Genomic DNA, 96716 nt, shown 5'->3' on the forward strand with positions numbered 1-96716 from the left:
GCTGGCCGCCGCCGGTGGCGCCGGCGACGAGGGCACCTTCCTGCTCCGGCTCGGCGCCGACGACCAGGACTGGTGGCCGACCGTACGCGCGGCGCTGGCCGTGGTGGGCCTGCCGGCGGCGCTGGTCGAACCGGGCGACGGTGGGCCCGCGTACCGGATCGGTGGCCGCCGGCGGCTGGCCCGGCTCGCCGAGCTGGTCGGCGACCGGCCCGCCGCCGTGCCGCCCGCCGATTGGCCGGTCGCCGGCGGGTGAACGGCCGGTCGGCCCGGCCGGAGGGCCCGCCATCGTCACAGTGACCCGCTTCCGGCCCTACGCACGGTGTACGGTGGCGCCGTCCGGCCGGTGCGGGTCGGGCGGGTCCGCCGGGCGGCCGGTTTGTCGCCCGCGAAACCCGAAACCCGGGCGGCGCGTTACGTTGGACATCCGGACCGCCGGCGGTCCGGGGGCGCGAAGCTGCCCGAAACGGGCGTTCGCCATCCGGCCCGGGACGGGCCTGAGCAGGAGTGAGGTCGGGGAGAGACGTGCCGAGCAAAGCTGGAACCACCCGTCTGGTCATCGTCGAGTCTCCGGCGAAGGCCAAGACGATCTCGGGCTATCTCGGCCCGGGATACATCGTGGAGGCCAGCTTCGGCCACGTCCGGGACCTGCCGCGCAACGCCGCCGACGTGCCGGCGAAGTACAAGGGCGAGTCGTGGGCCCGGCTCGGGGTGGACGTCGACCACGGCTTCCACGCCCTCTACGTGGTCTCCGCCGACCGGAAGCAGCAGATCAGCAAGCTGGTGAAGCTGGCCAAGGAGGTCGACGAGATCTTCCTGGCCACGGACGAGGACCGCGAGGGCGAGGCGATCGCCTGGCACCTGGTGGAGACGCTCAAGCCCAAGGTGCCGGTCAAGCGGATGGTCTTCCACGAGATCACCAAGCCGGCCATCCAGGCCGCGGTGGCCAACCCGCGCGAGATCGACCGGGACCTGGTCGACGCCCAGGAGGCCCGCCGCATCCTGGACCGGCTGTACGGCTACGAGGTCTCCCCGGTGCTGTGGAAGAAGGTCATGCCGCGGCTGTCGGCCGGCCGGGTGCAGTCCGTGGCGACCCGGATCGTGGTCGAGCGGGAGCGCCAGCGGATGGCCTTCCGCACCGCCGAGTACTGGGACATCCTGGCCACCCTGGCGGTGGCGAACCCGGGCGAGGGGCCGCGCACCTTCAACGCCACCCTGGTCGCGCTGAACGGCGACCGGATCGCCACCGGCAAGGACTTCGAGCCGACCACCGGCCGGGTCCGGGCCGGCGCGGGCGTGGTGCACCTGGACTCCAGCGGCGCGCGCGGCCTGGCCGCCCGGCTGGCCGACCGCCCGTTCACCGTCACCCGGGTCGAGGAGAAGCCCTACCGCCGCCGCCCGTACGCGCCGTTCATCACCTCCACCCTCCAGCAGGAGGCGGCCCGCAAGCTGCGGTTGTCCTCGCAGCAGACGATGCGCACCGCGCAGCGGCTGTACGAGAACGGCTACATCACCTACATGCGTACCGACTCGGTGAACCTGTCGGAGACCGCCATCGCGGCGGCCCGCCGGCAGATCGTCGAGCTGTACGGCGAGCGCAGCGTGCCGCCGGAGCCGCGTCGCTACACCGGCAAGGTGAAGAACGCGCAGGAGGCGCACGAGGCGATCCGCCCGGCGGGGGACAACTTCCGCACCCCGGGCGAGGTGGCCAAGGAGCTGTCGGCGGAGGAGTTCAAGCTCTACGAGCTGATCTGGCGGCGCACCATCGCCTCGCAGATGACCGACGCGGTCGGCTCCAGCGTGTCGGTGCGCATCCGCGCGGTCTCCACCGCGCAGGAGGAGGCCGACTTCGGCGCCACCGGCAAGACCATCACCGACCCGGGCTTCCTGCGGGCGTACGTGGAGTCGTCCGACGACGAGAACGCCGAGGCGGAGGACGCCGAGCGCCGGCTGCCCACCCTGGTCAAGGACCAGCCGCTGACCGCCGACGAGCTGGCCGCGCAGGGCCACCACACCCAGCCGCCGTCGCGCTACACCGAGGCGTCGCTGGTCAAGGCGCTGGAGGAGCTGGGCATCGGCCGCCCGTCGACGTACGCGTCGATCATGCAGACCATCCAGGACCGCGGGTACGTCTTCAAGCGCGGCCAGGCGATGATCCCGTCGTTCCTGGCGTTCGCGGTGATCGGGCTGATGGAGCGGCACTACCCGCGCCTGATCGACTACGACTTCACCGCCAGCATGGAGAACGAGCTGGACGAGATCGCCGGCGGCGACCACGCCGCGGTCGACTTCCTCACCGCGTTCTACTTCGGCAGCGCCAACGGCACCGGCGACCAGGCCATCGCCCGCTCCGGCGGGCTGAAGAAGCTGGTCACCGAGAACCTCAGCGAGATCGACGCGCGCAGCGTCAACTCGATCCCGCTGCACACCGACGACGAGGGCCGCGAGGTGGTCGTCCGGGTCGGCCGGTACGGGCCGTACCTGCAGCGGGAGCTGCCCGGTGGTGAGCAGCCGGCGCCGGCGGCCGAGGGCGAGGAGGGCGGTCCCCAGGGCGACCGGGCGCCGATCCCCGAGGGCCTGGCGCCGGACGAGTTGACCCCGGAGAAGGTGCACGAGCTGTTCCTCGGCGGCGGGGGCGAGCGCAAGCTCGGTGACGACCCGGCCACCGGCGAGCCGATCGTGCTCAAGTCCGGCCGGTTCGGCCCGTACGTGTCCAGCGGCGAGCGCAAGTCGTCGCTGCTGCGCTCCCAGTCGCCGGACTCGCTCACCCTCGACGAGGCGTTGAAGCTGCTCACCCTGCCCCGGCTGATCGGGGTGGCGCCGGACGGCGCGGAGGTGCTCGCCGCCAACGGCCGCTACGGCCCGTACGTCAAGCGCGGTGACGAGTTCCGCTCGCTGGAGTCGGAAGACAAGATGTTCACCGTCACGCTGGACGAGGCGCTGGCGCTGCTGGCCGCCCCGAAGACCCGCCAGCGTCGGGCCGCCGCGCCGCCGCTGCGGGAGATGGGCAACGACCCGGCCACCGAGAAGCCCCTGGTGATCAAGGACGGCCGGTTCGGGCCGTACGTCACCGACGGCGAGTTCAACGCGTCGCTGCGCCGGGGCCAGACGCCGGAGGAGCTGACCCTCCAGGAGGCGTCGGAGATGCTCGCCGAGAAGCGGGCGAAGGGACCGGCGCCGAAGAAGAAGGCTGCGGCCAAGAAGGCCCCGGCGAAGAAGGCGACCACGGCCAAGTCGACCACGGCCAAGTCGACCGCGGCGAAGAAGACCGCCGCGGCGAAGTCGTCGGCGGCTAAGAAGACCGCCACCGCCAAGGCCACCCCGGCGAGGGCGGCGGCGAAGAAGGCCGCGCCGGCGAAGAAGGCAGTGCCGGCGAAGCAGGCCGCCGCGACCACCGACGACGAGTGACCCGGGGCGGCCGGTACGGAGTGGCGCTCGCGTCCGGCGGGGCATGACCTAGTCTGTCGCCGTGTCGAAAGCGGGGAGTACGGGCAGCGCGGGGCGGCTGAAGGTGGCGGGTGTGGTCGCCCTCGTCGCGGTGCTGCTGGCCGGGGCGGGGTTCTACTTCTGGCGTACCGGTGGGATGTCCGGCACGTCGGGCGGCGACGCGACGGTGGCCGGCGCGGGCACACCGGTCCTCGGGGCCGGGCCGGTGGCGACGCCGGCCGACCCGAAGGCCCGGCGGGACTCCTCCGGTCGTCGGCTCTTCACCATCCTGGGCGCCGGTGACGTGCTGGTGCACCCGGAGCTGACCAGCCAGGCCCGCCGGGACGCGGCCCGCTCCGGGCAGCCGGGTGGGCTCGACTTCAACCCGATCTTCCGGCAGGCCCGCCCCGCGGTCGCCGGCGCCGACCTGGCGATCTGCCACCTGGAGACGCCGCTGGCCAAGCCGGGGGGTCCGTTCGTCGGCTTCCCGAGGTTCAGCGTGCCGCCGCAGGTGGTGGACGCGGTTCGTGGGACCGGCTTCGACGCCTGTTCGACGGCCTCCAACCACACGCTCGACCAGGGCGAGGCGGGGGTGGGTCGCACCCTCGCCGCGCTGGACGCCGCGAAGATCGGGCACACCGGCAGCGCGCGCAACCAGAAGGAGTTCCTGACCCCCCGCATCTACACCCGCAACGGGGTACGCGTCGGGCACCTGGCGTACGCGCTGCACTTCAACGGCCTGCAGCGGCCGGCGGGCAAGGAGTGGATGGCGAACCTCATCGAGCCGGCGAAGATCCTCGCCGCGGCGCGGAAGCTGCGGGCCGCCGGCGCGAACATCGTGGTGCTCAGCCTGCACTGGGGCACCGAATACGAGAACCTGCCGGACGCCAAGCAGGAGGAGTGGTCGAAACCGCTGATCGCCTCCCCGGACATCGACCTGATCCTGGGCCACCACGCGCACGTGGTGCAGCCGATCGAGAAGGTCGGGCAGAAGTGGATCGCCTACGGCATGGGCAACGAGGTCGCCCGGCACCTTGAGCCGGTCTTCGCCAACCGGGAGGGGGTGATGGCCCGGTTCACCTTCACCGAGGTGGCCAAGGGCAGGTGGCGGGTCACCCTGGCCGAGGCCATCCCGACCTGGATGGACCTCAACCCGGACATCCGGCTGGTGGATCTGCGGGCCGCCTTGGCGGACCCGGCGACCCCGGCCAGCCGAAGGGCCATCTACCAGGCGGCCGAGGATCGCATTCGGGGGCACCTGCTCGCCCGGGGTGGGGCCGCCGCCGGGCTGAAGGTGCTCGGGCCGGTGGGTCCGCCGTCCACCCCCGCGGCTGGACCGAACGGCTAAATCACAGGGGCAGAACATCTGCTTCAGCCCGATTGAGGAGCAATCGCCCTTTTCAGCGAGGGGCGGACCTTGTTAACGTCGCAGGCTGGTTGGCCACGCGGGAGGAACGGTAGATGGGTGACCACGGTCTGTTGCAGGCCCGCGGATGACCTACACGCCACAGGCGGGACGGACGAACGTCCGGCCCGCGGGTGACGAGCGGGAGGAACTCGCCCGCTGGCGCTTGATCAGCTTGGAGAAGCAGCTCCCGCAGCCGCGTCTGCTCTCGGCGGTGGGTACGCCGGCGTTGGTGGCCGCGCTGCTGCTCACCCTGCTCGCCATTTTCGCCTTCGCGTATCTGAGCCGGACCAGCCCCGCCGGTGTGCCCCGAGCGGTGGCGGAGTCGCAGCGACAGTTCGTCAACGAGATCTCCCGCAGCCTCAACAACTCCGTCGGCCGCAGCCGGGAAGAGCTCGAGCGGACGGTGGCCGCGTACAACGACCGGCCGGACCGAGCGGCCGCGCAGCTCGCCGCGCTCACCAAGGACCAGACGAAGTGGCGGGGCGTCGGCGTCTTCCAGGCGGACGGGAAGTCCGGGGTGGCCGCCGTGGGCCGGCCGGTCACCCTGCCGGCCGGGGTCGCCCCGGGCCGGGCCGCGGTGCCGGTGGTCACCGGCAACGACCCGCGGCTGCTGCTGATCGAGCCGCTGGCCGACGGCCGGATCCTGGTGGCCGAGCTCGACCTGCACATCCGCACCCTGCGGCTGGACCCGAAGTCGAAGCAGGGCGTGCTGATCGCCGTGCCGGGCGGCGGTCGGGCGCTGGCCCAGGGCACGCCGGTGCCGGCCGACCCGGCGCTGGACGGCCTGATCGCCGGGGCGGTCGACGCCACCTCGGGCGAGCCCACCGTCGGCCGGACCGGCGCGGCGGTCGCCCCCGCCGGGCCGCAGGGCGTAGGTGTGCCGGTGGCGCCACTGGTCACCGCCGACGCGGTCGGGAAGTTGGGCTTCGCCGTCGTCTCCGTGGTGTACGCCCCGACCACCGACGCGGCGGTCACCCGGGAACCGCTGGTCGCCGCGCTGGCACTGCTGGTGGCCGCGGTCGCGGTGCTGCTGATCCTCCAGCTCGGCCTGGTCCGGCCGGTGCGGCTGCTGCTCGGCCACGCGAAGGCGGTGGCCTCCGGCAACTCCGCCGACCGGCCGCCCCGGACGGTGAACGCCCAGGTCAACCGGATCGCCTCGGCGCTCTCCGCGCTCGCCGCCCGGCAGGGGGGCCCGGCGGCGCGACCGGACGCGGCCACCGGCGGCGTACCAGCGGGTTGGACGCTCGTCGCGGCGGTGCTCGCCGTGCTGCTGGCCGTCGGCGGCATCCTGGCGACCCTCGCGCCCGACGAGCAGGACATCCCGGGCCAGGTCGTCCGGGACTCGGAGAACCAGGTCGGGGCCGTGGCAGCGGCGGTCGGCGACACCCTGGACGGCGGGTACGCCAAGCTCGCCCTGCTGGGCCGGGACAACGGCAAGGGCGGCACCGAGCAGCTGCGCAAGGCGCTGGATCGGCTGCTGGACGAGAACAACCGGTTCCGCAGCGGGTACCTTGTCTCGGCCAACGGCACGGTGCTGACCAGCGTCGGTCGGGAGCCGCTGCGCCCCGCCGGCGGGGTGCCCGGCGAGGGCGGGGTGGTGCTGCACGACGTACAGGGCCGGCTGCCCATCGTCTACGCGTACACCCTGCTGGCGGACGGGCGGTCGCTGGTCGCGGAGTTCGACGTCCGCTACCTGACCCGCCTGCTGACCCGGATGGACGGGCGGCTGCGGGTGCTCGACGTCGACCAGCGGGACATCCTGGACACCGGCGGGTACCTCGCCTTCGAGCAGGTCGGCGTCCGGGAGGTACGCGCCGCGGCGGCCCAGGCGCTCACCGGCAAGCCGTACGCCCGGATCGGCGAGGTGGGCGGGGGCCGCAAGCTGCTGATCGCCGCGCCGGTCGCGCTGGAGGGCTCGGCCGCGCAGCTGGAGTGGACGGTGGTGGCCGAGCGCCCGATCACCGACTACGCGCTGCCCGGCAACGAACTGCGCCAGGGCGCGATGCTCGTGGTGGTGGTCGCGGCGGGCATCGGGCTGCTCCTGTTCAGCTGGTACTACTTCTTCCAGCTCCGGCCGCTGCGCAACCTCGCCCGGGAGGCCAGGGCCCTGGCCGGCGGGGACACCACCCGGGTGATCTCGCCCCGGTGGCACGACGACATCGGCGCGGTGGCGGTCTGCCTGGAGGTGTGCCGGCAGGCGGCCGTCCACGGCGAGCAGCGGCTGGGCGGCGCGGCGCGGCTGCGGGGTACCGAGGGCATGCCGACCGCGATCATGACGAAGGTCCCGGAACGGCGCAGGACGGGCGGCCGCGGCCGCCCGTCGCGGAGGGGTGACTGAGGTGCTCTTCCTCTATCTGGTGTTCCTGCTGGCCTGCCTGGGGCTGCTGGTGGGTGGCATCGTCGAGCAGCGCAACCACCACCGCAGCCTGCACAGCATTCCGCACCGGGTGCTGGTCAACGGCATTCGCGGCAAGAGCTCCATCACCCGGCTGACCGCCGGCGCGCTGCGGGGCGGCAAGCTGGTGGTGGTGGCCAAGACCACCGGCACGGCGGCCCGGTTCATCTTCCCGGACGCCAGCGAGGAGCCGGTCTACCGCAAGTTCGGCATCGCCAACGTGGTGGAGCAGATCGGCATCGTCCGGCGGGCCGCCGGGTACTTCCCGGACGCCCTGGTGATCGAGTGCATGGCGGTCATGCCGCCGTTGCAGGAGCTCAACCAGACCAAGCTGATCCAGTCCACCATCGGCATCCTGTGCAACGTGCGCGAGGACCACCTCGCCGAGATGGGACCGACGCTCGACGACGTGGCCCGCTCGCTGAGCCGGTCCATGCCGGTGGGCGGGGTCTGCGTGACGGCGGAGAAGGACCGGCTGCACATCCTGCAGGAGGAGGCCGACAAGCGCTCCTGCAAGCTCATCGCGGTCGACCCGGAATCCGTCGCCGACGAGGAGATGAAGGGCTTCACCTGGACCACGTTCAAGGAGAACGTGGCCATCGCCCTCAAGGTGGCCGAGCTGCTCGGGGTGCCCCGCAAGGCCGCGCTGACCGGAATGTGGACCGCGCCGCCGGACCCGGGCGTGCTCAGCGTCGAGGAGTACCGCCGGGGCGGGACGTCGCTGCGCTTCGCGAACATCTTCGCGGCCAACGACCCCGAGTCCACCTACATGAACATCCAGCAGCTGGAGGAGCAGGGGTCCATCCCCCGCCCGCTGCACGTGCTGATCAACTGCCGGCCGGACCGGGTCGAGCGGAACGGCCAGATGGGCTCGCTGATCTCCCGGATCGACCCGGACAAGATCATTCTGATCGGCGAGCCGACCCGGAGCGCCCGGATCAAGATCGAAGCGGGGTGGCAGGACCGGGTGGTCGACCTGGGTGGCCGGATCGGCGCCGCCGAGCTGCTGGACGGCGTCCTCGGCACCATCGACGGCTTCGCTTCGGTGCTGGCCATCGGCAACATCCACGGTCAGGGCGAGATCCTGCTCGCCCAGCTCGGTGGGCTGGAGCGACCCACCCCGCAGGAGCGCACCGCGCCGCCCGCCCGGCCCGCGACGCCCGGCTCGTCGCCGGCCGGCCGGCCGGCCGACCCGTCCCGTCCCGGGCGGTACGACGTGCCCGCCCCCCGCGGCGCGGCACCGGGAGGCCCCGTGCCGGGGACCACGCCTCGCGTACCGCCGGGCGCGTCGCCCGGCCCGGTCCCGGGTCGCGGGCCGGCCCGCACCGGCGCGCCGGACGGGCCGGTGTACGGGGCGCCCTACGGTGGCGCGGCACCGCACTCCGGTCCGGCCCCGCGCCTGCCCGGGCGCGACGGCGGACCGGCCGCCCGGCCGTACGGTACGCCGGACCGGTACGCCGCACTCGCCCCGGAGTCGCTGGACCGCCGCGGCGACGCGTTCCCGCAGCGGGCCGGCTTGCACGACCGGCCCGTGCACGAGCCGCCCGGGCCGGCACCCCGCAGCGGCCGGCCGGCACACGATCCGCGGACCCGGCCCGGTCCGGAATGGCCGGGGCAGCCCGCGGAGTCGCGCCGTCCTCCGCAGGACGACCGGACCCACCGCGACGCTCCGCCGCCCGCCGGCTCACGTCCCGCCGGGCCGACCCAGCGCCCCGTCCCGGAGGCGCCCACTCCGTACGGCGAGCGGTCCGGCGATCCGGGTCGACCCGGACCGGCGCAGTACGGCCCGTTGCCGCGGCCGCGCCAGCCGGGCGGGCCGCCGGAGGGCCAGCAGTGGACGCCGCCGCGCCGGGATGCCCCGCCGGCCTATGCCCCGCCGGCCTATGCTCCGCCGCCGGAGCCGCCGCCCGGGTACGACGCTGACCGGACCCTTCCCGCGCAGGAGGTCGTCCGCCGGCCCGGCCCGGCCCAGCGGCCCGCACCCGGGGCGGAGCGCCCCGAGCCCGACCCCCATCCGCAGCCGCCGCAGCGACGGCCGTCCGTGCACCGGAGTCCCCAATGATCAACGGAGAGTTGACGCCCGAGCTGTCGACGCTCTGCCTGGGTGTCGGGCTGGTGCTCGCGCTGGCCTGCTACCTGACCACCAACCTCTCCCCGGGTGGCATGATCACGCCCGGCTGGATGGCGCTGGCCCTCGTCGAGGAGTACCGGCAGGTCCTGGTGATCATCGCGATGACCGGGGTGACCTGGGCCCTCACCAAGGGCATGCAACGGGTGGTCATCCTCTACGGAAAGCGACTGTTCGCGGCGATCGTGCTGCTCAGCGTGCTGCTCCAGACCACGCTCTTCCTGATCATCCAGCAGGACTTCCCGCTGCTCTTCTCCCACCAGACCCTCGGCTTCGTGGCACCCGGGCTGATCGCGTACCAGCTGGTCCGCCAGCCGCCGGTGGCGACGATGCTCGCCACCGGCGCGGTCTCCGTGGGCTCCTACCTGATCATCGTCAGCGGCATCCTCGCCGGCCTGGTGCCGGTGAGCTGACGGGACCCGGTCGACCGCACCGATCGTGCCAGGAGGCAGGAAACCATGTCCAAGAGTCACCAGTGGATCTGGGCGGCCCTCGCCGTCGTCCTGATCGCCAGCGGTGTGATCGTCGCCGTGGCGGTCCGCCCCGATCGGGCTCCGGTCGCCGCGCCGGTGCTGGAGGCCGGCCAACCCGCCCCGGTGTCGATCGACTCGGCCGAGCTGACCTTCACCCGGCTCACCCGGCCGGCCCGTACCCAGGTCCGTGACGGCGCGGGTCGGGTGCTCGCGGTGTTCACCGACAACGCCCGTACGGTCCGGATCTCCGGGCCGGAACGGTCCTTCACCGAGCCCCGGTTCACCAGGTCGTCGGTGACCACCGACGCGTGGATCCGGCTCGCGCCCGCGCCCTGGAAGGCCGGCGCGGAGAAGGCGGCCTGGTTCCGGCCGTGGTTGAACAGGGCGGTGCGGGACCGCAGCCAGGACGCCCTCGCCATCTCGATGGACTATCTGGACGGCGCGGCCGCCAAGAAGGACGCCAAGGGACGCCAGTACGCCGGAGACGCCTCATTCGGCCCGCTCTCCAGCGCCGACCCGGACGGCCGCGCGGAGAACTCCGACTTCTACGACTACCTGGGTGTCGAGTGGGACTTCCCGGACGGCCGGCACGAGCGCCCGGCCCGGGACCACTTCCGCAGCCTGGACTGCTCCGGCTTCATCCGGATGGTCTACGGCTACCGGATGAAGTACCCGCTGCGGGGCACCAACACCAAGGGCGTGGGGCTGCCCCGCCGGGCGTTCGCGATGGCCGGGTTCGGCCCGGGCACGCTGCTGATCGCGAACACCGGCCGCGCCTCCCGGGAGTACGACCTGCTCCAGGAGGGCGATCTCGTCTTCTTCAACCACGGTGCGAACGCCGGCCCGAGCATCGAGCACTCCGGGATCTACCTCGGCGTCGACGACACCGGTCACCACCGGTTCTTCTCCAGCCGGGTGAAGGCGGACGGCCCGACGTTCGGCGACTTCGGCGGCGAGTCCCTGCTGGACGGCCCGGGCTACTGGTCGGGCCGGTTCCTCGCCGCTCGCCGGATCTGACCCACGGTCGGGCCACCCCGGTCGGGAACGGCCCGACCCGCCCGGTCGGGAACGGCCCGACCCGCCCGGTCGGGAACGGCCCGACCGGGCGTCAGTCGCGGGGAAGATCCGCGGCGGCCAACGCCTCGACCAGGTCCGCGCGGCGGGCCGCGTCGCGGCGTACCGCCCAGGTGACCTCCAGGTGGATGAAGACCGCGCCCTGCTTGCGGGCCTCCTCGGCCTGGGTGTTGGTGGTGCCCTCCAGCTGACCGCACCGGGTCGACCAGGCCCGGCAGGTGACGAAGCCGGCCTCGGTCAGCGCGTCGGCGGTCCGGCGCAGGGCCGGGTTCGATCGCCGCTGCCCGTTGGAGATCACCACGTCCTCGTCGGGGAGGCTCTGGTCGGCGAAGCCGTGCAGCTGGATCTGGTTGATGTGGTCGCGGGCGAACCTGTCGCTGACCAGCTGGAACAGGCCGTCCGAGTTGTGCGCCGCGTCGGCCTGCTCGTCGCCGGCCCGACGGTGCGCCCCGGCGACCAGCATGATGCTGCCCGGCACGGCCCGGAACAGCCGCAGGCCGACGTCCTCGGTGTGCAGGTCGGAGTTGGGGTGCGGCACCTCGATGGCGAGCTGCACCGGCTCGGACAGGTCCACCATGATCAGGCCCCAGGCGCGTTCTCCGCCCGCCTCCGTCCGGAACAGGGCGTAGTCCCGCCCGGTCTGCGGGTCCCGGCCCCGGCTGGCGGTGAAGCCCAGCGCGGTCAGCACGCCGGTCGCCTCGTCCAGCCCCGGTCGCCCGCGCAGCAGCAGCGTCACCGCCTGGCGCGCGGAGCGGCGTTCCTCGGCGTCCGGGTCCCGGTACGGGGCGGTGGGCTTGAGCTGCCGGACGAAGTCGGTCACCACGGTCCCCGGATCGGCCGGGGCGGACCCGGTGCCGGCCGGCGTGCCGGTCGAGCCCTGGCAGGCGGCGACGGCCAGCGACAGGGTCGCGCAGAGCGCGATCAGGCCGGTACGGGAGGCGCGATTTCGGGACATCGTCAGGCAGGTTACCCGGCCGGCGTGGCGGGTGCCGGGCCCGGCCGGTCACCCGCCGAGGATCCGGTCGAGGTGCGGGTTGGCGAACAGCCGGGCCGGGTCCAGCCGGTCGCGGACGGCCAGGAAGTCGGCGAACCGGGGGTACGCGGGCGCCAGCGAGGCCGCGTCCCGGTAGTGCAGCTTGCCCCAGTGCGGCCGGCCGCCCAGCGCCGTGGCCATCTCCTCCACCGCCCGGAAGTACGGCTCGTACGGCATCCCGACGTACTGGTGCACGGCCAGGTACGCGGAGTCGCGCCCGTACCCGTGCGACAGCCAGATGTCGTCGGCCGCGGTGAACCGCACCTCGACCGGGAAGAGCACCCGGAACGGCAGCCCGTCGACGATCCGGCGCAGCGCCGCCAGCGCCTCGGGCAGGGCGGCGCGCGGCAGCGCGTACTCCATCTCCACGAAACGGACCCGGCGCGGGGTGCAGAACACCCGGTCCGAGCGGCCGGTGTAGGTGCGTGCGGTGAGCGCCCGGGCGGAGACCGCGCTGATCCCGGGGGCCAGCGCCGGCACGGCGCGGCCCAGCCGGCAGGCCCCGGCGAAGACGGTGTTGGCCAGGAACTCGTCGTCCAGCCAACCGCGCCAGGCCGGTAGCGGCCGGTCGTCGGCCGGCACCCGGTCGTTGGTCTTGACCTGCACCCGGTCGGTGTACGGGAACCAGTAGAACTCGGCGTGGTCGTGCCCCTCGACCAACTCCGGCAGCCCGGCGAGCACCTCGGCCAGCGGCGCGGGCCGCTCGTGCGCCCGCAGGGTGAACGCGTCGACGCAGTCCAGCACCACCTCGACCAGCACGCCGAGCGCGCCCAGCCCGACCCGGGCGGCGGCGAACACGTCGGGGTGCCGCTCGGCGTCGCAGCGCAGCACCTGGCCGACGCCGGTGACCAGGGTCAGCGCGGAGACGAAGGTGGACAGGCAGCCGTGCCGGGCGCCGGTGCCGTGGGTGCCGGTGGAGATCGCGCCGGCCACCGTCTGCGCGTCGATGTCGCCGAGGTTGGGCAGCGCCAGGCCGTGGGCGGCCAGCAGCGCGTTGAGGGTGTGCAGGGTCGTCCCGGCGGGCACGGTGACCCGGTGACCTTCCACCCGGACCCCGGTGTCCAGTTCGGTCAGCTCGATCCGCCGCCCGTCGGGTACGGCGATGGGGGTGAACGAGTGGCCGCTGCCCACCGCCCGGATCCGCTCGCCGGCGGCGGCCGCGACGCGCACCGCCTCGACCACCGCGGCGACCGTCGTGGGGCGTACGACGGCGGTCGCGGTGCTGTGCTGGTTGCCGGCCCAGTTCGACCAGGCGGTGACGGTACCGGCCATCGGCGCTCCTCGACATGAATATGAAGTGACTTCATATCAGGAACGTTGTGCCTGGTAAATACCGCAATCAAGGTCGGCTCGTTGTACCGGTAGTCACGGGCTCGTGACATCTGGATATGTTCTTCCGTCGAAGGGGGGTGGCGCCGAGTGTCCACACCAGCCGCCACGACCGGGCCGCTGCGCCGCGTTCCGGTGCAGGGTCGAAGTGTCGCGCGGGTCCAGCGGATGCTGGACGCCTGCGCCGAACTCGTCGACGAAGTGGGGTACGAGGGGCTGACCACCACGCTGCTCGCCGAGCGCGCCGAGGTGGCGATCGGGTCGGTCTACCAGTTCTTCCCGGACAAGCGGGCGATCGTGCAGGCACTCACCCTGCGCACGATGGAGTCCTACCTGCAGCGGCTCGACGAGCGGTTCGCCTCCGACGACCTGACCCACTGGTGGGACGGCGTCGGCGCGGGGATCGACGAGTACATCACGATGCACCGCACCGTCCCGGGGTTCCGTACCCTGCACTTCGGCGACGTGGTCGACCTGCACCTGCTGGACGAGCAGCGGGACAACAACGGCGTGATCGCCGACCAGTTGGCCCGGGTGCTGACCGAGCGGTTCGGGATGACCGACGAGCCGCAGCTGCGGTTCTGCCTGGAGATCGCGGTCGAGGCCGCGGACGCCCTGATCAAGCTGGCCTTCCGCCGTAGCCCCGGGGGTGACGAGCGGGTGCTCGCCGAGGCCAAGGCGCTGATCCGGGAGTACCTGCACAAGCACGTGATGGCGGAGACCGTCCCGCAGGGCTGACGATCGTTGGCCGCGCCCGTCCCTAGAGGAAGGCGTGGCCCTCGCCGCGGTAGGTCGGCACCGTGTCGACCACCGCGTCGCCGTCGACCAGATGCAGCTCGTTGACGTGTTCGCACAGCTCGCCGGCCTTGGCGTGGCGGAACCACACCCGGTCGCCGATCCGCAGCCGGTCGGCCGCCGCGCCGGCCAGCGGCGTCTGCACCTCGCCGGCGCCCTCGGGGTCGACCAGCGCCAGCCCGGCCGGCAGCCACGGCCTGGGCAGCCGGCTGCGCTCCGCCGGGCCGGACGCCGTCCAGCCGCCGCCGAGCACGGTGGCCAGGCCGGGCCCGGGGCGCCGGACCACCGCGCAGGCGAAGAACGCCGCCGGGGTCGGCCGCCAGGCGCGGTACGCGTCGAACAGCGCCGGCCCGTACAGGCCGGATCCGGCGGTGACCTCGGTGACCGCGGGGTCGGCGCTGGTGGCGGCCACGCTGCCGGTGCCGCCGCCGTTGACGAACTCCAGGTCGGCGTGCTCCCGCACGGCGGCCACCGCCGCGGCCCGCCGAGCCGTCAGCTCCCGGTACGACCCGCGCTGGGCGAGCCGGATCGCCGCCCCGAGGGCCGCCCGTCCGGGCGGGGCGTCGCCGAGCCCGGCGATCTGCGCCTCGTACGACATCAGCCCGACCAGCCGGAAGCCCGGCCGGCCGGCGACGGCCGCGGCCAGCGCGCTGGCGGCCCGGGCGCTGTGCACCGGCGACCGGCGCACCCCCACGTGCACCCGGCCGCCGAGCGGTCGCCAGGAGGCGTCCAGGTCGAGGCAGACCCGCAGCCGCGGTCGGCGCCCCGGGGGGCAGGCCGCGTCGACCAGGTCGAGCTGCTCGGCGCCGTCGATCATCAGGGTCACCGCGGCGGCCAGTGTCGAGTCGGCGGCCAGTTCGGCGAGCGCCGCCCGGTCGGCTGTCGGATAGGCGACCAGTACGTCCCGGCTGACGCCGGTGCGGGCCAGCCAGAGCGCCTCGGGCAGGGTGAACGCCATCACCCCGGCCCAGCCGGTGCGGCCCAGCGCGCGGGCGATCAGCGCCCGGGCGCGGACCGACTTGCTGGCCACCCGCAGCGGCTTGCCGGCGGCCCGGTGGGCCAGCGCGGTGGCGTTGTGGTCGAAGGCCGTGAGGTCCACCACGGCGTACGGCGGGTCGAGGTGCGCGGTCGCCCGGTCCAGGCGCTCGCGCAGGCAGTCGCTGTCGGTGGCCACGGGTGCACGCTAACCGTCCGGAAGGCAATACGAAACACCCTCACGTATGCCGGGCTGCGGCCGGCGGCGTCGGCGGCCTAGGCTCGGCGAACAGGAGAATGTCGCGGGTGGGGAGGCCCCCCACCCGGGACTAGAGTGTTCCACCGGGACTGCCCAGAGTTGGGCCGGCACGTGGAGGTACGGCCATCGAAAGCCAGCAGAACGGCGAGTCGCCCGGCGTGTCGCCCCCCGGCGGCACCCCGACCGGGGACGGCACCAGCCACACCGGCGGCTCGCCCGCCGGCCCGGGCGAGGGGGCGAGCGGCGCGGGGCGGCCGGGCGTCCCAGCCGCCGCGTCGGCCGCCGACCGTTCCGGCGCCGCCGCGATCCGGTCGGTGCTGCGCATCAGGCCGTTCCGCCGGCTCTGGATCGTGCTCGGCGTCGCCTCGTTCGGCGACTGGCTCGGCCTGCTCGCGACCTCGGTCTTCGCCGCCTCGCAGGTCTCCGGCAGCACCGCCCAGGGGGGCGCGTTCGGTGGCGTGATCGCGATCCGGCTGCTGCCGGCGCTGGTGCTCGGGCCGCTGGCCGGGGTGTTCGCCGACCGGTTCGACCGGCGCTGGACGATGGTCATCTGCGACCTGCTGCGCTTCCTGCTGTTCGCGTCGATCCCGCTGGTCGCCCTGCTCGGGGTCAGCGGCGGGCTGGTGGTCACCTGGGCGCTGGTCGCCACCTTCCTGATCGAGTCGATCACCCTGCTCTGGATCCCGGCCAAGGAGGCCGCGGTCCCCAACCTGATCCCGCGCGCCCGGCTGGAGACCGCCAACCAGCTCACCCTGATCACCACGTACGGCCTCACCCCGATCCTCGCGGCGGCCGTCGCCGCGGTGCTCGACCGCAGTGTCCGAGCCGTCGCCGGCGGCGACCTCGGCTGGGCGGAGCCCGCCCAGCTCGCGCTCTGGGTCAACTCCTTCTCCCGGCTCGCCACCGCCCTTGTGGTGGCATTCGGGATCAAGGAGATCAGCCACCAGCAGGCCGGCGAGCGTGGAGAACGCGCCGAGCAGGGCATGCTGAGCCAGTTCACCGAGGGCTGGAAGTTCATCGGCCAGACCCCGCTGGTGCGCGGCCTGGTGCTCGGCATCTTCGGCGCGTTCGCCGGCGGCGGCATCGTGATCGGCACGGCCAAGTTCTTCGCCGCCTCGCTGGGCGCCGGTGACGCCGCCTTCTACCTGCTCTTCGGTGCGATCTTCATCGGCCTGGCGATCGGCATCGGGCTCGGCCCGATGATCGTCCGGGACATGTCCCGACGCCGCTGGTTCGGTATGAGCATCGTGCTGGCCAGCGCCTCGGTGCTGGTGCTCGCGTTCGCCATCCACCTGTCGATGGCGATCCTCGGCGCGATCCTGGTCGGCGCCGGCGCCGGAATGGCCTTCCTGGCCGGCACCACGCTGCTCGGCGGCGAGGTCGCCGACGAGGTGCGCGGCCGGGTCTTCGCGGTGGTGCAGATCGGCACCCGGTTGGTGCTGATCCTGGCCATCGGCCTGAGCAGCCTGCTGGTCGGTGTCGGTGGCTCCCGCAAGCTGACCATCGCCGACCTCGGCATCTCGGTCTCCTCGACCCGGCTGCTGCTGCTCGCCGCGGGCGCCGCCGGGATCTTCGCCGGGATCAGCGCGTTCGGCCAGATGGACGACAAGAAGGGCGTACCGGTCCTGGCCGACCTCTGGGGGTCGATCCGGGGTCGGCCGCTGATGCCGGCTGAGCCGTTCGTCTCCAACGGCCTCTTCGTGGTCTTCGAGGGCGGTGAGGGCGCCGGCAAGTCCACCCAGCTGGAGGCGCTCGCCGAGCGGCTGCGCGGGCAGGGCCGCGAGGTGGTGGTCACCCGCGAGCCCGGCGCCACCCGGGTTGGCGAGCGGATCCGCTCGCTGGTGCTCGACACCGGGGCGGAGGCGCCGTCGCCGCGCGCCGAGGCGCTGCTCTACGCCGCCGACCGGGCGCACCACGTGGCCACCGTGGTCCGGCCCGCGCTGATCCGGGGCGCGGTGGTGATCAGCGACCGGTACGTCGACTCCTCGCTGGCCTACCAGGGCGCCGGTCGTACGCTGCCGGTCCAGGAGGTCTCCTGGCTGTCGTCCTGGGCCACCGGCGGGCTCAAGCCCGACCTGGTGGTGCTGCTCGACGTCGACCCGCGCACCGGGCTGTCCCGGGTGGCCGCCCGCAACCAGGGCGCCGACCGGCTGGAGGCCGAGTCGGTGGCCTTCCACGAGCGGGTCCGGTACGCCTTCCTCGACCTCGCCGCCAACGACCCGAAGCGCTACCTGGTGCTCGACGCGTCCCGGCCGGCCGGGGAGATCTCCGCCCGGGTCGGCCGCCGGGTCGAGGAGTTCCTGGTGGACCCGGCAGGCATCGTGCACCCGCGCCCCGCGCAGGGGCCGGACACCTCGGTGCAGCCGGAGTTATCCGACGCGGAGCTGGTGACGATGGAGCGCCGGCCCTGATGCCGGACGTCTTCGCCGACCTGGTCGGCCAGGACGAGGCGGTGGACACGCTGCGCCGGGCCGCCGCCGCGGCCGCCGCCGGGCTGCGCGCCGCCCACCTGCCGGCACCTGCCCCGCGGGCCGAGGCCGCGCCGGACGACGAGCTGGACGGCCTCGCCGACGCCGTCGACCCGGGTGCCGGGATGACGCACGCCTGGATCTTCACCGGGCCGCCCGGCTCCGGCCGGTCGGTGGCCGCCCGGGCGTTCGCCGCTGCGCTGCAGTGCGTGCACGGCACCGGCTGCGGCGAGTGCCCCGGCTGCCACACCACGCTGGCCGGCACGCATGCCGACGTCCGGCTGGTGGTGCCGGAGGGGCTGTCGATCGGGGTCGGCGAGATGCGCGCGCTGGTGCTGCGGGCCGCCAGCACCCCGTCCGGCGGCCGGTGGCAGGTGGTGATCATCTCCGACGCCGACCGGCTCACCGAGGCGGCCGGCAACGCGCTGCTCAAGGCGATCGAGGAGCCGCCGCCGCGGACGGTCTTCCTGCTCTGCGCCCCGTCGACCCACCCGGACGACGTGTCGGTGACGATCCGGTCGCGCTGTCGGGTCGTACCGCTGCGGCAGCCGTCGGCCGACGCGGTGGCCGAGGTGCTGGTGCGCCGGGACGGCATCGCGCCCGACGTGGCCCGGTGGGCCGCGGCGGCCGCGCAGGGGCACGTCGGCCGGGCCCGCCGGCTGGCCCGCGACCCGGAGGCCCGCAAGCGGCGGGACGCGGTGCTCGCGGTGCCGCGCCGGCTGACCGGGATCGGCGCCGCGCTGGACGCCGCCGCCGCGCTGATCGAGGCGGCCGAGGCGGAGGCGGCGGCGTCGGTGGCCGAGTCCGACGAGGCCGAGCGGGCCGCCCTGCAGACCGCGCTCGGCGCCGGTGGCACCGGCCGGGGCGCGGCGGGCGCCATGCGCGGCGCCGCCGGGCAGCTCAAGGACCTGGAGAAGCGGCAGCGGTCGCGGGCCACCCGGGCCCAGCGGGACGCGTTGGACCGGGCGCTGGTCGACCTGGCCGGCTTCTACCGGGACGCGCTGACCATGGCGCTGCGCGCGGCGGTCGCCCCGGTGCACACCGACACCGCCGCCACCGCCGAGGCGGGCGCGCAGCGGTGGGCGCCGGAGGGGGCGCTGCGCCGCCTGGAGGCGGTGCTGGCGTGCCGGGCGGCGATCGAGGCGAACGTGAAGCCGCGGATCGCGGTCGAGGCGATGATGCTCGACCTCTGGCGGGGCTGACCCCCACGGCTGTCCACAGCCCATCGACAGGCATGGTGCCGTACGGTACGGTCCGGTGAATGCCGTGGTGACCGAGGCGGCACGCTGGGTGAGGTCGGCCGGGGGGAGATCCGATGCCGCGTGGGGAGATCGACGAGGCCTGGATCGAGGAGGCCGTGCGGCGCTACCGCCGCATCGAGTCGCTGCAGGCCGAGTTCGACCAGGCGGTGGCCACCGTCGAGGTCACCGTACGCTCGCCCGACGGGCTGGTCGAGGTGGTGGTGACCGCCGGCGGGCGGATCACCGACGTCCGGTTCCTCGGTCCGCTGCACGCCCGTAACCCGCGTGAGGTCGCCGGCTCGGTGCGGGCCGCCGTGACCGCGGCCGCGGACGCCGCCGACTGGGCCCGGGAGAAGCTGCACAACGAGACCTTTGCGGCGTACCGGCCGCTGGCGGGGGCCTGAGATGGATGCGCTGCGCTCGCTCGCCGCCCGCCTCGACCAGGCCAGCGACACGCTCGCCGTGGTCGCCCGCACGGTCACTGCCGCCGATCCCGCCCACCCCGCCTTCGGAGCGCACGCGCCCGGCCGGCCCGGCGAGATCGGCCGCGCGCTGCACCGTCAGTGGACCGCCGCGACCGGCGACCGAGCCCGGGAGGCCGCCGCCGCCTCGGCCCGGCTGACCGCCGCCGCGTCCGCCGTCCGCAGCGCCGCCGACCGGTACGCCGACGCCGACGACGGCGCCCGTCGCCGGCTGGTCGGGGAGGCGTGATGGACGCGCTGGACCGGCTCGCCGAGCCGGCCCGGGAGCTGCTCGCCCGGGTGGACGACCGGCTGGCCGAGGGCGCCCCCGAGGCGCACCCGGTCTGGCCGCTGCTGCGCCGCATGCGGCTGCTGCCCGGCGAGGCGCTGGGCGTCTTCCTCGAGCTGCACCCGGGGCCGCTGGCCACCGCCGGGCACGCCGTGCGCCGGCACGTCGGGGAGTACGACGACGCGTGCGCCGCGCTCGCCGACCCGGTGCTCTGGTCCGGCCCGGCCGCCGGGGCGTACGACGAGGCCCGCGGGGCGCTGCTGCGGCACTTGGACGAGGGTCCGGAGAGCCTGGTCGGGCGGCTGGAGGCGACGGCCGGGTACGCCGACGCCCTGGCCCACTGGGTGGAGGGCAGCCGGCTCGCGGTGGCCCGGGTGCTCGCCGAGGTGCTCGGCTCGGCCGAGGCGGTCCGGGTGCGGGCGGAGTCCCCCGCCGGCGCGCTGGCCGCCGCGGAGATCGCCACCCGGGTTCTCGCCGTGCTCGGGGTGGCCTACGACGGCGCCGAGACACTGCTGCGGGAGTGGTCACCCAGCCTGGGCGAGTCGACCTGGCGGCCACCGACCGGCGGCCCGGCCCACCACGGCCGCCCGGTCCGGGTCGGCTGACGCTCCGGTCCGATCTGTGCTCCGCACGCCAGCTGGCGGGTGCCGGCTGCCGCGCGGGCGGCGCTCGGCTCGCAGCCGACTGCGCCGGGTGACGGTTCGGCGACCGGTGGCTCAGCCGGCGCGGTCCGCTCGTCGTAGGGTGGGGGCATGGGCATGCTCTGCGCGGTCAGCTTCAACCGGTACGGGCGGCTCTACTACCTCGACCCGGGCGAACTCCGCCCGCAGGTCGGCGACCGGGTGCTGGTGCCCACCGATGACGGGCCCGAGGTGGCCGAGTGCGTCTGGGCCGCCCAGTGGGTCACCGAGGAGACCGACGGCTTCCCCAAGCTGGCCGGGCTGGCCGGCGACGACGACCTGCGCCGGGACGAGCTGCTGCGCCGACGCAAGGCCGAGGCCAAGGTGGCGTCGAAGCGGCTGATCCGCGAGCACGGCCTGCCGATGAAGGTGGTGGCCGTCGACCACGTGCTCGGCAGCGCCGACGGCGGCGGCGACCGCACCACCGTCTACTTCACCGCCCCGCACCGGGTGGACTTCCGCTCGCTGGTCCGCGACCTGGGCGCGACCCTGCACTGCCGGGTGGAGCTGCGCCAGCTCTCCGCCCGCGACTCGGCCCGGGTGCAGGGCGGGATCGGCTCCTGCGGGCGCGACCTGTGCTGCGCCACGTTCCTCAACGACTTCGAGCCGGTGACCATCCGGATGGCGAAGGAGCAGGACCTGCCGCTGAACCCGCTGCGGATCTCCGGCGCCTGCGGTCGGCTGATGTGCTGCCTCAAGTACGAGCACCCGCTGTACCAGAAGTTCCAGGAGACCGCCCCGGCGATCGGCACCCGGGTCACCACGCCCGGGGGTGACGGCAAGGTGGTCGGGCACAGCGTGCCTCGGGACGCGGTGACCGTGCGTCTGGATGCCGACGGCTCACGCTCCATGTGCTCCCGCGCTGATGTCTGCGGCTCCCGCCGCGCCTACGAGACCCGTGAGCAATCGGGCGCGGAGGGCGCGGCGCGCTGATCGGCGTGCCTGCTCGTTCCTGAACCCGGAAACCGGTGGGTGGCCCGCATGCGACGCGCGACGCCGGGTGTGCGGAGCGCTGGGTCGGACCCGCTGGGGACCGGCGTCGGCCACCGGTCCCCAGCGGTCGGTGCTCAAGCGCGGTCGTGGAGGGTGACGTGGTATCCGTCCGGGTCGGCGAAGGTGAACGTCCGGCCGAAGGGGCCGTCGATCGGTGCCGAGACGATGGTGTGGCCGTCGGCGACGAGAGCGTCGTGAATGGCCTGGACGTCGGTGGCGTGCAGCCAGATCGCGGCCCCGATGCCGGGCCGGGCGACGGATCCGAGGTCGGTGCCGGGAACGACGTCACGGAGTGCGAACGCGATCGGTCTCGTCTGGAAGACGACGGCGTGCGGAGGCCCGGCCGGTGAGCGGACAAGGCCGAGATACGTCTCGTAGAACGCCTGCGAAGCGTCGAGGTCACGCGCCTGCAGTGAGACGAAGTCGGGGCCGGTGACGGGCATGGTGGTGCTCCTTTCGTGGATGTCAGTTTCCTGACATCGCCTAGGTTATGTCAGAATGCTGACATGGGTCAAGACGGTGTCGGCGTCAACCTGGAAACGTCCCTCGGCTACCTGCTGAAAGAGGCGTCGAGCGTCCTTCGCACAGCCATGGAGGAGGTGCTGCGGCCACTCGGGATGAGCGTCACGCACTACTCCTGCCTCGAACTGCTGGCTCAGCGGCCGGGCTTGTCGAACTCCGAGCTCGCGCGGGGTGCGTTCGTGACCCGGCAGTCGATGAACGTGCTGCTCCAAACCCTGGAGCGAGAGGGCTACGTGACCAGGCCCGCGGAACCGCCGGTCGGGAAGGCGCTTCCCGCGCGGCTCACGCCTCGCGGCCGGCGGAGCCTGGAGCAGGCGACCGCGGCGGTCCGGTCCGTCGAGGTCAGGATGCTGGCCGGCATGACCGGGGCCGAGCAGTCGGAAGCGTTCCGGATCCTGAAAACCATGATCCGATCCCTGCGCGACGACGGCGACGCTGCCGTCCGCTCCGAAGAACCGCCTCCGGCAGAGTAGGGGCATCCGCTGGGTCGAGAATCTGCCGAGACCGCCTGCGGGGAGCGGCTCAGCGGATCACGATGGGTGGCTCGGCCAGGCGTGGGGCGAGCGGGGTCTTCGGCGTGACCCAGCTGGCGGTGGGTGACCGGTCGGGGTTGAGCTGCCAGTCGCGGGCCACCCGGTCCACCGCGATCGGGTAGATGGTCAGCGTGCCGTCCGGGTCGATCCGCATCCGCAGGAACGACTTGGCGTCGTCGATGCCCTGCCCGGCGAACAGCTCGTTGAGGTTCACCCCGAACGCGCCGGCGACCAGCAGGTACGCCGCCACCAGCTGGGTGCCGAGCAGCCCGATCACCGGGCCGTAGAGCACCGCTGCGGCGACCGCCGGCAGCGGCCACGTCCAGTCGTACATGGGCAGGTGCAGCCAGACCCAGGTGCCGCCGGCGGCCAAAGCCACGTGGGCCAGCCCGTGCCCCACGCCGAGGATCCAGTGCCGGGCGTGCCGCTTGGCGCCCGCGGTCGGCGGCGCGGCGAACAACACCGCCCCGAGCACCGTCACCGCCAGCATCATCACCAGCGGGACGCTGAACAGCCGCTGCTCGGTGCCGTCGGTGCGGTGGGCCGCCACCCCGGCCATGGCCAGCATCAGCAGCACGTGCAGCGTGCCGATCAGAGTGCCGAAGCCCGGGTTGCGGCGCGGCAGCCGGTGGAAGATCCCCCAGCCGTACCGGCGGGAGCGGGCCGCCGCCGGGAAGCGGGCGACCAGGTCGTACGGGCGGGTGCGGCTGGCCCGGCGGGACAGGGTGTCCCGCGGTGGGACCTCGATCCGCTCCGGGAGCTTGTGGGTGGGGTAGAGGTAAGCCCCGCCGCCACCGCAGGTGATCAGCTGCCGCTCCGGGCCGGCGTACCGGGCGTAGTGGTGCAGGTCGCCGGAGACCAGCAGCCGCACGTGCGCCCCGGTCGGCGCGATGATCGTCCGGACGAAGTAGTCGATCGAGTCGTACGCGGTGGGGTGGTCGACGGCCTTGACCCAGGTGGGCGCCGGCACCGCCAGGATCACCCGGCTGTCCGGCCCCAGCCGGCGGGCCACCTCGTCGAAGTAGGCCAGCTGCGGGTCGTCGATGTACGACCCGGACTGGTCGTCGAGGCCGAGCAGCCACCAGCCGGCCGGCAGCTCGACCGCGAAGTACGAGCGGGACTGGCCGGTGGTCCAGCCGCCGAAGTGCCGGTCACGAGACCGGACGAACAGCCGCAGAAAGGCGGTCAGGCCGTCGTACCAGTCGTGGTTGCCCGGCACCGCGAAGAGCGTCGGCCCCTCCGGGCCGCCCACCGGCAGCGCCGCCTCGTACGGCCCCTTGCACCGGTCCTCGTACGCCTCGTAGGCCGCCGACGGGTAGACCTGGTCGCCGCCCATCACCAGGGCGCGCCCCCGGGGCAGCCGGTGCCCGTCGACCGCCAGCTCCGGCTGGGCGAGCAGGTACGCGATCGAGTAGGTGGCGTCGAAGCCGTCACCCAGGTCGGCCACGTAGTCCAGCCAGAGGCCGCCGTCCGGCCCGACCTGCCGGGCGATCCTGGCGTCCAGCGCGTTCTGCAGCTCCCGCTTGTCCAGGTACGCCCGAAGAGCATCGCCAGCAGCGTCCGGATGCCGGTGCTGATCAGCAGGAACGGCGCGAGCCACGGCACCGGCGGGCGCGGCGTGAAGCCCAGCTCCCGCGGGTCCAGGCTGTGCGGGCGGCGGGCGGCGCGCTCGCCCGGGGCGTGTTCGTCGTCCGCGCCCGGGCGGGGCCCGCGCTCGCCGTCGTGCCGCTGCTCGCCGTCGTGCCGCTGCTCGCCGTCGGGCTGCCGCTCGCCGTTGTTCGGGGTGCCGTGGTCGTCGGTCACCGGCGCAGCGTAGTCCCGGCGTACGACGGTCGCTGTCCGGCGGACGACCCGAATGTCCGGATCGGCGCCACCGTCGGGAAGAACGGGTGCAGTTGTGGTCGTCCCAGCGACAACAACTGCACCCGATGTCGCGGACCGGAACCCCCTGGGTCGGGGTGCGGGTGGTGCCGTACACTTGCTGATCGTTGCCGCCTTAGCTCAGTCGGCTAGAGCGACGCACTCGTAATGCGTAGGTCGACGGTTCGATTCCGTCAGGCGGCTCGGTGAAGAAGCCCAGGTCATCGACCTGGGCTTCGCCGTTTCCCGAACTCGGTCGCGCCGCCCGTGGCGCCGCTCCCCGACCGATGGCAGGGAGTACCCGGCGAGCGTGGCGCGGTCGCGCCACACACCTTGTGCCGACCATGTCAGGCAACCGCAAGCCGGACCGCCCTGCCGCTCAAGCCCCGCGACCAGTGTGGGCAACTCCGCCGGGTCCGTCGCCGACCGGCTCGCTCTGTGGCGGCGCGGCAGCGCCCGCCGGCTCCGCCGTTCGTAGCCGCCGGACGTCCCGGCTGGTCAGCATGCCGAGGACGGCCAGCACCACCATCGTGGCGAGGATCAGCAGCGTCTCCCGGGCGCCGATCGCCGCCGCGACCGGTCCGACCGCGACCTGGCCGAGTGGGATGGCGACCCAGGACCCCAGCATGTCGTACGAGTAGACGCGGGCCAGCCGGTCGGCCGGGACGTTCTGCGCGATCGAGGTTTCCCAGGCGACGGCGAACTGTTCGACGGCGATGCCGACCGCCACCGCGGCCACCAGGAGCACGATGAGGGTGGCGCCCAGGGCCAGCCCCAGCAGCAGGAACGACTCGGCGAACATGCAGGCCACCCCGAGCAGCAGCGGTCGACGAACCCGGATTCGCAGGGCGATCAGCCCGCCGGCCACCATTCCGGCGGTCTCCGCGGCCAGCACCACACCCCAGTTGCCGCGGCCGATCGTCGCGTCCGCGATCGCCGGGCCGAGCACGTTCACGCCGCCGGCGAGGGCGGCGTTGAGAACCAGGAAGCCGAGCACCACCACCCACACCCAGGTCCGGGCGGTGAACTCGGTCCAGCCTGCCCTGAGGTCGGCGAAGATGTTCGTGCGGCTGGCTGCGGGTGCGGCGACGCGGACCCCGAGAAAGGCCACCGCCGCGACGGCGAAGGTGAGCGCGTCGACGGCGAGGCCCCAACCAGGCCCGACGGCGGCCACCAGAAGCCCGCCGAGCGCGGCGCCGCCGATCATGCCCGCGTTGATGCCGAGCCGGATCAGTGCGTTGGCCTGCTGGACCCGCTCCGGTGGCACGGTCTGCGGCGTCGCGGCGGCCGAGGCCGGCTGGGACAGCGCGCTCACGACGCCGTTGGCCGCGCCGAGGGCCAGCAGCAGGGGGATCGTCGCGGTGCCGGTGAGCACCAGGGCCGCCACGGCCGCCTGGGTCAGCGCACCGAGCACATTGGAGCCGACCAGGACCAGGCGGCGCGGGATCCGGTCGGCCACCACTCCGCCGAGGAGGACGAACAGCACGGTCGCTAGCGACCGCGCGCCGACCACGATGCCGAGGTCGCGTACCGAGCCGGTCAGATCGAGTACGGCGAAGGCCAGCGCGATGGGGGCGACGCCGTTGCCCAGCATGTTGACCAGCCGGCCGGCGGCGAGGTGCCGGAACGGGGCGGACCGCAGCGGAGCCAGCATCAGTCCTCCATGGTGGTCGGGCCGACGCGGATCGACGGAGGCGCGGGGGCGGGCGGCGTAGGGCCAATGATCGGCGCACCCCGGCCGCCCAGTCGAACGATTCTCTCGCCGGCAGAACAGCCCGATCACGCGGTCATCGACGCCGGGGCGCACGAGCGAACCAGATGGCGGGCCGGGAACCGGCGGGGCAGGATGGCCGGATGACGCTTCCGGAGACCGTCCTGGCGGACCTCGCCCGGGCCTGGGGGCCGGCGTTGGGCGATCGGCTCCTGGGCCTGTACGTGCACGGCTCGCTGACCGCCGGCGACTTCGCGGTCGACCGCAGTGACCTGGACCTGCTCGCGGTGCTGGACGGTGACCCGGACGACGACCTCCTCGACGTGCTGGCCGGGTTGCACGCGGATCTCGACCGGCGACACCCGCGGTGGGCCGGCCGGATCGAGGTGGAGTACGTCTCGCTGGGCGCGGTCCGGGACGCGGCAGCCGGGCGCACCGGTCACGAGCACGTCATCGCCCGGGTCAGCCCCGGTGAGCTGCTGCACCTACTGCCCGCGACCCGGCACCGCGTGGTGACCTGGTCCACCGTCCACGACCAGGGCCGGGGCCTGCTGGGGCCGCCCGCCGGGGCGTTGCTGCCCGCTATCGACGCCGACCTGGTCCGCTCCGCCCTGCTGGACCACGTCCGCGACTGGCCCGAGTGGGCGACCGGGATGGAGAGCGCCGGAGGGCAGTCGTACGCGGTGCTCACCCTCTGCCGCGCCCTGCAACGCCTCCGGTACGGCCGGCAGCTGTCCAAGCGGCAGGCCGCCGACGCGACCATCGACACCGACCCCCGTTGGGCGGAGCTCGTCGGCTGGGCGCGGGACTGGTGGTACCACGCCGGCCTGGACACGGAGCCCGGCCGGGCCGGCGACGTGCGGGACTTCGTGAACGAGGTCAGCGCCGCCATCCTGGCCGCGGAACCCGGAGCGCACGTCGACCTCTCCCGGTGATCGCCGACGCCGCCGGCCGTACGACGAACCCGCCGGAGGTGATCGGCGCATCCGTCAGCTCCGGCGCCGAGCCGGCGGGCGGCGCGGCCCGGGACGGCGGGGCTGGTCAGTCCGTACGGTCGGTCAGTCGGCGCAGCACCAGCGCGGCGGTGCCGGCCGCGACCACGGTGGCCGCCCCGGCGACGGCGAGGCCCCGGTCGCTCCCGGTCGCCGTGGTCCCGTCGCCGGTGTCCGGCGTGCCCTTCGGCAGCACCTGGAGCGGTCGCATCATCTCGTTGTCCTCGTGCTCAAGGATGTGGCAGTGCCACACGTACCGGCCGGGGTTGGCGAACCGCACCAGGATCCGGGTGATCTCGTCCGGGTAGGCCAGGATCGTGTCGATCAGGCCCAGCTCCTGGGGAGCCGGCGGTGTGGTGCCGTCGGGCCCCCGGCCGACCAGCCGGAACTGGGTGTCGTGCAGGTGGATGGGGTGCGCGTCCGCCGTGGTGTTGTGGAACTCCCAGATCTCGGTCTGGTCGACGGTCGCGATCTCGGTGACCGGGTCGCTCCATTCGAGCGGGATCGCGGTGCCGTTGGCGTCCACGACGCCGAGCAGCACCTCGACCGGGCCCACGCCGGCAAGTTCCTGTTCCAGCAGGGCCAGTTTCCGGGTACGGATCGGTGGGGCCAGCGCCGGCACCGGAGGCAGGGCCAGGGTCTCCGGCGGGGCGCTGCGGTCGGCGCCCACCAGGCCCCCGACCACGAACTTCAGCACCTGGCCGGTGGTCTGCGGGTCGGTCGGCTCGCCCGGGTCGGTGTAACCGGCGAGCGGCGCGTCCGGGCCCTCGTTCACCAGGTAGAGCTCGGTGCCCGCCGGGACCTTGCTGAAGTCCACGATCACGTCCGCCCGGTAGGCGTTGCCGAGCACCAGCTTCTCGACCCGGACCGGGTCCGGCAGGAAGCTGTTGCGGGTGCCGATCTGCCAGAACGGCAGCACCGGCTGGGCCGGCCTGGTGGTCGGGTTCGCGGCGATCGAGAGGATCAGTGAGCGGGAGCCACAGGCGTTGAGCAGCCGCAGCCGGTAGCGGCGCCGTTCCACCGGCAGCACCGGCCAGGTGGCGCCGTTGACCACGATGGTGTCGGCGAAGAACTCCGGGTTCCAGATCGGTGGCACGTCCGTGTACGGGATGTAGGGCCCGGTGTATCCGTCGAAGTAAGCGCGACTGGCCGGGTAGAACAGCGACCCGTCGGTCAGGAACGACCGGTCCGCGATCACCAGGGGAATCTCGTAGCGGCCCGGGCCGGGTCGTCCGTCCAGGGGGCCGGTGGTCGCGGGCAGCGTCCCGAGCGGCAGGTCGGACGGGCCGCCGCGCAGGAAGTACGCCCCGGCGAGCCCGGCGTAGATGTTGACCCGGGTGATGCCCAGCGCGTGGTCGTGGTACCAGAGGAACGCGGCGGGCTGCTGGTTCGGGTACTGGTAGGTGGCGGTGCCGGGCTGCCACGGTACGCCGTACTTCCTGGCGAACTGCGCCTTGTAGCGGTCGTAGAAGGTGCCCACCCGGGCGTACCCGGCCGGGATGTTGCCGGCCTGCGGCAGGTACCAGGCCTCGGGGTAACCGTCGCTCTCCTCCGGCGTCAGCCCACCGTGCAGGTGGGTGACCAGCGGCACCGGCCCGGTGTACGGGCCGGGAGTGGTGGTGAAGGTGGGCTTCGAGTCACGTCCCCTGATCCCGCCGGGCGGATTGGCCCAGTGCAGCGTCGGGTCGACCGCGAACAGGTGCGGCAGGTACCTACCGCGTGCGTCGACGAGCTGGTTGGCCCAGGTCACCCGCACCGGCCGGCCCACCTTCGCCTCGATGGACCGGCCCGGGAACTGGAACGTGCCGGGGTGGGTCAGTGAGCCGTACCCCCAGACGGTCGTGCGGGGCAGGCCCTTGGGCAGCACCTGCTGGGCGAACTGCCGGACGGCGATCCGGTACTCGTCGATGCCACCTGGCTGGCCGCTGACCGGCATCGGCGGGGTCAGCGGCAGCTCGGTGACGTACTTCGGGATGGTGGTCGGATCCAGCGGTGCGGCCTGGCTGGCCGGGACCGCGAGGCCGGGGGAGCCGCGCAGCAGGATCGCGGCACCGCCGGCGGCGCCGGCCAACAGAACTCTGCGACGGTCCATGTCTCCACTCCCTTCCGATGCTTCGTGCGTCAGAGGCAGTAGATAAGGCCTTTCACATTGTCTGCGTGGTTTGTCGGCTGCTTCATCCTTTGGTGTAGTTGGGCACCCGCCGACGATGGCTCGCCACCGCCGGGCGCGCCATGACCAAGGAACGCACCAGCAGCGGGGCGCGGACGCTCCTTGCCCCGCGTTTGGTGCGGTGCTACGTCAGGGTAAAGCGCTGTCATGACTGAACTACCGCTGCACATTCTGACCGAGGCTGGATTCACCTCTGAGGAGGCGAACTCGATCGTAGATGCGTTGCTGAAGGGCGTTGACCTCCACGATGGAGGGGCCGGCCCAGGCTCGCCCGACATCGACGCACTCTCGCCGGAGAAGAAGGACGCTCTGGAGCGGTTCAACATCGCCGTCGCCGCCGACGGCTGAGAGTTCCACGGCGATTCTGGGCGGTCAGCCAGGCTCCGCCGCCCGAGGGCCTGGCTGACCGGCGCTCAGCTCAACGTCGCGTCGTACCTGTCGCGCAGCTCGGCTCCTTTGTGCACGGTGCGACGTGGGCCTCACTGCTTTCCGCTCGGCGTTCCGGCCGAACCTCCGTACCGAGTTGTCCGCCGATCGACGATCATGTGCGGGTGATCCTCGCGGCGGTCGTGGGCCGCCCCGGGGAGCCGGCGGAGGCGGCCGCCGAGCGGACGTGGCGACGGGTCACCGCCGACGGCGACTGGTCGGTCGACCACGATGGCTGGTACTGCACCCGGGCGGGTCTGCTGCTCGACCGCGGATCGGTCTGCGCCAAGGCCGGCACCCGCCAGGGGGCCGCCGAGGTGACCCTGTTCGGTCGGCCCGCTCAGCTTCGGTAGAGGGTCTCCAGGTAGGCCGGGCCGTACCGCTGCTCCAGCGAGGCCAGCGTCTCCGCGCCGCCCTCGACCTCCTTCACCAGTCGCGGCCGGGTCGGCAGCACGTCCGGCTGCCAGGTCTCCGGCTGCCAGAGGTGCGAGCGGAGAAACGCCTTGGAGCAGTGGTAGAAGATCTGCTCGATCGCCACCTCCACGACGAGCACCGGCCGGTGCCCCTTGACCACCATGTCGTCGAAGTACGCCGCCTCGCGCACCAGCCGGGCGCGGCCGTTGATCCGCAGGGTGTCCGTCCGGCCCGGGATCAGGAAGATCAGCCCGACGTGCGGATTGTCCAGGATGTTGCGGTAGCCGTCCGCCCGGCGGTTGCCCGGCCGCTCCGGAACGGCGATGGTGTGCGCGTCCAGCACCCGGACGAAGCCGGCCGGGTCGCCCTTGGGCGAGACGTCGCAGCTGCCGTCCGCGCCGGCCGTGGCCAGCAGGCAGAACGGCGACGCGGCCAGCCACTGCCGGTCCCGTTCGTGCAGCGCCACCCGCTCCTTGGCCAGCGCCCGGGGCAGCGGCGCCCCCAGCAGCTCGCGCAGTTCCTCGTGCGTGGTGATCTCCACCGTCACGTCCGCCTCCCCCGACCGTTGATCTCGGTGGCGGGCACTCGGCGTCGAGCCCCGCCGCCGACAGCCTATGCGGGCGCGGCGACCCGGGTTTGCCCGTCGACCGGGCGGGTACGGGCTCACCCAGCCCCCCGACGTGAAGCAGTGGAGGCCCACCATGGAGAGCCGCCTGAAGGTGCTCGGCCATCCCGTGCACCCGATGTTGGTGATGTTCCCGGTGGCGCTGCTGGTCACCGCCACCCTGTTCGACATCGTCGACACCGTCGGCGGGCCCGACTTCCTCGCCGAGGTGGCGTACTGGAACATCACCGTCGGCCTGGTCGGCGGCCTGCTGGCCGCGGCGGCCGGCTCGTTCGACCTGCTCGCCATCCCGGCCGGCACCCGCGCCAAGCGGGTGGCGCTGCTGCACGCCGCGGCGAACGTCGCGGTGATCCTGCTCTTCGCCGCCGTCTGGGCGGTCCGGCTGAACGCGGACTCCCGGGCGGCCGGCGGCTCGCTGATCGCCATCGAGGTGGTCGGCCTGGCCATCCTCGGCGTCAGCGCCTGGCTCGGCGGCGAGCTGGTCGACCGGCTCGGCGTCGGCGTCGACCGCGACGCCAACCTGGACGCCCCCAGCTCACTGCGGCCGGCCACGGCCGAGCGGCGGATCGGAGACGTGCGATGACCGAACACCAGAGCCGCGGCTGGCGGGGCCGGCAGTCGAGCTGGGACCCGATGGGCGAGCTGCAGGCGCTGCGGGCCGAGCTGAGCCGGCTGGTCGGCGGTGGGCGGGGCAACTCGGCGGACGTGGAGCTGACCGAGACCGCGGGCGGCTGGGAGGTCGTCGTCCGGCTGCCCGGCGTGGCCCCGGAGGAGGTCGCCGTCGAGCTGGACGACCGGGAGCTGTGCGTCCGCGCCCGCTCCGAGGCTGAGGTCAACGCCGACCAGGGCATTCCCGGCGGCTTCGAGACCCGCGGCTTCGAGTACCGGATCGACCTGCCGTCCCGGGTGGACCCGGACGGGATCGACGCGGTGATGGACCACGGGCTGCTCCGGGTGCACCTGCCCCGGGCGTCCCGGCCCGCGCCGCGCACCATCACCGTCGGCCGCACCGGCTACCGCGGCGGCCCGGCCGTCGGCGGTACGACCGGGGGCATGGTCGACACCAGCGGGATGGCCGATCCGGCCGCCGACCGGGAGCTGCACCACCCGGACACCACCGTCGACGAGATCGACCGGCCGTAGGGCTCGGAGTGAACACTCCCTCCCTGCTCGGCCCGGTGGGCGAGCGCGTGCCCGACGTCCGTCGGATCGCCGTGCTGCGGGCCAACGCGCTCGGCGACTTCATCTTCCTGCTGCCCGCGCTGGAGTCGCTGCGGGCCGCGTACCCGGAGGCGGAGATCGTGCTGCTCGGCGCGCCGTGGCACGCCAAGTTCTGGCGCGACCGGCCCGGCCCGGTGGACCGGGTGCTGGTGATCCCGCCGGCCACCGGCATCCGGGCCCCCGACCCGGGCGAGGAGCCGTCGTCGATGGACGACTTCCTGGAGCGGGCCGCGAAGGAGGGCTTCGACCTGGCGTTGCAGGTGCACGGCGGCGGGGGCAACTCCAACCCGATCGTCAGCCGGCTGGGTGCCCGGGTCACCGCCGGGCTGCGCGCCGAGAGCGCGCCGCCGCTGGATCGCTGGATGCGCTACGTCTACTACCAGCACGAGGTGATCCGCTACCTGGAGGTGGCGGCGCTGGTGGGGGCGCCGGCGGTCACCGTCATCCCGTCGCTCGCCGTCACCGACGCGGACCGGGCCGAGGCGCGGGAGGTGCTCGGCGAGCCCGATCGGCCGCGGGTCGCGCTGCACCCGGGCGCCACCGACACCCGCCGCCGCTGGCCCGCCGAACGCTTCGGCGAGGTCGCCCGCGCGCTGCACGACCGGGGGTACGAGGTGCTGGTCACCGGCACCCCGACGGAGCAGGCGGTGGTGGACGCAGTGGTCGCGGCGGCCGGTGTGCCGGTCCGCCCACAGGTCGGCACGCTCAGCCTCGGCGGGCTGGCCGGGGCGTACCAGGGGTGTGCGCTGGTGGTCTCCAACGACACCGGGCCGCTGCACCTGGCCGGCGCGGTGGGCACCCCCACGGTCGGGGTCTACTGGCTGGGCAACCTGATCAACGGGGCCACCCCGCTGCGGGCCCGGCACCGGCCGATCACCTCGTGGACGACGCGCTGCCCGGTCTGCGGCGTCGACTGCACCACCAGCATCTACCCGCACCGCCCGGGCGACGGCGAGTGCCCGCACCGGGACTCGTTCGTCACCGACGTGCCGGTGGTCGAGGTGCTGGAGGCCGCCGCAGACCTGCTCGACGCCGCGGACGGCCCGGAAGCCTGAGCCGCCGCCCGGCGGCGGGTGTCTGAGCGGCCGGCCCGGGCTCAGGCCGGCTGCGGGGTGTCGGTCTCGGCGAGCACGACCTCCCACGCCTCGACGTCCCGCTCGGTGACCGTGGTCGGGGACTCCAGGTGGTACGCGCCGCTGGGCAGGACGCCGGCGCCGCCGTGCCGCGCCATCACCGACAACTGGGCCGCGACGTCCTCGCCCTGGTGCTTCTCGTCCAGCCGGCGCCAGAAGTCGAAGCCGCCCGAGTCGACCAGGGCGGCCCGGTCGTAGAGCACGCAGCCGCCGATCCAGGAGACCTTGTACGCCCGCCAGGCGCCCGGCGGGAGATTCAGCTTCTGCGTCACGTGCAGCAGGTTCGCCGCCGGGTGGATGGACGCCCGGTGCCACTGCGGGGTGTCCGGCCGGACCCGCTCCGGCACCGGTGGGCCGTCCCACTCCTCGTAGTGCCCGTGCGTCTCCGGGCGGACGTCGTCCGCGTACGACAGGCCGTGCACCGCGTTGCCGACGAAGCCGCAGCCCAGCTCGCCGATCGCGGTGACCAGCCGGGACAGCGCGCCCGGCTCCAGCCAGACGTCGTCGTCCAGGCAGAGCACGTAGCGGGCGACGGACTGGTCCAGCAGGTACGCCCGGTGCTCGGCCAGCCCGCGCCGGGGCAGCCGCCGGGTGAGCAGCACCGGGTGCCCCTGGTGGCGCAGCGCGCGCGCCATGGTGGCCACGGCCGGGTGGGCGTACGCCGGGTCGCCGTCGGACTGGTCGCTGACCACCACCCCGAAGCCGGGCACGTCCGCCTGGGCGGCCAGCCCGGACAGGGTGACCGCCAGCTCGGTGGGCCGGTTGCGGGTCGGGATCAGCACGTCGAGCTGGCGTGGCAGGCGGAACTCCCCGGGCGTGCCGAGGTCGAGCGGACGGTTCACGTGGGCCTTCCCAGTTGTGGCGTAGCGGGCTGGTGCGCCTGGGCGCGGATCCGCTCGATGATGGCGGAGGTGGACCGGTCCGGCACGTACCCGAGGGTGCGCACCTGGCCACCGAGGCGGCGCACCAGCGGCGCCTCGGGGACCATCTCCGGCGGGTAGTCGCCACCCTTGACGTAAACGTCGGGGCGGACGGTCTCGATCAGGCCGGCCGGTGAGTCCTCCTCGAAGACCACCACGTGGTCCACGCAGGCCATGGCCGCGAGCAGGGTGACCCGGTCCTCGACCGGGTTGACCGGCCGGTCGGGGCCCTTGAGCCGGCGCACGCTGCCGTCCGAGTTGACCGCCACCACCAGCAGGTCGCCGAGGGCCCGGGCCTGTTCGAGGTAGCGCACGTGCCCGGGGTGCAGCACGTCGAAGCAGCCGTTGGTGAACACGATCGACCGGCCGGCGCGCCGGTGCGCGGCCACGATGCTGTCCAGCTCGCGCGCGCCGACCAGGGTCGGGTGGGCGGTGCCGCCCTCGGGTCGCTCGTCCAGCGCGTCCAGCAGGTCCTCTCGCCGGCATACGCAGGTGCCGGTGTCGGAGACGGTGATGGTGGCGGCGAGCTGGGCCAGCTGGGCGGCGGTGGGCAGCGGCGCCGCGGCGGCCAGCGCGAGCGTCATCGCCGCCAGGTACGCGTCTCCGGCGCCCACCGTGTGGCTGGCCGGGACGGGGGTGCTGTGGCTGCGCCGGGGCTCGCCGTCCGCCCCGCCGACCACCGCGCCGTCGGTGTCCAGGGTCACCGCGACCACGTCGGCGCCGGTGTGCGCGCGCAGCTCGGCCAGCCGCGATTGCGCCAGCACGGCCCGGTCGACCTCCCCGCCGCCGGTGGCCGCCACGGTCAGGCCGGTGCCGGTGACGCTCAGCCCGTCTCCGGTGAGCGCGACCCGTCCCTCGCCGGGCGTGGGCTCCCCGGTCGGCCCGGTCCCGCGGGGAAGCCCGGCGGCCATGGCGGCGGCGGTCGTCCCGTGAGCGTCCCGGGCGGCGGCGACGGCCTCGTGGGCGCGGCCGGGAGCGGCGCCGACGGTCAGCTCGGACGGGCCGTCCTCGGGGTCGCCGGTCGGGTGGTCCAGGTGCAGGTCGGCGCCGTGGCCGGCGGGCGCGGGCGGGGCGCCGAAGCCGGCGGCGGCCCGGGCCAGCAGCCGGGTCGCCTCGGCGAAGCTCGGGGTCACCACGGTTGGGTTCAGGCCTCGCCAGTCGGCCAGGTCGTGGGCGTCCAGCGCGACGGTGGCGAACCGCTCCCGGTTGATCACCAGCCAGGCGCGCACCGCGGCGGGCAGCGCGCCCAGGCCGTAGTCGCAGACCACCAGCGTCGGGTCGGCGCCGCCGGCGGCCGCCTTGAGCTCCTCGGTGGCGCAGTCCAGCGCGGTGAGCAGGCCCCCCACCCCGTCCGGGTCGAGCGGCTCGTCCGGGTCGCCGGAGTCCTCCCGGAGCAGGATCTGGTTCCCGGCCAGCATCCGCCGCTTCACCGGCGTCGGCCGGTGCGCCTGGTTGACCGTCCGGTCCCACACGCCGGCCCGGTCCAGGCAGTCGTGCAGCTCGTCGCCGGCCACGTCCGCGCCGACCGGGGCGACCAGCAGCGCCCGGCCGCCGAGGGCGGCGATGTTGACCGCCGTGTTGGCGGCGCCGCCGGCCGCGGAGATGCGCCGGCGCAGGGTGAGGACGGGCGCGGGCGCCTCCCGGCAGAGCCGTTCGGAGTCGGCGAACCGCCACTCGTCGAGCATGGCGTCGCCGACGACCAGGACCGGTCGCCGCTGCCAGCTCTCCACGACGGTGGCGAGCGGGCGCTGTTCCGCTGCTGCTCCTGCCATGCCCTCCCGGGTCCCCGCGCTCCTGCCGTCGAAACATCGCCCTGGCGCGTCGCGACCTCGCCCCGGCGCGTCGGTCCGGCGCGTCGCGGTGGGTTTCGCGGCGGGGACAGCGGGCAGGGACAAGAGGTAACCGGAGAGGAGAAAACAGGACATGGCATCGAACACTCTGCAGGGCAAGCGGATCGCCTTCCTCGCCACCGACGGGGTGGAAGAGGTGGAGTACGTCAAGCCGCGCGAGGCGGTCGAGCAGGCCGGCGGCACCGCCGAGCTGGTCTCGCTCAAGTCCGGTTCGATCCAGGCGTTCAACCACCTGGACCAGGGCAAGACGTACGACGTGGACGTCACCGCGGCCGACGCGGACGCCGGCGGCTACGACGCGCTGGTGCTGCCGGGCGGCGTGGCGAACCCGGACTTCCTGCGTACGGACCCGGACGCGGTCGCCTTCGTCAAGGCGTTCTTCGACGCCGGCAAGCCGGTCGGCGTGATCTGCCACGGCCCGTGGACGCTGATCGAGGCGGACGTGGTCAGGGGCCGCCGCATCACCAGCTGGCCCAGCCTCCGCACCGACCTGACGAACGCCGGCGCCACCTGGGTCGACGAGCAGGTCGTCACGGACGGCAACCTGACCAGCAGCCGCAACCCCGACGACATCCCCGCCTTCTGCACCCGCATCGTCGACCAGTTCGCCTGACCCCGCCGATTCCGTTGATCATGAGTTTGACGGCGGTAATGGAGATCGACATCCCCGTCAACCTCATGATCAACCGGGATGGGCGGGGGATTTTTCGGGTGGGGAGGCATGTTCGGGGGGGTGCGGGAAACAACGCGGGGTGACCACGCGAGCCGAAAGTCCTCCGCTGCTCAATTCCCGCCAGATCCGGTTGCTGATGTTCGGTCTGATGACCGGCATGCTGCTGGCCGCGCTCGACCAGACCATCGTCGGTACGGCGTTGCCGACCATCGTCGGCGAGCTGGGCGGGATCGACCACTACTCGTGGGTGGTGACCGCGTACCTCCTCGCGTCCACCGCCTCCACCCCGCTGTACGGCAAGATGGCCGACCTGTACGGCCGCCGCCCGGTCTTCCTCTTCTCGATCGGCGCTTTCCTGCTCGGCTCGCTGCTGGCCGGGCTGTCGCAGGACATGACCCAGCTGATCGTCACCCGGGGCATCCAGGGTCTCGGCGCGGGCGGCCTGATGACGCTGGCGTTCACCATCATCTCGGACGTGGTCTCGCCCCGGGAGCGCGGCCGCTACCAGGGGCTCTTCGGCGCGGTGTTCGGGTTGTCGTCGGTGGCCGGGCCGCTGGTCGGCGGCTACTTCGCCGAGACCAACTGGCGGTGGATCTTCTACATCAACGTGCCGTTGGCGATCCTGGCGATCGTGGTCTGCTACCACGTGATGCGGCTGATCCCGTTCCAGCGCCGGGAGCACTCGATCGACTGGCTGGGCGCGGCGCTGCTGGTGGCCGGGGTCAGCGCGCTGCTGCTGGCGCTGAGCTGGGGCGGCAACTCGTACGCCTGGGGTTCCGGCGTGATCATCGGGCTGTTCGTGGCCGGCGCGGTGCTCGGCGGGCTGTTCCTGCTGCAGGAGTCCCGGGTGGCGGAGCCGATCCTGCCGCTGCGGCTGTTCCGCAGCCGGACGTTCGCGCTGGCCAACTCGGCCGGCTTCGTGCTCGGTCTGGTGATGTTCGGGTCGATCATCTTCATCCCGCTGTACCTGCAGATCGTCAAGGGCGCCTCGCCGACCCGCAGCGGTCTGCTGATGCTGCCGATGATGGCCGGCATCATCGTCACCTCGATCCTCACCGGCCGGGCGATGAGCCGGATCGGCCGGTACAAGTGGTTCCCGGTGGCCGGCTCGGCGGTGCTGGTCGCCGGCATGCTGCTGTTTACCCGGCTCCAGGTGGACACCTCGCTCTGGGCGGCGTTCGGCTACATGGTGGTGATCGGCGTCGGGCTGGGCCTGTGCATGCAGTCGCTGATCCTCGCCGTGCAGAACGCGGTGAACGTCCGGGACCTGGGCGCGGGCACCTCGTCGGCGACGTTCTTCCGGTCGCTGGGCGGCTCGTTCGGGGTGGCCATCCTCGGCGCGGTGCTCTCCACCCAGCTCGTCGGCCAGCTGGCCGACCGGCTGCCGGGCGCCATCGCCCAGCTGCCGCCGGACCAGCGAGCGGCGGTGGCGGCCCGTGGCGGCGCCGCGAACATCTCGATCAACGACCCGGCCACCATCCTGGCCCTGCCCGGGCCGGTGCGCGCCGCCATCCAGGCGTCCTTCGTCGAGTCGCTGCACCTGGTCTTCCTGACCACCGGGCTGGTGGCCATCCTGGCCGTGCTGGTCACCCTGGCGATGCCCGACGCGCGACTGCGCGGCGCCGGCCCGGCCGGCGCCACCGGCGGGGCCGACCCGCTCGGCGGCGAGGCACCCGCGCCGGGTGGCAAGTCGCTGCCGAAGGAGTCGAAGGCGGAGGCCGCCGCCGACATGGAGGCCAAGTCGCAGACCATGCTGTGATCGGGGGTCAGCCGCCGGCGAGCAGGTCGAGGATCAGCGCGAGCGGCGGCCAGCCGGCCCGACCCCGGCGGACCACCGCGTACGACCGCAGCCGCACCTCGGGGCCGGCGAGCGGGAGCAGCCGTACGCCGGGCGCGGTCGGCTGGTCGGCGGGGAGCAGCCCGACGCCCAGCCCGGCGACGATCAGGTCCTGGACGAGCTCCAGGCTGTCCGCGCGGTGCTCGATCCGCGGCTCGAAGCCGGCCATCGAGGCGATGGCCCGCACCACCACCTCGTCGGCGGTGTTGCGGGAGTTGACGATCCAGTCCCGCGCCGCGAAGTGGCCGAAGACCTCGGCCGCCGGGCCGTCCACCGGCGGGTCGTCGGCCGGTACGCCCAGGCTCCAGCGCGCCGACCAGAGCGGGGTCACCTCGACGTCGGGCCGGGGCGGCGCCGGCGCGAGGTGGTAGTCGTAGGTCAGCGCGAGGTCCATCTCGTCCGCCCCGAGCAGCGCGTACGCCTCGGCCGGCTCGTGTTCGTGGATGCGCAGCCGGACCAGCGGGTGGCGGGCCGCGAGGTCGGCGGTGATCGGCAGCAGCGACCGGCGTACGGCGGTGGCGAAGCCGGCCACCCGTACCGTGCCGGCCGGCTCGGCCCGCGGGTCGAGGTCGAGGCGGGCGGCGTCCACGGCGGCCAGGATGGTCACCGCGTGCCCGGCGAGCCGACGCCCGGCGGGGGTGAGCCGGACCCGGCGACCGTGCGGCTCGATCAGCTCGGCGCCGACCTCGCGGGCCAGCACGCCGAGCTGCTGGGACACCGTCGAGGTGGTGACGCCCAGCTCGTTGGCGACGGCACGCATCGAGCCGAGCCGGGCCAGCTCACGCAGCAGCCGCAGCCGACGCAGGTCCATCCTCGTATCGTTCATCACCGCCGAACGGTGGGTCAAGCACAGGCACGTGGACGTGAACGGTGCCGACCGGCTCTACTGGGCGGCATGACTCCCACCCGTGCCGGCTCGGCGATGGCGGTCGCCGCGATGATCTCCGTGCAGCTCGGCCTGGCCGCGTCGGTCGGGCTCTTCGACTCCGTCGGCCCCGAAGGCGCGGCGTGGCTGCGGCTGGCCTGGGCGGGGGTGCTGCTGGCGGTGCTGGTCCGCCCGCGCCCGTCCGCGTTCACCCGCTCAGCCCTGCGGGCCTGCCTGGCGCTCGGCGTGGTGACCGCGGGCATCACCCTGCTCTTCATGGCGGCGGTGGCCCGGCTGCCGCTGGGCACGGCGAGCGCGCTGGAGTTCCTCGGCCCGCTCGGGGTCGCGGTGGCGCGCGGCCGGCGGGAGTCCCGGGTCTGGGCGGTGCTGGCCGGGGTCGGGGTGCTGCTGCTCACCGAGCCGTGGCGGGGCGGGGCCGACCCGCTCGGCGTGGGCTTCGCGCTGGCCGCGGGGGCGTGCTGGGCGGCGTACATCCTGCTCACCCAGCGGGTCGGCGACGAGGTCTCCGGGCTGCGCGGCCTGGCGGTGTCGATGCCGGTGGCCGCCCTGGTCGCCACCGTCGCGGTCGGCCCGGCGGTGCTGCCCGACCTCACCTGGCGGGTGGTGCTGGTCGGGCTCGGGCTGGCGGTGCTGCTGCCGGTCGTCCCGTTTGCGCTGGAGCTGCTCGCCCTGCGCCGGCTCACCACCGCCGCCTTCGGCACCCTGATGAGCCTGGAGCCGGCGATCGCCCTGCTGGTCGGCCTGGTCGCACTGGGCCAGGTGCCGGGCGTCGCGCCGGTGCTCGGCATCGCCTTCGTGGTGGCGGCCGGCATCGGCGCCGAACGCACCGGCGCCCGCCCTGCCCCGGTGCCCCAGCCAACCCCGGCCCCCACCCCCCTTCCCGCCCCGTAAAGGCCGCCAGGTCTTGTTGATCAAGGAGTTTGCGTCTCCGGAGGGCCGAATCCGCGCCCAAACTCCTTGATCAACGCGGTGGGTCGGGTCGGGAGGGCCGGGCGGGCGGGCCGGGTCGGGGCGGGGCGGGGCGGGGGCTATTTGAGGATTAGGCGGTTGGTCTGCTCGAAGACGTCGAGGTCGGCGAGGGTCTCCGGGACGGAGGGGGAGAGCGGCGAGGGGAACCGGTCGCGGGCGAAGAAGCCGGCGTCGGTGGTCTCGTCGGTGACCCGTTGCAGTTCGCCGTCCCAGTCCTCGACCCGGAACGCGGTGGTGAAGATTTGGTACGTGTGGCCGTACATGTTGGTGTGGGTGCGGTCCGGGCCGGTGTAGAGGGCGAAGGCGCTGACCCGCAGGGCGCGCAGCCCGGTCTCCTCGCGTACCTCGCGCACCGCGCAGTCGGCGATCGACTCGCCCAGCTCCATCGCGCCGGCCGGCAACGCCCAGTGGCCGTTGTCGGAGCGCTGGATCAGCAGCACCCGACCGGCGTTGTCGCGGATCACGCCGCGTGCGCCGACGAACATCAGCGTCCGGTCGCCGGCCAGGGCCCGTAGCTGACCGACGTACGAGTCTGCCCAGGAGATGCTCACCCGGACAATCTACGCAGCATCCCGGCCACGGACCGGCTTTCCGGGGGTTCCCAACGTGTAACCGGCGACACTAGCTTGTTACCCATGCGTAGCACGATGATGGCCGCCCCCCTCCAGGTCTCCCGGATCCTCGAACACGGCTCGGGCGTGCACGGCACCGCCGAGGTCGTCACGTGGACCGGCGCTGAGCCGCGCCGGACGACGTACGCGGAGGTCGGTCGGATCGCGGCCCGGCTGGCCCACGCGCTGCGCGACGAGTGCGGGGTGACCGGCGACGATCGGGTCGCCACCTTCATGTGGAACAACACCGAGCACCTGGTGGCGTACTTCGCGGTGCCGAGCATGGGCGCGGTGCTGCACACGTTGAACATCCGGCTCTTCCCCGACCAGGTCGCCTACATCGCCAACCACGCGCAGGACCGGGTGGTGCTGGTCGACTCCACGCTGATCCCGCTGCTGGCGAAGGTGCTCGGCGAGATGACGACCGTCCGGCACGTGGTGGTGGTCGGTGGCGGGGACCCGGCGCCGCTGGCCGCGGTGGCCGGTGACCGGGTCACCTTCCACGCCTGGGACGAGCTGCTGGCCGGCCGCCCGGACAGCTTCGACTGGCCGGAGGTGGACGAGCGGGACGCCGCCGCGCTCTGCTACACCTCGGGCACCACCGGCAATCCCAAGGGCGTCGCCTACTCGCACCGCTCGATCTACCTGCACTCGCTGCAGATCTGCATGCCGGAGTCGTTCGGCCTCGGGCCGACCGACCGGGAGCTGGCCATCGTGCCGATGTTCCACGCGATGTCCTGGGGGCTGCCGTACGCGGCGTTCGTCTCCGGCGCCTCGCTGATCATGCCGGACCGGTTCCTCCAGGCCGCCCCGATCGCCGCGATGATCGCCGCCGAGCGGCCCACGCTGGCCGGCGCGGTGCCGACCATCTGGACCGACCTGCTGACCTACCTGGACGCCAACGAGGCGGACACCTCGTCGCTGCGCGAGGTGATCGTCGGCGGGTCGGCCTGCCCGCCCGCGCTGATGCACGCGTTCGCCGAGCGGCACGGCATCGAGGTGATCCACGCCTGGGGGATGACCGAGACCTCCCCGCTGGGCTCGGTCTCCCGGCCGCCGGCCGGCGCGACCGGCGACGAGGCCTGGCGCTACCGCTACACCCAGGGTCGGGTGCCGGCCGGGGTCGAGGCCCGGATCGTCGGCCCGCTGGGCGAGCCGCTGCCCGCCGACGGCGAGGCCGTCGGTGAGCTGGAGGTCCGCGGCCCGTGGGTGACCGCCTCGTACGTCGGGGACGACCATCCGGACGAGGAGAAGTTCCGGGACGGCTGGCTGCGCACCGGTGACGTCGGCACGCTGTCGGCGGACGGGTACATCACCCTCACCGACCGCGCCAAGGACGTGATCAAGTCCGGCGGCGAGTGGATCTCCTCGGTGGAGCTGGAGAACGCCCTGATGGCCCACCCGGACGTGCAGGAGGCCTGCGTGGTCGGCGTGCCCGACCAGCGCTGGGGTGAGCGTCCGCTGGCCACCGTGGTGGTGCGCGAGGGCGCCGGCACGACGGTGGAGCAGCTGCGCGAGTTCCTGGCCGGCTCGGTGGCACGCTGGCAGCTGCCGGAGCGCTGGGCGATCATCGACGCGGTCCCGAAGACCAGCGTCGGCAAGTTCGACAAGAAGGTGGTCCGCTCGCGGTACGCCGACGGCGGCCTGGAGGTGCGGGAGCTGGCGGGGCCGTAACACTTTTCGGCGTACCGTCGCCGATGAGGTAGGAGCCCAGGTTCCGACGGCATCCCTCCCCAGGGGCGGCCCCGGCGTTCGCACCGCGCCGGGGCCGCCCGCTTCCTTTTGCGGGGCGACCCGCACCATGATTCTTGCGAGACTTGCTCGGGTTTGTCCGGGTGATTGCGAAATCGCCTCGCGATCTACACCTCGGCGGTGCTGACCAGCACCTTTCCCACCACGGCGTCCTCCACCGCCTGGTGCGCGGCGGCCGTCTCCGCCAGCGGATAGCGGTGCAGCGGCAGCCCGGCCTCCTCGCCCACCCGGACGGCGCCCTGGGCCACCGCCGCCGCCACGTCCACCACGGCCTGCGCCTTGGCCGCCTTCGGCTCGGTGTAGACCAGCACGAACTGCCAGCGGGCGTTGACCATCATGGACGGGCGGATCGGGATCGCCGCCTCCTCGCCGCCGTCGTCGGCGTACGCGCAGACCGCCCCGCCGGGCCGCAGCAGCTTCGCGTCCGTCGCCGCGTTCCGGGCCACCGCCACCTCGACTACGGTGTGTACGCCGTCGGGGGCGACCTTGCGGACCTCCTCGACCACGTCCTGCTCGCGGTAGTTGATCACGAAGGAGGCACCGGCCGCCGCGGCGAGCTGCGCCTTCTCCGGGCTGCTCACCGTCGCGATGACGCAGGCGTCCGCCCAGCGGGCCAGCTGGATCGCCGCGTTGCCGACCGCGCCCGCCCCGCCCTGCACCAGGATCACGGCGTCGCTCAGCGCACCCGCGTGCAGCGCGTCCGGCTGGTACTCGCCGGCGGTCAGGCAGCGGTGCGCGGTCAGGAACGGGATGCCCAGGCACGCCCCGAGCTCGAAGGAGGCGTCGCCGAGCGGCACCGCCTGCCGGACCGGCACCACGGTGTACTCCGCGGCCGTCCCCCAGGGGCGCTGCCAGGACGCCTCCCAGACCCACACCCGCTCGCCGATCATCGCCCGGTCGACGCCCTCGCCGACCGCCTCGACCACCCCGGCGCCGTCCTGCCCGGGGGTCTGCCAGCCGGCCGGCAGCGGCCACGACCGGCGGCCCTTCCAGTCGGTCGGGTTCACCCCGGACACCGCCAGCCGCACCAGCACCTCACCGGGGCGGGGCTCCGGCACCGGCCGGTCCATCAGTTGCAGCACCGACGGGTCGCCGGTGTGCTCGTACACGATCGTCCGCATCGCCGTCTCCTTCACGTCGGACACCGGCTGCCCGTCCCTACCCGCCGTACCCGGGCCACTGCCGATCATTCGACCGGCGCCGGGCGGGCGGGACGGCAGGTCAGCCGAGTCGCTCCACCACGTCCACGGTCAGCGCGTGCACCGAGGGCAGCACCACGGCGGCGAGCGCCGCCGCGTCCTCGTCCAGCGGGTACGCCCCGTGCGGCACCGCCACCACCCGCATGCCGGCGGCGGCCGCCGAGCGCACCCCGTTGGAGGAGTCCTCCACCGCCACGCATTGGGCCGGGTCGACCTCCAGCCGCCGGGCGACGGTCAGGTAGACGTCCGGCGCCGGCTTGCCGCGCGGGGTCTCCTCGGTCGACAGGGTCGCCCCGAACGCGTCGGTCAGGCCGGTGGCGGTCAGCGCCGCCGCGATCAGCCGGGTGGGCGACGAGCTGGCCAGACCCAGCGGCCACCGCGCGGCCAGCCCGCGCACCACCCGGTCGGCGTCGTCGATCAGCGGTACGTGTTCCGCGTACCGCCGGGTCATCTCCTCGACCACCTCGGTGGCGACCTGCTCGGCGCTCCGGTCGACGCCCAGTTCACCGCTGAGGTACGCGGCCCACTCCCCGGTGCTCATCCCCATCAGCCGACGCTGGGTGTCCGGCTGCCAGGTGCCGCCGTGCGCGGCCACGTACGCCCGCCGGACCTGCTCCCAGACCGGCTCCGAGTCCACGATCACGCCGTCCAGGTCGAAGATCACCGCATCCAACGCCATGCCGCCCATCCTGCCCGACCGCCGCACGGGAGGCCGGCCGGCGGCAGGCACAGGCGGCTCAGCCCCTGCAGGGCCGGCCCGGATCAGCTCTGCAGGGCGGGCAGGCCGATCGGGCTGTCGGCGGGGATCACCGTGTGGCAGGCGCGGGCGATCGGGTCCAGCAGCTCGCGCAGCCGCTCGGTGCGCTCCGGCCCGAGCGCCCGCCACGGTCGGGCGGCGGCCAGGTCGGTGGCGTCCTCGACCGTGCGGAAGCCGGCCCGGCCCGCCTCGGTCGGCTCGCCGTCCCCGGTCAGCCAGCCGCGCTCGGCCAACCGGCCGCGGGCGTCCGCCCACTGCTGCTCGGACCAGCCCCGGCCGAGCAGGTTCTTCGGGTGGGTGTCCACGGCGACCCGCCAGGCCAGTGTCTCCACCGGGTCGAGGTCGGCGGCGACCAGCGCGGCGACGTGCCCGTCACCGCGGGTCTCGCGCAGCGTGGTGGCGGCCTGCCAGAGCCGGGCCAGCGGATACTCGCCCCGGGGCAGCGCGGCGTTCGCCGCACCCAGCACCCGGCCGCCGGTCTGCACCGCCGCCGCGGCCTCTTCCAGCAGATCGGCCGCCTCGACCAGGTGCGCCTCGGGCAGCTCGTAGGTCAGCTCGGCGAGGGCCTGCACCGCGCCGGTGAGCCGGGCCCGCAGCGCCTCCTGCGGGGTGGCCAGCCGCCACACGGCCGGCAGCGCGCGGGTCACCATCGGCGGGGCGAAGCTGAAGAACGCGGCGGTCACCGGCGCGGCGTCGACCGCGCCCAGCGGGGCGGACCGGCCGGCGAAGTAGCCCCGCCAGTAGCCGCGCAGCCCGACCGCCTCGAACGCGGCCCGGCAGCGGGGGTGGAAGTAGGTCACGGCGTGCAGCGGCTCGAAGTGCGTCCACATCAGCCGGGCGGTGCGCCCGGGGTCGTCCAGCGCCGGCACGGCCACCTCCGGAGACGAAAGGGGTCACCGGGGCACGGAAGCGCCCACGGTGACCCCGAACCTACTGGCTGTAGGTGACCGGCCGGAAGACCCCTGTGGGCTACTGCACGGCCAGCACGTCGACGATGAACCGCAGCGGGCCGGCGGGCGCGCCGGGACGCTGCGGCTTGTCGCCGTACGCGAGGGCGGCCGGGATGTCGAGCTGCACCCGGCTGCCGACGGTCTGGCCCTGCATGCCCTCGTCCCAGCCCGGGATCACGTTGCCCTGGCCGAGCGCGAAGGAGAACGGCTCCTTCCGCTTCCAGGAGGCGTCGAACTCCTCGCCCGTCTTGTAGGACACGCCGACGTAGTTGACGGTGATCTGCTGGCCGGCCTGGGCGGCCGGGCCGTTGCCCCGGATCAGCGGGGTGGCCTTCAGGCCGGAGAGCTCGCCCTCGCCCTTGGGGGCGGCCGGCTTGGTGCACAGCGCCTGGTCGGCGCCCTCGGGCAGCTTCGGGAAGCCGCCGGGGCAGCCGGCCGGCGCGGCGGCGGGCTGCGGGGCCGGGTCGTCGCCGCCGCGGGTGACCACGAAGACCCCGACGATCACGGCGATGACCGCGACGCCGGCGAGCGCGCCGAGCCAGGCCTGCCGGCGCTTGCGCGCCTCGGCAGCCTTCTGCGCGGCGAGCTGGGCGGCCAGCCGTCGTTGCGCCTTCGTCTCCGGGCCCTGGCCCGCCGACCGGTTCTCGCTACGCTCGCTCACGTCCTCGACTCCCTGCTGAGTGTGGGTGACTGGCCCGGCGACCCGGTGCCGTGGCCAGCGCACACGGTACCCGGGTCGATGCCGTGGCCCACCCGTCGCCCACCCGTGGCCCACCCGCCGCGCCCGCGCCGCCCCCGCGCCGCCCCTCGGCCGCGCCCTCGCCGCGCCCGCACCGCGCCCTCGCCGCGCCCGCACCGCGCCATCGCGCTCCCGCCGCGCCCCGGCGAACGGGGATCGGCGCGCGGATCCCGGCCGGGCCGCCGCCACCCGCCGACCGCTCGATCACCCTCCGCCACCCCAGCCCGACCCCCTCCCACCCCACCCCACACGCTTTGCTCTGCTGCCACCGAGGCGACAGGCACGTAGGGTGACCATCCGCCATTCCATGTGAGCCCCAGGCATGCGGCGTTCTACCTGCTCAAGGCGCAGTTGCGTTGATGGCAGCAGAGCAAAGGGGCCGGGGGCCGCTCGCCCGGTGGGCCGGGAGGCGCTGCGCTCTGTGACGGAAGCGCGATCCCCCTACGCCGCCACGCCCAGTGACGATGATCGGCCACCAGTGAGGGGCGTGATGGCGAGTGGCTCGCGGACGGCCGGGTACCTGCAGGGCGTGGGCGGTCAGGCGGTCAGGCGGTCAGGCGGTCAGGCGGACTTGCGGGGTGCGGCCTTCTTCTCGGCCGCCTTCTTCGCCGGCGCCTTGGTCGCCTTCTTCTCGGCGGTCTTCTTGGCGGCGGTCTTCTTCGCCGGCTCCGCCTTCTTCGCGGTTGCCTTCTTCTCCGCGGTCTTCCGAGCCGGAGCGGTCTTCTTCGCCGCCTTCTGCGCCGAGCGGGCCGAGGAGATCGGCGTCGGCTCGCCGGCCCCGCCCGACGGCTGCTCGCCCCGGGCCGCCTTGGCCCGCTCCACCGACGCCTTCAGCGCGGCCATCAGGTCCACCGCGGCGGCCGGCGCGGCCTCTTCCTCCTCCGGCTGCACCACCTCACGGCCCTCGACCTTGGCGTCGATGACCTCCTGCAGCGCCGCCCGGTAGTCGTCGGTGAAGGCGTCCGGCTCGAACTCGCCGGCCATCGAGTCGATCAGCGAGCTGGCCATCGCCAGCTCCGGCGGGCGGACCTTCAGGTCCTCGTCCAGGAAGCCGAAGTCGGGGGTACGCACCTCGTCCGGCCAGAGCATGGTGTTGAGCAGCAGCACGCCGTCGCGCACCCGCAGGGTGGCCAGCTGCTCACGCTGGCGCAGCGCCACCTTCACGATGGCCACCCGCTCCGAGTCGGTCAGCGCGTCGCGCAGCAGCACGTACGGCTTGGTCGCGGTGCCCTCGGGCTCAAGGAAGTACGCCTTGTTGTAGAGGATCGGGTCGACCTGGTCGGCCGGCACGAACTCCAGCACGTCGATCGCCCGCGAGCTGGTCAGCGGCAGCTCGGCGAAGTCCTCGTCGGTGAGGATGACCATCTCGCCGCCGCCCAGGTCGTACCCCTTGGCGATGTCGTCGTAGGTGACCTCCTCGCCGCAGACCGAGCAGGTGCGCTTGTAGCGGATCCGGCCGCCGTCCTCCCGGTGGACCTGGTGGAAGCGGATGTCCTTCTCCTCGGTGGCCGAATAGAGCTTGACCCCGATCGAGACCAGCCCGAACGACACCGCTCCCTTCCAGATGGCACGCATCCTGCGCTCCTCTCCCCGGTTTACCCAGGATCGCAAACGATCGAAGCACACGCGAGCACTTCTGCGGGCTACTACAGTCGAGAGGTGCCCGGCGCGCCGTTGAAGCCGATGCTCGCGATCACCGGGCCACTCCCGGGCGGTTCCGGCTGGGCGTACGAGTTCAAGTGGGACGGGGTCCGCGCGCTCGCCGACGTCGCCGCCGGCCACTCCCGGCTGTACGCCCGCTCCGGCGTGGAGATCACCGCCGCGTACCCGGAGCTGGTGCCGCTGGCCGAGCAGGTCGACGACGCGCTGCTCGACGGCGAGGTGGTGCTCTTCGACGCCGCCGGCCAACCATCGTTCACCGCGCTGGCCGAGCGGATGCACGTCCGCGACCGGGTGAAGGCGGCCCGGCTGGCGGCGGCCGCCCCGGTGACGTACATGATCTTCGACCTGTTGCGGCTGCGCGGCGAGGACCTGGCCGGCCGCCCGTACCGGGAGCGGCGGGCGGCGCTGGAGGCGCTCGGGCTGGGCGCGGCCCGGTGGGCCGTGCCGCCGACATTCGCGGACGGCCCGGCCACCTACGAGGCGGCCGGCGAGCACGGGCTGGAGGGGGTGATGGCCAAGCGGGTCGAGTCGGCCTACCGGCCCGGGGTGCGCTCGCCGGACTGGGTGAAGGTCAAGCTGGAGGTCACCGGCGACTTCGTGGTGGGCGGCTGGCGGCCCGGCGCGCGGAAGATCGGTGGCCTGCTGGTCGGGGTGCCGGGGCCGGACGGGCGGCTGGTCTACCGGGGCCGGGTCGGCGGCGGGATCGGCGCGGCGATCGAGCGGGAGCTGCTGCGGGAGCTGGAGCCGCTGCGGGCCGGCGGGTCGCCGTTCGCGGCGGGCGTGCCGCGCGAGGATGCCCGGGGAGCGATCTGGGTAACCCCGCTGGTGGTGGTGGAGGTCAAGTACGGCCAGCGCACCCCGGACGGGCGGCTGCGGTTCCCCCGCATCCTGCGGCTGCGCCCGGACAAGCCGGCGGAGGAGGTCGAGGATGGCTGACCGGTTGAAGGTCGAGGTCGAGGGGCGCTCGCTGGAGCTGTCCAACCTGGACAAGGTGCTCTACCCCGAGGCCGGCTTCACCAAGGGCGAGGTGATCGACTACTACACCCGGATCGCGCCGGTGCTGCTGCCGCACCTGGCCGACCGGGCGCTCACCCGGATCCGCTATCCCAACGGCGTCGGCGGCGGCTCGTTCTTCGAGAAGAACGCCCCGGCCGCCACCCCGGCCTGGGTACGCACCGAGAACCTGCCCGCCCCCGGGTCGAGCAAGGGCCGGGAGACCATCGACTACGTGGTGGCCGACGAGCTGCCCACCCTGGTCTGGCTGGCGAACCTGGCCGCGCTGGAGCTGCACACCCCGCAGTGGAAGATCGGCGCCCACCCCGACCTGATGGTGGTCGACCTGGACCCGGGCGCACCGGCGGCGCTGCGGCAGTGCTGCCAGGTGGCGTTGCTGATGCGCGACCGGCTCGCGCTCGACGGGGTGGCGGCGTACCCGAAGACGTCCGGCAAGAAGGGCATGCAGCTCTGCTGCCCGATCCGCGGCACCCAGGATGCCGAAGTGGTCTCCGGGTACGCGAAGCGGATCGCCCAGGAGTTGGAGCGGGAGCACCCGAAGCTGGTCCTGTCGAAGATGGCGAAGAACCTGCGCCCCGGCAAGGTGTTCATCGACTGGAGTCAGAACAACGCGGCGAAGACCACGGTGGCGCCGTACTCCCTGCGCGCGCAGGCGGTGCCGGCGGTGTCGACGCCGCTGACCTGGGACGAGGTCGAGGCGGGCGCGGCCGGGAAGCGGCCGGCGACCAAGCCGTACTCGGCGGGCGAGGTGCTCAAGCGGGTGGAGCAGGACGGCGACCTGCTGGCGCCGCTGCTCGGCGGCGGCCCGGCGCTACCCGACTGAGCCGCGCTCCCCGCTCGCCGCCTGACCACTCGCCCGGCCCCTGCTCGTCCCCCTCGATGGTCCCGCCGCGCCCGGGACAGTGGTCGTCATGATCGTCTGATGCTGGGCCGTTGGGTCGTCGGCGTGTCGAGTGGCTGACGCTCAGACGATCATGTCGCCCGTCCGGGGGCGTTAGGGTGGGTCGACGTCGAGCGAGGAGAGTGTGATGGACGTGGCCACCGCCCTGCCCCTGCCCAGCGGCGTCCGGCGGGCCGACTCGGCGTTGCTGACCTACCTGGACGATGTGACGGGTGAGCGCACCGAGTTGACCGCGCGCCAGCTCGGCGGGTGGGCGGCGCGCGCGGCCGGGCTGCTGCGGGACGGGTGCGGGCTGCGGGCCGGTGACCGGGTGGCGGTGCTGCTGCCGCCGCACTGGCGGACCGCCGCCGTGCTGCTCGGCGCCTGGTCGCTCGGGCTGGCCGTGTCGTTCCGGCCCCGGGCCACCGCCGGGTTGTCGGTGCTGGAGCCGGGTGGCGACCTGCCGTACGACGCGGTGTTCTGCACCCCGGAACGGCTCGACGACTGGCTGGAGAACGTGCCGGGCGGAACGCACCGCTACCTGGTCGGCACCGCGCCCGGCCTGCTCGGCGAGGTGCCCGTGGGCTGGCTGGACTGGTCGGCCGAGGTGCTGCCGCACGACGACACCCCACCCGATCACCAGGCCGTCCACCCGGCCGACCCGGCCACCCCGGACGGCACCAGCTTCGGCGCGTACGGGCGGCTGGCGGCCGAGCTGGCCGCGCAGCTCGACCTGCGGGCCGGTGACCGGCTGCTGGTGGACGCGGCCGAGCACGAGCAGCCGGTGAAGTGGCTGTTGGCGCCGCTGTCGGCCGGGGCGTCCGTGGTGGTCTGCGCCAACCTCGACCCGGCCGGGCTGGACGCGCTGCGCGCCGCCGAAGGGATCACCCGGGTCCTCTGAGCCGTCCCCGCCGTGGGGCCGGAGGCTGGGGCCAGCTCGTGCGAAGGGCGCAGAGCGTCGGCGAGCCAACCGCCGAGGGGCGCGACCGGGAACCGGCCACGCCCCTCGGGTACCGCACGATCAGTGCCGGCCGAACACCTTGCGGGCCGGGCCGAGGCGGAGGAACACCGTCTCGCCGGTGGCGTCCTGGACGGCGTCGTTGTCGGTGATCGCGTACAGCTGGCCGTCACCGGCCACCGCCAGGCCCTCCAGCTTCTCCTGGGTCCAGCCGTTGGTGGCCCGCAGCGCCGGCAGCACGTCGAGCGCCAGCGTCTTGGGCAGCACGGTCAGCGCGCCGGGCGCGGCGGGGCCGGCCGGCAGCGGCACGGTGTAGATCCGCTTAACCGCGGCGGCCGGGCCGTTGAGCTTGTCCCGCTCGATCACCGCGAGCTTGTCGCCGACCACGGTGATCTCCGACAGCCCGAGCCAGTCACCGGGCACGTTCGTCCGCTCCAGCTGGTATCCGAACCAGCTCCAGGTGCCCGCGGCCACGTCGTACCGGCCGATCCGGACGACGCCGGCCGGGTCGGTGGAGACCTCCCGCTGCAGCACCGCCCAGACGATCTCCCGGCCCTGCTTGTCGGTGGTCGCGGTGACCCCCTCGAAGCCCTGCTTGCCGAGGCCGGCGGCGACGTCCGCCGGCAGCGGGACGGTCTGCCGGGTGACCCCGGCGGCGTCCAGCCGGACCAGCTTGTTCTGGTCACCCTTGGCGCCCTCGACGGCGAGCCAGAAGCCACCCTGCGGGCGGGCGAAGATGCCCTCCGCGTCGTACCCGACGGGCTGGCCGGCCTCGTCGCTGACCGGCAGCGCGCCGGTCACCACGGCCGGCGTGCGGGCCGCGTCGATGGTCACGATCCGGGTCCGGGCGTACGCCGCGTCGGTCACGCTGTAGAGCTGGTGCGGCTTGCCCGGCACGGCGGACAGGGCGCCCAGCGCGCCCCAACCGATCGGCGCGCCGGTCTCGTCGTCGGCGGACACGATGCTCGGGAACGCCGGCGCACCCTTGCCGAGCTGGAACAGCGACACCGAGGCGCGTACGCCGACGGAGGCGTCGTCCTCCTCGCTGGAGACGGCGAGCAGCCCCCGGGACGGGATGGGCAGCAGCCCCTCCGGCCCGTTGGTGGTGGGCAGCACCTGCCGGAACACCGGCGCGGTCGGCCGGCTGAGGTCGTACACGGCGACGAAGTTGCTGCGCTCCGAGCCGACGAAGGCGTACCGCACGCCGCGGTACTCGGCGATCGCCACGCCCTCCGGCTCCGGGCCCTTCTTCGCGGACCGGTCCTCGTTGTGCAGCCCGTACCGGACGGCGAGCCGCTCGAAGGTGTTGCCGGCGTCCCAGGCGACCTTCCCGGTGCGGCTGTCGAAGATGGACCAGCCGCGGGTGCCGCCCCGCCAGTCGCCCTCGTTGGCGGTGGCCAGGTAGCGGTCATCCACCCAGGCCAGCGCGTCCGGCTCGCGGGGCACGTCGGTGATCGAACCGGTCTGGTCGATGGTGCCGTCCTTGACCGTGTCGATGCCGCTGATCGAGGCCGTGCCCGCGCTGAACGCGCCGGTGAGCCGGCCGGTGGGCAGGTCGACCAGGACGACGCCGTTGTTCTCCTGCAGGGTCACCGCGAGCTGGTTCCGCCGGTTGATCGAGACGTACTCGGGCTCCGGGTCGGTCGGCTCGGTGATGCCGGCGGCGGTCAGCGCGGGCAGCGCCGTACCGTCGGCGTTGGTGAGCGGTACGGCCCGCAGCGCCCAGCGCTGCGGCGACCGGCCGGCGAGGTCGACGATCTGCACGAAGCCGGCGGGCGCCTGCGGCAGGTCGCCCTTCTTGTGGCCGGGCGGGGTGGCGTCCTCGTCCCGCTCGTTCTCGATCGCGATGGCCGCGTACCGCTGGTCGTGGCTGATCGCGATCGAGTCCGGCTGGCCGCCGAGGTCGAAGCTGCGTACCCGACGGCGGGTGGCCAGCTCGATCACGTCGAGCCGCCCGGACGGCGCGGTGTAGCTCGGGCTGGTGTTGACGACCACCAGGACGTACCGGCCGACGACGGCCACCGAGGTGGGCTCGTCCTCGGCGTCGCCGAGCTGCGCCAGGGAGAGGGTGCCGAGGCCGCGCGGGCGTTCCGGGCGGGAGATGTCGAGGAAGCCGATCCGCTTGGCGGCGGCGTCGGTGTAGACCAGGGTGCGGCCGTCCTCGCTGACCGCGGAGATCTCCGCGACGGTCGCGGTGGTCGGGTCCTCACCGGCGGGCCGGTTCTGGAAGACCGGGTACGTGGCGGTGCGGTCGAAGCTGAGCTGCTTGTCGTGGTGCCGGGGGTGAGCGGCGGCGGTGCCGGTGAGCGCGACGACCGTCACGCCCGCCACCGCCACCGAGGTGAGTGCTCTTCTCGCTATGGTCAAGATCGTCCTCCGTCGGGTTCGGACTCCGACGGAGGCTGCCACGCACGCCCGAGCGGCAGCTGTCCGCGCCGTGAACGCCGGGGAAAGCGGACCGGGTACGCCGAGCCCGCCGGCCCCGGCCCGGCCGGTCACCGGCGACCCCGAACCGGCCCGGACGGCATCCATCAGCGCCGTTCGGGCCGCTGCCGTTACATCGGCATCCACCCTGCTCAGAGGTCTTTTCCCGGCGTCTTCGGCGTGGTGTCATACCAGCACGACGCCCTCGACCCCGGCCCTGCCGAGCCCCCGTCGACCGCGCCGTTCCCCCGACGAAAGGTGCACCGATGCACAGGAGAGCAACCCTCCGCCTGGCCGTCCTCACCGCGACCGCCGCGACGTTCCTGGCCTCCGGTGGCGCGTCCGGCGCGCTCGGCGTGGCCGCCCCGGCGACCGCCTCCCCGGGCGTCGCGGCCTGCGCGCCGGGCGCCGCCGGTCAGAGCGCGGCCAGGGTCAAGGAGGGTGCCACCGCCCAGGAGCCCGAGCTGTACTCGACGAACGAGGCGAACGCCTACGGCGTCGTCAAGGACTCGCCGCGACTGCCCAACGGCAGCGTCACCATCCCGACCGTCTTCCACATGGTCTCCGACCACCCGCTGACCGCCGCCGAGACCACCCGGTGGAACACCCTCATCGCCAACCAGATGAAGGTGCTCAACGACTCGTACTCGGGCAGGACGTCGGCGACCGCCGCCGACACCCCGTTCCGGTTCGACCTGGTGGACACCACCTACACGGTGAACAGCGCCTGGTACACGGTCGAGCCGGGCAAGAACGAGCGGGACATGAAGAAGGCGCTCTACACCGGTGACTCCGAGACCCTGAACGTGTACGCGGCGAACATCGGCGGCGGCCTGCTCGGCTGGGCGTACTTCCCGAAGGCCTACAACAACGGCCGCGACTACATCGACGGCGTGGTGATGCTCGACGAGTCGATGCCGGGCGGCACCGCCGGCAAGTACGCGCAGGGTGACACGCTGACCCACGAGGTCGGGCACTGGCTGATGCTGGAGCACACCTTCGCGCACGGCTGCGCCGCCTCCGGCGACTTCGTCGCGGACACCCCGCGCGAGGCCGCGCCGCAGTTCAACTGCCCGGTCGGCGCGGACACCTGCACCGCCCCGGGCCTCGACCCGATCCACAACTTCATGGACTACACGCAGGACTCGTGCATGAACGAGTTCACCCCGGGCCAGGCGGACCGGATGAGCGACGCCTGGGTCGCCTTCCGCGCCGGCGGCGCCGGCTAGGTCGTCACCCGAAGGGGTTGGCGGGCCGCGACCGCCGGCCCGTCAACCCCTTCCTCCCGGCCACTACGGGTTCATCGGAGATTGGTCGGCAGGCCGCACCGGCCGCCTAACCTGCGACAACGTGTCAGGACATACCCGAACCATCCTCGGACCACGTCCATCCCTCGCCCGGCTCACCGTGCTGGCGGCGCTCGTCGTACCGCTGGCCGTGCCACCGACCGCGCTCGCCGCGCCAACGCCCGCGTCCGCCACCGCGCCGGGACCGGTCGACGACCACGACCACGACGGTGGTCGGCGCGCACCGAGCGGGCCGCGCGTCGCCGCACCGCCCGCGGACGACGCCCTGGCTCCGGCCGCGCCGACCGTACCGGCGGTCACGTCGCTGCCCGTCGAGCACCACCGCCAGGAGATCGCCCCCCGGGTGTCGCTCACCCGGGACCGCAGCTACGACGCCCGCGGCTTCCTCGACAGCTTCCTGCTCACCGCCGACCTGGACGGCCCGACGAAGCCGAAGCTGCTGGCCGACTCCGTGTCCGGGACCCGGCCGCCCTCCGCGCTCGCGGACGCCGCGCACGCCGTGGCCGCCACCAACGGCGATTTCTTCGCGATCAACACGACGAACGCCCCGATCGGCGGCGCGATCGCCGACGGCGAACTGCTCAAGGCCGACCGGGCCGGCAGCCCGGCCGTCGGACTGGATGCCGACGGGGTCGGCCGGATCGCCAACCTGCTGCTGGAGGGCAGCGCCACGGTCGGTGACCGCCGATTCGACCTGGGCGGACTGAACGCCAACAACGTCCCGGCGAACTCCGCCGTGCTCTACACCCCCGCCTGGGGGCCGGGCGACCGCGGGTACGTCGGCACCGCGGGCCCGGTCGTGGAGGTCGAGGTCCGCGACGGGGTTGTCAGCGCGGTGCGTACCGGCAAGACCGCCACCCCGGTCCCGGCCGGCGGCTCGGTTCTCCTCGCCGCCGGCACGCTGGCCACCGAGCTGGCCGGCACCCCCGTCGGCACCCGGGTCACCGTCGACTACCACGCCCGCTCGGACGCCCCCAGCCCGTTCTCGCTGGCCCTCGGCGCCCACCAGGTGCTGGTCCGCGGCGGCGCGCTCGTCGCGCTGGACCCGGCGGACGCGAACAACACCGCCCTCAAGCCGCGTACGGCGATCGGCTGGACCGGCGACCGCAAGCTGCTGCTGTACGTCGCCGACGGCAGCTCCAGCCGGTCCCGCGGGCTCGGCGTGGCCGAACTGGCCGAGCGGATGCGCGCGGCCGGTGCGGTCGACGCGGTCATGCTCGACGGCGGCGGCTCGTCGCAGCTGGTGTCCCGGCGACGCGGCGACACCGGGGTGGCGGTCACCAACGTGCCCTCCGACGGGGGGCAGCGGCCGGTGCCGAACGCGGTCGGGCTGGTCCCGCCCGCCGGCTCGGGTCACCTGCACGGCGTCGACGTACGCCTGCGGTCCGACCGGGTCTTCCCCGGCCTGTCCCGCGACGTGTCCGCCGTCGGCTACGACGAGACGTACGGCCCGGCCCGGCTGGCCGGCCTGCGCTGGCAGTCCGTGCCCGGTGACCTGGTCAAGCCGGACGCCGACGGCCAACTGCGCGGTAAGCACAGCGGCAGCGGCGCGCTCGTCGCCCGCTCCGGTGGCGTGCGGGCCAAGGTGGACCTGCGGGTGCTCGGCCCGCTCGACCGGATCGAGGCCGACGTGCAGTCGCTGGCGCTCTCCCCGGGCGATCACCGGGACGTCGCCGTCACCGGTGTGGACGCCGAGGGCTTCCGCGCGCCGATCGAGCCGCGCGACGTCCAGCTCGACTACGACCGGTCGGTGGCCACGATCGAGACCCGGCCCGACGGCACGCTGCGGTTCACCGGCGCCCCGGGCGCCGACGGCAAGGGCACCGTGGTCACCGCCACCGTGCAGGGGCACACGCTGCGGATCCCGCTGACCGTCGGGCTGTCCGACCAGTCGCTGTCGACCCTCGCCGACGCCACGCAGTGGAGCCCGGCCGCCGCCAAGGCGACCGTACGCCTCACCGGCGTGGACACCGCCGACCGGCCCGGCGCCCCCGCTGGTGAAAGCGGCCTGCGGCTCAGCTACGACTTCACCAACCAACCCACCGGTACGTCCGCCGCGTACGCGATCGCCAAGTCTCCGCTGGTGCTGCCGGCCGGGGCGCAGCGGCTGGCGATGTGGGTCAAGGGCGACGGGCACCGGCACTGGCTGCGGGCCATGATGAGCGCGCAGGGCTCCACGAACGTGCCGTTCACCTTCGCCACCGAGGTCGACTGGACCGGCTGGCGGCGGGTCGAGGGTGCGATCCCCAGCGGCTTCAACGCCCCGCTGACGCTGAGCCGGATCTATCTCGTTGAGACCGACTCCACCCGGCGCGACGCGGGGCAGCTCGACCTGGCGCTGCTCGATGCGCGGGTCGGCGTGGCGCTGGACCTGCCGGACGTACCGGACCAGCCGGACCCGGCCGTGCGGGAGCAGGGTGCGGACGCCCCGGCGCCGAGCGGGCGGGCCTGGCGGTTCGCCGTGCTGTCCGACACGCACATCAACGCCGACGGCGGCACCGGGTCGTACGCGTACACCCAGACGGCCCGGGCGGTCGACGAGATCGCTGCGGCCCGCCCGGACTTCGTGCTGCTCTCCGGCGACGGGGTGGACAGCAACCGCCCGCAGGACTTCGCGCTGTTCCAGAAGCTGATCGACGAGCACCTGCCCGCCGACATCCCGCTGTACTGGGCGGTCGGCAACCACGAGTCCGGCGCCAGCGCGACCGGCACGCTCACCCAGTTCAGCGCGTCCACCGGGCGGCCCACCCGACAGGTCTTCGACCACGCCGGGACTCGGTTCATCCTGCTGAACAGCACGCTCGGCTCGTTGCGGCTGTCGGACTTCGGGCAGCTGCCCTGGCTGCGGGAGCAGCTCGACGCGGCGAAGACGGACCGGCATGTCTCGTCGGTCGTGGTGGCCGTGCACCACCCCGTGCTCGACCCGAGCGGCACCGGCTCGTCGCAGCTGTCCGACCCGTACGAGGGGCAGCTGCTGGAGCAGTGGCTGGCCGGGTTCCGGGCCTCGTCGGGCAAGCAGGTGGCGCTGGTCAGCGGGCACGCGCACACCGCGCACGTGCGCCGCGCCGACGGGGTGCTGGAGTTCAACGCCCCGGTCGTGGGCAAGGTGCCGTACGGCGACGCCGGACACGGCGGGTTCGCCGCCTGGTCGCTGGTGACGCTCGACCCTGACCGGGCCCGGGTCACCGCGGACCGGCCGGACGCCGACGGGCTCGGCTGGTTCAGCGCGGACGTGCGGCCGGTGCTCAGCCGCGTCGAGCTGTCCGTACCGGATTCCGTCGCCGTGAACGCTTCGGCGCCGGTGAGCGCCCGAGCCGTCGACGACGGGCAGAACGGTCGGGTGATCCCGCTGCGCTACCCGATGTCGGTGACCTGGGGCGGTGACCCCGCACTGGCCGTGGTGGCGGACGACCGGGAGCTGGCGGCGGCGCGCCGTCGCCCCGGCCTGCGGGCGGTGTTGGACCTGCGTACGTCCGTGCTGACCGGCCTGGCACCCGGCCGGGTGACACTGACCGTCCGGGCCGGGACGCTGTCGGCAACCCGCGAGGTCACGGTCGGCTGACCGCCGGGCGGGCCGCGGGTACGGGGCCCTGGTCACCCAGAACCGGGTGGCCAGGGCCCCGCTGGCCGGAGGGTAGCCACCTCGTGCCGCCGCCGGTGAGCCTTGCCGGAAGTGCGGTGCGGCCGGGCCCGCGGCCCTACGCTCGCCACGAGCCGACCGGTGTGTCGAGGTGCCGACCGAGCCCTGGGAGCAGCCGATGACGCAGTCCTCCGCCGGCGCCGCGGCGCACCGGCCGTTCGGCGACCTGCGCCACGTCGACGCCGGGGCCCTGACCATCGGGTACGTCGACGCGGGGCCCCCGGACGGGGACGTGGTGGTCCTGCTGCACGGCTGGCCGTACGACATCCACAGCTTCGCCGAGGTGGTGCCGCTGCTGACCCGGGCCGGCCTCCGGGTGCTCGTGCCGCACCTGCGCGGCTTCGGCACCACCCGGATCCGTGCCGCGGACGCTCCCCGCAACGGCCAGCAGGCGGCGTTGGCCGCGGACACCCTCGCCTTTCTGGACGCCCTCGGGGTGGCGAGCGCGACGCTGGCCGGCTTCGACTGGGGGGCCCGCACCGCCTGCGTGATCGCCGCGCTGTGGCCGGAGCGCTGCCGGGGGCTGGTCGCGGTGAGCGGCTACCTGATCGCCGCCCAGGAGTCGGGCCGCAACCCGCTGCCCCCGAAGGCAGAGCTGTCCTGGTGGTACCAGTTCTACTTCGCCACCGAGCGGGGCCGGCGGGGGTACGCCGCCAACCTGCGCGACTTCGCCCGGCTGATCTGGCACACCGCCTCGCCGAGGTGGGACTTCGACGACGCGACCTTCGACCGGAGCGCCGCCTCGCTGGACAACCCGGACCACGTCGACGTGGTGATCCACAACTACCGCTGGCGGCTGGGCCTGGCCGAGGGCGAGCCGCGCTATGACGAGATCGAGCGGCGGTTGGCGGCGAACCCGCCGGTCACCGTGCCCACGATCAGCCTGGAGGGCGACGCGAACGGCGCACCCCACCTCGACCCGTCGATGTACGCCGGGCGGTTCACCGGTCCGTACGAGCACCGGACCGTCGGCGGCGGGGTCGGGCACAACCTGCCGCAGGAGGCGCCGGAGGCCTTCGCGGACGCGGTGCTGGCGGTCGCCCGCCGCTGACCGCGCTCCTGCTCCGGCCGGTGGTCGACCACCTCGCGAGCGCCTTTGGATCTGATGACGTAAACGAATCAGCGCGGCCGGCGCCTCGGCGGGCGTACTGCGCACGCCGAGGTCGCAGGCGTGGGACGGCGCCGGAGCGCACGAGACCCGGGGTCCGGTGGCGTCGCCTGCCAGTGCCACTCGGTCAACCGGGGGTGCCCGGGCAGCTCGGCCCGGCCGGTGGACCAGCGCAGGGCCGCCCACGGGTCCACCCCTCGCCGCGCGGCGCGCGGGAACAGCCGGGCGAGCACCCTGGCACACACCGCACGCGGGGGATCGAGGGCGACACCGAGGCCCCGGGCGATGTCATCGCCGTGCAGCAGCGCCTCCGCGCACCCCATCGCCGCGAAGCCCGCCGGATCGGCGCGACCGGTGGGGTGCCAGACCCGCACGTCCGGCCCGGCTCTGCGGACCAGGGCTGCCAGCATGCGGCGACTATCGTCGGCGGCCGTCAGGGCGCCTCACCGCCGCCGCACCCACGGCGGGCGTGGCGCGCAGGCGGATGAGTGCGCCGTCGGCAGCGCGCACCGGCCGCGCCCGTCCGGCAGCGGCCGGTCGCAGAACACCCAGTGGCGTACGCCCTGGTCGTCCTCGGCGGACACGGTCACCCCGCCCGGCTCGACGCGGGCGCTGAGCCGGGCCAGCACCCGCGCGGCGGTACGGGCAAAGATCCGGGCGCGGGTCAGGTCGGGTGCGGTGACCGGCAGGTGGATCACCCAGCGGTCCCCGCTCATCGGTACTGGTGGTGTGCGGACTGGGCGCTCTGCCAGGCGCGTAGGGCGTTCTTGATGCGTACGTTCTCCTCCTGCACCGCGACCACGGCGGTCTGGGCGACGGTGAGTTCGTCGGCGACCCGGTGCAGGAAGGTGCGGATCTCGTCCGGGTCCAGGCCGCGGCGGCGGACGGTGAAGCAGCGTTCCCGGATCTGCCACGGCTGCAACGGCGACCGATGCCGCAGCGGGTGGTGGTTGGTCGGGGGTGTGGGGTCGGGCCGGCTCACCAGCCGGCTCAGCAGGTTACGCACGCGGTGACCGCCCTCGGGTAGTGGTGGAAGGGGGCGGTCTCCGCCGGTTGCGGTGCGGCGGAGACCACCCCCGCCCTGCCACCGCAGCCTCAATCGGCGAGTACGGCAACAGGGCCGCGCTGGGGGAGCGCGGAGTGAGGTCTCGGCGGCGATGCGAGACCAACACGAGAGGCGCCAACCGACCGCACCAGCACCGCATCACCGAGAGCGACGCTACCGATGCAGCTTCACCTACGTCAAGTACCTATCCATCCTCTTCTGCTCAACCATCATCATTATCAGCTGTGTCACCACTGTCACCTCTTTCAGAAGATGCATTGCCTACGTCGAGGGTGTGGATCAATACTGGGTGGGCCAACCGACTGCAAGGGGCCGTACTGTGCCTATCCCACCCACCATGGATGAACTGCTCGACGACCTGCGGAGCAAGATCAAGGACGGGACGTACCCGCCGGGCAGTCAGCTGCCCTCGGGGAAGGCGCTTGCGGACTCGTACGACGTCTCGCACTCGACGATTCAGCGGGCAATCGCCACGCTGCGTGAGCAGGGTGTACTGGTCGGCCGCCCCGGTCGTGGCGTCTTCGTCGCTGAATCCCCAGGAGCTTGAGAACCGTCGTCGTTCTAGGTTGTGATCCGACAGCTACTTAACGTGCGACGAGTGGCCTAGGAATCGAAGGCAGCGATCCGCGGTTGCTGCCTTCGATCCTACGGACTCTGATCGGGTGCGGCCGACGACTGGTGTCGCCGTCGGTATGGTCGCTGGCCAGGGTCACTCGTAGCCGGTCATGGTGATGTGCAGGTCGGCGAGGTGGGTGACCAAGATCGTTTGTGGGGCCGATTGATCTTGCTCGCGAGGGGTGCCTGCCAATGCCTCGCATCCTGCGTGAATTAGACGCACTGGATCAGCCTCAGGTTCACCGCCAACTGTCCAGGCGGGAAGCGGGACCTGAACGGTCCGTGCTATGACTCGACCAGGCGAGGTGCGGGCACATTCGGGGAACGCGGTCGGAGCCTCGCTGCTGCTAGGTGGCCTCGAATGTGTTCGACGAACCTAGGCGCGCCGCCGTTGCTGAGTAACTCAAGCAACTCATCGATGCTCAGTCGGGGCTTCCCGGCCGAGCGGCCAGTCTCGTCGCTCTGCCTCTTGATGATGTCCACCACCGGAGCCGGAGCTAGGTCGTATTGCAGGCACAGGAACCGGTCGGGCTTCAGTACTTCGATGTGTAGAGGACCCACCGCGGCTTGGGGGAAGTGCTTGACATTGTTGGTCACGATTACGTCCGCTCGGCCGGCGACGGCCGCGGCTAGGACATGTCGGTCATCTATGTCGTTCGTCATGCCCGTGACGAGAGGCTCATAGCCCGTGACGAGGGCGTCACCGAACGCTGCATTCATGCACGTGAACATCATGTCGAGCCGGTTGGGGTCAATGCTTGGGCGTAGCCTTAGGATCGTTCGCCGCGTCTCTGCGAGGATGTCCTGGCTCCAAAGCGGACGGTAGAAGCCTGCTTCTGTGACCCGTAGAAGAGTGTCGCGGAGCGCGTTTGGAACCAGGACGTTCGCATCGAGCAGGACAGAGAACGGCACTAAGCGAGCCTAGGCGATGCGGATGCCCGGCGGAAGCTTCGGCTTCACGTTCTGTCGTCGTCGCCTTCCTCAAGGTTGCTTGCTGGCAAGTCGTAAAGCCCCATGTCAAGGCTCTCCGTCGTCATGCTCTGAAGCAGCTTCCGTCGCTCCTGCCGCCGCTGATCTTGATACTTGAGCACGTCGGCTAGCTTGATCCTGCGGTGACTGCTGGGCCGTTCGTACGGAATCCTTCCCTCGTCAAGCAACTTGGTGAGGGTTGGCCGTGATACCCCGAGCATGTCTGCCGCCTGCTGTGTGGTGAGTGTTGTGTGCTGCGGCGCGATCGTGACGGCGTAGCCGCTGGCCAAGGCCTCTAGCGCTTTGACCAAGATGTCGTGTAGCCCGTCTGGTAGGGGCTTAGCGCTAGTGCCGTCTGCGCTTACCAGCTGTGCTCTGGCCTTGGGCACGCTGTGGCCACGGTCGCGTAGGACCTGAAGCAGGTCCACGACTTCCGCGTTGTTGGCGGCATCGGGCAGGATCGTCTGCTCATCCATGACGCGGGCTGCGGCTGTCATGGAGCTAGCATGCGTCCAATTCGCAAGAAACGCAACGTGATCGAGGATTACTGCTCGTCATCTTGAATTACTGCCAAAACGGGCATCGCTGTCTGCTTGAGCGCGGCGGCGAACATCCCCGGTTCGTACGACCCGCCCTTCTGGTGCACGATCACCGCCAGCCGGTTCGCCGCGTTGATCAGCGCGACCAGGCACACCAGCGCCCCGATCTGGTCGTCGTCGTAGTGCCTACGCACCAGCGACCACGTCTCGTCCGACACCCCGGTGGCGGCGTCGGCGAGCCGCGTCCCCTCTTCGGCCAGCGCCAGCGCGGCCCGCTCCGCCTCGGTGAAGACCGTCGACTCCCGCCACGCCGCGACCAGGCTCAGCCGCACCGCGGACTCCCCGCCCTTCCGGTGCTGACTACGGAGCTGACGCGAGAGCGGGGCAAGGCAGTACCATCGGTAGTACCATCAGCTGGTGCCCTCGATAGCCAAGCTTGTTGAAGCGATGCGGAGCAACCAGCAGAACGTCGGCTACAACGATCTCTATCGGGTGTGCGAGCACTACTTCGGCAAGCCCCGGCAGGCCGGGACCTCCCATGCGGTGTTCAAGATGCCCTGGGCGGGCGACCCGCGCGTCAACATCCAGAATGACAAGGGCAGGGCCAAGGCGTACCAGGTGCGCCAGGTGCTCAGGGCGGTCGAGAAGAAGGAGGCCATGTGATGCAGTCCGACGCGCGTCCGGAGATCACCCACTACACCTACCGGGTCACCTGGTCGGCCGACGATGACGAGTTCGTGGCCACCTGCGTGGAGTTCCCGTCGCTCTCCTGGCTGGCAGAGTCGCAGATGGGAGCCCTTCAAGGGCTCGAAAAGCTGGTGCGTGAGGTGATCGGGGACCTGGAGGAGCAGGGCGAGCCGGTGCCGCAGCCGTTCGCCGACCGCAGCTACTCCGGCAAGTTCAACCTTCGCGTCGGCGAGAGCCTGCACCGCGAACTCGCCATGCGGGCCGCGGAGGACGGGATGAGCCTCAACCAGTACGTGTTAGGAAAGCTCCGGGCCGCCTAACCGGGCAAGGGCCCGCGACAGGTGGTGGGTCTGGCCCCGGATCGGTAGACCCGGGGCCAGACCCAGCGTCAGGCGAGGGCGGCGGCGAACATCCCCGGCTCGTACGACCCGCCCTTCTGGTGCACGATCACCGCCAACCGGTTCGCCGCGTTGATCAGCGCGACCAGGCACACCAGCGCCCCGATCTGGTCGTCGTCGTAGTGCTTGCGCACCAGCTCCCACGTCTCGTCGGAGACGCCGGTGGCGGCGTCGGCGAGCCGCGTACCCTCCTCGGCCAGTGCCAGCGCGGCCTGCTCCGCCTCGGTGAAGACCGTCGACTCCCGCCACGCCGCGACCAGGCTCAGCCGCACCGCGGACTCGCCGGCGGCCAGCGCCTCCTTGACGTGCATGTCGATGCACCAGCCGCAACCGTTGATCTGGCTGGCCCGCAGCGACACCAGCTCCTGCGTCGACGCTGGCAGCGGCGACTGCTGCACCACCAGGCCGGCGTTGGCGAACCGCTTGGCGAAGCGCATGGCGATCTCGTTGTCGAACAGGTTGAATCGGGCGTCCATCGTTCCGTCCTTCGCTCGTCGGGTGGGACGTACACGAGATGCCGGCCGCCCGGCGGCCGTGACAGGCCGGCCGGGTGACGGGCGCCACGGCGCCCGGCTGTCACACCGCGGCGGGTCGCGGCATCCCATGGGTGACGCACCACCGGCGAACAGGAGCAACCCCATGACGGGTACGCCGACCGACGCGGCCGACGCCGACCGGCCCGACCCGGCCACCGAGCTGTTCCTCCGGCACCGCAACCTGCTCTTCACCGTGGCGTACGAGATGCTCGGCTCGGCCGCCGACGCGGAGGACGTACTCCAGGAGACCTGGCTGCGGTGGGCGGGCGTCGACCTGGGCGCGGTCCGCGACCAGCGCGCCTACCTGGTACGGATCACCACCCGCCAGGCGCTCACCCGGCTACGGGTGCTCGGCCGTCGCAAGGAGTCCTACGTCGGGCCGTGGCTGCCCGAGCCGCTGCTCACCACCCCCGACGTCGCCGAGGACGTCGCGCTGGCCGACAGCGTGTCGATGGCCATGCTGCTGGTGCTGGAAACACTGGCGCCGACCGAACGCGCCGTGTTCGTCCTCCGCGAGGTCTTCGACCTGGGGTACGACGAGATCGCCGACGCCGTCGACAAGAGCCCCGCCGCCGTCCGGCAGATCGCCCACCGGGCCCGCGCGCACGTCGCCGCCCGCCGGCCGCGCCAGGTCGTCTCCGCCACCGAGACGCGGTACGCCCTGGACGCCTTCCGACGTGCCGTGGAGACCGGTGACCTGCAACGCCTGCTCGACATCCTCGCGCCCGACGTGGTGATGCTCGGCGACGGCGGAGGCATCAAGCAGGCCGTCCCCCGGCCGATCGTCGGCGCCGACAGGGTCGCCCGCCTGCTCGCCGGCGGCTGGGGCAAGATCGCCGGCAGCACCTCGTGGCGATCCACCCAGGTCAACGGCCACCCGGCGCTGATCGTCCAGCTCGACGGCGAGCTCGACACCGTCATCGCGGTACGCCTCGACGACGGCCGCATCACCGGCCTCTACGCCGTCCGCAACCCCGACAAGCTCTCCCACATGACCGAGGAGACCACCCTCTCCCGCTGACTGACGCGGCCTCTGATCCGTTTACGTCATCAGCTCCACAGCGTCCGAACCAGATCCTGGGCCGAAGGCCGAGCACCCGGGACTGGCCGTTCGGCGGGCGGAGACAACGCGAAACGGGTACGCGCCCGACTGGCATCGCTCGATATGCTCCCGCCCGCATGGCGATGCACGCCATCGGCTACGGGGGAGGTTCGATGATCGTGCGCGCGCGAAGACTGCTCGCGGCATCACTGGGAATCGTGCTCGGTGCGGGTCTGGTCGGCATCACCGCCGTGCCGGCGCAGGCCTACGGGCAGGACGTGAGCAAGTCCGGCTGGGCGTACACGGACTCCCGGTCGCCGGGCACGTCGTTCGTCGACCCGACCGGGGACGCGCCGATCGGCGCCTGGGCGGACGCCAGCGGCGCCAAGCACAAGTCGCGGTCCTACTTCACCTTCGACGTCTCGCGTTTCCGGGGCGCCATCATCCACAAGGCGGACCTGGTCATCGCGGAGCGGTCGGCGGCGGACTGCTCGACCGCCCAGCCGGTCGAGGTCTGGCGCACCGATGCGATCACGTCGACCACGAGCTGGCAGTCCTCACCGCGCCGGCGTGAGCTGCTCGGCACCGTCCAGGCCGGCGGCGAGGCCAGCTGCCCCGGCTACCTCGCCTGGGACATCATTCCCGCGCTGCAGAAGCTGGCGAAGCAGGGCTCGCAGACTCTGACCATCGAGGTCCGGGTGCCGCACGGGTACGAGGGCGACCTGTCCCACGGCCGCAAGCTGCGCCCGTTCCCGGTGATCCACGCCGAGGCCAACCAGGCGCCCACCGTGGCGCAGATCGGGCTGGAGTTTCCGGCCTGGGCGTGCGGCACCAAGGCGAAGCCGCAGCCCGTCGGCCCGCGCACCTACACGCTGATGGTCCGTGGCGACGACGCCGACCCCTACGACTACGACTACAACGGGAACTTCGCCGCCTGGCCGGTCGGTCACGAGGACCAGCGCTCCGAGCGGCTCGGCTCCAGCTACGGCAACCACCTGTCCAAGACCGGCTGGGACATGTCGCAGTACCCGGACGGCACCGTGGTCGCCTGGACCGCCCGTGCCTACGACGGCCAGGACTACTCGAAGTGGGCCAAGCCGTGCTACGTGAAGGTCGACGCCGTGCGGCCGGCCACGCCGGTGGTCAGCTCGGTGACGTACCCGAACGACGGCCAGGCGCACGGCGGCAGCGGCGTTCCCGGCACCTTCACGTTCACCGCGAACGGGTCGAAGGACGTGGTCGGCTACTACTGGGGCCGCTTCGGCCAGACGTACAACTACATCCCCGCACCGAAGCCGGGCGCGGACGTCACGCTGGAGTACGCGCCGACCTCGTTCGTCGAGTCGCTGAGCGTGCGCAGCGTGGACAGCGCGTCGAACTCCTCCGAGACGACCCGGTACGAGTTCTTCGCCAAGTCCACCGCGCCGGGGGTGCGGGTGACGATGGGCGGCGTCGGCCTGCCCAGCCGACTGGCCATCACGACCAACGTCGAGGGGGTCACCCAGTTCGGGTACACGATCGGTGTCGGCGACGAGGTCCGGGTGCCGGCGGACGCCGACGGCACCACCGAGGTCCCGGTGGTCTTCCCGACGACCGGGATCACCAAGGTGCAGGTGCGCAGCTATGTCGGCACCGAGTTCGTCGGCGCGCACACCGAGGACGTGCTGGTCCGCGACACCCCGTTCGTGGAGTCGACCGACTTCACCGCGGACCACAACGGCGTGGTCGACCGCCCGGGCAGCTTCACCTTCCGACCGGGCCGCACCGGCGTGGTCGCCTACGAGTACACGCTCGGTAACGAGGAGACCAAGCGGATCGACGCGGCGGCGGACGGCACCGCGGTGCTGCGCTGGACGCCCACCGAGCCCAACTGGTACGTGCTGGGCGTCCGCAGCGTCGCCGCCGACGGCACCTACTCGGACGGTACGCAGTACGAGTTCAGCGTCATCGACACGAAGCCGTCGGTCTCCTCCGGCACCTACTACGAGAACGGTGCGTGGGGTGGCGTCGGCATCCCCGGCGAGTTCAACTTCGACACCGCGATGCCCGACGTCGACGCCTACGTCTACCGGCTCAACGACGGGCCCGAGCAGACCGTCGACCCGGACTACAGCTGGGCGCGGGTGACGCTGACGCCGGACCGCTCCGGCGCCAACACCCTCGCCGTGCGCACCCGCTTCCAGGACGGCACCTTCTCGCCGACGCGCACCTACACCTTCGAGGTGAGCGACGCGCCGGTGGTGACCTCCACCGACTACCCGGAGAACGGCTTCGCCGGGCAGCCCGGGCAGCCCGGGCGCTTCACCTTCCACCCCGGCCGCGCCGGCGTGACCGAATACCGCTACACCCTGGAGTACAGCGGGGACGAGCAGGTGGTGGCCGCCGGGGCGGACGGCACGGCGACGGTCGAGATCACGCCGACGCACTCCGGGTTCACCCAGTTGACCGTCACCAGCCGGGCGGCCGACGGCACGGCCACCCCCGAGCGGCAGTACTACTTCTCCGTACGGGACCCGCGGGTGAACGTCAGCAGCGCCTACGACGAGTACACCCCGCGTGGCGGGATCGGTTCCGTCGGCACGTTCGGGGTCTACACCGAGATCAGCGAGGTGACGACCTTCGAGTACCAGCTCAACGGCGGCCCCTGGCGGAGCGTGCCGAAGACCCCCGACTCGTCGGTGACCGACATCGGGGTGACGATGGACCGCAACGGCCCGAACCTCCTCTCGGTGCGCGGCCGTACCGCGTCCGGCGAGTACACGCCGCAGACCGACTACCCGTTCCTGGTCGGCACCGCGCCGCTGGTGTCGTCGGGCAGCTACCCGGCCGGTGAGTGGGCCGGCGGCGTGGACGTGCCGGGCGAGTTCACCTTCACCCAGGGCAGCCCGGGTGTCGTGGACTTCGAGTACACCGTGGACGACGGGACGCCGGCCACGGTGTCGGCGAGCACCGCCGGAACCGCCACCGTGAACTGGACGCCGAGCACGGCCGGCTCGCACAGCATGAGCGTGCGCGGCCGTACCGCCGACGGGTCATGGACCGACTCGACGAGCTACTACTTCCTGGTCAACTACTCCTGACCGGCAGTTGACGTGGTGGGCCGCCCCGCGACGGGACGGCCCACCACCACTGCCCGAGGGCGCGCCGACCGTCGGTCCACGGCCACTGCGGTCAGCGGGCCGGCACCGGCTCCCGGTCCGCGGAGATGATGCTGCTCAGGGTGCCGACGAGCGAGGTGGTTTCGCCCGCCCAGACGAACCGGAAGTCCCTACGCCAACCCGGTGCCACGGTGCTCCCTCACGATGCGCGGAGCTGCCTGCCGGGCGGCGCGGCCGCCGGGGTGGTACGCCGACCCCTCCAGCCCGCACGCGCGATCGTCGGCGGTTACCGCCACAACTGCCTCCCCCGTGCCCGAGGCCGGCAACGGCGCCGGCCACGATCAGGAAGCGAGTCTGCCCGACGGGTCCGACAGTCGCTGTCCGGCGGGACGCGGCCGAGGCACCACGCGTGGCGGCTGATTCGTTTACGTCATCAGCTCCATAGTGTCCGAACCGGACTCCTGGCCCCCGGTGAGGAGCCGCGCAGCCCGGCACGGCAGCAGGCCGCCGGGCCCGCCGCTGCCGGGCCGCGTGGCCCAACCAGGGTCAGTCGAACGACGGCAGCGACGGGCCGAGCACGTCGTCGGCGTCCACGATGGTGTACGCGTACCCCTGCTCGGCGAGGAACCGCTGCCGGTGCGCGGCGTACTCGGTGTCGATGGTGTCCCGGGAGACCACCGTGTAGAAGTGCGCCTGCCGGCCGTCGGCCTTCGGCCGCAGTACCCGACCGAGCCGCTGCGCCTCCTCCTGCCGGGAGCCGAAGGTGCCGGACACCTGGATCGCCACCGCCGCCTCCGGCAGGTCGATCGAGAAGTTTCCCACCTTCGAGATCACCAGGGTGCGCAGCTCGCCCGAGCGGAACGCGTCGAACAGCCGCTCCCGTTCCTTGTTCGTGGTCGAGCCCTGGATGATCGGCGCGTCGAGGTATTCCCCGAGCTGGTGCAGCTGGTCGATGTACGCGCCGATCACCAGCACCTGGTCGTCCGGATGCCGGTCCACCAGCGCCTTCACCACCGGCAGCTTCGTGCGGGCGGTCGCCGCCATCCGGTAGCGCTCCTCGGCCTCCGCCGTCGCGTACGCCATCCGCTCCGCGTCGGTCAGCGTCACCCGCACCTCGACACACTCGGCCGGGGCGATCCAGCCCTGCGACTCGATGTCCTTCCACGGCGCGTCGTACCGCTTCGGGCCGATCAGGCTGAACACGTCGCCCTCCCGGCCGTCCTCGCGTACCAGCGTCGCGGTGAGGCCCAGCCGGCGGCGGGCCTGGAGGTCCGCGGTGAACCGGAAGATCGGCGCGGGCAGCAGGTGCACCTCGTCGTAGACGACCAGGCCCCAGTCGCGGGCGCCGAACAGGTCCAGGTGGGTGAACGCGCCGCCGCGCCGCGAGGTGAGCACCTGGTACGTGGCGATGGTGACCGGGCGGATCTCCTTGCGCTCGCCCGAGTACTCGCCGATCTCCTCCTCGGTCAGCGAGGTGCGGGCGATCAGCTCCCGCTTCCACTGCCGGCCGGCGACGGTGTTCGTCACCAGGATCAGCGTGGTCGCCTTCGCCTCGGCCATCGCCGCCGCCCCGACCAGCGTCTTGCCGGCGCCGCAGGGCAGCACCACCACGCCCGACCCGCCGGCCCAGAACGCCTCCACCGCCTCCCGCTGGTACGACCGCAGCGTGAACGGCTTACCACCGTCCCCGCCGTCCTCGGCCAGCTCGATGGGGTGCGCCTCACCGTCGACGTACCCGGCCAGGTCCTCCGCCGGCCAGCCCAGCTTCAGCAGCGCCTGCTTGAGCCGACCCCGCTCGGACGGGTGCACCTGGATGGTGTCGTCGTCGATCTTGTTGCCGAGCATGCCGGCGAGCTTCTTGCTCTTCGCCACCTCGATCAGCACCATCCGGTCCAGCCCGCGCAGCACCAGGCCGTGCGCCGGGTCGTTGGCCAGCTGCAACCGGCCGTACCGGTCCATGGTGTCGGCCACGTCGACCAGCAGCGCGTGCGGCACCGGGTAGCGGCTGTACTTGATCAGGGCGTCCACCACGGCCTCGGCGTCGTGGCCGGCGGCCCGGGCGTTCCACAACCCCAGCGGCGTCAGCCGGTAGGTGTGCACGTGCTCCGGGGAGCGCTCCAGCTCGGCGAACGGGGCGATCGCCATCCGGCAGGACTGCGCGTCCGGGTGGTCGATCTCCAGCAGCAGGGTCTTGTCGGACTGGACGATCAGTGGTCCACTGCTCACGCCAACGTCCTCCTGAAGCTCGGCTGGCCGGCCACCTCGCGCGACATCCGCCGCAGGCCGACCATCCAGTGTTGCACGGGCCCGCGGTCGCGCCGAGAATTTGCTTCACCGGGCGCAACCACCACCGGGGTCTGAACGTCTAGCAAGGGGACGGACGATTCGGGGAGGGCCTTTATGACCATCAACCGCATATCCACTCGGGTCGCCGCCCTGGCTGTGGTCACGCTGGTCGGCGCGGGTGGGTGCGCGTTCGATCCGCAGGCCGACCCGGGTGGCGTTGGAGGAGGGCTCGCCCCGGTCGGCAGCGCGGAACAGGGAACGGGGGCGAGCGTCGCCTCCCTGCCCGACCAGCTGACCCGGCCCGTCACCAAGGCCACCACGACCACCACCGCGTCCCGCGCCGGCACGGCGAAGACCACGGCAGGCAGGGCGAAGACCACCGGTGGCACGGCGAAGACCGGCGCGGCCACGCCGGTGCCGGCCACCCCGCCCCGCCCCCGTCGGGGGGTGCCGGCCACGCCCACCCGCTGCGAGCAGGGCGAGCACCAGCGCGACGTCGAGGCGTACCTGGCCAAGCTGGGCGGCTTCGGGCCGGTCGTGGTCGACGGCAGGCAGTCCGACACCGACTGCTTCGCGATCAAGAAGTTCCAGCAGCGGTACGACATCCGCCCCGCCGCCGGTCGCGCCGGCCCGCTCACCTACGACGTGGCGAAGCGGCTGGCCACCACCAGCCCCGCCGCCTGCAACGCCGGCTCCGGCACCACGTTCTGCGTCGACCTGACCCGGCAGACCACCTGGGTGATGCGGGACGGCAAGGTCGTCGCCGGCCCCACCGTCACCCGCACCGGCATGTCCGGCTACGCCACCCCCACCGGCAGCTACACGATCAACCTGCGCAACCTCAAGGAGTGGTCCGACCCGTACGACGTCTGGCTGCCGTACTGGCAGCGGTTCAACGGCGGGATCGGCTTCCACCAGACCACCACCTACCTGCACAACTCGGCGATCGGCTCGCACGGCTGCGTCAACCTGCTGCCCACCGACGCGGTCCGCTGGTGGGAGCTGGGCAAGGTCGGCAACACCGTCAAGGTCTTCGGCCGCCGCCCCGGCACCTGAGCCTCGGCATGACCGTCGACCGGGACACGCTCGACGACGCGCCGGACGGGTCGCCGTCCGGCGCGGTCAGCACGGCGACCCTGGTCGGCTACGCCGTCGCCGGGGTCGCCCTGCTCGGCTGGTTCCTGTTCGGCTGGCTGGTGCAGCGGCAGGGCTTCGTCGCCTCGGTCGGGGAGACCGCCGGCACCGCGTTCGCCCTGCTGCTGGTCGTCTCCGTGGTCGGCACCGTACGCCGCGACCGTGGCTGAGCCGCCACGGCTGGTGAGCGCCGGTCAGTCCTCGCGGACGGCGGCGGTGATCCGGTGCAGCGCGAAGGTGTGCAGCATCTCCGTGCGCTCGTCCTCCGCCCGTAGGTAGCCGGCGCCGATCGACACCGGCCGGACCAGCCGCGACGTGGTCGCCCCGTGCGCGTCGACGTAACCGACCCAGACCAGCGCCTTGTCCCGCACCGCCTGCTGGAGCACCGCGAGCGCCTCGCTGTGCCCGTGCGCCGGCGCCGGACCGCCGGCCGCCACCCCGCCGCGCACCACCGCCGGCGCCCGCCGCGCCGCCCGGGCCGCCGCGTCGCCGCGCCGGATCTGCTCCACCACGCCCAGCAGCCGCGGCATCGGCAGCCGCGGGGTCGCCATCGGATCCACCGCGCGGGTGGTCACCGGCGTCCGGGCCGGCGCCCGCCGGGTCCTCGGCCGGGCCAGCACCGCCGCGCCGGAGGCGTCCTCCGGCACCGGCGCGAACCCGGCGTCGCGCAACGCGATCAGCATCCGCTGCACCTGGTACGGGGTGGCCAGCACCGTCGGGGCCAGCCGGCGGAACGCCAGCGGCTCCAACCGGCGGTCCGCCAGCACCTCGGCCAGCAGCGCCTCGTCGTCGCTGCGCACGTACCCCCCGGCGGAGCCGACCCGCAGCCCGCCGTGCTTACGGGCCACGTCGTCCACCAGGTACGTCAACCCCTGCGGCACGGGTGTGCGGGACCGGCGGCGGAACAGCGCGTGCAGGTCGTCGGCCGTGTAACCGGCGTCCAGGGCGCGCCGCACGCTGGCCGTGGTGACCCGGTGCACGCTCGCCCCGCCGGCCGACTCCAGCTCGGCCACCACGTCCAGCTCGGCGGCGAGCGCCGGGTCGGGCGGGCCGGGCACCACCACGCTCAGGTCAGCCTGCACCAGGAAGTGGTCGACCGGGGCGGGCAGCAGCGCGTCCAGCGCCCGCACCGTCGCCGACGGGTCGCCGCTCTCCGCCTCCGAGTGCAGCCCCAGCGGGTCGTCGCCCCGCTCACCGGCGCCCGTCACGTCCGCCAGCAGCACCCGCCCGTACGAGGTGAGCGCCCCCAGCCCCGTCACGCCCAGCTGGGCCGCCTCGGCCAGCACCTCCCGGTGCGCGTTCTCCCGGCCCCGGCTGCGCCGTGGCGCCCGCCAGTCCAGCAGCTCCAGCACCTCGTCCGGGGTGGGCGCGGTGGCCGGCTCCAGATCGGCCAGCACCCCGAGCACCGCCCGTCGGGCGGCCGGCGCGCCGGCCCGTTCCGCCTCGGCGGAGAGCACGCTGATCGGCCGGTCCCGGTCGTCCCGCTGGCCGACCAGGCCCACCTGCCGGCTCATCGTCAGCCACGCCCGGGCCAACTGCTCCCAGCGGTACGCCAGCGACATGGCCCGCCACACCTCGTACCCGCCGGTGGGCACCACCTGCTGGTCGGCGCCGTACCGGCCGGTGGTCGCCCCCGGCACGTCCAGCTCGCCGACCAGGCCGGCCGCGTACGCCACCTCGAAGACCAGCGCGGTGGTCGACTCGTCGACGCCCAGCGTGCGGGCCAGCCGACGCAGGTCACGCACCCCGACGCCGCCCGAGCGCAGCACCGGCGCCGGCTCGTTGGTCAGGCCCTCCAGCAGCGCCTCGGTGTGCCGTACCACCTCCATGGTCTGCCCGGCGCCGGCCGAGTCGACCGCCTTCGCCTCTCGCGGTGCGGCCGAGACCGGCGGTGGGCTGGTCCGCAGCGGGCCGAGTGGGCCGGTGTCCCGGCGCAGCAACAGCCCCACCTCGCGGGGCAGCTCCACGGTGCCGGTGGCCACCTGCACCAGCAGCCTCGCCTCCACCAGCCAGCGCACCGGCGAGCCGGTCGGCGAACCGCCGTTCACGTCGTCCGGGGGCAGCTCGTCCTGCGCGCCGACCGCCGGGGCCCGCAGCGCGCCGGCCGGCACGCTGCCCACCGGCGGGCCGGCGGCCAACCTGTCCAGGATCGCCCGGGCCGACGGCGGGGCGGCCAGCAGGGTGCGGCGCAGCTTCGCCGGGTCCGCGCAGACCGCGGCCGTGCGCGGGTCCAGGCTCGCCGCCGGTCGGCCCAGCCCGGCCGGGTACGGGGCCAGCTCGTCCACGCTGCCCGCCACGCGGAGCGCGTGCTCCGGGCCGTACAGGAGGAAGAGCGCGCGGAGTTTGCCCACCGCGCCCCGGACGGTGGCCGGGGCCGGCGGGTGCGGGCCGGCGGTGGCCATGGCGAGCACCGCCTCGGGGCTGGTGGTGCCGTCGTCCGGGTGTCGGGTGAGCCGGGCGGCGTCGAGGATCTGCAGGGTGAACTGGTCCAGCCCGTCCAGCGCCCGGGCGACCGACACCCGCGACTCGGCGCGCAGGGCCAGCGCGGCGACGTCGGCGGGCACCGGCACGACGAGGTCGGGCCGCAGTTGGAGCAGGGCGGCGAGCGACTCGTCCGGCAGGGCGCGCAGGTGGTCGGCGAGTGAGGTGGTCATCGTCGTTCCACGCTAGCCCGCGGGTGGGCTTTCCCGCCCCTCGGACGTCCGGCTCGGCCGGGCCTGTCCGGGTACGTTCTCAGGATGCCCGCGCTGATGGTCGGTTTCGACCTCGACATGACCCTGGTCGACTCGCGCCCCGGGATCGCCGCGGCGTTCCGCGCGCTGACCGCGCGCACCGGTGTGCCGGTGGACGCCGACCTGGCGGTGAGCCGGTTGGGGCCGCCGCTGCGCACCGAGATCGCCCACTGGTTCCCGCCCGAGCAGGTCGAGGAGGCGGTGCTCACGTACCGGGAGCTGTATCCGGCGTACGCGATCACCCCGACCGTGCCGATGCCGGGCGCGGCGGCGGCGATCGCCGCGGTGCACGAGCGGGGCGGCCGGGTCATGGTGGTCACCGCCAAACTGGGCCGGCTGGCGAAGCTGCACCTGGACCACCTGGGGCTGCCGGTGGACGAGCTGGCCGGTGACCTCTTCGCCGACCAGAAGGCGACCGCGCTGCGGGAGCACGGGGCGACCCTCTACGTCGGGGACCACGTGGCCGACATGGTGGCGGCCGGGGCCGCCGGGATTCCCGGGGTCGCGGTGGCCACCGGCCCGTGCACGGCCGGTGAGCTGCGCGACGCCGGAGCGTACGCGGTGCTTGACGATCTTCGGCAATTCCCGGCGGCGCTCGACCGGATCATCGGGCTAGCCTTGGAGCAGTAGTCATGACGAGTGAAGCAGGGGTTCCAAGGTGCCGACGGGGCGAGTGAAGTGGTACGACGCGGCCAAGGGGTACGGGTTCGTCACCAGCGACGAGGGCGGGGACGTGTTCCTGCCGAAGGCCGCGCTGCCGGCGGGCGTCACCGACCTCAAGGGCGGTCAACGGATCGACTTCAGCGTGGTGGACAGCCGCCGGGGCAGCCAGGCGATGGGCGCCAAGCTGTTGGAGGCTCCGCCGTCGGTGGCCGAGCTGCGCCGGCGCCCGGCCGAGGAGCTGCACGGCCTGGTCGAGGACATGATCAAGGTGCTCGAGGCGAAGGTCCAGCCGGACCTGCGCCGCGGCCGCTTCCCCGACCGTAAGGCGGCCCAGAAGATCGCCCAGCTGGTGCACGCGGTGGCGCGCGAGCTGGAGGTCTGAGGGTCAGCTCGCGGGGGTGCGGAGGCCGGCGGCGCGGGGGATCAGCCCGGCGTCGGCGGCCCGGCCGAGCAGCGCGTCGACCGCGGCGAAGCCCGCCTCGCCCAGGTCGGCGGTGAACTCGTTGACGTAGAGGCCGATGTGCCGGTCCACCACGTCCAGCTCCATCTCCTGGGCGTGGGCGAGGACGTAGTCGCGGCTCGCGGCCGGGTCCGCCCACGCCTGCCGGACGGACTCCCGGACCCAGCCGGCGGCCTCCATCGGGTCGACGGCGCCCTTGCGGGCCAGGATCGCGCCGAGCGGGATGGGCAGGCCGGTGTCGGCCTCCCACCACTCGCCGAGGTCGACCAGCGCGGTCAGCCCGTGCCGCGGGTAGGTGAACCGGGCCTCGTGGATCACCAGCCCGGCGTCGTACCGGCCGGCGGCCACCCCGGGCATGATCTCGTGGAACGGCACCACCTCGATCCGCGCCGGCGGCCGGCCGGCGGACCAGAGCCGGAACAGCAGGTACGCCGTGGTCCGGTCGCCCGGCACCGCCACGGTCGCCCCGCTCAGGTCAGTGCGGTCGCCGCGGGTGAGCACCAGCGGCCCGCAGCCGCGACCGAGCGCCCCGCCGCAGGGCAGCAGGTGGTAGTCGTCGAGCAGCCAGGGCAGTGCCGCGTAGCTCACCTTGACCAGGTCGAACGCGCCGCGCTCGGCGGCCGTGTTGGTGACGTCCACGTCCGCGTACGTCACCTCGACCGGCGGCGCGCCGGGCACCCGACCGTGCACCAGGGCGTCGAAGACGAACGTGTCGTTGGGGCAGGGCGAGATCGCCAGGGTGAGCGCCACGCCCCCACGGTAGCCCCGCCCCGGCGCCCCGGCCCGCCGCGCCCGTCGCCTGTGATCCAGCCGGCGATCCGTCCGGTGGCGGGGCGGTACCAGCGCGGCCCCGACGGGCCGATGGCTGATTCCGCGATGGTGGTGTCGGCTGTGCTGGGGTGCTCTGTCGGTTCGCTTTGGAGCTGATGACGTAAACGATTCACGGCTCCGCTCCGCCGCTCCGCCGCTCCGCCGCTCCGGCGCTCCGGCGCTCCGGAGGAGCGGGCAGCTGCTGTGACCGGTGAACGATCTGCCGGCGGATGCGGGCGAATCGTTTACGTCATCAGCTCCAAAGGGCCCGCCGCTACCGGGTCATCCCCAGGCAGTCGGGTTTTCCACAGCCTTATCCACAGGATCGGGGTGGCTGTTGATAGCGGCGGGTGGGTTGGCCCAGCCTTGACCGGTGACCACGGACTCCCCGCCTGATGGCTCGACGCCGCTGCGGTCCGGAAACCCGGTCGATCTCGCTCGGACGATCCGAGCCCTGCGTCGCCACGCCGATCTGAGCCAGCGTGACCTGGCCGAGAGGTCGGGTGTGCCGCAGGCCACCATCGCGCGTATCGAGTCCGGGCGAGCGACCGACCCCCGCTACGGCACGGTCGAACGGCTGGTACTGGCGATGGGCGGCGCGATCGGCATCACGGTCGAGGCCCCGGCTGCCAGCGGCTGTTCCAAGGGCGACGAGGGCCCCGGCGGCACGTCGGCGTACCCGGTTCCGCCCGTGCCTCACGACGAGCTGCGCGACCTGGGCGACCGGCGCTATCCGGCACACCTTGATGTCTGGCCGGTGCGGGAGCCGAAGGACTGGCCCGGCGCCTGGTGGGCGGACTGGTACAAGCTCCCGCCCGAGCGGTACCCGCTGCAGCTGCCGCCGGCGGCCTACGAACGGAATCGGCGCTATCGGGACCGTCGACGAGAGAACGAGCGGATCCGCCGGGCGACTAAGGTGCGCTGGGTCACCGGCGACGGGAGACCCGGCAACTGCTGGCGCTTCGTCGCCGAACTGCTCGACGGTGAGTTGGTCGGCGAGCTGCGGGCACACGAGCGCGCCCCGCACCTCGAGTACGGCGACGAACGGGCCTCCGAACTGGTGCTGGACGGGGTGTTGGTCGCACGGCGGTACCGCGGGTTGGGCATCGGCGGCCGACTGGTGGATGCCATGACGGCCCGGATGGCGGCGGTCGGAATCGAGCGAGCCCACGCGGTGGCGGAGAGGCAGGGCGTCCAGTTCCTCGCCGCATGCGGTTTCCGCGGCGCGAGCAGCCGGCCGTTGGCGATGGAACTGCTCCGACCGCTCAGCGCAGAGCGTGGGCAGCCTTGGTGAGCGCGGCGAGCGCCTCGGGCATCCGCCAGGCGTCCCGGTCGCGCGGTCCGATCGGGTTCGAGACGGTGCGCAGCTCGGCGAAGGCGACGCCGGCCTGGGCGGCGGCCACCGCCACGCCGTACCCCTCCATGCCCTCGGCCACGGCGTCCGGGTGACGGTCGGCGAGGGTCGCGGTGCTCGCGGCCGTGCCGGTGACCGTGCTGACGGTCAGCACGGCGCCGAGGGTCGCCTCGGGCAGCGCCGCGCTCAGCGTCGCGAGCAGCTGCGGGTCGGCGCCGATGCTCGGGCCGCCGCCGAGCAGCTCCGGCGACATGCCCAGCTGGTCGATCGGCAGGAAGCCCGTCGGCGACTCGGCGCCGAGGTCGGCCGCGACGCTCAGGGTGCCGAGCACCGTGTCGCCGACCGCGACCCGGCCGGTGAAGCCGCCGGCCACCCCCGCGCTGACCACCGCCCGGTACGGGCGGCCGGCCGCCTCGGCCAGGGCGAGCAGGCGGGCCGTGGCCGCCGCCGCGACGGCCGGTCCCACCCCGATCGGGCGGACGGTGACCGTCGGATCGGTCAGCCCGGCCCGGACGGCCTCCGCCTCGGCGGGCACCGCGGTCAGCACCAGCAGGCCGGTCACGACAGCGGGCCCTGCGACTCCCGCCGCTGCTCGCCGTCGGCGCCGAAGCCGCCGACGGCGGAGGAGGACGGCCGGTAGATGTGGTACCCGGGCGGGGCGAGCCCGGCGTCGTCGGCCGACCCGGGGGAGAGGTGCGCGGTCGGCGCCGGCGAGGTCGGCGCCGCCTGCGCGGCGGCGGCACTCGCCGCGTCAGCCCGGGTGGCGGCGGTCGGGTGCGGGCGGTCGGGATCGGTGGCGGGCGGTGGGGTGGCCCAGGGGTCGACGGGCGGTGGCGGGTCGTCGGGGAGGTCGCGGGCGGTCTCGGCGAAGGCCAGCTCGTCGTCGTGCAGGGGGCGGCCGATCAGGCGGTCGCCGCGCAGCCTGCCGGCCACCACGACGGCCCGGACGGCGGCCAGCGAGCCCACCCCGGCCGCGACCGCGATGCCGACCCAGCCGGCGAACGGCACCAGGCCCAGCCCGCCGCCGAGCACGAACGCCAGCATCAGCGCGGTCTCCGAGTGGGCGAACGAGCTGGCCCGCAGCCGCTCCGGGATTCGTTCCTGGATCGACGCGTCCACCGCCAGCTTGGCGATCCCGCTGGCCAGGGCGGCGACCAGGCACAGCGCCGTCACCATCTCCAGGGAGAAGCGCAGGGTGGTCAGGACCGCCACCCCGGCCACGATGATCATGCTGTTCGCCTGGATCGCGGTGGGCCGGTGAATGCGCAACCGGGTGCCCACGGCGGTGGCCAGGAAGCCACCCACCGCCAGCGCCCCGCCGACCAGGCCCAGCGCCGCCTGGTCGTTGAGCTCGCGGCCGAAGAACTGGGTGGTCAGGTCGCCCTTCTTCAGGGCGAACGCGAGGAAGAGCAGCAGGAAGCCGTAGAGCGCGCGCGGCGCCGCGGCCCCGATCAGGGTGGCGATCACCAGCCGCCCCGCCGGCCGCCCCCGGCCCAGCGGCCGGTCACCGTCGCGGCGCAGCGCGCGCAGCGGGCGGGGCACCCGCTCCGGCGGCTCGGAGTCCGCCTTCGGCGGCAGCCGCAGCGCGATCACCATGCCGACCAGGAAGATCACCGACGCCACCCGCAGCGGCCACTGCGGCCCGAACCAGAAGGCGGCCAGCCCGATCGGCGCGACCAGGGCGCCGGCCACCGTGCCGTAAACGCTGGCCCGCGCCCCGACCTGGGACAGGCCCAGCCCCTCGGGCAGCAGCCGGGGCACCGCCGCCGAGCGGGCCACCCCGTACGCCCGGGAGAGCGCGAGCACCCCGAACGCCGCCGGGTAGAGCCCGAACCCGCCGATGTAGTCGGAGATCAGCCAGGCCAGGAACGCCCGGCCGAGCATGGTGGTGGCCAGCGCGTACCGGCGGCCGTGCCGGAAGTGGTCGAGCAGCGGGCCCACCACGGGCGCCAGCATGGCGAACGGCACCATGGTGACCAGCAGGTAGAGCGCGACCTTGGTCCGCGCCTCGCCGAGCGGGACGTCGAAGAAGATCGTCCCGGCCAGGCCGATGGCGATCAGCGTGTCCCCGGCGCAGGAGACCGCGTGCAGGTCGAAGAGGCGGACCATGCCCGTCTCGCCGCCGGCGCCCCGGGCCCGGGCCGAACCCGCCCGACGGGTCATCCACCGCCCACTGCGCACCGAACCGCGCACCAGCAGCCGGGTGGCGCGGATGCCGGTGCCGGCGGTCCGTCCCAGTACGGACCGCTCGGAGCGGGAGAACAGCGGCATGTCTCCCATCCTCGCCGATCGGATCGAGTCCCGCCGCACCACCGGTCGAACAGCCATCGGGGGAGTGCTCGTCGGCCGCCCGGGAGCATGGGGAACAATGGGTGGGTGACCAGGCCCGCCTCCACCCGTGCCGCCCGCCTCGACCAGGTCTGCGCCGCCGCCGTCGAGGTGGCCCGCGCCGGCATCACCGAGGTGGAGCCCACCGACGTCGGCGACCACCTGCGCGCGGTCGCCGAGGGTGAACGGACCGTCACCCACTACTTCGAGTGCCTGATGGCCGGTTACCGCGGCTGGCACTGGGCGGTCACCGTCACCCGGGTCTCGCGCAGCAAGCACGTCACGATCTGCGAGACGGTGCTGCTGCCCGGCTCCGACGCGCTGCTGGCGCCGGGCTGGCTGCCCTGGCAGGAGCGGCTCAAGCCGGGCGACCTCGGCCCCGGCGACCTGCTGCTCACCCCGCCGGACGACGACCGCCTCGCCCCCGGCTACCTGCTCTCCGACGACCCGGCCGTCGAGGAGACCGCCTGGGAGCTCGGCCTCGGCCGGCCCCGGGTGCTCTCCCGCGAGGGTCGCGCCGAGACGGCCCAGCGCTGGTACGACAGCGACCACGGCCCGTCCGCCCCGATCTCCACCGCCGCCCCGGCGCCCGCCCGCTGCGGCACCTGCGGCTTCTACCTGCCGCTGGCCGGCGCGCTGCGGCTGGCCTTCGGCGCCTGCGGCAACTTCTACGCCCCCGACGACGGTCGGGTGGTCAGCGCCGACCACGGCTGCGGCGCGCACTCCGAGGCGCTGGTCGACACGGCCGAGGCGCCGGTCGACGAGCTGCCCACGATCTACGACGACAGCGCCGTCGAGGCGATGCCGGTGACCCCGGCCGAGCCGGCCGCCGAGACCGTCGAGCCGACCGCCGCGGTCGAGCCGGCGGCCCAGGCCGGAGCCGCCGAGCCCGCGGAGCCGGTCGAGCAGTAGGGCCGCGGCTCACCTCACGACCTCTACCGCCGAAAGCGAGTCGGTAGACGGCGGGAGCGGGTCAGCGCTGGTCAGCGGCCGCCCGACGACGGCGCCGGTGGGCGTCGTGTCGCATCATCACGGCCAGACCGGGAAAGCCCCACAGGAACCCGGCCAGGCAGGTCCAGAGCCAGTTCTGGTGCCCGTTGCTGGTCAGCCAGTCCCGGAACAGCAGCAGCAGCAGACCGGCCACCGCCCAGGCGACCAACCCGGCCAGCACGAACGGCACCATCGGCGGGTCGAGCGGCTCGGGCCGCGGCGGTTGCTCCTGGGGCACCGGGAAAGCGTACGCGATCGGCCTTTGTCGTCGGCCGCTGATCTGCGACGATGCGCCCGACCACGGAAGATCACCTGCGAGGGACCAGATGGCCATTGCGCCGCCGGACAACGGCACTCCCCCCGATCCCGCCCACCCCCGGAACGGTTTCGACCGGTTCTTCGAGATCTCCGCGCGCGGTTCGACGACGAGCCGCGAGGTGCGGGGTGGGTTCGCGACCTTCTTCACGATGGCGTACATCGTGGTGCTCAACCCGCTGATCCTGGGCAGCGCCGTCGACGGCGACGGCGCCAAGCTTCCGATCCCCGCGATCGCGGCCGCCACCGCGCTGGTGGCCGGCCTGATGACCATGCTGATGGGGGTGGTGGGGCGCTTCCCGATGGCGCTGGCCGCCGGGCTGGGCGTGAACGCGCTGGTCGCGTACGAGATCGCGCCGGAGATGACCTGGGCGGACGCGATGGGCCTGGTGGTGATCGAGGGTGTGATCATCGGCGTGCTGGTGCTCACCGGGCTGCGCACCGCGGTGTTCCGCTCGGTGCCGACCCAGATGAAGACCGCGATCGGCGTCGGCATCGGCCTCTTCCTGACCATCATCGGCCTGGTCGACGCCGGCTTCGTCCGCCGGGTGCCGGACGCGGCGAACAGCACCGTCCCGGTCGGCCTGGGCATCAACGGCAAGATCGTCAGCTGGCCGATGCTGGTCTTCGTGGTCGGCCTGCTGATCACCCTGGTCCTGGTGGTACGCCGGGTGCGCGGCGCGATCCTGATCGGCATCCTGGCCTCGACCGTGCTGGCGATCGTGGTGGAGGCGGTCGCCAACGTCGGCCCGTCCTTCGTCGACGGCAGGCCGAACCCGAAGGGCTGGTCGCTGAACGTCCCCGAGCTGCCGAAGCAGATCGTCGACATCCCGGACCTGTCGCTACTGGGCCACTTCAACGTGCTGGACTCCTGGGCCCGGGCCGGCTGGCTGGTCCCGCTGATGTTCGTCTTCACCCTGCTGATCACCGACTTCTTCGACACCATGGGCACGATGGTCGCGATCGGCCAGGAGGGCGGCATGCTGGACGAGCGGGGCACCCCGCCGCGGGCGCGGGAGATCCTGCTGGTCGACTCGATCGCGGCGGCGGCCGGTGGTGCGGCCAGCGTCTCCAGCAACACGTCGTACATCGAGAGTGCCGCCGGTGTCGCGGAGGGCGCCCGGACCGGGGTGGCCAACCTGGTCACCGGTGCCCTGTTCCTGCTGGCGATGTTCCTGGCGCCGCTGTCCCTGGTGGTGCCGTTCGAGGCGGCCTCGACGGCGCTGGTGGTGGTCGGCTTCCTGATGATGACCGCGGTGCGGACGATCGACTGGACCGACTACGAGATCGCGATTCCGGCATTCCTCACCATCACCCTGATGCCGTTCACGTACTCGATCTCCAACGGCATCGGCGCGGGCATCATCACGTACGTGGTGCTCAAGCTGGCCAAGGGGAAGGCGCGGGAGATCCACCCGCTGCTGTACGCGGTGGCCGCGCTCTTCGTGCTGTACTTCCTGCGCGGGCCGATCGAGTCCGCGCTGCTCTGACCGCCGCCTCCGGGCCGGGAGTCGGGCGGCAGCCCAATCGGATTCCCGGCCCGGAGCAGCACAATCCCCTCGTGAGCATGGTCATAACGGTGGTCGTTAGCCAGGCTCATTAGTTAGGCTAACTACCGTGACGGAGCGGACGGTGACGGCGAACCGCGTGCCACCGGCGCAGCTGGCGCCCCAGCTGCGTGATGCGATCACCCGACTCAACCGGCGGGTCCGGCAGGCCCGCCCGGTCGGCGACCTGACGGTCACCCAGCTCAGCGCGCTGACCAGCCTCCGGCTGGCCGGAGCGCTGACACCGCGGGAGCTGGCCGACACCGAGCGGGTGCAGCCGCCGACGATGACCAAGATCGTCGCGAAGTTGGAGGAGCGCGGCCTCGTGCAGCGCACCCCCCATCCGACCGACGGCAGGCAGGTCATCCTCGCGGCGACCGAGGGGGGCCGGGCCGTGCTCGACCAGTTCGAGCGGGCCCGCAACGAGTGGCTGGCCAGCCGGCTGGCCGCGCTCACGGAGGACGAACGCGACACGCTGCGGCGGGCCGCCGAGATCCTCCAGCAGCTCGCCCGCGCCTGACCGCGCCACCGTGCCCGGTCCGCGCCGTCCGCCGTCGATGACGCGTACGACCGCGAGGAGGCGCACCAAGAGTGCAGGCGAAGCTGAGCACGATGTTCCAGTCCCTACGAGTCCGCAACTACCGACTCTTCGCCACCGGGCAGCTGATCAAACTGATCGGCGTCTGGATGATGTTCATCGCCCAGGACTGGCTCGTCCTCGAGCTCTCCGACAACTCCGCCACCGCGCTCGGCGTGGTCACCGCGCTGCAGTTCACCCCCGTACTGCTGCTCACCCTGTTCTCCGGCCGGCTCGCCGACCGGTACGACAAGCGCCTGTTGCTCTTCGTCGCCAACGCCTTCTGGACCGTGCTGGCGCTGGTAATGAGCGTTCTGGTGCTGACCGACCTGGTGCAGCTGTGGCACGTCTTCGCGTTCGCCGCCCTGCTGGGCACCGCCAACGCGGTGGAGACCCCGGTCCGGCAGGCGTTCGTCTCCGAGCTGGTCGGCACCACCCTGCTGCCCAACGCGCTCTCGCTCAACGCCGCGGTGTTCAACTCCGCCCGGATCGTCGGCCCGGCCGTAGCCGGCCTGGCCATCGCCGCCTTCGACGTCGGCCCGGTCTTCCTGTTCACCGCGATCAGCTCGGTCGCCCCGCTGGCCAACGTGGTCCGGATGCGCCCGGCGGAGCTGCACCGCAAGGACCTGCCGCCGGTCGGCGAGCGCGACTCGGCGAAGGTGATCGACGGCCTGCGGTACGTCTGGCGCCGGCCCGACCTGCTGCTGCCCATGGTGGTCATGTCCATCATCGGGATGACGCTGTTCAACTTCCAGCTCACCCTCGCCGCGCTGGCCAAGACGGTGTTCCGCACCGGCGCCGCGACGTTCGGCCTGTTCAGCACCGCGCTGGCCGTCGGCGCGCTGGTCGGGGCGCTGGCCGGGACCGGGCGGCGTAGCCGGCCCTCGGTCTGGGTGGTGCTCGGTGCGGCCGTCGGGTGTGCCGCCTTCGGCACCCTGGTCGGCTTCGCCCCGGCGTACTGGATGGTGGTCGCCCTGCTGCTGCCCACCGGGTTCTTCATGGTCTTCTTCGCCCAGGCCGCCAACCAGCGGGTGCAGCTCGGCGTGGACGCCGCCTTCCGCGGCCGGGTGATGGCCCTGTGGGTGCTGGTCTTCCTCGGCACCAACCCGGTCGGCGCGCCGATCATCGGCTGGGTCGCCGAGACCTACGGCGCCGGCGCGAGCATCTGGATGGGTGGCCTGATCTCCCTGGTCACCGCCCTGGTCGCGCTCACCTGGCAGCTGCGCCGCTCCGGCGCCCGGCTGCGCTTCCGGGTGCTGCCGATGCCGCGCTTCTACGTGGTCTCCGCCCCCGACTGCTGACCGCTGGCGGCCCGCCGGCCGGCGCGGGCGGACGCGGCACCCGGGCCGGCGCGGCACCCGGGCCGGCACCCGGGTCGGGCCGGCGTGGCGGCCCGAGCGCACCGATCGGCGGCCCTGAGGAACCTCGCGGCGGCGCGTCGGCGTAACCCTGTCGGGTGCCGATAACGGCAATCGGGTGGCGGTGGGCCCGTCCACGCTTTAGCGTCGATGCGTGGGAGGCGGTCGCGCGCTGACGTTGGCACTGGCGTTCCTGGGTGTGGCCTGCCTGCCGGTGCTGTTCGCCATGCTCTTCTGCGTCGACGAGATCCTCGATCGGGTCGTCTGCGGCTGGAGCGAGTGGCGGGAACGCCGCCGCGAACGACGCACCATCGCCCGGCTGGACCGGGCCATCGAGGCGGACGCGCTGACCCGGGACGTCGACCTCACCGAGCTCGACCGCAACGACCGGCAACCCATCGAACGCGTCGCTGCGGACCTGCGCCGGCTCGGCGGCCACCGGCTCGCCGCCGGCGGCCGCTCGGTGGTCTGGCACGGCTCGGTCATCGACGCGTACGACGATCGGCTGCGGGCCGCCTGCCGGGCGCTCGGCATCACCGAGCACCTGTCCGAACTGGACGGCGTCGACCGCGAGATCGAACGGGTCCGGGTGGAGGGCCTGCTCGCCGCTGCCGGGCTGCCGGTGCCGGCCACCCAGGGCGAACGCCGACCCCGCAACCGGCGGGCATGAGGCGGTAGTCCACCCCTCGACGGCTACGGTGGCGGCGTGAGACTGTTCGCCGCGGTCTATCCTCCCCCCGACGCGGTGACCGACCTGACCGCCCGGGTGGCGCGGCTGCGGGTCGGCGCCGCCTCCGCCGCCGGCATCGACGTACGGCTCGCCGACCCGGCCCGACTGCACGTCACGCTCGCCTTCCTCGGTGAGGTGCCGGCCGAGCGCCTGAGCGACGTGCAGAACGCCCTGGGCTCGGCCGCCGACGCCTTTCGCGAGCTGCGTTCCGGCCCGCCGACGCTGTGCCTGGCCGGCGGCGGTCGCTTCGGCCGGGGCCGGTCCACCGTGCTGTGGGTTGACGTGCGGGGCGAGGTCGACGCGTTGCACGTGCTGGGCCGGCTGATCCGAAGCGGACTGCGCGACAACGACCTGCCGTACGACGACAAGCCGTTCCGCCCGCACCTGACCATCGCCCGCCCCGGCGACCGCATCCCCGCCCCCGACGTCCAGGCCGACCAGCGGTCCCTCACCGCCTACACCGGCCCACCCTGGCCCGCCACCCACCTGGTTCTCACCCAGAGCCACCAGTCCCCCCACCCCACCTACACCCACCCCACCACCTGGCCCCTCTAACCCACCCCGACCCCCACCCCCGCCCCCACTCGACCCCGCCCCCACTCGACCCCGGCGATCTTGCGCTTCTGGCCTCGACGAAAGCCAGATATCAGGCATTTGAGGGGCCGAAAGTGCAAGATCGCCGGGCCGGGCCGGGCCGGGCCGGGCCGGGCCGGGCCGGGGTGGGGCGGGGTGGGGTGGGGCGGGGTGGGGTGGGCGTTCAGGGTGTCTGCGGGCCGACGTTCATCGTGCCGAGGCAGAGCCGGCTCACCGAGAGACCGGTGCGGCCCAGATTCGTGTACTCCGTGACTCCACCCTGGCACGGGGGCACGTCCAGTGCCGCCCAACGCCAGGGTGGAACCGTCGGATCAGGACGACTCGCGCGCCGCCGGGCCGCTGCCGAACAGCACGTCGTCCCAGCTCGGCAGGCGCTTGCGCGGCTTGCCGGAGGCGTCGGTCGACTCGCCGGCCGCGGCGGCCGCCGCCGCGGTGCCGGTGCGCCGAGGCCGCAGCACCGCGAGCGACGGTACGGCGGGGACCTCCTTCGGCGCGTCCGAGTCGTCGTCGAACGCGGAGCCCTGGCCGCCGCCGAGCAGCGCCGCCGCGCCCCCGCCGACCGCCCGCTGCCGGGGCGCCTCCTGACCGGCCAGCGCGGCCGGCGAACGCGGGTCGAGCCCGCGCCCGGAGGTGCCGCCGAGCGGCCTGTCCAGCGAGGCGAGCAGGGCGTCCCGGCCGGCCCGGATCGGGTCGCGGCCCGGGCGGCTGTGCTCGCCGGCCGACGGCAGGCCGTGGCCGCCCCGGCTCGGCTCGCCGCGCGACGGGCCGGGCAGCGCGTGCCCGCCCCGCTCCGGCGCCGGCTCCTGGCCGAGGATCGGGGTGGGCCGCTCGGCGCAGAGATATTGCGCCATGTCGTCGTGCGGCGTGACGTTCTGCCGGAGCTTGTCGAGATCCCAGACCGCCTGCGCGGTGGCCTTGCCGGAGGGCCAGGTCGCGACGATCCGCCAGGTGCCGTCGTCGCGCCGGAACGCGTCCCAGGAGATCTTCTCGGTGTCGATGCCGTGCTGGGCCAGCCGGCCGTTGACCACCTCGGACAGTGGGGTCGGCTTCTCGGCGCCCTTGAGCCGGGTGCGCCGGGCGTGCTGGGCGAGCATGGCCCGCTCCTGCAGCACCGGGCCTGCGTAGCGCAGGACGCGGTCGACCGGCACGCCGGCGATCCGGGCGACGTCCTCGGCGGACTCGCCGGAGCGGATCCGGGCCTGGATGTCGCGCGGGGACAGCGACGGCACCGGGTCGGCGGCGCTGGACACCACCGCGAGCGGCGGCGCGCCGGGCTCGGCGTGCAGGGCCCCGGCGATGCGCTCGTCGATGGGGAGGGCGAGCAGGCGCCCCACCTCGTCGGCGAGCACCAGCGCCTGGCCGTCCTCGGAGAGGGCGACGAAGCGTACTGGGCGCATGGCGTAGCCTCCGTCCCGCTTCGCTGGCCGCGTCACGCCACGAGCCGGCCACCCGGGCGTCTCGAACCACCGTACGCTCATCTTCCCCGAGGTGGGGGACGCGACACCCGCATGTCGCGACTGAGCTGCAACGATGATCACGGTGGGTGGCCGCCGGCCCGGCCGTGGACCACCCACCGTGACGGCTGCGTCAGAGCCGCTCGACCACGTAGTCGATCGAGGCGGTCAGCGCCTCCACGTCGGCCGGCTCGACCGCCGGGAAGAGCGCCACCCGCAGCTGGTTGCGACCGAGCTTCCGGTACGGCTCGGTGTCCACGATGCCGTTCGCCCGCAGCGCCTTCGCCACCGCGGCGGCGTCCACCTCGTCGGCGAAGTCGACGGTGGCGACCACGTTGGACCGCAGCGCCGGGTCGAGCACGAACGGGGAGGCCACGTCGGAGCGCTCCGCCCAGCCGTACACGATGGCGGCGCTCTCCGCGGTGCGCTTGGCTGCCCAGGCCAGCCCGCCCTGGTCGTTCATCCAGTCGGTCTGCTCGGCGGCCAGGAAGATGGTGGCCAGCGCCGGGGTGTTGTAGGTCTGCTCCAGCCGCGAGTTGTCGATCGCGGTGACCAGGTCGAGGAAGGCCGGGATGTAGCGGCCCGAGGACTTGATCTCGGTGGCCCGCTCCAGCGCGGCCGGCGACATCAGCGCGAGCCAGAGGCCGCCGTCGGAGCCGAAGCACTTCTGCGGGGCGAAGTAGTAGACATCGGTCTCGCCGACGTCCACGCTCAGCCCGCCGGCGCCCGAGGTGGCGTCGACCAGCAGCAGCGAGCCCGGGTCGGCGTCGGTGACCCGGTGGATCGGCACCGCCACGCCGGTCGAGGTCTCGTTGTGCGGGGTGGCGTAGACGTCCACCCCGGCCTCGGCCTGCAACGCCGGGGCGCTGCCCGGCTCCGCCTTGCGTACGGTCGGCTCGCCCAGGAACGGCGCGTCCTTGACGGACTTGGCGAACTTCGCGCCGAACTCGCCGAAGCTGGCGAACTGGGCCTGGTCCCGCACCAGGCCGAACGTGGCGACCTCCCAGAACGCGGTGGTGCCGCCGTTGCCGATCACCACCTCGTAGCCCTCGGGCAGGGCGAAGAACTCGGCGATGCCGCGGCGCAGCCGGGCCACCTGGTCGCGGACCGTCTTCTGCCGGTGCGAGGTGCCCAGGTAGCTGGTGGCCACGTCGGCGAGCGCGGAGACCGCCGCCGGACGGACCTTGGACGGCCCGCAGCCGAAGCGGCCGTCGGCGGGCCTGAGGTCGTCGGGAATCCGGATGGTGGGTGCGTCAGCCACGGTGGTCGAGTTCCTTCCGCATGGGCGAGGGCGGGCCCTTGGGCTGGCCCGGAGCTGCCCCGGCGGCGCGGCGCGGGCGCGCGGCGCGGCCGGGATCCGGGCCCGGTCCGGCGACACTGCCGACTCTCATCCTCGCACCCGGGCCGGCCGCCGCGACCGGTGGTCCCACGGTCGGCGATGAGTCGTGCGCCACAGCGTCCGCCGGGCGACGGCACGCGCGAAGGGCCCGGTCCGCGCGCGGACCGGGCCCTTCAGCGGGGTACGAGGATCAGGCGGTACGAGGATCAGACGCCGTGCGGGATGGCGGCCCAGCCCTCGACCTGCTGCGGCTTGCGCGGGCTCGGCCCGACGTAGCGGGCGGCCGGGCGGACCAGCCGCTGGAGCTTCTTCTGCTCCAGGATGTGCGCGGACCAGCCACCCATCCGGGCGCAGGTGAACATCGAGGTGAACATGTGTGCCGGCACCTCGGCGAAGTCCAGTACCACGGCCGACCAGAACTCGACGTTGGTGGCGAGCACCCGGTCCGGGCGGCGGGCCTGCAGCTCGGCCAGGGCGGCCTTCTCCAGCGCCTCGGCGATCTCGAAGCGCGGGGCGCCCAGCTCCTTGGCGGTGCGCCGCAGCACCCGGGCGCGCGGGTCCTCGGCCCGGTAGACCCGGTGGCCGAAGCCCATCAGCCGCTCGCCGCGGTCGAGCACGCCCTTGACGTACCCCTCGGCGTCGCCGCTGCGCTCGACGGCCTCGAGCATGCTCAGCACCCGGGAGGGGGCGCCGCCGTGCAGCGGGCCGGACAGCGCGCCGATGCCCGAGGAGATGCAGGCCGCGGCGTCCGCGCCGGTGGAGGCGACGATCCGGGCGGTGAAGGTGGAGGCGTTCAGGCCGTGCTCGGCGGCCGAGATGAAGTACGCGTCGACGGCCTTGACGTGCCGCGGGTCCGGCTCGCCGCGCCAGCGCTTCATGAACCGCTCGACGATCGTCTCGGCCTTGTCGATCTCCTTCTGCGGCACGGCCGGCAGGCCCAGGCCGCGGGCCGACTGGGCCACGAAGGACAGCGCGGTGACCGACACCCGGGCCAGGTCCTCGCGGGCCTGCTGGTCGGAGATGTCCAGCAGCTGGTCGAGCCCCCAGTACGGGGCGAGCATGGCGACCGCGGACTGCACGTCGACCCGGATGTCGCCGGAGTGCACCGGCACCGGGAACGGCTCGGCCGGCGGCAGGCCCGGCCCGAAGCGGCCGTCGACCAGCAGCGCCCAGACGTTGCCGAACGAGACCTGACCGATCAGATCCTCGATGTCGACGCCGCGATACCGCAGCGCGCCGCCCTCGCGGTCGGGTTCGGCGATCTCGGTCTCGAAGGCAACGACGCCCTCCAGGCCCGGTTTGAAGTCGGACATGTCGTCTCCTGGCTGCCGGCTCGGTGCGCCCGAGCGGGCCGGTCCGGCCCCACCTCAGGCGACCCCTCGGGGTGGTGTTCGTGACATCTTGCCTGCTGGGTAACCGGAAGCGCGACCCACCGCGACTGTGCGCCTTGCGACATCCCCGCCGCTGGCCGCCGGAGCATCCTCGGCGAGACTGGGCGGGAGGGGTTGGCCAGCGTCTCCGGGACGAGGGCGCCCGGCTGGGAGGAGATCGACTGTGACTGGCGACACACCCACCCCGGCGGCCATGCGTAACGAGTACGCCGCCGACCTGGGCCTTTCCGAGGCCGAACTGGCAGCCGACTGGCACGGCCAGTTCGACCGGTGGTTCGCCGACGCGGTGGCCGCCGGCCTGCCCGAGCCGAACGCGATGGTGGTCGGCACGGCCGACGCCGACGGCCGCCCCAGCGGCCGCACCGTGCTGCTCAAGGGGTACGACCCCGAGGGCTTCGTCTTCTACACCAACTACGCCTCCCGCAAGGGCGCCGAGGCGACCGCGAACCCGTGGGCGAGCCTGGTCTTCCCGTGGTTCCCGATGCACCGGCAGGTGGTGGTCGCCGGTCGGGTGGAGCGGGTCGCGGCGGCGGAGACCGAGGCGTACTTCGCCAGCCGGCCGCGCGGCTCCCAGCTCGGCGCCTGGGCCAGCCGGCAGTCCCGGGTGCTGGCCGACCGGGACGAGCTGCAGGAGAGCTACCGCCGGGCCCAGCAGCGCTTCGCCGACCAGCCGACCGTCCCGGTCCCGGAGGGCTGGGGCGGCCTGCGGGTCCGCCCCGAGTCGGTGGAGTTCTGGCAGGGCCGGGCCAGCCGGCTGCACGACCGGCTGCGGTTCCGGCGCACCGACGGGGGCGGCTGGGTCGTCGAGCGGCTCTGGCCGTGACCGGGGTGACCCAGGCCCGGCCGCGCGCGGCGCGCCGCTGGGCGATCGACCTGCGCCCGCTGGGCGTGCCGGCGTACCGGCGGATGTGGCTCGGCAACACGCTGGCCATGTTCGGCTTCCAGTTCACCGCGGTGGCCGTGCCGGTGGAGATGTACGCGCTGACCCGGGACTCGTTCTGGGTGGGGCTGCTCGGGGTGGCCGGCTTCGTACCCCTGCTGATCTTCGGGCTCTGGGGCGGCGCGGTCGCCGACGCCCGCGACCGGCGCCGGGTGCTGCTGGCCGGCTCGGCCCTGCTCTGGGCCTCGATGTTCGGGCTGCTGCTGCACGCGCTGCTGCGCGGCGGCAGCCCGGTGCTGCTGCTGGCCCTGGTGACGGCCCACTCGATCGGCTTCGCGATCAGCTCGCCGGCCCGGGTGGCGATCCTGCCCCGACTGCTGCCGGCGGAGCTGCTGCCGGCCGGCAGCACGCTGAACTACACCACCTTCACCGCCGCCTCGGTGGTCGGCCCGCTGGCCGCCGGCCTGATCTTCGCGGCCTTCGGCACCGGATCCGGACTGCCGATCGCGTACGCGGTGGACGTGCTGCTGTTCACCGGGCTGGTGGTGGCCACCGTCCGGCTGCCGGCGATGCCGCCCGAGCCGCCGGCCGAGGGCGAGGTGCGCCGTGCCGGGCTGGCCGGTATCGCGGACGGCTTCCGCTACCTGGCCACCACCCCGGTGCTGCTCTCCTCGTTCGCCATCGACCTGATCGCGATGATCCTGGCCATGCCGCGCGCGCTGTTCCCGGAGATCGCGGTGAGCCGGTTCGGTGGCGGGGCGGCGGTGGGCTGGCTCTACAGCGCCATCGCGATCGGCGCGATGGTCGGCGGGTTGACCTCGGGCTGGATCGGCCGGATCCGCCGGCAGGGGGTGGCCCTGGTGATCGCGGTGGTCGGCTGGGGACTGGCCATCGCCGCGGCCGGGCTGGCCCGCCAGCTCTGGCTGATGGTCGCCCTGCTCGCCGTCGCCGGGGCGGCCGACCTGGTCAGCGCGGTGCTGCGGCAGTCGATGCTGCTGATCCACGCGCCGGACCGGATGCGCGGCCGGCTGCAGGGGGTGAACACCGTGGTGGTCGCCGGCGGCCCGCGGCTGGGCGACCTGCGGGCCGGCGCCGCGGCGGCCGGGCTGGGCGCGAGCGTGGCCTGGGTGGGCGGCGGCCTCGCCTCCGCCGCGCTGGCGGTGCTGCTGGTGGTGGCCTTCCCGGCCCTGCTGCGCTACCGCGCCGGCGCAGCCGATCCGGCCGAGCGCACCGACGGGCACGCGGCGGCCGACGGGCCGTCCGACGGTGACCTGCCGGCGGAATCGGCGGGCCGGACCGACGGCGACGGGCGGGCGGCGGAGGCCTCGTCGGCGGGATCCGGGCGGTCGGGTCCGGCGGGGGTCGGGGCGGGCGACTAAGGTCCCTGACATGGAGAACTCCGCACCGCGTCCCCCGTCCGGGACACAGTGGACCATTTCCGCCGACGGCCACGAGGCGGTCATCGTCGAGGTCGGCGGTGGTCTTCGGGCGTACCGGCACGGTGGCGTGGACTACGTCGACGGGTACGACGCGGACGAGATCTGCCCCGGCTCGGCCGGCCAGGTGCTCTCGCCCTGGCCGAACCGGATCCGCGACGGGGCGTACCGCTTCGGCGACCGGGAGCTGCAGCTCGACCTGACCGAGCCGGCCCGGGACAATGCCATGCACGGCCTGGTCAACTGGGTGCCGTGGGGTCTGGTCGAGCAGTCCGACGACGCGGTCACCATCGGGTACGACCTGCCGCCCACCCCCGGCTACCCGTGGGCGCTGCGGCTGCGCAGCCGGTGGAGCGTCAGCGCGGACGGCCTGCGGATCGACCACGAGGCGACGAACCTCAGCGACGAGCCGGCCCCGTACGGCTTCTCCACCCACCCCTACCTCCAGCTCTCCGGCGTGCCGGTGGACGAGCTGTCGCTGCACGTGCCGGGGCGTACCCGGATCCTGCTGGACGGCCGGCTGCTGCCGATCGGCGCGACCGAGGTGGCCGGCGGCGAGTTCGACTGGAGCGAGCCGCGCCCGATCGGGGACGCCGTGCTCGACCTGGCCTTCGGTGACCTGGTGCGGGACGCCGACGGCGGCTCCGCGGTTACCCTGGCCGCGCCGGACGGCGGAGCCCGGGTGCAGGTCTGGGCGGACGGCGGTTTCCACTGGTGGCAGGTCTTCACCGGGGACACGCTCACCGGCGAGCGGCACCGGCGGTCGGTGGCGGTCGAGCCGATGACCTGCCCGGCGGACGCGTTCCGCTCCGGCCGGGACCTGATCGTGCTGAAGCCGGGCGAGAGCTGGCGGGGCAGCTGGGGCATCCGGCCGGGGGCCTGACGGCCGTGGAGTTCGGCGAGGTCGTCCGGCGCCGCCGGATGGTGCGCAACTACGACCCGGACCGCCCCGTCCCGCCCGACGTGGTGGACCGGTTGCTCGACCACGCGGTGCGGGCGCCGTCGGCCGGCTTCGCCCAGGGCTGGGGTTTCCTGGTGCTGGAGGAGCCGGCGGACCGGGAGCGGTTCTGGGCGGCGGCCACCCCGGGCGGTGGTGGCCGGGAGCGCTGGCTCGCCGGGATGCGCCGGGCGCCGCTGATCGTGGTGCCGCACGCCAGCCGGTCGGCCTACCTGGAGCGGTACGCCGAGCCGGACAAGGGCTGGGCGGACCGGTCGACCGATCGCTGGCCGGTGCCGTACTGGTTCGTGGACACCGGTTTCGCCGCCCTGCTGATGCTGCTCACCGCGGTCGACGAGGGGTTGGGCGCCTGTTTCTTCGGCATCCCGCCGCAGCGGTTGGCGGCCTACCGGGAGGCCTTCGGGGTGCCGGCGGAGTTCCAGCCGATCGGTGCGGTGACGGTGGGTTACCGGGCCCTCGACCACCGGTCACCGTCGCTGCGCCGCGGGCGACGACCGGTCGACGAGGTGGTCCGGCGTGGCCGGTGGAGTTGACCGTTTCTGGAACGTTTTCGATGGGTATTGAGCGCGGCGAAACCGACACGAGGGCGTAAAACGCTAGTGGTCAGGTGCGGCTAGGCTGGCGAGGTCATCGGTGCCGCGGCGCGCGGCGCCGCGGTGTGACCCGGCTCCAGCCGGTCGACCCGGACGCGGGGAGGGAGCCTGCCGTGATCTTCAGAGCGGTCCGGGACGGACGTCCCTACCCGGAGCACAACTTCACGCTCAAGCAGTGGGCGGAGATCCCGCCCCGACCGCTGCGGCTGGACCAGCTCATCACCACCAAGCGGGAGCTCGCGCTGGACAAGCTCCTCGCCGAGGACTCCACCTTCTACGGTGACCTCTTCCCGCACGTGGTGCAGTGGAACGGCGGCCTCTACCTGGAGGACGGCCTGCACCGGGCGCTGCGCGCGGCGCTGCAGCAGCGCAACCAGATCCACGCCCGGGTGCTGGTGCTCAGCGGTCAGCCCGAGTGACGCGCCCCTGAGCGTTCGTTAAGGTGGCGGGATGACCCCTCTCGACCTGCTCGACGTCGATGCCTCGCTGAGCGAGGAGGAGCGGCAGATCCGGGCCGTCGTGCGCCAGCTGGTCGACGACCGGGTCCGCCCGCACGTCGCCGGCTGGTACGAGGACGGCCAGGTGCCGGCCCGCGAGCTGGCCCGGGAGTTCGGCAAGCTCGGCCTGCTCGGCATGCACCTGACCGGGTACGGCTGCGCCGGTGCCTCGGCCGTGGCGTACGGGCTGGCCTGCCTGGAGCTGGAGGCCGGCGACTCCGGCATCCGCTCGCTGGTGTCGGTGCAGGGCTCGCTGGCCATGTACGCGATCTGGCGCTACGGCAGCGAGGAGCAGAAGCAGCGCTGGCTGCCCGCGATGGCGGCCGGCGAGGCGATCGGCTGCTTCGGGCTGACCGAGCCGGACCACGGCTCCGACCCGGCCTCGATGATCACCCGGGCCCGCCGCGACGGCGACGACTGGGTCCTCGACGGCGCCAAGATGTGGATCACCAACGCGCCGATCGCCGACGTGGCGGTGATCTGGGCCCGCACCGACGACGGGGTGCGGGGTTTCGCCGTACCGATGGACACGCCCGGGGTGACGGCCCGGGAGATCCGGCGCAAGATGTCGCTGCGCGCGTCGGTGACCGGCGAGATCGCCCTCGACGGGGTGCGGCTGCCGGGGGACGCCCGGCTGCCCGAGGCGGCCGGCCTGAAGGCCCCGCTGAGCTGCCTGACCGAGGCCCGGCACGGCATCGTCTGGGGCGCGCTCGGCGCGGCCCGCGACTGCCTGGAGACGGCCCTGGAGTACGCCACCACCCGCACCCAGTTCGGCCGGCCGCTGGCCGGCTTCCAGCTCACCCAGGCCAAGCTCGCCGACATGGCCGTCGAGTGGAACAAGGGCCTGCTGCTGGCGCTGCACCTGGGCCGGCTCGCCGACGCCGGGCGGCTGCGGCCGGAACAGGTCAGCGTGGGCAAGCTGAACAACGTCCGGGAGGCGATCGCGATCGCCCGGCAGTGCCGCACGATCCTCGGCGCGAACGGCGTCTCCGGTGAATATCCGGTGATGCGGCACGCCAACAACCTGGAGAGCGTGCTGACCTACGAGGGCACCTCGGAGATCCACCAGCTGGTCATCGGCCAGAAACTGACCGGCGTCTCCGCCTTCGGCTGAGCCCGGCGGTCACCCGTTCGGGTCGCTCGCCGCGCGGGTGTCGCACCGGGCCCGTAACGTCATCGACAGACGACATGTCGACGAGGACGGTGAGGGCGATGGCCCGCGACGGTGACAGCAACGAGCCCACCAAGGAGTTCCCCGGCTATCCGACCGCCGACACCCTGCCGGCCAGGCGGGACGGGGCGACACCGGCCCGCCCCGACACCTGGGCGGAGGGGACCGCGCCGCCCGCGCCGCCGGCCGGCCCGACCGAGCCACCCACCGCGCCCGCCGGCCGGGGGCCGGTGCGCTCGCTGCTGACGGTGCTCGGCGCGCTGGCGCTGGCCGTGGTGGTGGTGCTCGGGGCGCAGGCCACCGGCATCTTCCCGCAGTTCCGCAACCCGTTCGCCCAGCAGCAGACCGACCGCAGCCAGCCGCCGCTGCTCAAGTCGATCCAGGACCTCAGCCGCTACGTCGCGGCCGAGGGCAACTTCCAGGTCGTCGTCGACCTGCAGAACGACCGCAAGAACGTGCCGGCGTTCCTGCTCAACCAGCGCACCCTCTTCGTCGGCGCGGGCAGCGTCGAGGCGTACGTCGACTTCGGCAAGATCTCCGAGGGCGCGGTGGTGGAGTCCGCCGACCGCAAGTCCGTCGAGATCAAGCTGCCGGCGCCGCAGCTCGGCAAGACCAACCTCGACCTGGAGAAGAGCTACGTCTTCGCCGAGGAGCGCGGCCTGCTCAACCGGCTCAGCGAGCTGGTCAACGGCGACCCCAACCGGCAGCAGCAGGTCTACCAGCTCGCCCAGGAGCGGATCACCGCCGCCGCCCGGGACAGCGGTCTGACCCAACGCGCCGAGGAGAACACCCGCAAGATGCTGGAGGGCCTGCTGCGCTCGCTCGGCTACGAGAAGGTCACCATCACCTACACGGCACCCTGACCGCAGCCGGGGGGGGGGGGGGGGGGGGCCCCCCCCCCCCCCCCCGCGGGGGGGGCGGGGGGGGGGGGCGGGGGCGGGGGGGGGGGGGGGGCCCCCCCCCCCCCCCCAGCCCCACCCCGGGGGGGGGGCGCCCCGCCGC

General features: G+C 73.5%; 86 protein-coding genes, 1 tRNA gene and 2 pseudogenes (1 of these 89 running past the window's edge). 55 read left to right on the forward strand and 34 right to left on the reverse strand.

Going from position 1 to position 96716, the window contains the following annotated elements; genetic code table 11:
* The 7 genes from ACFY3U_RS09050 to ACFY3U_RS09080 form a co-directional block, all read left to right on the forward strand.
* Nucleotides 1-253 carry the 3' end of a hypothetical protein gene (locus ACFY3U_RS09050; RefSeq protein WP_387197330.1) on the forward strand. It extends 368 nt beyond the left edge of the window, so only the last 253 of its 621 coding nucleotides appear in the window; its start codon lies beyond the left edge, outside the window; the stop codon is at nucleotides 251-253.
* Nucleotides 254-522: 269 nt separating this feature from the next.
* Nucleotides 523-3405 (forward strand): type I DNA topoisomerase, encoded by a 2883-nt coding sequence (gene topA / locus ACFY3U_RS09055; RefSeq protein WP_387197333.1) that lies wholly within the window; start codon nucleotides 523-525, stop codon nucleotides 3403-3405.
* A gap of 61 nt (nucleotides 3406-3466) precedes the next feature.
* A complete protein-coding gene (locus ACFY3U_RS09060; RefSeq protein WP_387197335.1) occupies nucleotides 3467-4771 on the forward strand; it encodes a CapA family protein in 1305 nt (434 codons plus the stop codon).
* A 145-nt stretch (nucleotides 4772-4916) separates the two neighbouring features.
* On the forward strand, nucleotides 4917-7169 hold the full coding sequence (locus tag ACFY3U_RS09065; protein ID WP_387197338.1) for a HAMP domain-containing protein: 2253 nt from the start codon (nucleotides 4917-4919) through the stop codon (nucleotides 7167-7169).
* Complete coding sequence (pgsB, locus tag ACFY3U_RS09070; RefSeq protein WP_387197341.1) at nucleotides 7162-9288, forward strand: poly-gamma-glutamate synthase PgsB; 2127 nt, start codon at nucleotides 7162-7164, stop codon at nucleotides 9286-9288. The genes ACFY3U_RS09065 and pgsB overlap by 8 nt, the downstream gene beginning before the upstream one ends.
* Nucleotides 9285-9767, forward strand: a complete 483-nt coding sequence (locus tag ACFY3U_RS09075; protein ID WP_387197344.1) for a poly-gamma-glutamate biosynthesis protein PgsC/CapC — start codon at nucleotides 9285-9287, stop codon at nucleotides 9765-9767. The genes pgsB and ACFY3U_RS09075 overlap by 4 nt, the downstream gene beginning before the upstream one ends.
* Nucleotides 9768-9812: 45 nt before the next feature.
* On the forward strand, nucleotides 9813-10844 hold the full coding sequence (locus ACFY3U_RS09080) for an NlpC/P60 family protein (RefSeq protein WP_387197347.1): 1032 nt from the start codon (nucleotides 9813-9815) through the stop codon (nucleotides 10842-10844).
* 91 nt (nucleotides 10845-10935) lie between these two features.
* Here ACFY3U_RS09080 and ACFY3U_RS09085 read toward each other — a convergent pair whose 3' ends face one another.
* A complete protein-coding gene (locus ACFY3U_RS09085) occupies nucleotides 10936-11856 on the reverse strand; it encodes a hypothetical protein (RefSeq protein WP_387197350.1) in 921 nt (306 codons plus the stop codon).
* A gap of 48 nt (nucleotides 11857-11904) precedes the next feature.
* A complete protein-coding gene (locus tag ACFY3U_RS09090; RefSeq protein WP_387197353.1) occupies nucleotides 11905-13206 on the reverse strand; it encodes a D-arabinono-1,4-lactone oxidase in 1302 nt (433 codons plus the stop codon).
* Nucleotides 13207-13431: 225 nt separating this feature from the next.
* Here ACFY3U_RS09090 and ACFY3U_RS09095 point away from each other — a divergent pair, with 225 nt between their 5' ends.
* The gene (locus tag ACFY3U_RS09095) at nucleotides 13432-14001 is read left to right on the forward strand and encodes a TetR family transcriptional regulator (RefSeq protein ID WP_387197670.1); all 570 of its coding nucleotides are present in this window, start codon (nucleotides 13432-13434) and stop codon (nucleotides 13999-14001) included.
* Nucleotides 14002-14023: 22 nt separating this feature from the next.
* Here ACFY3U_RS09095 and ACFY3U_RS09100 read toward each other — a convergent pair whose 3' ends face one another.
* Entirely contained in the window at nucleotides 14024-15232 is a 1209-nt protein-coding gene (locus ACFY3U_RS09100; RefSeq protein WP_387197356.1) for an amino acid deaminase/aldolase, read from the reverse strand.
* Nucleotides 15233-15381: 149 nt separating this feature from the next.
* Here ACFY3U_RS09100 and tmk point away from each other — a divergent pair, with 149 nt between their 5' ends.
* The 6 genes from tmk (at nucleotide 15382) to ACFY3U_RS09130 (ending at nucleotide 21364) form a co-directional block, all read left to right on the forward strand.
* Entirely contained in the window at nucleotides 15382-17703 is a 2322-nt protein-coding gene (gene tmk, locus ACFY3U_RS09105; protein ID WP_387197673.1) for a dTMP kinase, read from the forward strand.
* Nucleotides 17703-18962 (forward strand): DNA polymerase III subunit delta', encoded by a 1260-nt coding sequence (locus ACFY3U_RS09110; RefSeq protein ID WP_387197359.1) that lies wholly within the window; start codon nucleotides 17703-17705, stop codon nucleotides 18960-18962. Before tmk ends, ACFY3U_RS09110 begins: the two co-directional genes overlap by 1 nt.
* Nucleotides 18963-19075: 113 nt before the next feature.
* A complete protein-coding gene (locus tag ACFY3U_RS09115; protein ID WP_387197362.1) occupies nucleotides 19076-19405 on the forward strand; it encodes a YbaB/EbfC family nucleoid-associated protein in 330 nt (109 codons plus the stop codon).
* Between the two features lies 1 nt (nucleotide 19406).
* Nucleotides 19407-19712: a hypothetical protein gene (locus tag ACFY3U_RS09120; RefSeq protein WP_387197365.1), complete on the forward strand. Its 306-nt coding sequence runs from the start codon at nucleotides 19407-19409 to the stop codon at nucleotides 19710-19712.
* Nucleotides 19712-20356, forward strand: a complete 645-nt coding sequence (locus tag ACFY3U_RS09125) for a hypothetical protein (protein ID WP_387197368.1) — start codon at nucleotides 19712-19714, stop codon at nucleotides 20354-20356. The genes ACFY3U_RS09120 and ACFY3U_RS09125 overlap by 1 nt, the downstream gene beginning before the upstream one ends.
* A gap of 147 nt (nucleotides 20357-20503) precedes the next feature.
* Nucleotides 20504-21364, forward strand: a complete 861-nt coding sequence (locus tag ACFY3U_RS09130) for a stage 0 sporulation family protein (RefSeq protein ID WP_387197371.1) — start codon at nucleotides 20504-20506, stop codon at nucleotides 21362-21364.
* A 134-nt stretch (nucleotides 21365-21498) separates the two neighbouring features.
* On the opposite strand, the gene ACFY3U_RS09135 is transcribed toward ACFY3U_RS09130, so the two are convergent.
* Nucleotides 21499-21867 (reverse strand): VOC family protein, encoded by a 369-nt coding sequence (locus tag ACFY3U_RS09135; RefSeq protein WP_387197373.1) that lies wholly within the window; start codon nucleotides 21865-21867, stop codon nucleotides 21499-21501.
* A 63-nt stretch (nucleotides 21868-21930) separates the two neighbouring features.
* On the opposite strand from ACFY3U_RS09135, the gene ACFY3U_RS09140 reads away from it, so the two are divergent.
* Nucleotides 21931-22419, forward strand: coding sequence for a MarR family winged helix-turn-helix transcriptional regulator (locus ACFY3U_RS09140; protein WP_387197376.1), 489 nt, complete (start codon nucleotides 21931-21933; stop codon nucleotides 22417-22419).
* Nucleotides 22420-22468: 49 nt separating this feature from the next.
* Here the strand turns inward: ACFY3U_RS09140 and ACFY3U_RS09145 are convergent.
* A pseudogene (locus tag ACFY3U_RS09145) lies at nucleotides 22469-24336 on the reverse strand (metallophosphoesterase family protein).
* 133 nt (nucleotides 24337-24469) lie between these two features.
* On the opposite strand from ACFY3U_RS09145, the gene ACFY3U_RS09150 reads away from it, so the two are divergent.
* Nucleotides 24470-24543, forward strand: a tRNA-Thr gene (locus tag ACFY3U_RS09150).
* A 175-nt stretch (nucleotides 24544-24718) separates the two neighbouring features.
* Here the strand turns inward: ACFY3U_RS09150 and ACFY3U_RS09155 are convergent.
* On the reverse strand, nucleotides 24719-25993 hold the full coding sequence (locus ACFY3U_RS09155; RefSeq protein ID WP_387197379.1) for an MFS transporter: 1275 nt from the start codon (nucleotides 25991-25993) through the stop codon (nucleotides 24719-24721).
* A 200-nt stretch (nucleotides 25994-26193) separates the two neighbouring features.
* Here ACFY3U_RS09155 and ACFY3U_RS09160 point away from each other — a divergent pair, with 200 nt between their 5' ends.
* Nucleotides 26194-26985: an aminoglycoside adenylyltransferase domain-containing protein gene (locus tag ACFY3U_RS09160; protein WP_387197381.1), complete on the forward strand. Its 792-nt coding sequence runs from the start codon at nucleotides 26194-26196 to the stop codon at nucleotides 26983-26985.
* 106 nt (nucleotides 26986-27091) lie between these two features.
* Here ACFY3U_RS09160 and ACFY3U_RS09165 read toward each other — a convergent pair whose 3' ends face one another.
* The gene (locus ACFY3U_RS09165) at nucleotides 27092-29134 is read right to left on the reverse strand and encodes a multicopper oxidase family protein (RefSeq protein ID WP_387197384.1); all 2043 of its coding nucleotides are present in this window, start codon (nucleotides 29132-29134) and stop codon (nucleotides 27092-27094) included.
* A gap of 225 nt (nucleotides 29135-29359) precedes the next feature.
* Between ACFY3U_RS09165 and ACFY3U_RS09170 the strand changes: the two genes are divergently transcribed.
* Both ACFY3U_RS09170 and ACFY3U_RS09175 read left to right on the forward strand, forming a co-directional pair.
* Nucleotides 29360-29560, forward strand: a complete 201-nt coding sequence (locus ACFY3U_RS09170; protein ID WP_387197387.1) for a hypothetical protein — start codon at nucleotides 29360-29362, stop codon at nucleotides 29558-29560.
* Nucleotides 29561-29763: 203 nt separating this feature from the next.
* On the forward strand, nucleotides 29764-29991 hold the full coding sequence (locus ACFY3U_RS09175; RefSeq protein WP_387197390.1) for a hypothetical protein: 228 nt from the start codon (nucleotides 29764-29766) through the stop codon (nucleotides 29989-29991).
* Here the strand turns inward: ACFY3U_RS09175 and ACFY3U_RS09180 are convergent.
* The gene (locus ACFY3U_RS09180; RefSeq protein ID WP_387197393.1) at nucleotides 29979-30599 is read right to left on the reverse strand and encodes a pyridoxamine 5'-phosphate oxidase family protein; all 621 of its coding nucleotides are present in this window, start codon (nucleotides 30597-30599) and stop codon (nucleotides 29979-29981) included. The two genes, ACFY3U_RS09175 and ACFY3U_RS09180, sit on opposite strands and share 13 nt — an antisense overlap.
* A 154-nt stretch (nucleotides 30600-30753) precedes the next feature.
* Here ACFY3U_RS09180 and ACFY3U_RS09185 point away from each other — a divergent pair, with 154 nt between their 5' ends.
* The 3 genes from ACFY3U_RS09185 to ACFY3U_RS09195 are packed head-to-tail and all read left to right on the forward strand — an operon-like array spanning nucleotide 30754 to nucleotide 32953.
* On the forward strand, nucleotides 30754-31260 hold the full coding sequence (locus tag ACFY3U_RS09185; protein ID WP_387197396.1) for a DUF2231 domain-containing protein: 507 nt from the start codon (nucleotides 30754-30756) through the stop codon (nucleotides 31258-31260).
* Nucleotides 31257-31820: an Hsp20/alpha crystallin family protein gene (locus tag ACFY3U_RS09190; RefSeq protein ID WP_387197399.1), complete on the forward strand. Its 564-nt coding sequence runs from the start codon at nucleotides 31257-31259 to the stop codon at nucleotides 31818-31820. Before ACFY3U_RS09185 ends, ACFY3U_RS09190 begins: the two co-directional genes overlap by 4 nt.
* An 8-nt stretch (nucleotides 31821-31828) precedes the next feature.
* Nucleotides 31829-32953 (forward strand): glycosyltransferase family 9 protein, encoded by a 1125-nt coding sequence (locus ACFY3U_RS09195; protein ID WP_387197401.1) that lies wholly within the window; start codon nucleotides 31829-31831, stop codon nucleotides 32951-32953.
* A gap of 41 nt (nucleotides 32954-32994) precedes the next feature.
* On the opposite strand, the gene ACFY3U_RS09200 is transcribed toward ACFY3U_RS09195, so the two are convergent.
* Nucleotides 32995-33873, reverse strand: coding sequence for a glycosyltransferase family 2 protein (locus tag ACFY3U_RS09200; protein ID WP_387197403.1), 879 nt, complete (start codon nucleotides 33871-33873; stop codon nucleotides 32995-32997).
* On the reverse strand, nucleotides 33870-35723 hold the full coding sequence (rfaE2, locus tag ACFY3U_RS09205; protein ID WP_387197406.1) for a D-glycero-beta-D-manno-heptose 1-phosphate adenylyltransferase: 1854 nt from the start codon (nucleotides 35721-35723) through the stop codon (nucleotides 33870-33872). Before rfaE2 ends, ACFY3U_RS09200 begins: the two co-directional genes overlap by 4 nt.
* Nucleotides 35724-35874: 151 nt before the next feature.
* Between rfaE2 and ACFY3U_RS09210 the strand changes: the two genes are divergently transcribed.
* Nucleotides 35875-36414: a type 1 glutamine amidotransferase domain-containing protein gene (locus ACFY3U_RS09210; RefSeq protein WP_387197409.1), complete on the forward strand. Its 540-nt coding sequence runs from the start codon at nucleotides 35875-35877 to the stop codon at nucleotides 36412-36414.
* Nucleotides 36415-36553: 139 nt separating this feature from the next.
* The gene (locus tag ACFY3U_RS09215) at nucleotides 36554-38233 is read left to right on the forward strand and encodes an MDR family MFS transporter (RefSeq protein WP_387197411.1); all 1680 of its coding nucleotides are present in this window, start codon (nucleotides 36554-36556) and stop codon (nucleotides 38231-38233) included.
* Nucleotides 38234-38240: 7 nt separating this feature from the next.
* On the opposite strand, the gene ACFY3U_RS09220 is transcribed toward ACFY3U_RS09215, so the two are convergent.
* Nucleotides 38241-39137, reverse strand: coding sequence for a LysR family transcriptional regulator (locus tag ACFY3U_RS09220; protein ID WP_387197414.1), 897 nt, complete (start codon nucleotides 39135-39137; stop codon nucleotides 38241-38243).
* 69 nt (nucleotides 39138-39206) lie between these two features.
* On the opposite strand from ACFY3U_RS09220, the gene ACFY3U_RS09225 reads away from it, so the two are divergent.
* Nucleotides 39207-40088 carry a DMT family transporter gene (locus tag ACFY3U_RS09225; RefSeq protein ID WP_387197417.1) on the forward strand — a complete coding sequence of 294 codons (882 nt, stop codon included), beginning with the start codon at nucleotides 39207-39209 and terminating at the stop codon, nucleotides 40086-40088.
* Nucleotides 40089-40225: 137 nt separating this feature from the next.
* Here the strand turns inward: ACFY3U_RS09225 and ACFY3U_RS09230 are convergent, their stop codons facing one another.
* A complete protein-coding gene (locus tag ACFY3U_RS09230; RefSeq protein ID WP_387197420.1) occupies nucleotides 40226-40717 on the reverse strand; it encodes an NUDIX domain-containing protein in 492 nt (163 codons plus the stop codon).
* Nucleotides 40718-40816: 99 nt separating this feature from the next.
* Here ACFY3U_RS09230 and ACFY3U_RS09235 point away from each other — a divergent pair, with 99 nt between their 5' ends.
* On the forward strand, nucleotides 40817-42451 hold the full coding sequence (locus tag ACFY3U_RS09235; protein WP_387197676.1) for a fatty acid--CoA ligase: 1635 nt from the start codon (nucleotides 40817-40819) through the stop codon (nucleotides 42449-42451).
* 185 nt (nucleotides 42452-42636) lie between these two features.
* Here ACFY3U_RS09235 and ACFY3U_RS09240 read toward each other — a convergent pair whose 3' ends face one another.
* From ACFY3U_RS09240 to ACFY3U_RS09260, 5 genes are all read right to left on the reverse strand, one after another.
* Nucleotides 42637-43650, reverse strand: a complete 1014-nt coding sequence (locus ACFY3U_RS09240; RefSeq protein ID WP_387197422.1) for an NADPH:quinone reductase — start codon at nucleotides 43648-43650, stop codon at nucleotides 42637-42639.
* 100 nt (nucleotides 43651-43750) lie between these two features.
* Entirely contained in the window at nucleotides 43751-44407 is a 657-nt protein-coding gene (locus ACFY3U_RS09245) for an HAD family hydrolase (protein WP_387197425.1), read from the reverse strand.
* A gap of 83 nt (nucleotides 44408-44490) precedes the next feature.
* Entirely contained in the window at nucleotides 44491-45315 is an 825-nt protein-coding gene (locus ACFY3U_RS09250; protein ID WP_387197680.1) for a hypothetical protein, read from the reverse strand.
* Nucleotides 45316-45454: 139 nt separating this feature from the next.
* Nucleotides 45455-46096: an FKBP-type peptidyl-prolyl cis-trans isomerase gene (locus ACFY3U_RS09255; RefSeq protein WP_387197428.1), complete on the reverse strand. Its 642-nt coding sequence runs from the start codon at nucleotides 46094-46096 to the stop codon at nucleotides 45455-45457.
* Nucleotides 46097-46735: 639 nt separating this feature from the next.
* Nucleotides 46736-47749, reverse strand: a complete 1014-nt coding sequence (locus ACFY3U_RS09260; RefSeq protein WP_387197431.1) for a Ku protein — start codon at nucleotides 47747-47749, stop codon at nucleotides 46736-46738.
* An 84-nt stretch (nucleotides 47750-47833) separates the two neighbouring features.
* Here ACFY3U_RS09260 and ligD (ACFY3U_RS09265) point away from each other — a divergent pair, with 84 nt between their 5' ends.
* From ligD (ACFY3U_RS09265) to ACFY3U_RS09275, 3 genes are all read left to right on the forward strand, one after another.
* Entirely contained in the window at nucleotides 47834-48772 is a 939-nt protein-coding gene (ligD, locus tag ACFY3U_RS09265) for a non-homologous end-joining DNA ligase (RefSeq protein WP_387197433.1), read from the forward strand.
* Nucleotides 48765-49673: a non-homologous end-joining DNA ligase gene (ligD, locus tag ACFY3U_RS09270; protein ID WP_387197436.1), complete on the forward strand. Its 909-nt coding sequence runs from the start codon at nucleotides 48765-48767 to the stop codon at nucleotides 49671-49673. The genes ligD (ACFY3U_RS09265) and ligD (ACFY3U_RS09270) overlap by 8 nt, the downstream gene beginning before the upstream one ends.
* Nucleotides 49674-49878: 205 nt before the next feature.
* Nucleotides 49879-50631, forward strand: a complete 753-nt coding sequence (locus tag ACFY3U_RS09275; RefSeq protein WP_387197439.1) for a TIGR03089 family protein — start codon at nucleotides 49879-49881, stop codon at nucleotides 50629-50631.
* A gap of 120 nt (nucleotides 50632-50751) precedes the next feature.
* Here the strand turns inward: ACFY3U_RS09275 and ACFY3U_RS09280 are convergent, their stop codons facing one another.
* Entirely contained in the window at nucleotides 50752-53010 is a 2259-nt protein-coding gene (locus tag ACFY3U_RS09280; RefSeq protein ID WP_387197442.1) for an esterase-like activity of phytase family protein, read from the reverse strand.
* A 368-nt stretch (nucleotides 53011-53378) separates the two neighbouring features.
* On the opposite strand from ACFY3U_RS09280, the gene ACFY3U_RS09285 reads away from it, so the two are divergent.
* The 3 genes from ACFY3U_RS09285 to ACFY3U_RS09295 all read left to right on the forward strand — a co-directional run bounded on the left by ACFY3U_RS09285 (nucleotide 53379) and on the right by ACFY3U_RS09295 (nucleotide 59110).
* Nucleotides 53379-54341, forward strand: a complete 963-nt coding sequence (locus ACFY3U_RS09285) for a zinc metalloprotease (protein WP_387197445.1) — start codon at nucleotides 53379-53381, stop codon at nucleotides 54339-54341.
* 121 nt (nucleotides 54342-54462) lie between these two features.
* Nucleotides 54463-57981 (forward strand): phosphodiester glycosidase family protein, encoded by a 3519-nt coding sequence (locus ACFY3U_RS09290; RefSeq protein ID WP_387197448.1) that lies wholly within the window; start codon nucleotides 54463-54465, stop codon nucleotides 57979-57981.
* Between the two features lie 196 nt (nucleotides 57982-58177).
* The gene (locus ACFY3U_RS09295; protein ID WP_387197451.1) at nucleotides 58178-59110 is read left to right on the forward strand and encodes an alpha/beta fold hydrolase; all 933 of its coding nucleotides are present in this window, start codon (nucleotides 58178-58180) and stop codon (nucleotides 59108-59110) included.
* 68 nt (nucleotides 59111-59178) lie between these two features.
* Here the strand turns inward: ACFY3U_RS09295 and ACFY3U_RS09300 are convergent, their stop codons facing one another.
* Genes ACFY3U_RS09300 through ACFY3U_RS09310 form a run of 3 tightly spaced genes read right to left on the reverse strand, consistent with a single transcriptional unit; the run spans nucleotide 59179 to nucleotide 60173 of the window.
* Entirely contained in the window at nucleotides 59179-59577 is a 399-nt protein-coding gene (locus ACFY3U_RS09300; protein WP_387197454.1) for a hypothetical protein, read from the reverse strand.
* 33 nt (nucleotides 59578-59610) lie between these two features.
* Nucleotides 59611-59883: a hypothetical protein gene (locus ACFY3U_RS09305; protein ID WP_387197457.1), complete on the reverse strand. Its 273-nt coding sequence runs from the start codon at nucleotides 59881-59883 to the stop codon at nucleotides 59611-59613.
* Nucleotides 59880-60173, reverse strand: a complete 294-nt coding sequence (locus ACFY3U_RS09310; protein WP_387197459.1) for a DivIVA domain-containing protein — start codon at nucleotides 60171-60173, stop codon at nucleotides 59880-59882. The genes ACFY3U_RS09305 and ACFY3U_RS09310 overlap by 4 nt, the downstream gene beginning before the upstream one ends.
* 397 nt (nucleotides 60174-60570) lie before the next feature.
* Here ACFY3U_RS09310 and ACFY3U_RS09315 point away from each other — a divergent pair, with 397 nt between their 5' ends.
* A complete protein-coding gene (locus tag ACFY3U_RS09315) occupies nucleotides 60571-60780 on the forward strand; it encodes a GntR family transcriptional regulator (RefSeq protein ID WP_387197463.1) in 210 nt (69 codons plus the stop codon).
* A gap of 353 nt (nucleotides 60781-61133) precedes the next feature.
* Here the strand turns inward: ACFY3U_RS09315 and ACFY3U_RS09320 are convergent, their stop codons facing one another.
* From ACFY3U_RS09320 to ACFY3U_RS09330, 3 genes are read right to left on the reverse strand one after another with little or no spacing between them, the layout of a single operon-like run.
* Nucleotides 61134-61760, reverse strand: coding sequence for a putative toxin-antitoxin system toxin component, PIN family (locus ACFY3U_RS09320; RefSeq protein WP_387197466.1), 627 nt, complete (start codon nucleotides 61758-61760; stop codon nucleotides 61134-61136).
* A 44-nt stretch (nucleotides 61761-61804) separates the two neighbouring features.
* Entirely contained in the window at nucleotides 61805-62314 is a 510-nt protein-coding gene (locus tag ACFY3U_RS09325; protein WP_387197469.1) for a helix-turn-helix domain-containing protein, read from the reverse strand.
* A gap of 47 nt (nucleotides 62315-62361) precedes the next feature.
* Entirely contained in the window at nucleotides 62362-62688 is a 327-nt protein-coding gene (locus ACFY3U_RS09330) for a hypothetical protein (RefSeq protein ID WP_387197472.1), read from the reverse strand.
* Between the two features lie 85 nt (nucleotides 62689-62773).
* Between ACFY3U_RS09330 and ACFY3U_RS09335 the strand changes: the two genes are divergently transcribed.
* Nucleotides 62774-63019, forward strand: a complete 246-nt coding sequence (locus ACFY3U_RS09335) for a toxin HicA (protein ID WP_387197475.1) — start codon at nucleotides 62774-62776, stop codon at nucleotides 63017-63019.
* Complete coding sequence (locus ACFY3U_RS09340; protein ID WP_387197478.1) at nucleotides 63019-63363, forward strand: type II toxin-antitoxin system HicB family antitoxin; 345 nt, start codon at nucleotides 63019-63021, stop codon at nucleotides 63361-63363. Before ACFY3U_RS09335 ends, ACFY3U_RS09340 begins: the two co-directional genes overlap by 1 nt.
* 68 nt (nucleotides 63364-63431) lie before the next feature.
* Here ACFY3U_RS09340 and ACFY3U_RS09345 read toward each other — a convergent pair whose 3' ends face one another.
* Entirely contained in the window at nucleotides 63432-63917 is a 486-nt protein-coding gene (locus tag ACFY3U_RS09345; RefSeq protein ID WP_387197481.1) for a carboxymuconolactone decarboxylase family protein, read from the reverse strand.
* A gap of 163 nt (nucleotides 63918-64080) precedes the next feature.
* Here ACFY3U_RS09345 and ACFY3U_RS09350 point away from each other — a divergent pair, with 163 nt between their 5' ends.
* Nucleotides 64081-64998, forward strand: a complete 918-nt coding sequence (locus tag ACFY3U_RS09350; protein WP_387197484.1) for an RNA polymerase sigma-70 factor — start codon at nucleotides 64081-64083, stop codon at nucleotides 64996-64998.
* A 158-nt stretch (nucleotides 64999-65156) separates the two neighbouring features.
* The gene (locus ACFY3U_RS09355; RefSeq protein ID WP_387197487.1) at nucleotides 65157-68099 is read left to right on the forward strand and encodes a hypothetical protein; all 2943 of its coding nucleotides are present in this window, start codon (nucleotides 65157-65159) and stop codon (nucleotides 68097-68099) included.
* Nucleotides 68100-68663: 564 nt separating this feature from the next.
* Here the strand turns inward: ACFY3U_RS09355 and ACFY3U_RS09360 are convergent.
* Nucleotides 68664-70343, reverse strand: a complete 1680-nt coding sequence (locus ACFY3U_RS09360) for a DNA repair helicase XPB (RefSeq protein ID WP_387197490.1) — start codon at nucleotides 70341-70343, stop codon at nucleotides 68664-68666.
* Nucleotides 70344-70517: 174 nt separating this feature from the next.
* On the opposite strand from ACFY3U_RS09360, the gene ACFY3U_RS09365 reads away from it, so the two are divergent.
* Together ACFY3U_RS09365 and ACFY3U_RS09370 are read left to right on the forward strand one after the other, a co-directional pair.
* The gene (locus ACFY3U_RS09365; protein WP_387197493.1) at nucleotides 70518-71459 is read left to right on the forward strand and encodes a L,D-transpeptidase; all 942 of its coding nucleotides are present in this window, start codon (nucleotides 70518-70520) and stop codon (nucleotides 71457-71459) included.
* Between the two features lie 8 nt (nucleotides 71460-71467).
* Nucleotides 71468-71707 carry a hypothetical protein gene (locus ACFY3U_RS09370; protein ID WP_387197496.1) on the forward strand — a complete coding sequence of 80 codons (240 nt, stop codon included), beginning with the start codon at nucleotides 71468-71470 and terminating at the stop codon, nucleotides 71705-71707.
* Between the two features lie 24 nt (nucleotides 71708-71731).
* Here the strand turns inward: ACFY3U_RS09370 and ACFY3U_RS09375 are convergent, their stop codons facing one another.
* Nucleotides 71732-74191: a helicase-associated domain-containing protein gene (locus ACFY3U_RS09375; RefSeq protein WP_387197499.1), complete on the reverse strand. Its 2460-nt coding sequence runs from the start codon at nucleotides 74189-74191 to the stop codon at nucleotides 71732-71734.
* 84 nt (nucleotides 74192-74275) lie between these two features.
* On the opposite strand from ACFY3U_RS09375, the gene ACFY3U_RS09380 reads away from it, so the two are divergent.
* Both ACFY3U_RS09380 and ACFY3U_RS09385 read left to right on the forward strand, forming a co-directional pair.
* Nucleotides 74276-74899, forward strand: a complete 624-nt coding sequence (locus ACFY3U_RS09380; RefSeq protein WP_387197502.1) for an HAD family hydrolase — start codon at nucleotides 74276-74278, stop codon at nucleotides 74897-74899.
* A 28-nt stretch (nucleotides 74900-74927) separates the two neighbouring features.
* Entirely contained in the window at nucleotides 74928-75314 is a 387-nt protein-coding gene (locus ACFY3U_RS09385) for a cold-shock protein (protein WP_387197505.1), read from the forward strand.
* Between the two features lie 3 nt (nucleotides 75315-75317).
* Here ACFY3U_RS09385 and ACFY3U_RS09390 read toward each other — a convergent pair whose 3' ends face one another.
* Entirely contained in the window at nucleotides 75318-76142 is an 825-nt protein-coding gene (locus tag ACFY3U_RS09390) for a 1,4-dihydroxy-6-naphthoate synthase (RefSeq protein WP_387197507.1), read from the reverse strand.
* 433 nt (nucleotides 76143-76575) lie between these two features.
* On the opposite strand from ACFY3U_RS09390, the gene ACFY3U_RS09395 reads away from it, so the two are divergent.
* Nucleotides 76576-77496 carry a GNAT family N-acetyltransferase gene (locus ACFY3U_RS09395; RefSeq protein WP_387197510.1) on the forward strand — a complete coding sequence of 307 codons (921 nt, stop codon included), beginning with the start codon at nucleotides 76576-76578 and terminating at the stop codon, nucleotides 77494-77496.
* Here the strand turns inward: ACFY3U_RS09395 and ACFY3U_RS09400 are convergent.
* Both ACFY3U_RS09400 and ACFY3U_RS09405 read right to left on the reverse strand, forming a co-directional pair.
* Entirely contained in the window at nucleotides 77468-78118 is a 651-nt protein-coding gene (locus ACFY3U_RS09400) for a futalosine hydrolase (protein WP_387197513.1), read from the reverse strand. The two genes, ACFY3U_RS09395 and ACFY3U_RS09400, sit on opposite strands and share 29 nt — an antisense overlap.
* Nucleotides 78115-79827 carry an MFS transporter gene (locus tag ACFY3U_RS09405; protein ID WP_387197516.1) on the reverse strand — a complete coding sequence of 571 codons (1713 nt, stop codon included), beginning with the start codon at nucleotides 79825-79827 and terminating at the stop codon, nucleotides 78115-78117. The genes ACFY3U_RS09400 and ACFY3U_RS09405 overlap by 4 nt, the downstream gene beginning before the upstream one ends.
* Nucleotides 79828-79914: 87 nt before the next feature.
* Here ACFY3U_RS09405 and ACFY3U_RS09410 point away from each other — a divergent pair, with 87 nt between their 5' ends.
* Nucleotides 79915-80796 (forward strand): DUF3027 domain-containing protein, encoded by an 882-nt coding sequence (locus tag ACFY3U_RS09410; RefSeq protein WP_387197519.1) that lies wholly within the window; start codon nucleotides 79915-79917, stop codon nucleotides 80794-80796.
* A 61-nt stretch (nucleotides 80797-80857) separates the two neighbouring features.
* Here ACFY3U_RS09410 and ACFY3U_RS09415 read toward each other — a convergent pair whose 3' ends face one another.
* Nucleotides 80858-81112 (reverse strand): DUF2530 domain-containing protein, encoded by a 255-nt coding sequence (locus tag ACFY3U_RS09415; RefSeq protein WP_387197522.1) that lies wholly within the window; start codon nucleotides 81110-81112, stop codon nucleotides 80858-80860.
* Between the two features lie 88 nt (nucleotides 81113-81200).
* Here ACFY3U_RS09415 and ACFY3U_RS09420 point away from each other — a divergent pair, with 88 nt between their 5' ends.
* From ACFY3U_RS09420 to thpR, 5 genes are all read left to right on the forward strand, one after another.
* Nucleotides 81201-82679, forward strand: coding sequence for an NCS2 family permease (locus tag ACFY3U_RS09420; RefSeq protein WP_387197525.1), 1479 nt, complete (start codon nucleotides 81201-81203; stop codon nucleotides 82677-82679).
* 127 nt (nucleotides 82680-82806) lie between these two features.
* Nucleotides 82807-83256, forward strand: a complete 450-nt coding sequence (locus ACFY3U_RS09425) for a MarR family winged helix-turn-helix transcriptional regulator (RefSeq protein WP_387197528.1) — start codon at nucleotides 82807-82809, stop codon at nucleotides 83254-83256.
* Between the two features lie 71 nt (nucleotides 83257-83327).
* Nucleotides 83328-84614 (forward strand): MFS transporter, encoded by a 1287-nt coding sequence (locus tag ACFY3U_RS09430; RefSeq protein WP_387197530.1) that lies wholly within the window; start codon nucleotides 83328-83330, stop codon nucleotides 84612-84614.
* Nucleotides 84615-84825: 211 nt separating this feature from the next.
* Nucleotides 84826-85341, forward strand: a complete 516-nt coding sequence (locus ACFY3U_RS09435; RefSeq protein ID WP_387197533.1) for a hypothetical protein — start codon at nucleotides 84826-84828, stop codon at nucleotides 85339-85341.
* A gap of 36 nt (nucleotides 85342-85377) precedes the next feature.
* Nucleotides 85378-85956, forward strand: a complete 579-nt coding sequence (thpR, locus tag ACFY3U_RS09440; protein WP_387197536.1) for an RNA 2',3'-cyclic phosphodiesterase — start codon at nucleotides 85378-85380, stop codon at nucleotides 85954-85956.
* Nucleotides 85957-86306: 350 nt separating this feature from the next.
* Here the strand turns inward: thpR and sepH are convergent, their stop codons facing one another.
* The 3 genes from sepH to ACFY3U_RS09455 all read right to left on the reverse strand — a co-directional run bounded on the left by sepH (nucleotide 86307) and on the right by ACFY3U_RS09455 (nucleotide 90101).
* Nucleotides 86307-87392, reverse strand: coding sequence for a septation protein SepH (gene sepH / locus ACFY3U_RS09445; RefSeq protein ID WP_387197539.1), 1086 nt, complete (start codon nucleotides 87390-87392; stop codon nucleotides 86307-86309).
* 190 nt (nucleotides 87393-87582) lie between these two features.
* A complete protein-coding gene (serC, locus tag ACFY3U_RS09450) occupies nucleotides 87583-88710 on the reverse strand; it encodes a phosphoserine transaminase (RefSeq protein ID WP_387197542.1) in 1128 nt (375 codons plus the stop codon).
* Between the two features lie 284 nt (nucleotides 88711-88994).
* Complete coding sequence (locus tag ACFY3U_RS09455; protein ID WP_387197546.1) at nucleotides 88995-90101, reverse strand: citrate synthase 2; 1107 nt, start codon at nucleotides 90099-90101, stop codon at nucleotides 88995-88997.
* A 271-nt stretch (nucleotides 90102-90372) separates the two neighbouring features.
* On the opposite strand from ACFY3U_RS09455, the gene pdxH reads away from it, so the two are divergent.
* The 7 genes and pseudogenes from pdxH to ACFY3U_RS09490 all read left to right on the forward strand — a co-directional run bounded on the left by pdxH (nucleotide 90373) and on the right by ACFY3U_RS09490 (nucleotide 96577).
* The gene (gene pdxH / locus ACFY3U_RS09460) at nucleotides 90373-91002 is read left to right on the forward strand and encodes a pyridoxamine 5'-phosphate oxidase (RefSeq protein WP_387197683.1); all 630 of its coding nucleotides are present in this window, start codon (nucleotides 90373-90375) and stop codon (nucleotides 91000-91002) included.
* Nucleotides 90999-92291 (forward strand): annotated as a pseudogene (locus ACFY3U_RS09465) (MFS transporter); the annotation flags it as partial. The gene pdxH and the pseudogene ACFY3U_RS09465, both read left to right, overlap by 4 nt.
* 157 nt (nucleotides 92292-92448) lie before the next feature.
* Nucleotides 92449-93378 (forward strand): aldose 1-epimerase family protein, encoded by a 930-nt coding sequence (locus ACFY3U_RS09470; RefSeq protein ID WP_387197549.1) that lies wholly within the window; start codon nucleotides 92449-92451, stop codon nucleotides 93376-93378.
* Between the two features lie 5 nt (nucleotides 93379-93383).
* Nucleotides 93384-93986 (forward strand): nitroreductase family protein, encoded by a 603-nt coding sequence (locus tag ACFY3U_RS09475; RefSeq protein ID WP_387197552.1) that lies wholly within the window; start codon nucleotides 93384-93386, stop codon nucleotides 93984-93986.
* Nucleotides 93987-94159: 173 nt separating this feature from the next.
* Nucleotides 94160-94465: a type II toxin-antitoxin system VapB family antitoxin gene (locus tag ACFY3U_RS09480; RefSeq protein WP_387197555.1), complete on the forward strand. Its 306-nt coding sequence runs from the start codon at nucleotides 94160-94162 to the stop codon at nucleotides 94463-94465.
* Between the two features lie 31 nt (nucleotides 94466-94496).
* Entirely contained in the window at nucleotides 94497-95657 is a 1161-nt protein-coding gene (locus ACFY3U_RS09485; RefSeq protein ID WP_387197558.1) for an acyl-CoA dehydrogenase family protein, read from the forward strand.
* A gap of 98 nt (nucleotides 95658-95755) precedes the next feature.
* Nucleotides 95756-96577, forward strand: a complete 822-nt coding sequence (locus ACFY3U_RS09490; protein WP_387197561.1) for a DUF4230 domain-containing protein — start codon at nucleotides 95756-95758, stop codon at nucleotides 96575-96577.
* Nucleotides 96578-96716: the final 139 nt, after the last annotated feature.

The organism is Micromonospora sp. NPDC000089 (assembly GCF_042899365.1).
In the GTDB taxonomy this organism is placed as follows: Bacteria; Actinomycetota; Actinomycetes; order Mycobacteriales; family Micromonosporaceae; genus Micromonospora.

What these genes read in the sequence shown, in the direction of transcription:
- ACFY3U_RS09065 (WP_387197338.1), top strand. Translation starts at nt 4,917, where the DNA reads ATGACCTACACGCCACAGGCGGGACGGACGAACGTCCGGCCCGCGGGT.
- ACFY3U_RS09075 (WP_387197344.1), top strand. Translation starts at nt 9,285, where the DNA reads ATGATCAACGGAGAGTTGACGCCCGAGCTGTCGACGCTCTGCCTGGGT.
- ACFY3U_RS09080 (WP_387197347.1), top strand. Translation starts at nt 9,813, where the DNA reads ATGTCCAAGAGTCACCAGTGGATCTGGGCGGCCCTCGCCGTCGTCCTG.
- ACFY3U_RS09085 (WP_387197350.1), bottom strand. Translation starts at nt 11,856, where the DNA reads ATGTCCCGAAATCGCGCCTCCCGTACCGGCCTGATCGCGCTCTGCGCG.
- ACFY3U_RS09090 (WP_387197353.1), bottom strand. Translation starts at nt 13,206, where the DNA reads ATGGCCGGTACCGTCACCGCCTGGTCGAACTGGGCCGGCAACCAGCAC.
- ACFY3U_RS09095 (WP_387197670.1), top strand. Translation starts at nt 13,432, where the DNA reads ATGCTGGACGCCTGCGCCGAACTCGTCGACGAAGTGGGGTACGAGGGG.
- ACFY3U_RS09110 (WP_387197359.1), top strand. Translation starts at nt 17,703, where the DNA reads ATGCCGGACGTCTTCGCCGACCTGGTCGGCCAGGACGAGGCGGTGGAC.
- ACFY3U_RS09115 (WP_387197362.1), top strand. Translation starts at nt 19,076, where the DNA reads ATGCCGCGTGGGGAGATCGACGAGGCCTGGATCGAGGAGGCCGTGCGG.
- ACFY3U_RS09120 (WP_387197365.1), top strand. Translation starts at nt 19,407, where the DNA reads ATGGATGCGCTGCGCTCGCTCGCCGCCCGCCTCGACCAGGCCAGCGAC.
- ACFY3U_RS09125 (WP_387197368.1), top strand. Translation starts at nt 19,712, where the DNA reads ATGGACGCGCTGGACCGGCTCGCCGAGCCGGCCCGGGAGCTGCTCGCC.
- ACFY3U_RS09130 (WP_387197371.1), top strand. Translation starts at nt 20,504, where the DNA reads ATGGGCATGCTCTGCGCGGTCAGCTTCAACCGGTACGGGCGGCTCTAC.
- ACFY3U_RS09135 (WP_387197373.1), bottom strand. Translation starts at nt 21,867, where the DNA reads ATGCCCGTCACCGGCCCCGACTTCGTCTCACTGCAGGCGCGTGACCTC.
- ACFY3U_RS09140 (WP_387197376.1), top strand. Translation starts at nt 21,931, where the DNA reads ATGGGTCAAGACGGTGTCGGCGTCAACCTGGAAACGTCCCTCGGCTAC.
- ACFY3U_RS09155 (WP_387197379.1), bottom strand. Translation starts at nt 25,993, where the DNA reads ATGCTGGCTCCGCTGCGGTCCGCCCCGTTCCGGCACCTCGCCGCCGGC.
- ACFY3U_RS09160 (WP_387197381.1), top strand. Translation starts at nt 26,194, where the DNA reads ATGACGCTTCCGGAGACCGTCCTGGCGGACCTCGCCCGGGCCTGGGGG.
- ACFY3U_RS09165 (WP_387197384.1), bottom strand. Translation starts at nt 29,134, where the DNA reads ATGGACCGTCGCAGAGTTCTGTTGGCCGGCGCCGCCGGCGGTGCCGCG.
- ACFY3U_RS09170 (WP_387197387.1), top strand. Translation starts at nt 29,360, where the DNA reads ATGACTGAACTACCGCTGCACATTCTGACCGAGGCTGGATTCACCTCT.
- ACFY3U_RS09185 (WP_387197396.1), top strand. Translation starts at nt 30,754, where the DNA reads ATGGAGAGCCGCCTGAAGGTGCTCGGCCATCCCGTGCACCCGATGTTG.
- ACFY3U_RS09190 (WP_387197399.1), top strand. Translation starts at nt 31,257, where the DNA reads ATGACCGAACACCAGAGCCGCGGCTGGCGGGGCCGGCAGTCGAGCTGG.
- rfaE2 (WP_387197406.1), bottom strand. Translation starts at nt 35,723, where the DNA reads ATGGCAGGAGCAGCAGCGGAACAGCGCCCGCTCGCCACCGTCGTGGAG.
- ACFY3U_RS09210 (WP_387197409.1), top strand. Translation starts at nt 35,875, where the DNA reads ATGGCATCGAACACTCTGCAGGGCAAGCGGATCGCCTTCCTCGCCACC.
- ACFY3U_RS09220 (WP_387197414.1), bottom strand. Translation starts at nt 39,137, where the DNA reads ATGAACGATACGAGGATGGACCTGCGTCGGCTGCGGCTGCTGCGTGAG.
- ACFY3U_RS09225 (WP_387197417.1), top strand. Translation starts at nt 39,207, where the DNA reads ATGACTCCCACCCGTGCCGGCTCGGCGATGGCGGTCGCCGCGATGATC.
- ACFY3U_RS09235 (WP_387197676.1), top strand. Translation starts at nt 40,817, where the DNA reads ATGGCCGCCCCCCTCCAGGTCTCCCGGATCCTCGAACACGGCTCGGGC.
- ACFY3U_RS09240 (WP_387197422.1), bottom strand. Translation starts at nt 43,650, where the DNA reads ATGCGGACGATCGTGTACGAGCACACCGGCGACCCGTCGGTGCTGCAA.
- ACFY3U_RS09245 (WP_387197425.1), bottom strand. Translation starts at nt 44,407, where the DNA reads ATGGCGTTGGATGCGGTGATCTTCGACCTGGACGGCGTGATCGTGGAC.
- ACFY3U_RS09250 (WP_387197680.1), bottom strand. Translation starts at nt 45,315, where the DNA reads ATGTGGACGCACTTCGAGCCGCTGCACGCCGTGACCTACTTCCACCCC.
- ACFY3U_RS09260 (WP_387197431.1), bottom strand. Translation starts at nt 47,749, where the DNA reads ATGCGTGCCATCTGGAAGGGAGCGGTGTCGTTCGGGCTGGTCTCGATC.
- ligD (WP_387197436.1), top strand. Translation starts at nt 48,765, where the DNA reads ATGGCTGACCGGTTGAAGGTCGAGGTCGAGGGGCGCTCGCTGGAGCTG.
- ACFY3U_RS09275 (WP_387197439.1), top strand. Translation starts at nt 49,879, where the DNA reads ATGGACGTGGCCACCGCCCTGCCCCTGCCCAGCGGCGTCCGGCGGGCC.
- ACFY3U_RS09285 (WP_387197445.1), top strand. Translation starts at nt 53,379, where the DNA reads ATGCACAGGAGAGCAACCCTCCGCCTGGCCGTCCTCACCGCGACCGCC.
- ACFY3U_RS09295 (WP_387197451.1), top strand. Translation starts at nt 58,178, where the DNA reads ATGACGCAGTCCTCCGCCGGCGCCGCGGCGCACCGGCCGTTCGGCGAC.
- ACFY3U_RS09300 (WP_387197454.1), bottom strand. Translation starts at nt 59,577, where the DNA reads ATGCTGGCAGCCCTGGTCCGCAGAGCCGGGCCGGACGTGCGGGTCTGG.
- ACFY3U_RS09305 (WP_387197457.1), bottom strand. Translation starts at nt 59,883, where the DNA reads ATGAGCGGGGACCGCTGGGTGATCCACCTGCCGGTCACCGCACCCGAC.
- ACFY3U_RS09315 (WP_387197463.1), top strand. Translation starts at nt 60,571, where the DNA reads ATGGATGAACTGCTCGACGACCTGCGGAGCAAGATCAAGGACGGGACG.
- ACFY3U_RS09325 (WP_387197469.1), bottom strand. Translation starts at nt 62,314, where the DNA reads ATGACAGCCGCAGCCCGCGTCATGGATGAGCAGACGATCCTGCCCGAT.
- ACFY3U_RS09340 (WP_387197478.1), top strand. Translation starts at nt 63,019, where the DNA reads ATGCAGTCCGACGCGCGTCCGGAGATCACCCACTACACCTACCGGGTC.
- ACFY3U_RS09345 (WP_387197481.1), bottom strand. Translation starts at nt 63,917, where the DNA reads ATGGACGCCCGATTCAACCTGTTCGACAACGAGATCGCCATGCGCTTC.
- ACFY3U_RS09350 (WP_387197484.1), top strand. Translation starts at nt 64,081, where the DNA reads ATGACGGGTACGCCGACCGACGCGGCCGACGCCGACCGGCCCGACCCG.
- ACFY3U_RS09355 (WP_387197487.1), top strand. Translation starts at nt 65,157, where the DNA reads ATGGCGATGCACGCCATCGGCTACGGGGGAGGTTCGATGATCGTGCGC.
- ACFY3U_RS09365 (WP_387197493.1), top strand. Translation starts at nt 70,518, where the DNA reads ATGACCATCAACCGCATATCCACTCGGGTCGCCGCCCTGGCTGTGGTC.
- ACFY3U_RS09370 (WP_387197496.1), top strand. Translation starts at nt 71,468, where the DNA reads ATGACCGTCGACCGGGACACGCTCGACGACGCGCCGGACGGGTCGCCG.
- ACFY3U_RS09375 (WP_387197499.1), bottom strand. Translation starts at nt 74,191, where the DNA reads ATGACCACCTCACTCGCCGACCACCTGCGCGCCCTGCCGGACGAGTCG.
- ACFY3U_RS09380 (WP_387197502.1), top strand. Translation starts at nt 74,276, where the DNA reads ATGCCCGCGCTGATGGTCGGTTTCGACCTCGACATGACCCTGGTCGAC.
- ACFY3U_RS09405 (WP_387197516.1), bottom strand. Translation starts at nt 79,827, where the DNA reads ATGCCGCTGTTCTCCCGCTCCGAGCGGTCCGTACTGGGACGGACCGCC.
- ACFY3U_RS09410 (WP_387197519.1), top strand. Translation starts at nt 79,915, where the DNA reads ATGGGGAACAATGGGTGGGTGACCAGGCCCGCCTCCACCCGTGCCGCC.
- ACFY3U_RS09420 (WP_387197525.1), top strand. Translation starts at nt 81,201, where the DNA reads ATGGCCATTGCGCCGCCGGACAACGGCACTCCCCCCGATCCCGCCCAC.
- sepH (WP_387197539.1), bottom strand. Translation starts at nt 87,392, where the DNA reads ATGCGCCCAGTACGCTTCGTCGCCCTCTCCGAGGACGGCCAGGCGCTG.
- ACFY3U_RS09455 (WP_387197546.1), bottom strand. Translation starts at nt 90,101, where the DNA reads ATGTCCGACTTCAAACCGGGCCTGGAGGGCGTCGTTGCCTTCGAGACC.
- pdxH (WP_387197683.1), top strand. Translation starts at nt 90,373, where the DNA reads ATGCGTAACGAGTACGCCGCCGACCTGGGCCTTTCCGAGGCCGAACTG.
- ACFY3U_RS09470 (WP_387197549.1), top strand. Translation starts at nt 92,449, where the DNA reads ATGGAGAACTCCGCACCGCGTCCCCCGTCCGGGACACAGTGGACCATT.
- ACFY3U_RS09485 (WP_387197558.1), top strand. Translation starts at nt 94,497, where the DNA reads ATGACCCCTCTCGACCTGCTCGACGTCGATGCCTCGCTGAGCGAGGAG.
- ACFY3U_RS09490 (WP_387197561.1), top strand. Translation starts at nt 95,756, where the DNA reads ATGGCCCGCGACGGTGACAGCAACGAGCCCACCAAGGAGTTCCCCGGC.